Annotated in this window: 99 protein-coding genes (1 of these 99 running past the window's edge); 29 read left to right on the forward strand and 70 right to left on the reverse strand. The window is 69.5% G+C overall.

Translation table 11 applies throughout. From position 1 onward, the window contains the following. From ASC55_RS10010 to ASC55_RS10035, 6 genes are all read right to left on the reverse strand, one after another. Positions 1-260, reverse strand: partial view of a hypothetical protein gene (locus ASC55_RS10010; RefSeq protein ID WP_017829701.1) — the 5' portion only. The gene continues 136 nt to the left of window position 1, outside the view; only the first 260 of its 396 coding nucleotides appear in the window; the start codon lies at positions 258-260; the stop codon falls past the left edge of the window. Continuing rightward, entirely contained in the window at positions 260-448 is a 189-nt protein-coding gene (locus tag ASC55_RS10015) for a DUF2273 domain-containing protein (RefSeq protein ID WP_017829702.1), read from the reverse strand. The genes ASC55_RS10010 and ASC55_RS10015 overlap by 1 nt, the downstream gene beginning before the upstream one ends. Next, positions 445-960, reverse strand: coding sequence for an Asp23/Gls24 family envelope stress response protein (locus ASC55_RS10020; RefSeq protein WP_055866421.1), 516 nt, complete (start codon positions 958-960; stop codon positions 445-447). Before ASC55_RS10020 ends, ASC55_RS10015 begins: the two co-directional genes overlap by 4 nt. Positions 961-1,112: 152 nt before the next feature. Then, positions 1,113-1,748, reverse strand: coding sequence for a DUF1684 domain-containing protein (locus ASC55_RS10025; RefSeq protein ID WP_055874947.1), 636 nt, complete (start codon positions 1,746-1,748; stop codon positions 1,113-1,115). A gap of 36 nt (positions 1,749-1,784) precedes the next feature. Then, positions 1,785-2,594 carry a sugar nucleotide-binding protein gene (locus ASC55_RS10030; RefSeq protein WP_055874950.1) on the reverse strand — a complete coding sequence of 270 codons (810 nt, stop codon included), beginning with the start codon at positions 2,592-2,594 and terminating at the stop codon, positions 1,785-1,787. A 24-nt stretch (positions 2,595-2,618) separates the two neighbouring features. After that, entirely contained in the window at positions 2,619-3,080 is a 462-nt protein-coding gene (locus tag ASC55_RS10035; protein ID WP_055866426.1) for a MarR family winged helix-turn-helix transcriptional regulator, read from the reverse strand. A gap of 115 nt (positions 3,081-3,195) precedes the next feature. Here ASC55_RS10035 and ASC55_RS10040 point away from each other — a divergent pair, with 115 nt between their 5' ends. Further along, positions 3,196-4,398 (forward strand): MFS transporter, encoded by a 1,203-nt coding sequence (locus ASC55_RS10040; protein ID WP_055874954.1) that lies wholly within the window; start codon positions 3,196-3,198, stop codon positions 4,396-4,398. Positions 4,399-4,462: 64 nt separating this feature from the next. Here the strand turns inward: ASC55_RS10040 and ASC55_RS10045 are convergent, their stop codons facing one another. Then, on the reverse strand, positions 4,463-5,113 hold the full coding sequence (locus ASC55_RS10045) for an MIP/aquaporin family protein (RefSeq protein ID WP_017829708.1): 651 nt from the start codon (positions 5,111-5,113) through the stop codon (positions 4,463-4,465). 253 nt (positions 5,114-5,366) lie between these two features. On the opposite strand from ASC55_RS10045, the gene ASC55_RS10050 reads away from it, so the two are divergent. Beyond that, positions 5,367-6,752, forward strand: a complete 1,386-nt coding sequence (locus tag ASC55_RS10050; RefSeq protein ID WP_055874957.1) for an APC family permease — start codon at positions 5,367-5,369, stop codon at positions 6,750-6,752. Next, positions 6,739-6,954, forward strand: a complete 216-nt coding sequence (locus ASC55_RS10055; protein ID WP_017829710.1) for a hypothetical protein — start codon at positions 6,739-6,741, stop codon at positions 6,952-6,954. The genes ASC55_RS10050 and ASC55_RS10055 overlap by 14 nt, the downstream gene beginning before the upstream one ends. A 181-nt stretch (positions 6,955-7,135) precedes the next feature. Here ASC55_RS10055 and ASC55_RS10060 read toward each other — a convergent pair whose 3' ends face one another. The 9 genes from ASC55_RS10060 to ASC55_RS10100 all read right to left on the reverse strand — a co-directional run bounded on the left by ASC55_RS10060 (position 7,136) and on the right by ASC55_RS10100 (position 17,608). Beyond that, a complete protein-coding gene (locus tag ASC55_RS10060) occupies positions 7,136-9,121 on the reverse strand; it encodes an RCC1 domain-containing protein (RefSeq protein WP_082524293.1) in 1,986 nt (661 codons plus the stop codon). Positions 9,122-9,283: 162 nt separating this feature from the next. Further along, positions 9,284-10,609 carry an RNA polymerase sigma factor gene (locus ASC55_RS10065; RefSeq protein WP_055874963.1) on the reverse strand — a complete coding sequence of 442 codons (1,326 nt, stop codon included), beginning with the start codon at positions 10,607-10,609 and terminating at the stop codon, positions 9,284-9,286. Between the two features lie 156 nt (positions 10,610-10,765). Then, entirely contained in the window at positions 10,766-11,353 is a 588-nt protein-coding gene (locus ASC55_RS10070; protein WP_055874968.1) for a cysteine hydrolase family protein, read from the reverse strand. 137 nt (positions 11,354-11,490) lie between these two features. Beyond that, complete coding sequence (locus tag ASC55_RS10075; protein ID WP_055874971.1) at positions 11,491-12,258, reverse strand: SDR family NAD(P)-dependent oxidoreductase; 768 nt, start codon at positions 12,256-12,258, stop codon at positions 11,491-11,493. Beyond that, positions 12,255-12,869 carry a nucleoside/nucleotide kinase family protein gene (locus tag ASC55_RS10080; protein WP_055874974.1) on the reverse strand — a complete coding sequence of 205 codons (615 nt, stop codon included), beginning with the start codon at positions 12,867-12,869 and terminating at the stop codon, positions 12,255-12,257. Before ASC55_RS10080 ends, ASC55_RS10075 begins: the two co-directional genes overlap by 4 nt. A 94-nt stretch (positions 12,870-12,963) precedes the next feature. Then, complete coding sequence (locus ASC55_RS10085; RefSeq protein WP_055874977.1) at positions 12,964-13,971, reverse strand: sugar ABC transporter substrate-binding protein; 1,008 nt, start codon at positions 13,969-13,971, stop codon at positions 12,964-12,966. A gap of 51 nt (positions 13,972-14,022) precedes the next feature. Then, the gene (locus ASC55_RS10090) at positions 14,023-15,060 is read right to left on the reverse strand and encodes an ABC transporter permease (RefSeq protein ID WP_051056562.1); all 1,038 of its coding nucleotides are present in this window, start codon (positions 15,058-15,060) and stop codon (positions 14,023-14,025) included. After that, positions 15,057-16,556: a sugar ABC transporter ATP-binding protein gene (locus ASC55_RS10095; RefSeq protein ID WP_055874979.1), complete on the reverse strand. Its 1,500-nt coding sequence runs from the start codon at positions 16,554-16,556 to the stop codon at positions 15,057-15,059. Before ASC55_RS10095 ends, ASC55_RS10090 begins: the two co-directional genes overlap by 4 nt. Then, the gene (locus ASC55_RS10100) at positions 16,553-17,608 is read right to left on the reverse strand and encodes an NAD(P)-dependent alcohol dehydrogenase (RefSeq protein WP_055874982.1); all 1,056 of its coding nucleotides are present in this window, start codon (positions 17,606-17,608) and stop codon (positions 16,553-16,555) included. The genes ASC55_RS10095 and ASC55_RS10100 overlap by 4 nt, the downstream gene beginning before the upstream one ends. Before the next feature lie 253 nt (positions 17,609-17,861). On the opposite strand from ASC55_RS10100, the gene ASC55_RS10105 reads away from it, so the two are divergent. Next, the gene (locus ASC55_RS10105) at positions 17,862-18,929 is read left to right on the forward strand and encodes a LacI family DNA-binding transcriptional regulator (RefSeq protein ID WP_055874985.1); all 1,068 of its coding nucleotides are present in this window, start codon (positions 17,862-17,864) and stop codon (positions 18,927-18,929) included. A 26-nt stretch (positions 18,930-18,955) separates the two neighbouring features. Here ASC55_RS10105 and ASC55_RS10110 read toward each other — a convergent pair whose 3' ends face one another. The 3 genes from ASC55_RS10110 to ASC55_RS10120 are packed head-to-tail and all read right to left on the reverse strand — an operon-like array spanning position 18,956 to position 21,725. Continuing rightward, on the reverse strand, positions 18,956-19,612 hold the full coding sequence (locus ASC55_RS10110) for a transaldolase family protein (RefSeq protein WP_055874988.1): 657 nt from the start codon (positions 19,610-19,612) through the stop codon (positions 18,956-18,958). An 8-nt stretch (positions 19,613-19,620) separates the two neighbouring features. Continuing rightward, on the reverse strand, positions 19,621-21,078 hold the full coding sequence (gene xylB / locus ASC55_RS10115; RefSeq protein ID WP_055874991.1) for a xylulokinase: 1,458 nt from the start codon (positions 21,076-21,078) through the stop codon (positions 19,621-19,623). Then, the gene (locus ASC55_RS10120; protein ID WP_164743726.1) at positions 21,075-21,725 is read right to left on the reverse strand and encodes an SIS domain-containing protein; all 651 of its coding nucleotides are present in this window, start codon (positions 21,723-21,725) and stop codon (positions 21,075-21,077) included. The genes xylB and ASC55_RS10120 overlap by 4 nt, the downstream gene beginning before the upstream one ends. 139 nt (positions 21,726-21,864) lie before the next feature. Here ASC55_RS10120 and ASC55_RS10125 point away from each other — a divergent pair, with 139 nt between their 5' ends. Together ASC55_RS10125 and ASC55_RS10130 are read left to right on the forward strand one after the other, a co-directional pair. Beyond that, on the forward strand, positions 21,865-22,815 hold the full coding sequence (locus ASC55_RS10125) for a sugar-binding transcriptional regulator (RefSeq protein WP_055874997.1): 951 nt from the start codon (positions 21,865-21,867) through the stop codon (positions 22,813-22,815). After that, positions 22,815-23,441, forward strand: a complete 627-nt coding sequence (locus tag ASC55_RS10130) for a hypothetical protein (RefSeq protein ID WP_055875000.1) — start codon at positions 22,815-22,817, stop codon at positions 23,439-23,441. Before ASC55_RS10125 ends, ASC55_RS10130 begins: the two co-directional genes overlap by 1 nt. Before the next feature lie 148 nt (positions 23,442-23,589). Here ASC55_RS10130 and ASC55_RS10135 read toward each other — a convergent pair whose 3' ends face one another. The 4 genes from ASC55_RS10135 to ASC55_RS10150 are packed head-to-tail and all read right to left on the reverse strand — an operon-like array spanning position 23,590 to position 28,091. Next, a complete protein-coding gene (locus ASC55_RS10135) occupies positions 23,590-24,345 on the reverse strand; it encodes a hypothetical protein (RefSeq protein WP_157559429.1) in 756 nt (251 codons plus the stop codon). Positions 24,346-24,387: 42 nt separating this feature from the next. Then, positions 24,388-25,698: an FGGY family carbohydrate kinase gene (locus tag ASC55_RS10140; protein ID WP_055866491.1), complete on the reverse strand. Its 1,311-nt coding sequence runs from the start codon at positions 25,696-25,698 to the stop codon at positions 24,388-24,390. Between the two features lie 47 nt (positions 25,699-25,745). Beyond that, a complete protein-coding gene (gene corA / locus ASC55_RS10145) occupies positions 25,746-26,762 on the reverse strand; it encodes a magnesium/cobalt transporter CorA (protein ID WP_055866495.1) in 1,017 nt (338 codons plus the stop codon). Positions 26,763-26,798: 36 nt separating this feature from the next. Continuing rightward, on the reverse strand, positions 26,799-28,091 hold the full coding sequence (locus ASC55_RS10150) for a serine hydrolase domain-containing protein (RefSeq protein ID WP_055866498.1): 1,293 nt from the start codon (positions 28,089-28,091) through the stop codon (positions 26,799-26,801). A gap of 95 nt (positions 28,092-28,186) precedes the next feature. Between ASC55_RS10150 and ASC55_RS10155 the strand changes: the two genes are divergently transcribed. Next, the gene (locus ASC55_RS10155; RefSeq protein WP_055866941.1) at positions 28,187-28,501 is read left to right on the forward strand and encodes a DUF2470 domain-containing protein; all 315 of its coding nucleotides are present in this window, start codon (positions 28,187-28,189) and stop codon (positions 28,499-28,501) included. A 46-nt stretch (positions 28,502-28,547) separates the two neighbouring features. Further along, entirely contained in the window at positions 28,548-29,195 is a 648-nt protein-coding gene (locus tag ASC55_RS10160; protein ID WP_055875006.1) for a biliverdin-producing heme oxygenase, read from the forward strand. Between the two features lie 21 nt (positions 29,196-29,216). Here the strand turns inward: ASC55_RS10160 and ASC55_RS10165 are convergent, their stop codons facing one another. Then, complete coding sequence (locus tag ASC55_RS10165; protein ID WP_055875009.1) at positions 29,217-30,611, reverse strand: ATP-dependent DNA helicase; 1,395 nt, start codon at positions 30,609-30,611, stop codon at positions 29,217-29,219. Between the two features lie 113 nt (positions 30,612-30,724). Between ASC55_RS10165 and ASC55_RS10170 the strand changes: the two genes are divergently transcribed. Next, on the forward strand, positions 30,725-31,795 hold the full coding sequence (locus ASC55_RS10170; RefSeq protein ID WP_055875012.1) for a hypothetical protein: 1,071 nt from the start codon (positions 30,725-30,727) through the stop codon (positions 31,793-31,795). Positions 31,796-31,813: 18 nt separating this feature from the next. Here ASC55_RS10170 and ASC55_RS10175 read toward each other — a convergent pair whose 3' ends face one another. From ASC55_RS10175 to ASC55_RS10225, 11 genes are all read right to left on the reverse strand, one after another. Beyond that, positions 31,814-33,814 carry a cytochrome c oxidase assembly protein gene (locus ASC55_RS10175; RefSeq protein ID WP_082524296.1) on the reverse strand — a complete coding sequence of 667 codons (2,001 nt, stop codon included), beginning with the start codon at positions 33,812-33,814 and terminating at the stop codon, positions 31,814-31,816. A gap of 88 nt (positions 33,815-33,902) precedes the next feature. Beyond that, entirely contained in the window at positions 33,903-34,190 is a 288-nt protein-coding gene (locus ASC55_RS10180) for an HU family DNA-binding protein (protein ID WP_017203554.1), read from the reverse strand. 241 nt (positions 34,191-34,431) lie between these two features. Beyond that, positions 34,432-35,274 (reverse strand): hypothetical protein, encoded by an 843-nt coding sequence (locus tag ASC55_RS10185; RefSeq protein WP_055875015.1) that lies wholly within the window; start codon positions 35,272-35,274, stop codon positions 34,432-34,434. Positions 35,275-35,398: 124 nt separating this feature from the next. Then, entirely contained in the window at positions 35,399-35,704 is a 306-nt protein-coding gene (gene rpsN / locus ASC55_RS10190; RefSeq protein WP_017829734.1) for a 30S ribosomal protein S14, read from the reverse strand. 3 nt (positions 35,705-35,707) lie between these two features. Next, on the reverse strand, positions 35,708-35,878 hold the full coding sequence (gene rpmG / locus ASC55_RS10195; RefSeq protein ID WP_017203558.1) for a 50S ribosomal protein L33: 171 nt from the start codon (positions 35,876-35,878) through the stop codon (positions 35,708-35,710). Next, positions 35,878-36,114: a 50S ribosomal protein L28 gene (gene rpmB, locus ASC55_RS10200; RefSeq protein ID WP_017203559.1), complete on the reverse strand. Its 237-nt coding sequence runs from the start codon at positions 36,112-36,114 to the stop codon at positions 35,878-35,880. The genes rpmG and rpmB overlap by 1 nt, the downstream gene beginning before the upstream one ends. Positions 36,115-36,275: 161 nt before the next feature. Beyond that, the gene (locus ASC55_RS10205) at positions 36,276-38,399 is read right to left on the reverse strand and encodes an alpha-galactosidase (protein ID WP_157559431.1); all 2,124 of its coding nucleotides are present in this window, start codon (positions 38,397-38,399) and stop codon (positions 36,276-36,278) included. A gap of 61 nt (positions 38,400-38,460) precedes the next feature. Then, positions 38,461-39,792 (reverse strand): ABC transporter substrate-binding protein, encoded by a 1,332-nt coding sequence (locus ASC55_RS10210; protein ID WP_055875021.1) that lies wholly within the window; start codon positions 39,790-39,792, stop codon positions 38,461-38,463. A 75-nt stretch (positions 39,793-39,867) separates the two neighbouring features. Then, positions 39,868-40,752, reverse strand: coding sequence for a carbohydrate ABC transporter permease (locus ASC55_RS10215; RefSeq protein WP_082524297.1), 885 nt, complete (start codon positions 40,750-40,752; stop codon positions 39,868-39,870). After that, a complete protein-coding gene (locus tag ASC55_RS10220; RefSeq protein ID WP_047524211.1) occupies positions 40,749-41,675 on the reverse strand; it encodes a carbohydrate ABC transporter permease in 927 nt (308 codons plus the stop codon). The genes ASC55_RS10215 and ASC55_RS10220 overlap by 4 nt, the downstream gene beginning before the upstream one ends. Next, on the reverse strand, positions 41,672-43,681 hold the full coding sequence (locus ASC55_RS10225) for a beta-galactosidase (RefSeq protein WP_055875024.1): 2,010 nt from the start codon (positions 43,679-43,681) through the stop codon (positions 41,672-41,674). Before ASC55_RS10225 ends, ASC55_RS10220 begins: the two co-directional genes overlap by 4 nt. Before the next feature lie 140 nt (positions 43,682-43,821). Here ASC55_RS10225 and ASC55_RS10230 point away from each other — a divergent pair, with 140 nt between their 5' ends. Then, positions 43,822-44,832 (forward strand): LacI family DNA-binding transcriptional regulator, encoded by a 1,011-nt coding sequence (locus ASC55_RS10230; RefSeq protein ID WP_055875026.1) that lies wholly within the window; start codon positions 43,822-43,824, stop codon positions 44,830-44,832. On the opposite strand, the gene ASC55_RS10235 is transcribed toward ASC55_RS10230, so the two are convergent. From ASC55_RS10235 to ASC55_RS10290, 12 genes are all read right to left on the reverse strand, one after another. Then, positions 44,772-45,551: a DNA-3-methyladenine glycosylase gene (locus ASC55_RS10235; RefSeq protein WP_055875029.1), complete on the reverse strand. Its 780-nt coding sequence runs from the start codon at positions 45,549-45,551 to the stop codon at positions 44,772-44,774. The genes ASC55_RS10230 and ASC55_RS10235 overlap by 61 nt on opposite strands. A 1-nt stretch (position 45,552) precedes the next feature. After that, positions 45,553-47,469, reverse strand: coding sequence for a hypothetical protein (locus ASC55_RS10240; RefSeq protein WP_235563216.1), 1,917 nt, complete (start codon positions 47,467-47,469; stop codon positions 45,553-45,555). Beyond that, on the reverse strand, positions 47,459-48,259 hold the full coding sequence (locus tag ASC55_RS10245; protein WP_055875036.1) for a TIGR03943 family putative permease subunit: 801 nt from the start codon (positions 48,257-48,259) through the stop codon (positions 47,459-47,461). The genes ASC55_RS10240 and ASC55_RS10245 overlap by 11 nt, the downstream gene beginning before the upstream one ends. Beyond that, positions 48,252-49,292, reverse strand: a complete 1,041-nt coding sequence (locus tag ASC55_RS10250; RefSeq protein ID WP_082524298.1) for a permease — start codon at positions 49,290-49,292, stop codon at positions 48,252-48,254. The genes ASC55_RS10245 and ASC55_RS10250 overlap by 8 nt, the downstream gene beginning before the upstream one ends. Continuing rightward, entirely contained in the window at positions 49,289-49,705 is a 417-nt protein-coding gene (locus ASC55_RS10255; RefSeq protein ID WP_017829745.1) for a Fur family transcriptional regulator, read from the reverse strand. The genes ASC55_RS10250 and ASC55_RS10255 overlap by 4 nt, the downstream gene beginning before the upstream one ends. Positions 49,706-49,751: 46 nt before the next feature. Beyond that, positions 49,752-50,630: a metal ABC transporter permease gene (locus tag ASC55_RS10260; RefSeq protein ID WP_442922349.1), complete on the reverse strand. Its 879-nt coding sequence runs from the start codon at positions 50,628-50,630 to the stop codon at positions 49,752-49,754. Next, positions 50,627-51,460, reverse strand: a complete 834-nt coding sequence (locus ASC55_RS10265; RefSeq protein ID WP_055875039.1) for a metal ABC transporter ATP-binding protein — start codon at positions 51,458-51,460, stop codon at positions 50,627-50,629. Before ASC55_RS10265 ends, ASC55_RS10260 begins: the two co-directional genes overlap by 4 nt. After that, complete coding sequence (locus ASC55_RS10270; protein WP_055875043.1) at positions 51,457-52,470, reverse strand: metal ABC transporter solute-binding protein, Zn/Mn family; 1,014 nt, start codon at positions 52,468-52,470, stop codon at positions 51,457-51,459. The genes ASC55_RS10265 and ASC55_RS10270 overlap by 4 nt, the downstream gene beginning before the upstream one ends. Positions 52,471-52,634: 164 nt before the next feature. Beyond that, on the reverse strand, positions 52,635-54,323 hold the full coding sequence (locus ASC55_RS10275; RefSeq protein WP_055875047.1) for a glycoside hydrolase family 13 protein: 1,689 nt from the start codon (positions 54,321-54,323) through the stop codon (positions 52,635-52,637). Positions 54,324-54,373: 50 nt separating this feature from the next. Next, a complete protein-coding gene (locus ASC55_RS10280) occupies positions 54,374-55,252 on the reverse strand; it encodes a carbohydrate ABC transporter permease (RefSeq protein ID WP_055875050.1) in 879 nt (292 codons plus the stop codon). Further along, positions 55,252-56,190: a carbohydrate ABC transporter permease gene (locus ASC55_RS10285; protein WP_055866606.1), complete on the reverse strand. Its 939-nt coding sequence runs from the start codon at positions 56,188-56,190 to the stop codon at positions 55,252-55,254. The genes ASC55_RS10280 and ASC55_RS10285 overlap by 1 nt, the downstream gene beginning before the upstream one ends. After that, on the reverse strand, positions 56,187-57,536 hold the full coding sequence (locus ASC55_RS10290; protein WP_055875052.1) for an ABC transporter substrate-binding protein: 1,350 nt from the start codon (positions 57,534-57,536) through the stop codon (positions 56,187-56,189). The genes ASC55_RS10285 and ASC55_RS10290 overlap by 4 nt, the downstream gene beginning before the upstream one ends. Positions 57,537-57,636: 100 nt before the next feature. Here ASC55_RS10290 and ASC55_RS10295 point away from each other — a divergent pair, with 100 nt between their 5' ends. Further along, complete coding sequence (locus ASC55_RS10295) at positions 57,637-58,857, forward strand: ROK family protein (protein WP_055875062.1); 1,221 nt, start codon at positions 57,637-57,639, stop codon at positions 58,855-58,857. Positions 58,858-58,884: 27 nt separating this feature from the next. Here the strand turns inward: ASC55_RS10295 and ASC55_RS10300 are convergent, their stop codons facing one another. The 4 genes from ASC55_RS10300 to ASC55_RS10315 all read right to left on the reverse strand — a co-directional run bounded on the left by ASC55_RS10300 (position 58,885) and on the right by ASC55_RS10315 (position 63,545). Next, positions 58,885-60,228 carry a dihydrolipoamide acetyltransferase family protein gene (locus ASC55_RS10300; RefSeq protein ID WP_055875063.1) on the reverse strand — a complete coding sequence of 448 codons (1,344 nt, stop codon included), beginning with the start codon at positions 60,226-60,228 and terminating at the stop codon, positions 58,885-58,887. A 28-nt stretch (positions 60,229-60,256) separates the two neighbouring features. After that, positions 60,257-61,222: an alpha-ketoacid dehydrogenase subunit beta gene (locus tag ASC55_RS10305; protein ID WP_055866953.1), complete on the reverse strand. Its 966-nt coding sequence runs from the start codon at positions 61,220-61,222 to the stop codon at positions 60,257-60,259. An 11-nt stretch (positions 61,223-61,233) separates the two neighbouring features. Next, positions 61,234-62,361 (reverse strand): thiamine pyrophosphate-dependent dehydrogenase E1 component subunit alpha, encoded by a 1,128-nt coding sequence (locus ASC55_RS10310; RefSeq protein ID WP_055875066.1) that lies wholly within the window; start codon positions 62,359-62,361, stop codon positions 61,234-61,236. A gap of 116 nt (positions 62,362-62,477) precedes the next feature. Further along, positions 62,478-63,545 (reverse strand): histidinol-phosphate transaminase, encoded by a 1,068-nt coding sequence (locus ASC55_RS10315; protein WP_055875069.1) that lies wholly within the window; start codon positions 63,543-63,545, stop codon positions 62,478-62,480. A gap of 87 nt (positions 63,546-63,632) precedes the next feature. On the opposite strand from ASC55_RS10315, the gene ASC55_RS10320 reads away from it, so the two are divergent. Genes ASC55_RS10320 through ASC55_RS10330 form a run of 3 tightly spaced genes read left to right on the forward strand, consistent with a single transcriptional unit; the run spans position 63,633 to position 64,659 of the window. Next, complete coding sequence (locus ASC55_RS10320) at positions 63,633-63,839, forward strand: ribbon-helix-helix protein, CopG family (RefSeq protein WP_017829758.1); 207 nt, start codon at positions 63,633-63,635, stop codon at positions 63,837-63,839. Positions 63,840-63,842: 3 nt separating this feature from the next. After that, positions 63,843-64,223 carry a type II toxin-antitoxin system death-on-curing family toxin gene (locus ASC55_RS10325; RefSeq protein WP_082524300.1) on the forward strand — a complete coding sequence of 127 codons (381 nt, stop codon included), beginning with the start codon at positions 63,843-63,845 and terminating at the stop codon, positions 64,221-64,223. A 34-nt stretch (positions 64,224-64,257) separates the two neighbouring features. Beyond that, on the forward strand, positions 64,258-64,659 hold the full coding sequence (locus ASC55_RS10330) for a phage holin family protein (RefSeq protein WP_055866628.1): 402 nt from the start codon (positions 64,258-64,260) through the stop codon (positions 64,657-64,659). Between the two features lie 11 nt (positions 64,660-64,670). On the opposite strand, the gene ASC55_RS10335 is transcribed toward ASC55_RS10330, so the two are convergent. Together ASC55_RS10335 and ASC55_RS10340 are read right to left on the reverse strand one after the other, a co-directional pair. Then, the gene (locus ASC55_RS10335; protein WP_055875072.1) at positions 64,671-65,987 is read right to left on the reverse strand and encodes a hypothetical protein; all 1,317 of its coding nucleotides are present in this window, start codon (positions 65,985-65,987) and stop codon (positions 64,671-64,673) included. Then, on the reverse strand, positions 65,984-66,295 hold the full coding sequence (locus tag ASC55_RS10340) for a hypothetical protein (RefSeq protein WP_127483231.1): 312 nt from the start codon (positions 66,293-66,295) through the stop codon (positions 65,984-65,986). Before ASC55_RS10340 ends, ASC55_RS10335 begins: the two co-directional genes overlap by 4 nt. A gap of 160 nt (positions 66,296-66,455) precedes the next feature. On the opposite strand from ASC55_RS10340, the gene ASC55_RS10345 reads away from it, so the two are divergent. Together ASC55_RS10345 and purB are read left to right on the forward strand one after the other, a co-directional pair. After that, positions 66,456-66,905 carry a low molecular weight protein-tyrosine-phosphatase gene (locus ASC55_RS10345; protein WP_017829763.1) on the forward strand — a complete coding sequence of 150 codons (450 nt, stop codon included), beginning with the start codon at positions 66,456-66,458 and terminating at the stop codon, positions 66,903-66,905. A 23-nt stretch (positions 66,906-66,928) separates the two neighbouring features. Further along, complete coding sequence (gene purB / locus ASC55_RS10350; protein WP_051056563.1) at positions 66,929-68,311, forward strand: adenylosuccinate lyase; 1,383 nt, start codon at positions 66,929-66,931, stop codon at positions 68,309-68,311. Between the two features lie 45 nt (positions 68,312-68,356). Here purB and ASC55_RS10355 read toward each other — a convergent pair whose 3' ends face one another. From ASC55_RS10355 to ASC55_RS10365, 3 genes are read right to left on the reverse strand one after another with little or no spacing between them, the layout of a single operon-like run. Further along, positions 68,357-69,790 carry an MFS transporter gene (locus ASC55_RS10355; RefSeq protein ID WP_055875077.1) on the reverse strand — a complete coding sequence of 478 codons (1,434 nt, stop codon included), beginning with the start codon at positions 69,788-69,790 and terminating at the stop codon, positions 68,357-68,359. A gap of 58 nt (positions 69,791-69,848) precedes the next feature. Beyond that, positions 69,849-70,205, reverse strand: a complete 357-nt coding sequence (locus ASC55_RS10360) for a hypothetical protein (protein ID WP_017829767.1) — start codon at positions 70,203-70,205, stop codon at positions 69,849-69,851. Then, a complete protein-coding gene (locus ASC55_RS10365) occupies positions 70,202-70,852 on the reverse strand; it encodes a hypothetical protein (protein ID WP_055866634.1) in 651 nt (216 codons plus the stop codon). The genes ASC55_RS10360 and ASC55_RS10365 overlap by 4 nt, the downstream gene beginning before the upstream one ends. A 305-nt stretch (positions 70,853-71,157) precedes the next feature. Here ASC55_RS10365 and ASC55_RS10370 point away from each other — a divergent pair, with 305 nt between their 5' ends. Continuing rightward, entirely contained in the window at positions 71,158-72,081 is a 924-nt protein-coding gene (locus ASC55_RS10370; RefSeq protein WP_017829769.1) for a hypothetical protein, read from the forward strand. On the opposite strand, the gene ASC55_RS10375 is transcribed toward ASC55_RS10370, so the two are convergent. Then, on the reverse strand, positions 72,069-72,908 hold the full coding sequence (locus ASC55_RS10375) for a sulfurtransferase (protein WP_055875080.1): 840 nt from the start codon (positions 72,906-72,908) through the stop codon (positions 72,069-72,071). The genes ASC55_RS10370 and ASC55_RS10375 overlap by 13 nt on opposite strands. 119 nt (positions 72,909-73,027) lie before the next feature. Between ASC55_RS10375 and ASC55_RS10380 the strand changes: the two genes are divergently transcribed. Next, positions 73,028-73,939: a DMT family transporter gene (locus ASC55_RS10380; protein ID WP_055875083.1), complete on the forward strand. Its 912-nt coding sequence runs from the start codon at positions 73,028-73,030 to the stop codon at positions 73,937-73,939. On the opposite strand, the gene ASC55_RS10385 is transcribed toward ASC55_RS10380, so the two are convergent. Beyond that, on the reverse strand, positions 73,929-74,948 hold the full coding sequence (locus tag ASC55_RS10385; protein WP_055875085.1) for a zinc-dependent alcohol dehydrogenase family protein: 1,020 nt from the start codon (positions 74,946-74,948) through the stop codon (positions 73,929-73,931). The two genes, ASC55_RS10380 and ASC55_RS10385, sit on opposite strands and share 11 nt — an antisense overlap. Before the next feature lie 129 nt (positions 74,949-75,077). Between ASC55_RS10385 and ASC55_RS10390 the strand changes: the two genes are divergently transcribed. From ASC55_RS10390 to ASC55_RS10405, 4 genes are all read left to right on the forward strand, one after another. Continuing rightward, on the forward strand, positions 75,078-75,737 hold the full coding sequence (locus ASC55_RS10390) for a GTP cyclohydrolase II (protein WP_017829773.1): 660 nt from the start codon (positions 75,078-75,080) through the stop codon (positions 75,735-75,737). A 17-nt stretch (positions 75,738-75,754) separates the two neighbouring features. Beyond that, positions 75,755-76,228, forward strand: coding sequence for a MarR family winged helix-turn-helix transcriptional regulator (locus ASC55_RS10395; protein WP_055875088.1), 474 nt, complete (start codon positions 75,755-75,757; stop codon positions 76,226-76,228). Between the two features lie 70 nt (positions 76,229-76,298). Next, positions 76,299-77,189 (forward strand): helix-turn-helix transcriptional regulator, encoded by an 891-nt coding sequence (locus tag ASC55_RS10400; protein ID WP_055866650.1) that lies wholly within the window; start codon positions 76,299-76,301, stop codon positions 77,187-77,189. Between the two features lie 65 nt (positions 77,190-77,254). Then, positions 77,255-77,620 (forward strand): helix-turn-helix domain-containing protein, encoded by a 366-nt coding sequence (locus ASC55_RS10405; RefSeq protein WP_055875091.1) that lies wholly within the window; start codon positions 77,255-77,257, stop codon positions 77,618-77,620. A gap of 112 nt (positions 77,621-77,732) precedes the next feature. Here ASC55_RS10405 and ASC55_RS10410 read toward each other — a convergent pair whose 3' ends face one another. From ASC55_RS10410 to ASC55_RS10420, 4 genes are all read right to left on the reverse strand, one after another. Further along, positions 77,733-78,323, reverse strand: coding sequence for a ClpP family protease (locus ASC55_RS10410; protein ID WP_055875095.1), 591 nt, complete (start codon positions 78,321-78,323; stop codon positions 77,733-77,735). Continuing rightward, positions 78,320-78,934, reverse strand: a complete 615-nt coding sequence (locus ASC55_RS10415; protein ID WP_055875099.1) for a ClpP family protease — start codon at positions 78,932-78,934, stop codon at positions 78,320-78,322. Before ASC55_RS10415 ends, ASC55_RS10410 begins: the two co-directional genes overlap by 4 nt. Then, complete coding sequence (locus ASC55_RS17780; RefSeq protein ID WP_258185869.1) at positions 78,931-79,053, reverse strand: hypothetical protein; 123 nt, start codon at positions 79,051-79,053, stop codon at positions 78,931-78,933. Before ASC55_RS17780 ends, ASC55_RS10415 begins: the two co-directional genes overlap by 4 nt. 80 nt (positions 79,054-79,133) lie before the next feature. Continuing rightward, positions 79,134-80,561: a hypothetical protein gene (locus ASC55_RS10420; RefSeq protein WP_082524301.1), complete on the reverse strand. Its 1,428-nt coding sequence runs from the start codon at positions 80,559-80,561 to the stop codon at positions 79,134-79,136. A gap of 214 nt (positions 80,562-80,775) precedes the next feature. On the opposite strand from ASC55_RS10420, the gene ASC55_RS10425 reads away from it, so the two are divergent. Beyond that, positions 80,776-81,249, forward strand: a complete 474-nt coding sequence (locus ASC55_RS10425) for an acyl-CoA thioesterase (protein ID WP_017829781.1) — start codon at positions 80,776-80,778, stop codon at positions 81,247-81,249. 28 nt (positions 81,250-81,277) lie between these two features. Here the strand turns inward: ASC55_RS10425 and ASC55_RS10430 are convergent, their stop codons facing one another. Then, entirely contained in the window at positions 81,278-82,528 is a 1,251-nt protein-coding gene (locus ASC55_RS10430) for a trans-sulfuration enzyme family protein (RefSeq protein ID WP_055875107.1), read from the reverse strand. 112 nt (positions 82,529-82,640) lie between these two features. Here ASC55_RS10430 and ASC55_RS10435 point away from each other — a divergent pair, with 112 nt between their 5' ends. Further along, on the forward strand, positions 82,641-83,108 hold the full coding sequence (locus ASC55_RS10435) for an Lrp/AsnC family transcriptional regulator (RefSeq protein ID WP_055875111.1): 468 nt from the start codon (positions 82,641-82,643) through the stop codon (positions 83,106-83,108). Between the two features lie 78 nt (positions 83,109-83,186). Then, positions 83,187-84,896: an AMP-binding protein gene (locus ASC55_RS10440; protein ID WP_200935163.1), complete on the forward strand. Its 1,710-nt coding sequence runs from the start codon at positions 83,187-83,189 to the stop codon at positions 84,894-84,896. Positions 84,897-84,900: 4 nt separating this feature from the next. Here the strand turns inward: ASC55_RS10440 and ASC55_RS10445 are convergent, their stop codons facing one another. Beyond that, positions 84,901-85,323, reverse strand: coding sequence for a hypothetical protein (locus ASC55_RS10445; RefSeq protein WP_127483242.1), 423 nt, complete (start codon positions 85,321-85,323; stop codon positions 84,901-84,903). A gap of 135 nt (positions 85,324-85,458) precedes the next feature. Then, on the reverse strand, positions 85,459-86,931 hold the full coding sequence (locus ASC55_RS10450) for an MATE family efflux transporter (RefSeq protein ID WP_055875119.1): 1,473 nt from the start codon (positions 86,929-86,931) through the stop codon (positions 85,459-85,461). Between the two features lie 155 nt (positions 86,932-87,086). Here ASC55_RS10450 and cycA point away from each other — a divergent pair, with 155 nt between their 5' ends. Next, the gene (cycA, locus tag ASC55_RS10455) at positions 87,087-88,556 is read left to right on the forward strand and encodes a D-serine/D-alanine/glycine transporter (RefSeq protein ID WP_055875122.1); all 1,470 of its coding nucleotides are present in this window, start codon (positions 87,087-87,089) and stop codon (positions 88,554-88,556) included. Here the strand turns inward: cycA and ASC55_RS10460 are convergent. From ASC55_RS10460 to ASC55_RS10475, 4 genes are all read right to left on the reverse strand, one after another. Continuing rightward, a complete protein-coding gene (locus tag ASC55_RS10460; protein ID WP_055875126.1) occupies positions 88,553-89,005 on the reverse strand; it encodes a DUF2871 domain-containing protein in 453 nt (150 codons plus the stop codon). The two genes, cycA and ASC55_RS10460, sit on opposite strands and share 4 nt — an antisense overlap. Positions 89,006-89,109: 104 nt before the next feature. Further along, the gene (locus ASC55_RS10465; RefSeq protein WP_017829789.1) at positions 89,110-89,733 is read right to left on the reverse strand and encodes a response regulator; all 624 of its coding nucleotides are present in this window, start codon (positions 89,731-89,733) and stop codon (positions 89,110-89,112) included. Next, positions 89,730-91,052, reverse strand: a complete 1,323-nt coding sequence (locus ASC55_RS10470) for a sensor histidine kinase (protein ID WP_055875131.1) — start codon at positions 91,050-91,052, stop codon at positions 89,730-89,732. The genes ASC55_RS10465 and ASC55_RS10470 overlap by 4 nt, the downstream gene beginning before the upstream one ends. Then, on the reverse strand, positions 91,018-93,144 hold the full coding sequence (locus tag ASC55_RS10475; RefSeq protein WP_055875134.1) for an MMPL family transporter: 2,127 nt from the start codon (positions 93,142-93,144) through the stop codon (positions 91,018-91,020). Before ASC55_RS10475 ends, ASC55_RS10470 begins: the two co-directional genes overlap by 35 nt. 216 nt (positions 93,145-93,360) lie before the next feature. On the opposite strand from ASC55_RS10475, the gene ASC55_RS10480 reads away from it, so the two are divergent. From ASC55_RS10480 to ASC55_RS10490, 3 genes are all read left to right on the forward strand, one after another. Further along, complete coding sequence (locus ASC55_RS10480; protein WP_055875137.1) at positions 93,361-94,347, forward strand: aldo/keto reductase; 987 nt, start codon at positions 93,361-93,363, stop codon at positions 94,345-94,347. A 30-nt stretch (positions 94,348-94,377) separates the two neighbouring features. Continuing rightward, positions 94,378-95,031: an IMPACT family protein gene (locus tag ASC55_RS10485; RefSeq protein WP_055875140.1), complete on the forward strand. Its 654-nt coding sequence runs from the start codon at positions 94,378-94,380 to the stop codon at positions 95,029-95,031. A 71-nt stretch (positions 95,032-95,102) separates the two neighbouring features. Continuing rightward, a complete protein-coding gene (locus ASC55_RS10490; protein ID WP_055875143.1) occupies positions 95,103-96,035 on the forward strand; it encodes a J domain-containing protein in 933 nt (310 codons plus the stop codon). Between the two features lie 84 nt (positions 96,036-96,119). Here ASC55_RS10490 and ASC55_RS17570 read toward each other — a convergent pair. After that, positions 96,120-97,042: DUF7507 domain-containing protein (locus ASC55_RS17570; protein ID WP_442922350.1), on the reverse strand; the 923-nt coding region annotated here is incomplete at its 5' end.

Here is a 97,042-nt window from a genome sequence, read left to right on the forward strand (position 1 = left end):
ACGGTCTGAGCGATCGCGGCCGTGTCATCCAGTCGGGGGACGGGAAGAGGCGCGGCGATGCGCACCGTGATCCCCCGGGGGTGCTCCGCGACATCGACCTTCACGTCGCTGCGAGGCACCCCGATCAACGTCGCGGACGCCTTCTCGGTGACCGTGCGATAGACACGCTCCTTCACCTCGACGCGACCGCGGAGGGCGGCCCCGCCGGCGGCGACTCCCGAGAGAGCGTCGCCGCCGGCGATGTGCTGGTCGGCACGCATCAGGAGGTGCGCCGCCCGGTGAAGACGTCTGCGAGACCGCGGACGTCGAGCTTGCCGGAGGCGATTCGGCCCACGAGCGCCCCGATGCCCGCGAACACGGCCATGAGGAGGAACCCCCAGAACCCGAACAGCAGGGCGGCGAGGGCCAGCAGAGCGCCGATCAGGGCGCCGACCGTTGTGGCGCTCATGAGACGCGCGACTCCTCGTCGTCGCTGTCGTCGCCGGGCACGTGCACGTCGTTGACCTCGACGTTGACCTCGACGACCTCGAGGCCGACCAGGCGGCTGATCGCACCGGCGACAGCAGCACGGACGTTGTTCGCGACGTCCTGGATGGGTGCCGGGTACTCGACGACGATGGTCAGGTCAGCTGCGGCCTGCGTGTCGCCGACCTCGACCTTGACGCCCTGAGCGAGGTCGGTGGCGTTGATGACGTCGCGGATGGCGCCGAAGGCGCGGGCTCCGCCGCCGCCGAGCGCGTAGACGCCGGGGACCTCACGCGCGGCGATGCCGGCGACCTTGGCCACCACGCCGTCGGCGATGGTCGTCTTACCCGCGGCGTTCTCGTCGGCGGGGACGCGCGAAGCGGAGAATCCGCTCGACCGGTCGACGCGCGACGCGGAGGCGCCGGCAGCCTTCGGAGCAGCCTGAGCGAGCTCCTTCTCGGCCGGAGCGGGGGTGTTCTGGTCCTGGTTTGCCATGAGGTGTCCCATCTCGATCTGAAGACCGGTCGCGGGTCCCGTGTGAGACTCCCGCCGGGAGCGAAACGCTCGCTCGGAGATAGGACGTGCGCGCACGTCGATTCGTCACAAAGTCGTTCCGGATCCGTGCGGGAGCCCGGAAGACCAGGCGCTCAGGCGCTCCCGACCCCGTACATCTCCCCGACCGGGACGGCGGTCGTGAGCACGTTCCCCGGTTGCGCGAGTGGGCAGGCCCACGCCGGGTCGTAGGCGCACGAGGGGTTGTAGGCGAAGTTGAAGTCGAGCACGATCGTGCCGCGCCGGGCGTCGGATCCGAGGTCGGCGCCCTTGACCGTGTCGATCAGGTAGCGTCCGCCGCCGTAGGTTCCGCCGGGGTGGCCGGCCAGCGCATCACGCACCGGGATGAAGAGACCGCCGCCGTAGGAGGCCAGCCGCCAGACGTCGAGCGATCCGGCATCCGGGATCTCCACACGGCCGATCCGCTCGAACGGGACGATGCCGTCGGTGCCGGTCGCGAACTCGAAGCCGCCGGGATCTGCGGGGAGCATCGGCAGTTCGAAGCGCCACTGCGGGTCGTACGAGGCGATCGGGAGCCCCTCGAACAGCGCCCTGTCCTCGAGCAGCAACGGAGTGGCCGGGTGGTGGAGCATCAGATCGTCCCGCTCGATCCGCCAGAGTTCGTGCGCCTCCTCCGGGGAGTCCGCGATCCGCACGGCGTCGTACAGGGCGAAGACCCGACGCCGCCAGTCGACGACCTCCATGGCGGTGCGCGCAGCTGTGCTCGTCATGGCCCCAGGCTACGCGGCGCTGCCGACGACGGCGCCTCAGCTCGCGGTGGGGCCCGCGATCATCTCGGCGTATCCCTCGCGATAGGTCGGATACTCGAGGGTGCCGAGCAGCGACCGCAGCAACGACCCGTCGTACACGAAGCCGCCCGGGTCCGCAGAGTCGATGTCGGGAGGCACATCGACACCGAGCTCGCGCGCGATGAACCCGACGACCTCTCCCAGCGGTGCCGGGCTCTCGTCGACGGCGTGCACGAGCCGTGGAGGGGCGGGCGTCCGCAGCAGCAGTTCGAGGGTGCGCACCAGGTCGGTCTCGTGGATGCGGTTCGTGCGCCGCGCGTGTTCGACCGCCGCGCCTTCGCGCACCTTCCGCAGCAGGAAGTCGCGGCCGGGTCCGTAGATGCCGGCCGGCCTCACGACGACCGCATCGAAGATCTCGACGGCCGCCCGCTCGCCGTCGCGCAGTCCTCGCGAGCGCGCGCTCGTCGGTTCCGGATCGTCCTGCTCGGTGATCGGCCGCGCGGCCCCTGGACCGTCGAACACCCCGGTCGACGACACGAACACGGTGCGGGCCGGGATCGCGGGCAGAGCCTCGGCGAGATGCGTCAACGCCGTGCGGTAGGCCGACACGCCCTCGCCGGGCGGAAGCGTGACGACCATCGCGTCGACCGCGGGAAGTCGCGAGGCGAGCGGCGCCGCGAGGTCGGCGCGGATCCCGGTCACGCCGGCCGGCGGCTCGGCGTCGCTCCTGCGCAGCGCGAGCACCTCGCCGTGCTCGAGGATCAGCGGTGCGAGGCGGGCGGCGATCTTGCCGGAGCCGACGAGGAGCGTGCGGGAGGGGGTGGTCATCGCGGAGCCGTCGATCTGTCGGGATCAGCCTGCGGCGAGCGCGGGCAGAGCGACACCGTGCAGTGCCTCGACGACGGGGGCCAGTTCCGGCTGCGCCGCCGCGTCTTCGAGCACCCGCTCGAGGGCGGCGTCATGGATCGGTCGCGCTTGTTCGTAGAGCTCGCGACCTGCGGGAGTGAGCTCGGTGTAGATGCCGCGACGGTCATCGGCACACAGGATGCGTGTGAGGAGACCGCGGTCCTCGAGGCGGTTGACCAGGCGGGTCGTGGCGCTGGGGCTCAGGGCCGCCGCACGCGCGAGCTGCTGCATCCGCATGTGCCATCCGTCCTGCCTGTCGAGCGCGTCGAGCACGGTGTACTCGACGACCGAGAGCGATGCCGCCTCTCCCAGGCTGCGCTCGAGCGCGGTCTCGATCAGGCCGTGCAGGGCGGCGAGCGTCCGCCAGCCCTGCGCACGCACCTCGACCGCGTCGTCACCGATACCCATGGCCATCCTCCGAGATAGTTGCTTGCGCCAGATACTTGCGTGTGCAATCATTAACGTTCGATGCGCAATATGCGGCGTCTGCAAGTATCCCCACCAATCTATCAGGAGAATCGTCATGCCTCCAGGACTGATCGCCCTCGCCATCGGGGCGTTCGGCATCGGACTCACCGAGTTCGTCATCATGGGCCTGCTGCCCGAAGTCGCCCACGACTTCGGCGTCACCGAGTCGGCAGCCGGCTGGCTCATCTCCGGCTACGCGCTGGCTGTGGTGGTCGGCGCACTCGTGCTCACCGCCGCGGCCACCCGGCTGCCCAAGAAGCCCGTGCTGCTCGGGCTCATCGTGCTGTTCATCATCGGCAACGCCCTCACCGCTCTCGCCGACGACTACGGCGTCGCGATGCTCGGCCGCATCATCGCCGCCCTCTGCCATGGTGCGTTCTTCGGCATCGGGTCGGTCGTCGCCGCCGGCCTCGTCGCCCCGGAGAAGAAGGCCGGCGCGATCGCGATCATGTTCACCGGCCTCACCGCCGCGAACGTCTTCGGTGTGCCGTTCGGCACCTTCCTCGGTCAGGAGCTGGGCTGGCGCTCGACCTTCTGGGCGATCTCCGGCATCGGCGTGCTGGCCTTCCTCGGCATCGCCCTCCTCGTCCCGCGCCTTCCTCGCCCCACCGCCCAGGTGAGCCTCCGCGGTGAGCTCGCCGCCTTCCGCTCCGGACAGGTGTGGTTCTCGCTCGTCGTCACGATCCTCGCGTTCGGCGGGATGTTCGGCGCCTTCACCTACATCGCCTACACGCTCACCGAGGTGAGCGGCTTCGCCACCTCCGCCGTGCCGTGGCTGCTCGTGCTGTTCGGCGCCGGCCTCGTGCTCGGCAACTGGCTGGGCGGACGCCTCGCCGATCGCGCGATCGACCGCACCCTGGTCATCTTCATCGCCGCTCTCGTGATCGTCCTCGTGCTCTTCGCCGCATCGGCGCAGTCGGGCGTGGCCACGATCGTCGCCCTGTTCCTCATGGGCGGCTTCGGCTTCGGCACGGTCCCGGGTCTGCAGAGCCGCGTCATGCAGTACGCGGGCGGCGCACCCACCCTCGCCTCCGGTGCGAACATCGGGGCGTTCAACATCGGCAACGCGCTCGGCGCCTGGGCGGGCGGAGTCGGCATCTCCGCCGGTCTCGGCTACACCTCGCCGATCTGGATGGGGGCGATCCTCACCGGCGTCGCACTCGTCGTGATGGTCGTCGCCGCGGCCCGCGCCAGAGTCCGCGCCGCGGATGCCCGGGATGCGGAGCCGACCCCCACCGCATCGGTGCCGGTCGGCTGACGCTTCCGCACGCAGAAGCGCCGCACCCTCCGAGGAGGATGCGGCGCTTCGGGCATGCGGAGGACTACTCCGCTGCGGCGATCTTCTTGGCGTCGTCCGTGTTGAGCACCCGGAACAGGATCGCCGCGATCACGGCTCCGACGACGGGGGCGACGAGGTAGAGCCACAGCGAGCTCCAGGCGAAGTGACCGCTGACCGAGAGGCCGAGCGCGACGGCCGGGTTGAAGCCGCCACCCGAGATCGAGCCGACGGTCGCCGCGCCCACGAACACGGTCGCACCGATAGCGAGACCGTAGAACGAGTTGCCCGCGGTGTCCTTCGACGTGGCGGTGTTGAGCACGACCCACACGAGGATCAGCGTGAAGAGCGCCTCGACGAGGAACGCAGGGCCGACCTCGACGATCATGGCCTTCTCGCCGACGGGCCACACGGACATGCTGACGAGCGCGGCCAGTGCGCCACCGACGAACTGGGCGATGAGGTAGGAGATGAAGTCGGCGACGCTGAGGCCGCCGCGCAGGAACACGCCGACCGAGACGGCCGGGTTGAGGTGTGCACCCGAGATGTGGCCCGTCGAGAACACGAGCACCATCAGGGTGAAGCCGATCGCGAGCGGAGTCAGCGGGCTGCCACTGTTCACTGCCGCGATGATCGCGAGGACGAAGAGGAAGGTGGCGAGCGCCTCTGCGAGCGCCTTGCGTGCCGTACCGGTCATGAGAGTGCCCTTTGTATCGGAGATTCGAGAGAGAGGAAGCCCGTCCTGCCCGCATACTCCGGTCGACCGAGCCTCTTGCGGCACTGACGCTATCGCCGGATCCCGCGGAATTCCGGGAGCCGCGCGGGCTTTCTGTGAATTCGCTGAGCCTGAAGACGGGCGCCGATCGGCGGGCGGTCGGTCGGCGAGGAGGCCACGGCGTCGGGATGTCAACCCCGTGGCCGCTCTCGCCTCTCCCCCGTAGCTTTCGAGGATGACGACCGAGACCGCGCCCGCCGCCGAGACCTCGACCCGGCTGCGGAGGGCGATCACCGGGCCTCTCCTGTTCGCCTTCATCCTGGGAGACGTGCTGGGCGCCGGCATCTACGCGCTGATGGGCGTGCTCTCCGAGAAGGTCGGCGGGATGCTGTGGGCACCCCTGCTCCTGGCACTGCTTCTCGCGATGCTCACCGCGGGCTCGTATGCCGAGCTCGTCACCAAATACCCTCGCGCCGGTGGAGCAGCGGTCTTCGCCGAGCGCGCCTTCCACAGCCCGCTGGTGTCGTTCCTGGTCGGATTCAGCATGCTCGCGGCGGGCGTCACGAGCGCGGCCGGACTGGCCATCGCGTTCGCGGGCGACTACCTGGGCACGTTCCTCGACCTGCCGACGATCCCGGTCGCCATCGCGTTCCTCGCCCTCGTCGGCCTACTGAACGCCCGCGGCATCCGGGAGTCCATGGGAGCCAATCTCGTGATGACGGCGATCGAGCTCAGCGGCCTCGTCATCGTCGTCGCCGTGGTCGCGATCTTCGTCGGCGGCGGTGGCGGTGACCTCTCCCGTGTCACCGAGGTGCCGGAGGGCACGAATGCTGCGATCGCGGTGCTGTCGGGCGCCGTCATCGCCTACTACTCGTTCGTCGGGTTCGAGACCTCCGCGAACATGATCGAAGAGGTGAAGGATCCGCGCCGCACGTACCCCCGCGCCCTCTTCGGCGCACTGTTCACCGCCGGAGCGGTCTACGTGCTGGTCGGGTTGGCGAGCGCGATCGCGCTCCCGCCCGCAGCACTGCAGGAGTCGAGCGGACCCCTGCTCGCCGTCGTGGAGGCCACCGGCGTCAGCATCCCCTCCTGGCTGTTCAGCCTCATCGCGCTCGTCGCCGTCGCCAACGGCGCACTGCTGACGATGATCATGGTCAGCCGCCTGACCTACGGCATGGCCGAGCAGAACCTCCTGCCCGCCACCCTCGGCCGCGTGCTCCCGAAGAGGCGGACTCCCTGGGTCGCGATCCTCACCACCACCCTCGTGGCGATGGGCCTGACCCTCGTCGGGGATCTGGCAACGCTCGCCGAGACCGTCGTGCTGCTGCTTCTGGTCGTCTTCCTCAGCGTCAACGTGTCCGTGCTGGTGCTGCGTCGGGACCGCGTCGAGAACGATCACTTCCGCGTGTGGACCTTCGTCCCCGTGCTCGGCATCGGGTCCTGCATCCTGCTGCTGACCCAGCAGCGTCCGGCCGTCTGGCTCTTCGGTGGGATCCTGCTCGCCGTCGGCGGTGTGCTCTACCTGCTGGCGCTCTGGGGCAGGAAGCACGCCGAGAAGAGGAACGAGACCTCCGGCGGCGAACCCGTCGGCAACCCGAAGGAGAACCATGAGCACGCCTGAGCACGCATCCGACGAAGAGATGACGAGCGCACAGAAGCGACACGACCAGCTGACGGCGGCGCCGGAGGCCACCGAGGCCGACGCCGCGCCCCGCATCGAGGTCAGTGAGCACGACGGGAACACCCGCATCGACATCGCCCCGGAGGCGCCTGTGCGTCCGGGACCCGGCCCGGGAATGCCCGAGGCCGATCCCGAGGGCTGACACATCCGGTCGGGCTCAGGACGAGCCCGAAGGAGGTAGGGGCGGCACGTGGGGGTGTGCCGCCCCTGTTGGGGAGGTGCTGTGCACCAGGTGACGGGGAGGTGTCACCGAGCCCGGGGAGGACTCATCTAGAACAACGGGTGTCCGGGCGGAATCTGTCGGCGCGTGCAGCGCCGACGCGTCACACCCGTCGACGGCTCCTGGTGAACAGCAGATAGCCGCTGCCGACGACGATCAGGAGCGCTCCGGCCCCGGCCGCGTACGCCGCGAACGCCGCAGTGCCGCCGGTGACGGCGAGCGAGGCGCTGCCGCCGGACGTGCTTCCCCCGCCGCGAGCCGGGTCGGTCGGGTCGGTCGGATCGATCGGATCGGTCGTCGGGATCACCGTCCGCTCGCGGATCACGACCACGTACTCCTGGGTGTCGGTCCCGTACTGATTCGTCGCCGTCACCGTGAACGTGTAGGTGCCCGCGGTCGTCGGGGTGCCGGTGAGCGCCCCCGTGGCCGGATCCAGGGCGAGTCCCGGGGGCAGCGAGCCCGTGGTGACCGCGAGCGTGATCGGCCCCGGTCCCGTCGCCTCGACCGTCGCGGTGTAGGTGGTCCCGACCGTCCCGTCCGGGAGGGAGGAGGTGACGATGACCGGCGGCTCGAGGTACGTGAACCCGCCGGGGTAGGTCGTCGCGGACTGATACGGCGTGGCGGTGGTCCCCGCGATCAGGCCCGTGCGGACGACGACGTCGACGGGACCGTGAACGTGCGGCGGGGTCACGACGCTGATCGGGCACCCCGACGCGTCGAGGTCGGTGCCGGGGATGCCGTCGAAGGTGACCTCGGTCACCCCGAAGCTGAGCGCGAGGCCCGGCCGCATCCGCCCCTCGCTCGCGTAGCTGCCGAGCTGTGCGGGACCGGAGATGCTGCCCCAGGTCGGACGCATCCCTCCCCAGCTGTAGAGACGACCGTCCGAACCCAGCGCGAACGACGCCTGCAGCCCGATCTCGACATCCGTGGCGATGACACCGGCGGGGATGTCGCTGGTGTCGACCTTGACGGGCGCCGCCGCGTCGACGACGGAGATGATGCCGAGCTGACCGTCGGGGTTGTAGCCCCAGCTGTACATGGTCCCGTCGTCGGCGAGCACGAGAACGTGGAACTCGCTCGCGACGATCTTCTTGATGCTGAGGCCTGCGGGCATGTCGCCCGCGGAGACGAGCACGGGGGCTCCGACGGCGGTCACACCGGTGTCACCGATGCCGAGGCGGCCGTTGCCGTTGTACCCCCAGGAGTAGATCTTTCCGTCGGTGCCGAGCCCGTAGCCCACATACGAGCCGGCAGCGACCTGGGTGAACGTGACGCCGGCGGGAACCGCCCCCTGTGCGATCCGCACCGGTGCGAGCCGGTCGGCTCCACCGACGTTGCCATCGCCGTTGCCGCCCATGAAGCTGCCACCCCAGGAGTAGATCCAGCCGTCGCTGCCGAGCGCGTAGGTGTTGCCGTTGCCGTTGGCGAGCTGGGTGATGGTGACACCTGCGGGGATCTGCCCCTGCGCGAGCGCGACGGGCTCGGGACGCCAGTTGTTCGTGCCCTCTCCGTTCGACGGCTCGCCCCAGCTGTACACCCAGCCGTTGTCGGCGAGCACGGCGGCACGCCCCGAGCCGGCGGCGATCGAGAGCGGCTTCACTCCCGCCGGGATCTGCCCCTGGTTCACCTTCACGGGCGTCGCCGATTCCTGCGGGTTGAAACCGCCGATGCCGAGCTGGCCGGAGGAGTTCATGCCCCAGGCGTAGATCGCACCGTCGGCGGCGACCACGTAGCCGGCGTACTGGTCGTAGTCGGCGTCGACGATGTCGGCATCCGCGGGGATAGCCCCCTGCGAGATCTGCCCGGGCCCTGATCCCCCGCCGTTCCCGTTGGATCCGTACTGCCACGCGCCCCAGGTGAGGACCTTCTCCTCCTTCGTGACGATCATGGCGTTCATCCCGCCTGCGGCGAACATCTCGATCGGCGAGACGTCCGAGCATTCGATGAGAACCGTGGTTCCTCCGGCCACAGGGCCGGAGTCGGGTGTGGGCGCGGCCCACCCCGCGGTCGGAACCGCGAGAGCCGCGGCGACGCCGATGACCACGGCACCTGCCACGCGACGACGGACGTGTGTGTTCCCAGTAGACATTGCTGACCCCCAGCATCTTCGGGCGTTGTCCCCGCGACACACCCGGAAGGAGAGACTCCGTTCGGGCGCTTTCCATTACGCGGACAGTGCGAATTCGCAGGCACGCCAGCCGGCGTGACCCCTCGGAGGTACAAACGAGCGAGCCGAAGGAATCTGTCGGTGTCAGCCGACCGTCGCCGTGACGGTCTGCGTCTCGGAACGCACCTGCCCCTCGGCGACACCGCTGACCGCGCGGTCCCCGCGATGCCCGGCCAGCAGGAGCCGGTATCCGCCGGCCTCATCAGGGCGGGAGTCGACGAGGGCGAAGGTGACGCGGGAGGTCGCATCCCCCCGGCAGATGGCACCCGTCGAGGAGGGCGAGCAGTCCCACGCCTCGGGAGTGCTCACAACGCTCAGTCCGGGCCGAAGAAGGAGCTCGACCACGACGTCCTCGGTGTCTGCCAGCCGCAGGTCCACGTCGATCTCGGCACGCTCGGCCGGAAGCGCTCGTGAGGCGACGGCGAGTTGGAGCCCGCCGACCGGCCCTCCCGAGAGGAGGTTCTGCACCGCAGGAAGAGCCAGCGCGATCAGGAGCACCCCCACCACGACCGAGACGATCGCCATGATCTGCGGCACCAGGGAGATCCGTCGCGCGCCGGGGAGCCATCGGGCCACCGACGGTGTCGCGGTCGGCGTCCCCCGCGGACGATCATCGGCCTCGGCAGAGCCGGACGGGCTGAGCACGCTTCCGGCGACGAGGAGCGCGACCGTGCCGAGCGCGGAGGTGAGGGCGCCGAACCGGCCCCAGGCGGCCCTGCACCGATCGCACGTGCGGATGTGCGCCATGCCGCGCGATCCAGGGACATCCTCCATCTGCACCGCGACCGACTCCGGGAGGTCGCCGGCGGCGCGACGGCAGTCCGCTGGCGCGTCTTCTTCGAGGACCACCCGCAGCGTCGCCCGGCGCAGGCTGAGCTTGGCGCGCCGCAGCAGGGACGAGATCGCCGGCGCCCGCCGCGCCAGTTCTCCCTCGAGGTCTCCCGGCTTGCGCCCATCGACGACGACGGCTTTCAGCACCAGCTGCTGATCCGGCGGGAGGGACTGCAGAGCGGCGGCGACATACGCGTACTCGCGGTGAAGATCGGTGCGCCTGGTCGAGTCGAAGTGCGGCTGGAGCTCCTCATCGGCATCGAGGATGCCACCGACGCGGGAGCGCGGTGAACGGTACTCGTCGATCAGACGGTTCCTCATCGCTCGCGAGAGATAGGCGTTGGGGTTCGAGGTCGGTCCCCTGCCCTCGGCCCACAGCGCGAGGAGGGCGGCGATGGCGTCCGCGGCGAGGTCGTCGGGATCGAGCACGCCGTTGGAGATCCGTCGCGCTATCGACAACAGGTACGGGAGATTCTCGGCGAGGTACTCCCCGGCCGCACCACGGTCCCCCGCGTTCGCCTCTCGGGCCCGTCGATCATCGACGACACGCCGATCGACCTGGTCCGTTGCTTCGCCCATTGCCCACTCCCCTGAGTGCGCCCCCCTCCGCTACTGATGAGATTACGCGATGGCACGCCGCGCATCTCCCCGCGGGAACGCCCCCTTCCGGACAACGAGCATCGCGACGGAATCTGTCGGTGGGCGACGACGTCGTGGGGAATCCGGGCGGCACTTCTAGGGGAGACCGGGCGCCCGGACCGCTCCGATCCGTTCGCTCGTGCTCGCGATGGTCGCGAATCCCCGGGCCGCCAGGATGCTCTCCGTACGGCGCATGATGTCCTCCCCCGACACGGCGGCCAGCCCGCCGTGCGCCGGGATCGCCGAGGTCGTGGTCGCATCGGTGACGAACTCCACCTCGTAGCCGAGGTCGGCGGCGACGCGGGCCGTCGTCTCGCAGCACTGCTCGGTGCGGATGCCGCAGATCACGACGCGACGCACCCCCGCCCCCTGCAACCTGTCATGGAGGTCCGTCGAGCCGAACGAGTTGACCGTCGTCTTGGTGAGGGCTGCTTCGGATTCGCGCGGATCGAGGTCCTCGATCACACGCACGAAGCCCGATGCGGGGTCGAACACACCCCCGCTCCCCGGCTCGGAGTGCGTGATCCACACGACCGGGTCGCCGACCTCTCGCGCGTGGGCGACGAGGAGCGCGATGTTGTCGATCACAGCAGGATTCGCCGTGGTCGCCCAGTCGTCGGCACGCCGGCGGAAGGACTCCTGCGCATCGATGACGAGCAGGGCGGTGTCGGAAGAAGAGGTCATGCGCTCATCGTGCCCGCCCCTCGCGGACGCGGACAAGACCGCACACTGCCGACGACCGCAGGGATCCGGACAGACGGGCCGGACGGGAGGAGCGGACGCCACCGAGGATTCATCCCCGGCGGCGTCCGCCGTGCCGCTCAGAACAGCGTGTAGCCGCCGTCGACGACCAGCACGGTGCCCGACATGAAGCTCGCGGCGTCCGAGGCGAGGAACACGATCGAGGGGCTCACCTCGTCCGGCGTCGCATAACGCTGCTGCGCGGAGTCCTCGATCCAGAAGCGACGGTACTTGGGCTCGTCGACCGGCGACATGTCGGTCTTGATGTACCCGGGGGCCACGGCGTTCACGCGGACGCCGGACGGCGCCCACTCCGCCGCGAGCGACTTGGTGAGGTGGTGCACGGCGGCTTTGGACGCGTTGTACGCCGGCTGGAACTGCGGCCGGTTGACGATCTGCGCCGAGATGGAGCCGACGTTGACGATCGAGCCTGAGCCGCGTGCGACCATGTGTCCGCCGACCGCCTGCGACATGCGCCACAGCGCCGTGAGGTTGGTGTCGATGACGTGCGACCACTCGTCGTCCGTCACCTCGAGCGCGGGACGGTGGATGCACGCGCCGGCGTTGTTGATGAGGATGTCGAGGTGCCCGGCCGCACCGATGGCCTCGGCGGCGATGCGGTCGACCGAGGCGCGATCGGTGAGGTCCCCGAGCACGATCCACGCGCGGCGTCCGCGCGCCTCGATCTCGGCGGCGACCTCCTTGGCCGCCTCCTCGTCACGGCCGTGCACGACGATGTCGGCTCCGGCTTCGGCGAGGGCCCGCGCGAACTCGCGACCCAGCCCTCGGGTGGCACCGGTCACGAGTGCCGTGCGGTCGGTGAGGGCGAATGCTTCCATGACGCTCATGCGTCTTCTCCTTCGGTCAGGGTGATGATGGCGTCGGCCCGGTGGCGGGTGGCGCGGATGAGGACGGCGTTGGGGCCGTCGACGTCGGAGGCCCACCGCACGGCGTCGTCGTGCGTGCGGCCGAACGACTCGTGGCGGGCGACGAGCCGGCGCAGCCGGAGATCCTCCGGCACGTCGATGTACCAGACCTCGTCGAGCAGTGGGCGGATCCGCTCCCACCCATCGGCGTCGTGGAGCAGGTAATTGCCCTCGACGACGATCAGGCGGTCGGCGGCGGAGAGGGACAGGGCACCCGCGACGGCGGCATCGATCTCGCGGTCGAAGCGAGGCGCCACCACGTCGCGCCCCGCCCGCAGGCGACCGAGCTGGGCGGCGAAGCCGTCGACGTCGAACGTCGCCGGCGCCCCCTTCCGGTCGCGCAGGCCGAGCCGATCCAGGTGCTCGTTGGCGTAGTGGAACCCGTCCATGGGGAACGCGGGTTCGCCGAGTGCCTCGGCGAGGGTGGACTTGCCGGCGCCGGGCGGCCCGACGATCCCCAGCAGGAAGGGACGCCCATCCTGGGCGAGCCGGCGCGCGCGATCACGGGCGTCGGCGAGAGCAAGAACGAGCATCGCGGGATCTGCCTTCCAGGAGGTGTGCGGGCAGACGTCGGGGGAACGGGCGGGCGCCCGCTCCCCCGACGTCGGTGTCACCGCTCGGGCGACGTCACTTGTCGAGGAGTCCGGCTTCCTTGTACAGGTCGATGTACTCCTGGACGTTGTCCTTCGTGATCAGCGGGTTGCCGATGTCGACGTTCACCTCGTCCTCCGCGCCCGTGAGCAGGTCGTGCACGGCCTTCAGGTTGAGCTGGGCCAGTTCGCGGGCGTTCTGGAGCGAGGTCGCGGTCATCGTGCCGGCCTCGATCAGGAGCACGGCCTCGGGGGTGCCGTCGACGCCGTAGGCGAGGATGCCGTCGAAGCCGCCCTTGCCCTTCACAGCCTCGAGCGCACCCGACGCCATGTTGTCGTTCATCGAGATGATCGCGTCGACGTCGGGGTTGGCCAGCGACCAGTCCTCCATGAGCGTCATGGCCTCATCCTTGTTCCAGTTCGCGATGTCCTCCGCGACGATCTTCACGTCGGGACGCTTCTCGAAGAACTCCGCCTCCCACGCTTCGCGGCGTGCGGTGCTGTGGAAGTTGCCGGCGGGGCCGTTGAGCACGACCACGTTCGCGTTCTCCGGAATCTCGTCCAGCGCGAGCTGCGCGACGACGGCGCCCTGCTTGTACGGGTCGGCGTCGACCGAGTTGCCGCCGGTGAGTCCCTCCACGCGCGGGTTGGTGGTGATGGTCACGATGCCCGCGTCGATCGCCTGCTGGATGTAGGGCAGCTGGGCGTCGGCGTTGTTCGCCTGGATGATGATCGCGTCGAACTTGTTGGCGATCGCGTTCTCGATCATCTTGTTCTCGATCTCGTCGTCGGCCTGGCCGTCGAACACCTCGAGGGTGATGTCGTCGTAGTTGCCGGCCTCCGCCTTCATCTCGTTGGCGAGCCAGGCGGCGAACGAGTCGGCCTGGGCTCGGGCGATGTACGCGACGCGGTACTCGTCCTTGTCCTCGGTGGCACCGCCGCCGCCTCCGGTCGGGTTTCCGGTGGTGACGGCGCAGCCGGCGAGGCTGATCGCTGCAGCGGCTGCGGCGCCGAGGGCGATGATCCTGCGGGTAAGACTCTTCATTGTCTTCTCCTGTTTTCGTTGGGTGGGTGAAGCGTTGCGGAAAGGGGAGGGTCAGGCTTTCACCCGACCGCCTCCCGGATCGGTCGAGGAGGCCCGGACGGGGAAGGGATCGCCCTTCGCGTCGGACTTGAGGATCGTGGTCTTCGCCTTGCCGCGCTTGCTGAAGACGTCGTAGGCGACGGCGATCACGATGATCGCGCCCATCACGATCTGCTGGATGTACGAGCCGATCCCGATGAGGTTCATGATGTTGCCGAGGATGCCGACGATGAGCGCACCCGCGAGTGTTCCCATCACGGTGCCGACGCCTCCGGAGAAGCTCGTGCCACCGATGATCGGCGCGGTGATCGCCTGCAGCTCGTAGCCGACGCCGGCGTTGGGCAGACCGGCGTTGACGCGCGACATGAAGATCACGCCGGCGATGCCGACCAGGGCGCCGTTGACGAGGAACGCCTGGTATTTCACACGCGCGACCGAGATCCCGGCGGCCCGCGCCGCCTCCTCGTTGCCGCCGACCGCGTACACCGAGCGGCCGTACCTGGTCTGGTTCATCAGGTACCAGATCACGATCGTCACGCCGATGAGCACCAGCACCGGGATCGGCAGCCAGCCGAGGTTGCCCTGTCCGATCAGGACGAAGTCACCGAGCTGGAGCACGTTCTGACCCTGCGTGAGCTCGAGCACCGCGCCGCGGGCCATGAGCATCATGCCGAGGGTGACGATGAACGCCGGGGTCTTCAGCGTCGCGACGAGGAAGGCGTTGACGAGGTTGCAGATCATGCCGATCGCGATGCCGGCGAGGATCGCGAGCAGCAGGTTGCCGCTCGACTTGTAGACCATGACCGACACCACACCCGCGAACGCCATCACGGCGCCGGCGGAGAGGTCGATCATCCCGCCGATGATGAGCGTCATCGCGCCGAACGCGAGGATGGTGATGACCGACACCTGCCGAAGCACGTTGAACAGGTTGTCCGAGCTCAGGAAGTTCGGGCTCAGCAGGCTCGCCGCGACGATGACGATCAACAGGATGATGTAGATCGAGAAGCGGCTCACCTCGAGTCTCTTCAGGTTGGAGAGCATTTTCATGCCACCTCGATTTCATTCATGGCGTACGTGAGGATGGTTTCCTGCGAGAACTGATCGGGTGTCAGCTCCGCGGTGAGGCGTCCGGCCGACATCACGTAGATGCGGTCGCACATCCCGATGAGCTCGGGCAGCTCGGACGAGATCATGAGGATGCCGCGGCCCTGCTTGGCCAGCTCGGTCATGATCTTGTAGATCTCGAACTTCGCTCCGACGTCGATGCCGCGGGTGGGCTCGTCGAGGAGGAGGATCTTCGGGTCGGAGATCAGCCAGCGGGCGAGGAGGACCTTCTGCTGGTTGCCGCCGCTGAGGTTCGCGATGCGCGTCTGCAGGCTGGGCGCCTTGACGTTCATCTTGTCGAAGTACTCGGTGACGAGCTTCTCCTCCTCCCGGCGCCGGGCGAAGCCGCCGTGGATCACCTTGCGCATGCTCGCCAGCGTGGCGTTCTTCATGATGCTGAGCTGCGGCACGATGCCGACCAGGCGCCGGTCCTCGGAGAGCATCGCGACACCGGCTTTGATCGCCTGCGTCGGGTTCTTGATCTTCACGGTGGCCGTGTCGATCTCGATCTCGCCCGCATCGAGCTTGTCGAGTCCGAACACCGCGCGGATGACCTCGCTGCGACCGGCGCCGATGAGTCCGGCGAGCCCGACGATCTCGCCCGCGCGGATGTTCAGGTCGATGTCCTCGAACATGTGCGCGGACGACAGCCCGGTGGCACGGAAGACCGTGTCACCGATCTCGACCTGCTCCTTGGGGTAGGCCTGGTGGTCGAGGTCACGACCGACCATCTGCGCGATGATCTGGCTGGAGCTGATCTCGGCGGTGGGCTGCGAGCTCACGACGGTGCCGTCGCGGAGCACGCTGACGTCGTCCGCGAGCTCGAACACCTCGTCCATCTTGTGCGAGATGTAGATGATCGACTTGCCCTGTGCGCGCAGATCGCGGATCTTCGCGAACAACGACTCGACCTCCTTGTGGGCGATCGCCGAGGTGGGCTCGTCCATGATCAGCACGTCGGCGCTGTGGTAGACCGCGCGGAGGATCTCGAGGGTCTGGATCTCCGAGACGGTGAGCGTGCCGAGTCGGCGGTTGATCGAGAAGTCCAGCCCTTCCGCTGCGAGGATGCGACGCGCCTCGCTGCGGATGAACTTCCAGTCGATCTTGCCGAGCTTCATGGGCAGGCGACCGAGGAAGAAGCTCTCCGCGATGGTCATGCCCGGCACGTAGTTGAGCTCCTGCGAGATCATCGCGATGCCGCGGGCGCGGGCGTCGATCGGGTTCTTGATCCGCACCTCCTCGCCGCGCACCCGGATGGTGCCGGTGTCGGGCTGGTAGATCCCGTTGATGATCTTCATCAGGGTCGACTTGCCGGCGCCGTTCTCGCCGCAGAGAGCGTGCACGGTGCCGGGGCGCACATCGAACGACACGTCGTCGAGGGCCTTCACACCGGGGAACGACTTCGAGATCCCCTGGACGGACAGCAGCGCGTCGATCATGACGCCGCCCTGACCTCTGGCTCGTCGACACGACGCACGCGCGGCAGGACGATCCGCTTGAGAGAGTCGACCGATCCTTCGCCGGACAGCGCCTCCTCGACCTGCTCGATGCCGTACACGTGCGTGACGAGCGAGTCGAGCACGACCTGGCCGGATTCCAGCAGGGCCCGGGCGATCGGCCAGGTGCCGGTGTAGCGGAAGATGCCGGTGACGTTCAGCTCGCGCATCGCCACGTCGGGCACCGAGAGCGGGAACTCGTCGGCGCTGCCGACCAGGACCACGGTGCCGCCGGCACGGGTGGAGCGGATGCCGTTGACGATCGCGGGCGTGGCACCGGAGGCATCGATGAAGACGTTTGCCGCGAGGTCGACGGTCGACTGTGCCGCCGGGTCGACGACGCGGGCACCGTACGATGCGGCGAGCTCCCGGCGGGCCGGGTTGATGTCGGCGACCACCACGTCGACGGCGCCGAACGCTTTGGCCACCTGAGCGGCGATGATGCCAATCGGTCCGCCGCCGGCGATCAGCACGGTGTCCCCCACCTTGATGCCGCCCTTCTGCGCGGCTGCGATGCCGACCGACAGCGGCTCCATGAGCGCTGCCGCGTGATCGCTGATCGAGTCGGGCACGTCATACGCGAAGTCGTCCTGGATGATGACGTAGTCGCAGAACGCTCCGTCGATCGGCGGCGTCGCGTAGAACTCCATCTGCGGGCACAGGTTGTAGTCGCCGGCTCGGCAGAAGTCGCAGCGACGGCAGGGCCGCTGGGGCTCGATGGCCACACGTCGTCCGATGCGCGACGGGTCGACGTCAGCACCGACGGCGACGATGCGACCGCTCACCTCGTGACCGAGGATCAGCGGGGCGTCGACCACGTACGGACCGATGCGGCCGTGCTCGTAGTAGTGCACATCGGAGCCGCAGACGCCGACGCTCGCGACCTCCACCAGCACCTCGTCAGCGGCGGGCACCGGGACGGGGCGCTCTTCCAGCACCAGGTCCTTCACCCCTCGCAGCACGCTGGCGGTCATCGTCGACGGAATCTCAGTCATGAGAAACCTCTCTCTCCTGTGAGAACGGGGTGGTGCGGGGCTTCGGGCTTCTGCGCCCGGAGCCGTTCGGGTATCCGGCGACGAGCCTGCCCGGGCGACGCGTGTCGATCCGGGGGCTTGCGATCGCTTGAATATTAGAACGTAAATCTATAGACGTCAACAACTCCTCATCCATCCTTGATTTATCAATGAAACAGTGCAGAGAGGAGTGGTCCACTCGCTCTTGAAACGTCAAATCCACTAGGCTGAAGAGATGACCAAGACGCCCGGAGCGCCGCCGCCGACGCTCACGAGCATCGCCCGGTCGCTCGGCCTGTCGCCGGCCACGATCTCGAACGTCTACAACCACCCGGAGCGGGTCAGTGACGACGTCAGAGAACGTGTGCTCGCCACCGCCGAAGCCGTCGGCTATGCGGGACCGGATGCCGCGGCCCGCCGCTTCCGCCGCGGGAAGTCCGAGACGATCGGCGTGGTCTTCACCGACGAGATGCCCTTCGCCCTGGCCGACCCCGCCTCCGTGGCCCTGCTGGCGGGGCTCTCGACCACGCTCCAGGAGGCGCGGCTCAACCTGCTGCTGCTGCCCACCGGCCCGCCCGTCGGGGCGTCGCGGGTGTCGAACGTCATGGGGGCCGTCGTCGACGGCTTCGTCTTCTACTCGGTCCCGGAGGGCGATCCGCACCTCGACGCCGCACTGCGGCGCCGCCTGCCCACCGTGGTGGTGGACGAGCCGCGCGACGGCCTCACCGCCGACTGGGTCGGGCTGGACGATCGTGCCGCCGCCGCCGAGCTCGGGCAGCATCTGGCCCATCTCGGCCACCGGAAGGTGGGCGTCATCACCTCGCGCCTCGGGCGCGCGCGCTACAACGGCCCCGCCGACGAGGACCGCTGGACGCAGGCCGTCTACTCGGTGCAGCGCAACCGGATCGCCGGTCTCCGCGACGGCCTGGGCGGCGTTCCGCTGGTCGTCGAGGAGCGCTTCGAGAACGCGGTCGAGTCCGGCGCCGCCGCCCTCCAGGCCCTGCTCCAGCGCCACCCCGACCTCACGGCGATCTGCTGCTTCGGAGACGTCCTCGCGATCGGCGCACTCGACGCCGCACGCCGTCAGGGTCTGAGCGTGCCGGGCGACCTCACGATCACCGGCTTCGACGACATCCCCGAAGCGGGACGCGTCGGCCTCACCACGGTGAGCCAGCCACTCGTCGAGAAGGGCCGCATCGCCGGCGAGATGCTGCTGAGCCATGCACTGGCCGAGACCCCGCGGCGACGCTTCCTGCCGACCTCGCTCGAGGTGAGGGCGACGAGCGGTCCTCCGCGTCCCTGAGAGCGCGCGGCAGGAGTCCGGCGGGGTCATGACGGCACCGCCGCTGCACGCGCCGCCGCTGCCACGAGCTCCTCGAACTCCGCGGTCGCGGCGAGCGTGAGCTCGTCCTCGAAGAGGGCGCCGGCGATCGCCGGAGCGAGCGTGAGATCGTGCGCGCCGGCCCCGGCGACGGCCGCGACCTGGTCGGCGGAGCGCAGGCTCGCGGCCAGGATGCGCACGCTCGGCACGCTTCGGGCGATCGCCGCGACGAGCGCAACGCCTTCGCGACCGTTCTCGCTCGCCCTACCCACGTAGGGTGCGACCTCCTGCGCGCCGGCAGCGGCGGCGAGGAGGGCCTGGGCCGGGTGGTACACCGCCGTGATCAGCACCTCGCGTCCGGCGTCCGTCAGCTCGCGAGCGACAGTGAGCGCCGGGGCTGACGCCACGAGCTTGATCACCACGTCGCCGCCGAGATCCGCGATCTGACGGGCGGTGTCGCGCAGCTCTTCGATCGTCGTCCCGGTCGCCTGTGCGTAGAAGCGGGTCACGCCACGGTCCCGCAGCCAGGTGGCGAGAGCGGGCAGGTCGTCGGCGGTCAGCCCGGCGCGATCGAGGATCGCGGGGTTGGTGGTGACACCGGCGAACAACCCGGTCGCCAGAAGCGGCGCGAGCAGGTCACGGTCGGCGCTGTCGATGTAGAGCACGGGTCCTCCTAGAAGCGTTCGCCGTCGGACTGCAGGTCGGCCAGACGGATGTAGCGGTCCCAGATGTCACCGCGATCGGCGACCGGCTCGGTGACCGAGGTGGCCTCGGGGCGCCAGGCGGCCGTGACGGCGGCGACGGTCTCGCCGCGCACCACCGCTGCGGCCTGGATCGCAGCGCCGCGCGCCGTGCCTTCCGGCGCATCGACGGTGTGCACGGCGCGACCTGTCAGGTCGGCGATGATCTGCCGGTAGGCGTGCGACCGCGCTCCCCCGCCGATGGCGATAGTGCGTCCCGTCACGGGGATGCCGAGAGACGCCATCCCACGCTCTCCTCGCACGAGGCCGAGGGCGACCCCCTCGAACGCGGCCAATGCGAGCTGCTCGCGGCTGGTCGCGGTGCTCAGACCCGCCAGCATGCCGCGCGCCGAGGGCAGTCGCGGCGAGCGCTCACCGTCGAGGTAGGCCGCGAGCAGGGGGCGTTCCGGGTCCAGCGGCGCGGCGAGGGCGAGGGCGGCGAGGGCGGCGTGATCGACCGCGAGCAGCCGCGCGATGGTGTCGGTGACCTTGGTGGCGTTGAGCGTGCAGACGAGCGGAAGATAGCCGCCTGTGACGTTCGCGACGCCGTCGACCGAACCCGTGACGTCGACGACGGGGTCGGGGGTGGTCGCGAACACGACGCCGGAGGTGCCGAGGCTGTACGCCATGTCGCCTTCGCCGAGCCCGATGCCCTGCGCGGCGAGATGCTGGTCGCCACCGCCCGCGCCGACCAGTGCGCCGGGGTCGATGCCGAGCTCTGCGGCCGCGGCGGGTGCGATCCGTCCGGCCGCCTCATCGGGTGCGAGCACCTCGGGAAGCAGCGGGGCCCAGTCGCGCTCCCCCACGACCTCGTCGAGGATGTCGGTGCGCCAACGCCCGGTGTCGGCGGAGTAGTACCCGGTTCCCGAGGCGTCCGAGCGATCCGTGACACGGCGTCCGGTCAACCGGTACGTGAGCCAGTCGTGCGGCACCGAGATGTGGCGGACGCGGGCGAACGCATCCGCGTCGGTCTCTGCCAGGAGCGCGAGCTTCGAGATGGTGATGGCGGCCGAGGGGACGATCCCGATCTGCTGTGCCCACCAGGAGGCGGGATGCCTGTCGAGCAGCGCGGCAGCCTGCGGCCCCGAGGTGGTGTCGTTCCAGAGGCGCGCGGGGCGCAGCAGGCGACCGGCCTCATCGGAGACCACCAGACCGTGACACTGCGCGCCGACGCTCACGCCGATGATGCGCACCTCGACGTCGCGGCGCGCGTCTCCCATCGCCGCGACCAGCGCCTGCCACCAGGACTCGGGGTCCTGCTCGCTGATCGGCGGGTGGGTGACCGGATGCGGGGCGCGGCCGGTCGAGACGAGCGCTCCGGATGCGGCGTCGCGGAGCTCCACGGTGCACGACTGGGTGGAGCTGTCGACTCCGGCGACCACATCGATCATGACGCGACCTCCCGGTACGCGGGGATGACGATCCGGTCGGCGTCTGCCGGAAGGTCCTCGAGGCGACCGACAGCGCCGGCGGGATGCGTGGTCATGAACTCGGCCCAGGTGTACCCCCGCCCGCGCATGAGCACCTCGGCGAGCGCGTCGCCCCACGCCGACTGCGCGATCGTGATGCCGGTCGCGACGATGCCGCCGATGTCGGCCGCAGGCTGCACGGCGACGGCGACGCTGTGGTCGGCCAGGAGCGCGAGCGGCGTCGAGTGGCTGCGCGAGAGGGAGATCACCCGCGCCCCACGACCGCGGGCGATGCGGGCGAGCTGCACGACCTCGCCGGAGGCTCCGCCGTTCGAGATGAGCAGCACGATGTCGGCAGCCGTGATCGCACCGGAGGCTCCGTGCAGGCCGTCCATGGGCGAGAAGGGCAGCGACGGGGTGCCGGTCACTGAGAGGATGTGCGCCATCCGCCGCGCGACGGTGCCGGATGTGCCGGAGCCGCCGATGAAGAGCTTGCCCGTGCCGGAGAGGATCAGCGACGCCGCGGTGACGAGCGAGTCGTCGACCGTGTCGATCAGCGCTGCCACGGCATCGGCCTCTGCACGCAGGCGTCCGCGCGCTACCGCGAGGATGTCGTCATTGACCGTCAACTCTTGCTCCTTCAATCGCACGATGGAATCAGTCGCGCTCATCTGTGATGCTTGGATGTACGTTTGAGCATAGGAAGCTCCTCGTGCCGAAGAAAGGCAGCCGTCACATATGTCACAGTTTCGTGATTTCGACGCTCAAATGAGCGAGGTATCGACGGGCATGGACCACGATCGCGCCCTCATGGCAGCCGTCGCCCGTGCCCACTACCTCGAAGACCGGTCCCGCGTCGACATCTCCGACGCCCTGGGGATCTCACGTTTCAAGGTGGCCCGGCTGCTCACCCGCGCCCGCGAAGAGGGCGTCGTCACGATCGAGATCCACGACTGGGGTCTGCCCGACGTCGAGCTGAGCCAGCGGCTGCAGGAGAAGCTCGGCCTCGAGCGATGCCTCGTCGTGCGCTCTCACGGCGACGACGACACCGTGCGTCGACAGATCGGCGGGGCGGCGGCGCGGGCGCTCAGCGAGAGCCTGCGCGAGGACGAGGTGCTCGGCGTCACCTGGGGCCGCACCCTGACCGCGACCGTGAGTCAGTTCGACCACCTCCCCCGGCTGTCGATCGTGCAGCTCACCGGCGTCGTGGCCGGCGACCTGGCATCGTCACCCATCGAGGTCGTGCGCCAGACGTCGCGCCGCTCCGGCGGGGATGTCTACCCGATCTTCTCCCCGCTGATCGTCGACGACCTCGAGACCGCGAAGAGCCTGCGCCGCCATCCCGACATCCGCTCGGCCATGGACCTGTTCCCCGCGGTCACCACCGCCCTGCTCTCGGTCGGCGCCTGGAACCCGCCGGTGTCGCAGGTGCGGGACGTGCTGCCCATCGACGACCTCGCCAACGCTCTCAGCAAGGGATGCGTCGCCGACATCGCGGGCATCCTCATCCAGAGCGACGGCACCCCGGTGGACCCCGATTTCCAGGACCGCTGCGTCAACATCTCGTACGAGCAGCTGCAGAAGGTGCCGCGTGTGGTCGCCGTCGCCGGTGGAGCCGCGAAGGCCGATGCGATCCGGACGGTGTCCCGTGTGGGGCTCATCACCGAGCTGTTCACCGACCACACTCTCGCCGAGGCCGTGCTCGCGGAGGATCGCTGATGCGGATCGCCGGCTCGCTGTGGTCCGTTCCCGCCGAGGATCGCCTGACCACCGCGCTGCGGCTGCGGGACGCCGGTCTGCGTCGGCTGCACTGGGACACGACCGACGGCAGCTTCGCCGCGGCGGGAGGGTTCCCCCCGGACTCCGCCGCCGAGCTGGCCTCCGCGACCGGGCTCTCTGCCGAAGCCCACGTGATGGCTCATCGGGCTGGGCGGGACGTGGACGCCTGGACCACGTTCTGCGACCTCGTCTTCGTGCACATCGAGAGCGACGACTGGCAGGAGGCACTCGTGCGCATCGAGCGGCGCGGCGCCACCCCCGGCCTCGCGGTCTCACCGCAGACCCGCGCCGCCGACGTGCCAGCCGATGTCGCGGTGCTGTGCATGTCGATTGTCCCCGGTCAGGCCGGAAGCGCGTTCGACACCGCTGTCCTGCACAAGCTCACCGCCCTGCGCAGAGCCTCGCCCGACCGTCGGCTCGCCGTCGACGGCGGCGTGCGCCGCCTGCACCACGACGCCCTCGCCTCCGCCGGCGCCGACTGGGCCGTCGTCGGCACCGACCTGGTGTTCGACCAGGAGGACGCCTGGGCCGAGGTCCTCGCCGCCGGGGCCGACGCCTCGGCCTGACCTCCCGACTTCCTGACCTGCAGGCGCCCTAGGGCGTGTCGATCAGGGTCTCGTATGCGCGATCACGCTCTCAGCTGTTCTGCTCTGACTGAGGGAACCTCACTGAGGGGGGGCATAAACGCCCCGCAAACGATCCCATCCCTCGCGCTCAGCGGCTGATGGCTAGCCTCGGCGTCGGGAGCGGGTCGTCTGGGGTGATGTCGAAGACGAACGCGATGCCGTCGCTCATGAAGTTCGCGGCGCTTACCGAGCTACCGGCTACTGCTACCCGCAAGTCCTGGTCTCCGATATACGCGGAAACTTCCTCACTCGGCTCGATGGCGGTGATCCAGTTGTCAACCTGAAAGAGCAGCTGCCTCGGCCGTGGTGGAACATCACTAGGGCCGTTTCCTGTCCAATATGGTGCCCCGCCGGCCTTCGTGAGCTTGTTCGAGTCGAAGCCGTGTACCGCTGTGATCTCATCAGGCAATGCCCAGAACGCGACGGGGTCGTCGATCTGGCGCGCCTGCTCAGCCGTGATTCCGTCGTCCGACGGTACCCAATCGCGCACCCATAGCCGCGGGAGGATGGGAGTCTCTCCGTTGGCCCCGGCGGAAGGGACGTGCGACTCGCCTGCCAACTCTGTCGACGGAACCAGCAGGCACCGATTAGCGACCTCATCTGGCTCCCAGAAGTCACAAACAGCGTCGCTCTCGCATTTGAACACCAGCAGCACGCAGCTGGCGGGGACCCGCGGCAGCCACGGCCCCGGCGCGAGTTGAAGCAACGGCGTCATGACCGCGCCGCACTCTCCGCACACCGGCCAACGGTCCGCAGCCAGACCTGTCGGAACACCGCCAAACCAACTCGCCCCTTCAGAGTTTTGTGGCGGGCGCACCGACCATTGCGGAACCCAAATCTGCATAGCGCGAGGATACCTACACGCCACTGGCTTGATCAACACGCCCTAGGCGGCCGGAGGCAGCTCGAGTCCGAGCGTGCGCGCCGCCTGGCGGGCCATGCCCCAGGCGACGAACTCGCCTGCGGGCGGCGCGGTCATCGGGATGCCGAGGATCTCGGGAGCCATCGCGCGCACGGCCGCGGACCGGGCGCCACCGCCGATGAGGATGCCCCGCTCCGTGGGCACGCCGAGGTCGCGGATCGCGTTCAGGCCGAACAGCAGACCGCCGAGCACGCCCTCATAGGCCGAGCGGGCGACGTTCTCTCTCGTGGTCGAGGCCAGCGTCATGCCGAACAGGGTTCCGGTCGCATCCGGGAGGTTCGGGGTGCGCTCGCCCTCCAGGTACGGCTCGAGCACCAGACCGCCGGCACCGGGAGAGGCAGCAAGGGCGAGTCGGCTGAGTTCTTCGTGATCCACTCCGAGGAGGGCGGCGAGCGTGTCGAGCACCCGCGCGGCGCTGAGGGTCGCGACGAGCGGCAGATGGCCGTCGGCTGCGTCGGCGAATCCGGCGACCGTTCCCGAGGGGTCGATCGTGCGATGAGCGCTCGTCGCGAAGACCGTCCCGCTCGTGCCGATCGACACCACCACGTCTCCGACACGAGCTCCCAGACCCAGCGCGGCGCCGGCGTTGTCCCCGGATCCCGGTCCGACCGAACGGCCGTCGGCATCGCGGACCGCTGCGTCGTGGGCGAGGACCCGCGGCAGCACCGCGTCGTGCCCCAGCGCCTCGGCGAAGAGCTCCCGGTCATAGCCGGCATCCGTCCAGTACCCGGTTCCCGAGGCCTCGGAACGGTCGGTCACGAGCTCATCCAGGTCGGCGCCGAGACGGGAGTCGGGGCCGAAACCCCGCAGACGCCAGGTGAGCCAGTCATGCGGGAGCGCGACGGCACCGACCGCACGGGCGCGCTCGGGCTCATGTTCGCGCAGCCAGTGCACCTTGGTGAGGGTGAACGAGGGCACGGGCACGAGGCCGGTGCGCTCCGCGAGGGCCGTCGCGCCGTACCGGGCGATCAGTGCCGTTGCCGCATCCGACGAGCGCAGGTCGTTCCACAGCAGGGCGGGCCGCACGACGCGTCCCCTGCTGTCCAGCGCCACCATCCCGTGCTGCTGCCCGCTGATCGCCCACGCGCGCACGTCGCCGAGCCCGCCCGCCGCGGCGATCGCCTGCTGCAGCGCCTGCCACCAGGCCTCCGGGTCGACCTCGGTTCCCGGCGGGTGAGCCGCCCGCCCTTCGCGGACGACCGTGCCGGAGACCGCGTCTGCGATGACGACCTTGCAGGACTGGGTCGAGGAGTCGATTCCCGCCACGAGTTCCATGCTGCGATCATCCCATGCGGGGCGACGGGCACTCATCCGGCTCGGTGTCAGAGCCAGCCCTTGCGTTTGAACGCGGCGTACAGGCCGAAGCCCAGCGCGATCATCATGCCGACCGCCATGGGGTAGCCGAGCAGCCAGTGCAGCTCCGGCATGTGGTCGAAGTTCATGCCGTAGATGGTGCCGACGAGCGTGGGCGCGAACAGGATCGCCGCCCATCCCGAGATCTTCTTGACCTCGTCGTTCTGACGGATGCTGAGCTCCGTCATCCGCCGCATCTCCTCGTTCTGGCGGCGTGCGACGATGGTCGATTCGACGGTGAGCGCGTTGTCGAGCACGGTGCGGAACGTCGTCGCGCGGTCGCTCACGCGCAGGGTGTGATCCAGCACGTCGCGCAGATACCGCTGCAGCTCTTCGGTCACCTGGTACTTGTCCGACCCTCGAAGCAGTGCCTCCAGCATCCCCGACAGCGGCTGCGTGGCCCGCTGGAAGTCGATGACCTCCCGACCCAGATCGTAGATGCGCTGCGTGGCGTCGGTGTTCTCCTCGAACAGCTGGCTCTCGATCTCGTCGATGTCGTTCTCGAGCCCCGCGAGGACGGGCGTGTACTCGTCGACGACCTCGTCGAGGATGGCGTACAGCACGGCTTCGGGGCCGTGGGCGAGGAGCGCGGGGTCGGCTTCGAGGCGACGCCGGACGCGGCCGAGGTCGGGGGACTCCGCGTGCCGGATCGTCACCACGAAGTCGGGACCGACCAGCACATGCACCTCCCCGAACTCGACCTCTTCGAGGTCGTCGAGATAGCGGGCCGGCCGCAGCACCATGAACAACACGTCTCCGTAGCGCTCGAGCTTCGCGCGCTGGTGCCCGGAGAGGGCGTCCTCCACGACGAGCGCATGGATCCCGAACTCCTCGGCGACCTCGCGGATCTCGTCCTCGCTCGGTCGATAGAGGCCTATCCACCCCATGCCGTCGCGTTCGCGCATTCGCTCGAACGTCTCGCTCAGGGTCACCGGGTTCTCGGTGCGGACGCCATCCACGTAGATCGCATTGTCGATGATCGCCATCGTCGCCCCTTCGAGTACCTGTGGGTCAGCCCGGGTTCACTCCGCGGCGGGAGGAGCGACGCAGGCGATCGCCGCGTCGGTGATCGTCTGGTGGTACTGCTCGGCGGTGAACGGCAGACCGAACTCGGGAGCCGTCTGGCCGTCGGCGGCCGGCGCCTTCGAGGCGATGGCTGCGAGCTCCCACGAGAGGTGCTGGGCGAACTGGGCGCCGGCCGTGGAGTCGTTGAGCACGACCGCCACCGTGAATCCGGTCGCCGGGTCGGAGTACGCCGCGGTGGCGTATCCCGGAGTCCAGCCGTGCTGGCCGATCATCGATCCCACCAGGTAGCCACCGCCGGCGGCCTGGAACCAGGATGCGGCGCCGTCTGCCGCCGAGAGCGGATCGGCGAAGCGCTCCGGCTTCTCCTTCGTGCGCAGCACCTGCTTCGCCTCCGCCTGGGCGTAGCGACCGAGGTCGGTGATGGTGGAGACGACACCGGAGTCGGTGAACCCCGAGCTGGACGACAGCTTCGTGATGTCGACGGGGGCCGCGCAGTCGTATCCGCCCTCGACAGCATTGAGGTAGTGACCGTCGAGCACCGCGCCGGTTCCCGGCGCTGCCGGGGTCGGCCCGGGAAGCGAGGTGTCGGGCAGCGCGAGAGGTTCGGTGACGTACTCGGCGATCAGCTCGGAGGCCGTCATGCCCGACGCGCGCTCGAGGGCGAGGCCGAGCAACAGGTAGCCGGCGTCCGAGTCGCGGAAGGTCGTGTGGGGCGCGACGCGCTCGCGCGCCAGCCCGAAGCCCGCGAGCTCCAGCGGCGACCACACCCGCTCAGGGGTGTTCAGCCAGGCCGACTTCACGGTTCCCTCGGAGGATCCCGCGCCACTGGTGCCGTTGCACAGATCGAGGAGGGTGATGCCGTCGTCGCGCATGTCGGCGACGCCCGAGACGTAGTCGGCGACGTTGGCGTCGAGCTCCACCACGTCCCGGTCGGCGAGGGCATAGAGCACGTCGCAGGTCATCAGACGGGTGACGTCCGCGATGCGGAAGGACATGTCGGTCGACAGCTCCGCACCGCCTTCGCGATCCTGCGTGCCGATGCCCGCCACCCAGCTCCCGCTCCAGGGCGCCCACACGCCGACGATCGCACCGGTCGCACCGGAGGAGACGAGCGCGTTGTCGACCGCGGCCTGCATCGCGGCGACCGTGTCGTCCGGGAGCGGACCGTCGACCTGTGCGGGCGGCGTGTAGGAGAAGGACTCCTCGGACGAGCATCCGGTGAGAGCGAGAGCGAGCACGGCTGCCGTCGCCGTTGCGGCGCGCCACCGGCGCGACGAGAGAAGCTGCATGAAAGGGACCCCCGAGGACGTGTCTCCCGAGTCTAGAGCGCCGAGGCTGAAAGTCGGCCCCGGAGCGATCTCGGAGCCGACGTAAGGTGGTCACCGTGCCCCATATCTTCGACGCCGACGTGATCACCGCCGTTCTCCGCCACATGAACGGCGACCACACCGATGACAACATCCTCATCGCCCGCGCCTTCGCGGAGCCGTCGGATGTCGAGGTGACCGGTTCGGTGATGACCGGGTTCGACGGAGACGCCGGCGTGTGGGAGATCACCCGCGACGGTGAGGTCGCCGAGCTGCGCGTGCCCTGGCCCGGCGGCCCGATCGCCGACCGCCCCGCCGTGCGCCGCGAGGTCGTGGCTCTCTACGACGCCGCCTGCGCCCGCCTCGGGGTCGAGCCACGGCCGCACGCCTGAACACTGCGACTTCCCTCCGGGGTTAGGTAACCCTTACACTGGCCTCATGCCCGAGATCCTCTCCTTCTCCGCCGCCCTGCGCGAGCGTTCGTCCGGATCGCACTCCCGCAGCGAGACGGCCGGCTTCATGTCCGACCTCCTGAAGGGCGAGGGGTCGCGCGAGGACTACATCTCCCTCGTCGCGCAGCACTACTTCATCTACGAGGCGCTCGAGGGCGCGGGCGAGCGCATGCGTCAGGATCCGGTGGCCTCGGTCTTCATCACCGACAAGCTCACCCGACTCCCCGCGCTGGAGGCCGACCTCGAGTTCCTGCTCGGGGCCGACTGGCGCGAGCAGATCGTCGCCCTGCCCACCACTCAGCGCTACGTCGACCGCATCCGCCAGGTGGGCGCCACCTGGGCCGGCGGCTTCGTCGCGCACCACTACACCCGCTACCTCGGCGATCTGTCCGGCGGCATCTTCATCGGTCGTGTGATGGCCCGTCGCTTCGGCTTCGAGACCAACGGCATCGGCTTCTACCTGTTCGACGACATCGCCGACCCGTCCGCTTTCAAGGACGTGTACCGCGAGCAGCTCGATGCCGCCCCGTGGGATGAGGCCGAGCGCGAGCGCGTGATCGACGAGGTGCTCCTTGCCTACCGCTTCAACACCGAGCTGTTCGAAGACCTCGACCGCGCTCGCGCCGCCGCCTGAGCGGATCCCGCGCCCGGGAGCTCAGCTCTTCGGCAGCTCGGGGGCGGATGCCGCGAGCCAGGCATCGCGCATGAACCGACGCACGTCTTCGTCCACCCGGATGTCGCGGGGTCGCAGCGCACGCGACAGATAGAGCCCCTCGAGCGAGGTCAGCCGGCTGAGGGCGACATAGGTCTGCCCCGGCGCGAACGCCCCGGAGCCGAGGTCGATGATGGCCCGCTCGTAAGTCTTGCCCTGCGACTTGTGGATCGTGACAGCCCAGGCCAGACGCAGCGGGAACTGCGTGAACTCGGCGACGACGTCACGGGAGAGCTTCTTCGTGTTCTGGTCGTACGCGTAGCGGAACCGTTCCCACACGGCGGGCTCGACATCGACCTCTTCACCGTCGATGTCGACGCGCACGGCACTGCCGAGGATGCGCACCACCGTTCCGATCGTGCCGTTGACCCAGCGCGGCGGCTCGCCGGACATCGCGGTGTCGTTGCGCAGGAACATGACCTGCGCCCCCACCTTGAGCTTCAGCTCCGACTCGGCCGGGAGCGCGGCCTCGCCCCTGCCGAAATCTCCGCTCACCTCGGCGCGCGCGGTCTGCTCCTTGCCCGGCAGCGCGGCCAGGTGTCGGCTGTTGATGCTGTTCACGATGTCGTTGCGGGTCGCGAGCGTGATCATCGGGACCTCGCCGGGCTCCGGATCCGGTGGTGTCCGCGCCCCCTGGGTGTTCAGCACGCCCGCGATCTCGGCGGTCACCCGCCCGTAGCGCACGGCGTTCAGCATGGCCTTGAACCCGTCGTCGGACTGCCGGTGGATCTGCACGAGCTCGCGCACGTGCAGCTCGGCGCGCGTGTCGACGGCGAACAACCCCTCGTGGTCCGACTCGCCGGTGCCGCCGCCGGTCCCTGCCCACACCTTCGCGTCGAAGAACCAGAACGAGCGGTAGTGGTCCTGCACGTATCGGGCCTCGTCGCCGCGGGGCGGCACGGGCGCCAGCTGGTACGGGTCTCCGAACATGACGACCTGCACCCCGCCGAACGGCTCGCCCCTGCGCCCCCGCGCCTGGCGGAGAGAACGATCGATCGCATCCATCAGATCCGCGTTGACCATCGAGATCTCATCGATCACAAGCGTCTCGATGGCGTTCAGGATGCGACGAGTCGCGTCGTTCTGATCGATGTCGGCATCCCCGATCAGACCGATCGGCAGGCGGAACAGCGAGTGGATCGTCTGCCCCTCGACGTTGAGCGCCGCGACGCCCGTGGGCGCGCAGATCGCGATCTGCTTCTTCGTATTCCATGCGAAGTGCTGCAGGAGCGTCGACTTCCCGGTCCCGGCTCGCCCGGTGATGAAGACGTGCTCGCCCGTGTCCTCGATGAGTCGGAACAGCTCTTGCTGCTCCTCGGACAGGGCGGGAAGGGACACGGTTCTCACAGGGGCAGCGGACGGACAGGGCGCTCGTCCATGCTACGTCCCGGTATCCGCACACGGCCGCCGACGCTCGGCGTCCCCCCAGGACGCCCTCCTAGACTGACGCCATGGACCGGGCACGTGCGAGCGCGCCCCGGCGTGCGCGCCTGGGGGTCGATCTGGCGATGCTCACCGTCGTCGGCCTGCTGCTCATCGCGGCTCTGGGAGCGGGCGGCGTCACGCTGTACCAGCAGTTCTACGGCCCGTCCGCGTTCGTCGTCCGCTACCTCGACCTGCTCTCCTCCGGTCGCGCCGCCGATGCGCTGCGCGTACCGGGCGTCGCGATCGACCGCGAGACGCTCGACGCCGCCGGGATCGATCCCGGAGCGTCCGAAGCGATGCTCCGCCGCGCCGCACTCGCCCCACTGACCGACGTGACGATCACCTCGGAGAAGCCGGCAGAGGGCGGCACAGCCGTCACCGTCAGCTACCAGGCGAGCGGACACGCCGGCACCAGCACCTTCCTGGTCGAGCAGGACGGTTGGGCGGGCGTCACCCCCAACTGGCGCTTCACCACCAGCCCCCTGGCCGTCGTGGATCTGACGGTGCGCGGCGCCGACCAGTTCGCGGTGAACGGGTTCGAGGTCGACCGGCGCCAGGTGTCGATCGACGGCGTCGATGCGGTCGCGCTCGACCCGCTGCCGCTGCTCGTGTTCACGCCGGGCCTGTACGCGGTGACGGTGGACACCGCGATCTCGACCGCCTCGGGCCACGGGGTCCTCGCCGACACTCCCCTGGCCGTCACACCGCTCGATGTGCAGACCGAGCCGACCGACGAGTTCGTCGACGTGGTTCAGGAAAGGGTCGAGGCCTTCCTCACGGAGTGCACGACGCAGGAGGTGCTCCAGCCGACGGCCTGCCCGTTCGGCCTGCGCGTCACGAACCGACTCGCCTCCGCGCCGAAGTGGTCGATCGCGACGCAGCCCCAGGTCACGGTCACCCCCGACGGCGGGCAGTGGCAGATCCCGACGACGGACGCGGTCGCCCACGTCGAGGTCGACATCCGCTCGCTGTTCGACGGCAAGACCCAGCCGTTGGCGGAGGACGTGCCCTTCCAGCTCACCGGGACGATCGCGATCCTGCCCGACGGATCCGCGTCGATCAGGATCGGCTCCCCCGGCGACCCCGCCGTCGACTGACCGGGTCGGGCGTCGGCCTCAGCGGCTTCCGCGCTGGTCGCGCTCCGCGAGGGCGGCGAGCTTGGCGTTGTACTCCTCGAGCTCGGCGTCTCCCGTGCGGTCGGCATGCCGGTCTGCGCGGCGCTGCAGCTTGGTGTCGCTGCGGCTCCACTGGATCGCGACCGTGATCGCGAGGATCAGCGTCGGGATCTCGCCGATCGACCAGGCGATGCCGCCACCGACGTACTGGTCCTGCAGCGGGTCCACACCCCAGTCGCGGCCCATCGACCCGAACCAGTCGGCGACCATCAGCCCTTCCTGCATCATGATCGCGATGCCGAAGAAGGCGTGCATCGCCATGACGGCGATCAGGGTGATCAGGCGACCGGGGTAGGGCAGACGGTACGGCACAGGGTCGGCGCCGATCAGGCTCATCACGAACAGGTAGCCCGAGATCAGGAAGTGGATGACCATCCACTCGTGACCGAGGTGCTCGTACATCGACCAGCGAACCAGGTCGGTGAAGTAGAAGGCCCACAGCGACAGGATGAAGATCGCCGCTGCGACGAACGGATGGGTCACCACGCGGGAGAACGGCGAGTGCACGGCCCACATGATCCACTCGCGACCACCGCGGGTGCCGTCGTCGCGCTTGTGGATCGCACGCAGAGCGAGCGTGATGGGGGCGCCGGAGACCAGCAGCAGCGGGATGGCCATCGACAGCATCATGTGGCCCATCATGTGGATGCTGAACAGGTACTCCTGGTACGCGTTGAGCGGGCCGCTCGTCACCCAGACGAGCATCAGCATGCCGAGCACCCAGAACACGGTGCGGTGGATCGGCCAGCGGTCGCCGCGCAGGTGCAGGCGCCGCACGCCGGCGAGGTACAGGAAGAGGCCGAAGCCTGCGGCGACGAGCCAGAGCACGTCGAAGTCCCAGGCCGTGAACCAGCGCTCGAGCGTCAGCTCCGGAGGCAGCGTCGCGCCGGTGAGGATCTGCGCGGGCGTCTGGGCGAAGGCGGCGACCTCGCCGGTGGGCGGAGGTGTGCGCGCGAGCGCGGCGGCCGCTCCCGAGGCGAGGCCCATCAGCGCGACCTCGCACAGCACGAGGAGCCAGAACCAGCCGGCCGTCCGCTGACCTGCGAGCCGGGGGATCAGACGTGCGCGATACCAGGCGCCCAGCAGTCCCATGCCTCCCAGCAGCACGACCTTGGCGAGCACGATCCAGCCGTAGGGCGTCGCCCACAGCGCGTCCCAGCCTCCGACGGCCACGATCGACCGGGTGACCCCGGAGAACGCGACCACGGCGAAGGCGGCGATCGCGAGGGACGAGTAGCGTGCGACGAGCCGCGGGGTGTCGATGTCGGCGCGCCCGCGCAGCAGCACCAGCAGCAGGAGCCCACCGAGCCAGACGGCGGCGCCGATGGTGTGCAGCAGGATCGAGTTGACCGCCATGTTGTGCCCGGCGAGGTCGCCGGCATGCCCCTGCGTCGCGAGCGGGAGGAAGGAGACCGCGGCGAGCAGCGCCGTGATGAGGGTTGGCGTCCACGAACGCCACGCGAACGCGAGCACCGTGATGATCGCGCCGAAGATGGTGGTGATGAGCCAGGACTGCCCCAGCGGCAGCTCCAGCAGGAAGCGCCCGAGCTGCGTGCCGAACTCGCGCTCGATGCTGAGCTTGGGGTTGAACGCGGCCATGAAGGCGAGGAACCCCGCGAGGCCGGCCGAGACCGTGAACACGGCCGCACCGACCGAGGCGATGTTCAGAGCGGCGTCGAACGATCGCTCCCCCGCGCGCAGGCCGAACAGCGCGAGCACGAGCGCGCCGAGCATGACCGCGCCCGAGACGTTCATGACGAGCTTCGCGATCGGCGTACCCCAGAGCACGAAGGGGCCGGGGTCCTGCAGCAGCGGCGGCTTGGCGCCTCCGCCGACGAGGAGCGCCAGCACCAGCGCCGCCAGGGCGGCGATGAGGAGGATGATGACGCCGGCGACTCGATACGCCGAAATCCGACTCGTCGACTCGCTGCGGGAACTCACCCCTCCAGCCTAGGCGCGCCCGACGGTGAGAAAGCACGCAGGCCGCCCCCGTCGGAACGGGAGCGGCCTGCGAAGAGGTGCGGTCGAATTACTTGACGGCAGCCTTGAGCTTGGAGCCAGCGGTCACCTTGACGCGCTTGCCGGCCGGGATCTTGATCTCGGCGCCGGTCTGCGGGTTGCGGCCCGTGCGAGCAGCGGTGTCGACCTGCTCGAAGGAGATCCAGCCCGGGATGGAGACCTTGCTGCCCTTGGCAACGGCGTCGGAGACCGTGGCGAACAGCGAGTCGAGGACACCGGAGACGGTGGCCTGGCTCTGGCCCGTGGCGCTTGCGATGCTCGCGACGAGCTCGGTCTTGGTGATGGACTTGTCAGCCATGTCATCCTCCAGCGACGAGTTCCCGTCGCATCGTTGTGGGTGTCGGAGCGGATGCTCCTGGTCTAGCGACCGCCTTGAATGTACCAACCACCACCCTCATTTCCGCGTCATTTCGCGGGTTTTGGGCAATTACTGGGCGTGTCGCGTCACTTTTGTCACTCCAGTCACAGATTCGAGGGGCGGATCCGCGCCCCGGAAGCCGGATCGGCGCGGTCGCGGATGCCCGTGGCGGTGCCGGAGGTCAGGGCAGGTTGCTGAGCAGACGCACCTCGAGCACCGGATTCGCGGCGGTGACCTCCGCCCTGATGCCTTCGCCGACCGAGGCCGAGACCCAGCCGATGATGCCCGTGGTGAACGCCCCCTCCGTGAGGATCGTGTCCTCCCACTCGACGTCGCAGTTCGTCAGCTGCCAGCTGCGGGCCGAGTTCACACCGATGTTCGCATCCTCGGGCAGCACGTCGCCGACCGCGCGGTCATCCGGGATCAGGTACACGTCGAACGTCCCGAGAGGGATGCCGACGAACTGCTGCGGCTCGGCCTCGGCGCTGCGGATCGGAGTGCGCCACGCGATGGCGCGGGTCTCGGCGTCGACGAGGATCAGCCACATCGGCACAGGACCAGGCACGTAGTCGGTGTCGCACTGCGCGAGAGCCGTCTCGAGCGGGATCGTGTCGGTGCCGCGCTCCTGTTCGGGGTTGTACAGGGCCACCGTCTCCGGAACACGGTCGTGCGTTCCCGCCCACTCCTGGGCGCTCGCACCGAACACGTCGAGACGCGTATCGACGCCCGGCTGTGGCTGCTGGTCCGGCTGCGGCTGCGGCTGCGGCTGCGGCTGGACCGCGGGGCACGACTCGGCCGCGGTCGCCGAAGAGGGCGCGGCGATCAGGCCCCCGCCGGCCACCGCGAGGGCGAGCAGCAGCGCTCCTCCGGCGAGACGGCCGCGGCGCCCGCGCCCACCGACGCGGACCGTCAGCACGAGACCGCCGGCGATGAGCAGCACGGCCAGGACGAGAAGACCCGCGAGCGTCAGCGGGTCGGCGCCGGACTCGGCGAGAAGGCCGGAGGCGGGGATGCAGTCGTTCATGAGTCCTCTCCACCCCCCGGTTCACAGAGAGGGTATCGGTATCGCGGCGCGCTGCGCATCCCCCGGATACGCGAAAGGGGCGAGGATCCGAAGATCCTCGCCCCTTTCGACTGTCTGCTGAGACTTACCAGCTCGACTTGGTCACGCCGGGCAGCTCGCCACGGTGTGCCATGTCACGGAAGCGGACACGCGAGATGCCGAACTTCGTGAGGACACCGCGGGGGCGGCCGTCGATGACGTCGCGCGAACGCACGCGAGCCGGCGACGCGTTGCGCGGCAGCTTCTGCAGGCCGACGCGTGCGGCCTCGCGGGCCTCGTCGGTGGCGTTCGGGTCGACCAGGGTCTTCTTCAGCTCGGCGCGACGCTCTGCGTAACGCTCGACGATGACCTTGCGCTGCTCGTTGCGAGCGATCTTGCTCTTCTTAGCCATTGATCAACGCTCCTCTCGGAATTCGACGTGCTGACGGATGACCGGGTCGTACTTCTTGAGCACGAGGCGGTCGGGGGTGTTGCGGCGGTTCTTCTTCGTCACGTACGTGTAACCCGTACCTGCCGTCGAACGCAGCTTGATGATCGGACGTACGTCCTGAGCCTTCTTGGCCATTAGAGCTTCACACCCTTCGCCTGGAGGTCCTTGACGACGTTCTCGATGCCACGGACGTCGATCACCTTGATGCCCTTGGCGGACACGTTGAGCGTGATCTTACGACCGAGCGACGGAACGAAATAAGTCTTCTTCTGCACGTTCGGGTCGAAGCGGCGCTTCGTCCGGCGGTGCGAGTGCGAGACGTTGTGACCGAAGCCGGGAACAGCTCCGGTCACCTGGCACACTGCTGCCATGGTGGTGACTCCTTCTATACCGTGAGGCCGGACGGCCTCACCCAAGATCCCTTGTCTGCACGCGACCCCGCCTCGCCGATCTCTCGGCCGCAGAAGGGGAAGCACGCGAACTGCGCACAGGAGTGTGCGCAGACAAAGAGTCAGTTTAGCACGGCGGCGATTCAGGCTCGAACGGCCTCGATCAGCAGAGCCGCCCCCGGAGCCAGCAGCGGCAGCGGCACACCGACGGTCTCGAAGAAGGCACCGGATGCCTCCACCCCGGCGTCGGTCCACGCGGGGTCGGCGACCTGATGCCGCGCGACCCTCCCGAGGTCCTCCCGCATCCGCAGGCGATAGCGCTGCGCCGCCGGCAGGCCGGGGATCCGCGTGCGCGGGGTGAAGCCGTCGACGGATGTGCCCAGGCGCACCCAGGCGTAGACGGCGCGCGAGCCGTCGGCGGCGACCACGCCGTGCAGCAGCGTCTGGTCATCGACCTCATCGGCGCGCACCGTGATCCCCGAGTGCAGCAGCGGGCGCAGCTCGCGGTAGAGCGCCGCCCAGCGCCTCAGCGCCTCGCGCTCGCCCTCGTCGGCGCGGGTGATGTCCCACTCGATGCCGGCGTGACCGAACAGCGCCGTCGTCATGCGGAAGGGCAGCGACGCCGCCCGATGGGTCGTCTCGGCGATCGGCGGCCCGACGTGCGAGCCCACGAGTTCGGGAGGGATGAGGGTACCGGTCCACCGCTGGATGCGCTGACGCTCCACAGGGTCGTTCGAATCCGAGGCCCACACGCGCTGTGTGCGCCGCAGGACCCCGAGGTCGACACGGGCGCCGCCGCTCGCGCAGGACTCGATCTCCAGGGAGGGATGCCTCTCGCGCAGCGCGTCGAGCAGGGCGTAGAACGCGGCGGTCTGGGCGTGCACGGACGCGCGCCCGGTGTGCGGGGAGACGGCGGCGTGCAGGTCGCGGTTGTGGTCCCACTTGATGAAGTCGACCCCGATCTCCGAGACCAATCCGTCGATGCGCTCGAGCAGGTGAGCGGCGGCGGCGGGGTTGGCGAGGTCGAGCACCTTCTGGTGCCGCCAGGTGGGCGAATCGGGCGATGCCTGCAGCACCCACTCCGGATGCTGCGTGGCGAGGTCGGACACCGGGTTCACCATCTCGGGCTCGAACCACAGGCCGAACTGCATCCCGAGGCCGTGCACGTGATCGGCGAGAGGGCGCAGACCCTCCGGCCATTTGACGTCGTCGATGTACCAGTCCCCGAGGCCCGACCTGTCGTCGGGGCGTCCGCGGAACCAGCCGTCGTCCAGGACGAAACGCTCGACACCGACCGAAGCCGCGGCTTCGGCGAGCGCGAGCAGACGCGTCGGGTCGTGGTCGAAGTAGACCGCCTCCCACGTGTTGAGCACCAGTGGCCGCGGCGTCGTGGGGTGCGCGGAGAACGAGCGCACCATCCGGTGAAGCCGTGCGGCGACGGAATCCAGACCGCTCTCCCCGTAGGTGAGGTGCACCCGCGGCGAGACGTAGGTCTCTCCCGCCCCCAGTCGGATCTCGCCCGGCAGCAGCAGCTCTCCCCCGCCGAGCACCGCACCGTGCACTCCGGCGCCCTCGGGGAGCCGCTCGACGCCGACCTCGACGTCGCCGCTCCACGCGACGTGCGCAGTCCACAGCTCGCCACGGCGGAAGCCGAATCCGTCGGTGCCGACCGCGGTCAGATAGGGGGCGTCGTGGCCACCGCGACCGCGGCGCACCTGGCGCAGATGCGCTCCGTGACGCAGGGCGCCGCGCTGCGGGTGCCGCTCGCCCGTCCAACGCCCGGTGTGGTCGAGCGCCTCCGTCGCGTGCGCGGGGATCGGCAGCAGGATGCGCGTGGCCAGCAGGTCCAGCGGCTGGGCGTCATCGGCGGCTGTGCTCGTGACCGACAGCTGCGCGGTGAGCACGCCATCGACGTCCAGCGCGAGGTCGAGCATGACGGTGGCCTCGGCCTCGGCATCTGCGAACTCCGCCCGCAGCGATGTCGCCGAGGCCTCCCACCCTGTCGGTCGCAGCAGCGGGGCGCTGTGCAGCCCCGCCCGGTGCCAGGCGAGTGCCGGTGCGCCCGACCAGCCGTCCGCCTCGACGGCGAGCAGGGGGAAAGCCCGAGGAGCGTCGAACGAACTGAAGGTCACGGCGCCGGTCGACGATGCGGCGAGCGCGTCGAGGTCGACGGGGTCGAGCGCCGCACCCCAGTGCAGCAGCCGCGCTCCGGTCGTGTCGATGACGACGCTGACGCCGCCGGAGGTCAGATGGACGAGTTCGCTCATTGCCGCTCCAGACGAAAAGGGAGGCCCGCCCGTGAGCATACGGGCGGGCCTCCGAAAGGCATTACTCCGTGACGGGGATCGACGCCGCCTTGAGCGCGTCGACGGTCGCCGTCTGGCCCTTCTCGATCGCGTCGAGCAGGGTTCCGCTGCCCGAGACCGCGGCCTTGAAGCCGTCCGAGACGTCGGCGTAGGTCTGGGTCATGGTCGGACCCCACGCGAAGTCGGGAGAGACCTGGGTGGCGGCGTCGGCGAAGACGTCGTAGATCTTCTGCCCGCCGTAGAACTCCACGCCCTCGCTGAACACCGGCAGTGCGAGTCCCGCCGTCGTGGCGGGATAGAGGTTGGCCGCCTCGGCGAGCGCGGTCAGCGCCTCATCCGACGTGTTGAGCCACAGCGCGAACTTGGTCGCCTCGTAGAGGTGTTCGCTGCCCTTGAGCACGGCGGTCGAGGAACCGCCCCAGTTTCCGGCCGCGGATCCGCCGGCCTTCCACTGCGGGAGGGGAGCGACGGCCCACGAGCCTGCGGTGTCGGGGGCGCCGCTGGAGATCGAGTTGGCACCCCAGACCGCGGAGTTCCAGGTCCAGACCTCGCCCGAGTTGTAGGCGTTGTTCCACTCGTCGGTCCAGGCGGGCACTGTCGCGACGAGGTCGTCGTCGAGCATGCTCTGCCAGAAGTCGGCCACGGTGGTCGTGGCGTCGTCGGCGAGCGTGACCGTCCAGCCCTCGCCGTCGCTCGAGAACCACTGGGCGCCGTCCTGCCACGCGAATCCGGCGAACTGGTTGATGTCCGACTGCGAGAAGTTGGTGATGTAGCCGCCCAGGTCGCGGATCTTCACGGCCGCCTCACGGTACTCGTCCCAGGTGGTAGGGATCGCGATGCCGTTCTGCTCAAACAGGTCGGCGCGGTAGAACAGCGCCATGGGTCCGGTGTCCTGCGGAACGCCGTACACACCGTCGGTGCCGAGGGTCACCTGTCCCCAGGCCCAGTCGACGAACTGGTCCTCGGCGGCGACGACGTCTTCGCAGGCGCTGAGGTCTTCGAGGCCGTCCTGCACGAGGAAGTTCGGCAGGGCGTCGTACTCGATCTGCCCGAGGTCGGGCGCGTCGCCCGCCTTGATCTGGTTGAAGAAGTTCTGGTACGTGCCGCCGTTGCCGTTGGGGCCGGTCTGCACGTCGACCTGGATCTCGGGGTTGGCATCGTTCCAGATCTTCACGACGTCTTCGATACCGGGGATCCAGGAGGTGAACTCGAGGGTGACGTCACCGTCGGCCGGGGTGCAGGAAGCGGCGGCGTCGCCGCCTCCGGTGCTGTCTCCGCCGCCGGCGGAGCAGCCTGCGAGCGCGAACGCCGAGATGGCGATGACGGCCGCTGCCTTCTTCTTCGAATGCTGCATTTCGATCCTTTCGTGGATGCGATGGGGGTGGTGCAGGGGTGGTGCGTCACGCGGAAGGTCCGCGTGACGACCTGCTCACTTCAGGGCGCCGGCGCCCAGTCCGTTGCGCCAGAAGCGCTGGAGCAGGAGGAATGTCACGATCAGCGGGATGACCGACAGCAGGGCGCCGATCAGGACGAGACCGCGGAGTTCGGGGAGCTGGTTCAGCTGGTTGTTCCAGTTGTAGAGACCGAACACGACGGGGAAGAGGTCTTCGCTGCGCAGCATGATCATCGGCAGGAAGAAGTTGTTCCAGATGGCCACGAACTGGAAGAGGAACATCGTCACCAGTGCCGGGGTCATCAGACGGATGCTTACGGTGAAGAAGGTGCGGATCTCCCCCGCCCCGTCGAGTCGGCTCGCCTCGAGCAGTTCGTCCGGCACCGAGGAGGCGGCGAAGATGCGCGCGAGGTACACGCCGAACGGGCTCACGATCGAGGGGAGGAAGACCGACCAGAACGTGTTGGTCAGCTGCGCTTGGCTGAAGATCAGGAACAGCGGCAGCGCGAGAGCCGTCGCGGGGACGAGCACTCCTCCCAGCACGATGTCGAAAAGCACGTCGCGGCCGAGGAAGCGGTACTTGGCGAGGGCGTACCCGGCCATGGCGGCCAGGAGCGTGGCGATGGCCCCGCCGAGAGCGGCGTAGAGCATCGAGTTGCCAAGCCAGCGCAGGTACACGCCGTCCCGGTAGGTGAACAGCTCCGCGATGTTGTCGAAGAGGTGGAAGTCGGCGAACCACAGCGGCGCGGTGGTGAGGATGTCGCCGGTCTCCTTGCTGGAGGCAACGAGCAGCCACCACAGCGGCAGCAGGAAGTAGACCGTGAACACGGCCATGATCAGCATGGCGCCCGTGCGGGAGATGCCCGATTCCCGAGCAGTGCTGCGGCGCCGGCCGGGCGCGACGATCGACGCGGTGGTCATGCGTTCTGCTCCTTGCGCTGCATGTACTTCATGAACCCGAACGACAGCACGAACGTCGTCACGGCGAGCACGACCGAGAAGGCGGCGGCCAGGTTGGTGTTCGGGATGGATGCGGTGGCGTACACGGTCATGTTCGGGGTGAAGGTGCTGGTCACGGCCGAGCTGAACGACCGGAACACCTGGGGCTCGGCGAGCAGCTGCAACGTGCCGATGATCGAGAAGATCGCGGTCATCACGATCGCGGGCCGCACCAGCGGGATCTTGATCGACCAGGCGATCCGCCATTGGCCTGCGCCGTCGAGGCGAGCCGCTTCGTACAGCTCCTGCGGGATCGACAGCAGTGCCGAGTAGATGATCAGCATGTTGTATCCGACGTAGACCCAGGTCACGACGTTCGCGATCGACCACAGCACCAGGTCGGCGCCGAGGAAGTCGATGTTCTTGGTGATCGCGGTGAAGGGCGAGAGGTTGGGCGAGAAGAGCGAGCCCCACATGATCGCGGCGATCACGCCCGGCACCGCGTAGGGCACGAAGAACGCCAGACGGAAGAAGCGCTTCCCGCGCACGAGAGGCGAGTCCAGCAGCAGGGCGAACAGCAGGGCGAGGCCCAGCATGACGGGCACCTGCACGACGCCGAACAGCAGCATGCGCCCCATCGAGCTCCAGAAGGCCTCGTTCTGGAAGACGAGCACGTACTGGGTGAGGCCGCCGAACACCTGCTCGGCCTTGCCGAAGGTGCCGTCGCGCTCGACGACGAGCAGGGACTGCCAGAACGCGTAGGCGATCGGCACGACATAGAAGAGCGCGAACAGAACGCCGAACGGCACGATCAGGAAGGCGATGGCTCCCTTGTGCGGGACGCGCCGACGGGCTCGCGCCGCGGTGGGCGCAGAGACCGCCGAGGCGGTGAGCGTGGTGGTCATACATCCTCCTTGATGATGCGGACGGCCCCAGCCGGCACGATGCCGGTGGCGGGGGCATCCGTGACGAACTCATGACCGGACGCCGTGACCTCGGCGTCGGTCGCCCCGTGGTTGACGACGAACAGGAAGCTGCCGGTGTCCCCGACACGTCGGACGATCTCGACGTCCGGCCCCGCGCCCGGCGTCCGTGCGACCCCGGCGCCGGCGGCGATCCGCGTCATCAGCCCGGCGTAATCCGCTCGCGAGAGCTGGGTGGAGAGGAACCAGGCCGCGCCGTCGCCGGCCGTCCGCCGCGTGATCGCTGGACCCCCGGCAGCGGGGCCGTCGACGAACGATGCGATGACCTCGGCGTCGGTCGCCGCGAGCCGCTCGCTCCAGACGGTGCCCGTCGTGCCGTCGGTGAGGGTGACGACCTCGCCAGGGCGCAGCGGAGCGAACTCCTCGGAGCGGATGCCCAGCAGATCGCGGAACGCCCCCGGATAGCCGCCGGTGCGCACGCGATCCTCCTCGTCGACGATGCCGCTGAAGAAGGTGATGAGCGCGACGGCACCGCCTTCGACCGCGCGTGCGATGGCCGCGGCATCCGCATCGCTGATGAGGTGCAGGGCCGGCACGATGAGCAGACCGTAGCCGTCGAGGTCGGCGCCGGGGCGCACGACGTCGGTGGTCAGACCCGCGTCCGACAGGGCCGCGTGAGCGGCATGCACCTGCCCGAGGTAGGTCAGCGCCTCGCTCGGACGCCCTTCGTTCTCGGCCGCCCACCAGCTCTCCCACGAGAAGAACAGCGCGGTATCCGCCGCGACCCTGGTGCCGGCGACCTCGCCGAGGCGATCGACCAGCGCGCCCAGTTCGACCACCTCGCGCCACTGGTCGGAGTCCTCGCCGGCGTGGGGGACGAGAGCGGTGTGGAACTTCTCCGCGCCCTGCGTCGACGCCCGCCACTGGAAGAAGCAGATCCCGTCGGCGCCGCGGGCGAGGTGAGAGACGATGTTGCGCCGCATCTCCCCCGGCGCCTTGGCGAGGTTGTACGGCTGCCAGTTCACCGCGCCCGTCGAGGTCTCCATCAGCAGCCAGGGCTCCCCCTGCGCGAGGCCGCGCGTGAGGTCGGCGGCGAACGAGAGCTCCCCGCGGGCATCGTCGAGACGGCGGTCGAGATAGTGGTCGTTGGCGATCAGATCCATCTCGCCCGCCCAGGTCCAGTAGTCGAGGTTGCGGATGTGCGCGGTGACCATGAAGTTCGTCGTGACCGGAATGCTGCTCCGCTCCCGCAGGATCGCGGCCTCCGCCCGGTACAGCGCGAGCTGCTCGTCGGAGCTGAACCGCTGGAAGTCGATCATCTGCCCGGGGTTGCGCAGCGACAGGGCCTGGGCGGGCGAACGCACATCCTCGAAGTCGCTGTACCGCTGGCTCCAGAACGTCGTCCCCCATGCGCGGTTCAGCGCGTCGATGTCGTCGTAGCGCTCACGCAGCCAGGCGCGGAACGCCTCGGCGCTGACGCCGCAGTAGCAGAGGGCGTTGTGACAGCCGAGTTCGTTCGACACGTGCCACAGCGACACCGCGGGGTGATCGCCGTAGCGCTCGACCACGTGCGTCACGACGTCGGCGGCATACGCGCGAAAGAGCGGAGAGCTCGGGCAGTACCCCTGACGACCGCCCTGCTGGAACACGGTGCCGTCCGCCCCGACCGGGAGCATCTCGGGATGGCGGGCGGTGACCCACGGGGCGGGCGAGGCGGTGCCAGTGCCGAGGTTGATGCGGATCCCGCTCGCGTGCAGAAGACCGATGATCTCGTCCAGCGCGCTGAAGTCCCAGACATCAGGGGCCGGGTTGATCGACGACCAGCCGAAGATGTTGATCGCGACGAGGCCGACACCCGCCTGCTTCATGAGGCGCACATCCTCGGGCCACACGCTGCGATCCCACTGCTCGGGGTTGTAGTCGCATCCGAAGACGAGGCCGCGCCCTGCGGAGAGGGCGGCGATGCGGTCGGACACTGCGGCGGCCATACGGAGACGCTCCTTTGCGAAGATGTGTGCACGTGCACAGATTCGGTCATGAAAGCACCGATCGGAATTTCTGTGAACGTGCACACATGGTTGCATGTCGCCGTGGAGGTCGTCAAGTCCGGGTCGCTAGGCTGTCGATCATGACCACTTCCGCCCGCCGCCGCAGCACCGTGCACGACGTGGCACGGGTGGCCGGGGTGTCGAGGGGAACCGTGAGCCGCGTGATCAACGGCGGCTATGTGTCCGACACCGCTCGGGCGGCGATCGAAGAGGCGATCCGCGAGGTCGGATACGTTCCCAACACCGCGGCGCAGAACCTGGTGCGCCAGCGCACCCAGGCCATCGCATTCATCGTGCACGAACCGCACGCGCTGTTCCTGGAAGACCCGAACATCGGCGCCATCATGCTCGGTACCAACGAGACGCTGTCCGAGGCGGACTACCAGATGGTGTGCCTCGTGGTGGACTCGGTGCGCGACACGGAACGCGTCGCCCGCTACCTCAACGGCGGCTTCGTGGACGGTGCAGTGATCGTCTCGGCCCGCGCGCAGGATCCGATCACGAACGCGGTCATGCGACTCGACCTTCCCGTCGCCTACGTGGGCCATCCCCCTGATGTGGATGCGGCCTGGGTCGGCGTCGACAACCGCGGGGCCGCGAACGCCTTGACATCACGCCTGATGGCGACAGGACGCAGACGCGTCGGCATGATCGCCGCGGCGCTCGACCGCGACTCGGGCACCGATCGCCTCGCGGGGTTCACCGACGCACTGGGCCCCGACTTCGACCCGGACCTGGTCGAGGAGGCGCCGCTGTACTCGTACGCCGAGGGAGCTGCGGCGATGACGCGGCTGCTCGCGCGCGCCCCCGACATCGACGGGGTGTTCGGCGCCTCCGACGCGGTCGCCGCCGGAGCGATGCTGGCACTGCGCCAAGCCGGGCGCCGCGTTCCCGAGGACGTGGGCGTCGTGGGATTCGACAACAGCTCCTGGGCGACCAGGACCACCCCGCCGCTGTCGACCGTCGACCAGCCGGCGGAAGGACTCGGTGCAGCCGCAGCGGCCGCCGTGCTCGCCCAGCTGCGCGACGATCAGCGCCCGCGCGCCGGCATCATCCTGCCCACCCCGGTCGTGTGGAGAGACTCCGCCTGAGCACCTCTCCCCCACCGGAACGGAGACACGGTCGGGTCCTCATCGATCCAGAAGCGCCAGGGGAAGGCCGCGGTTCCGGCCACGCCGGCGACGCCGACGCGCGGGCCGCTCACCACGCCGTCCCGCTGCGGGCCCAGCCACAGCTCGGCTCGCATTCCGTGCTGCTCCTCGCCCGTGATGGCATCGATCCCGTCGTGCAGCGGATGACGCAGCCCCACGGCCTGCCCGAGGCGGCCCGGCCCCCGTGCGAGGTCGCGCGACGTCGTGCGCCGAAGCGGAAGGGCGGCACCGCGACGGGTGGCCGCGGCCTCAGCGCCGGCCACGACCTCGCCGGCCCGGAGCAGCACGCCGTCACCCTGCCCCTCGGGCCCGCACACGACGTTCACGCACGAGTGGATGCCGTGGCTGAGGTACACGTACAGATGCCCCGGCTCGCCCCACATGGTGGAGTTGCGCGCCGTGCGGCCCATGCGGGCGTGGGAGCCCGGGTCGGGGATCCCGCCCGTGCCCTGCCCGTGATAGGCCTCGACCTCGGTGATGCGCAGCCGCACCTCGAGCGCGACGGCATCGGCCGAGGGCGCGACGAACGTGCGCAGCTCTCCCCCCAGCAGGCGCGGCGCGACGTCGACCGCGGAGTCGCTCAGGTCGGCGCGGACGGCACGGCGCAGCGCCTCCTGCGGCCGGTCGTTGCCGCGGGCGACATCGGGATCGCCGGGCATCTCAGAATCGCGGGGCCGTCTGGCACCACGAGGCGTCGAAGCCGGTGAGGGCGACGATCTCCTTGCCGGAGGCCATGTCGATCAGGTGCGTCTCGACGTTCTCCGGCAGCGGCAGCAGCATCCCGTCGTAGGCGTTGTTCGCCAGGTCGGGTGCGACCACCACGGCGGCATACTGGCCGCTCGGCGATGCGCACGCCTGCAGGATCGAGTCGGTCGAACCGACCTCCACCAGCGGGGTCGCCGCCCCGTCGTCGTCGACACGCACGACCACCTGTCCGATCGGGAGTCCCTCGTCGTCGCGGGCGACGACGTGGCGCAGCGTGCCCCCGGGGAACGGCGTGATCGAGCTCGCGATCCCGTAGTCGGGATCGGATGCCGCGAGCGGCTGCTCAGAGCCATCCGCCAGGTTGAGCTCGACCACCGCACCGTCGAGCCTCTCGACGATCGCGGTGTAGGTACCGCGGGAGATCCCCTGGATGGTGGCGGCGAGGCCGAGCGCCTGCACGCCGGTATCGGTCGAACGGTCGACGAGCGAGAGCGCACCGTCGAAGTCGATGAACAGCACCGCCGCGCTGTCGGGCACGAACTGCCAGACGAACACGCTCGCCTCGGCTCCGGCGACCTCGATGATCTGCGGGTCGCCGTCGCCGGTCAGCGACTGGGTCACGAGCACGCTCGCACGGCCTTCGGTGTCGCTGAGCTCTTTGTCGGAGTAGCTGTAGCCGACGAGGCCGCCTCGCTCGGAGACCTGGATCGCACCCACATAGCCGTCGCCGGGGAGCTTCAGCTCGCGCGGGTTCTTGCCGTCGCGGTCCATCACGAGCAGCCGGGATCCCTCGTCCTCCTCCACCGCCACGACGAGCTTCGTGGAGGTCGCGCGGAAGTCGTTGATCTTGTCGTGCTCGAAGACCGGGACGGCCTTCTCGCCGCTGAGGTCGGTGAGGAAGATCTTGTCCTTGCCCTCGACGTCGCGGCGTAGCAGGAAGATGTTCGAAGGCGGCGTCGTGAAGCTCGTGGTCAGCGTCGTCTTCGGCCCGCCGCCGGCGCCCACGGCATCGGCCACACGGATCGTGTACTCGGTCGAGTCGTCGAGCGGGACGGTGAATCGCACGCCGACGCCGCGACCGGAGGCGTCGACCGTGAACGGCACGGCCGGTTCGACCGTGACCTGCGCGGGGTCGATGTCGGCGAGGGCTTGGTTGGCGGTCAGGATGACACGGCTTCCGGACGACTCGATCGCCTGCGCGGCGTTCACCTGCACGTCGCTGATGCGCGGCCCCTGCAGAAGACTGGCGATGCCCAAGCCGGTTCCGACGACGACGAGCACACCGAGAACCGCGACGAGCGTGAGCGCGAACCGGCGACGACTCACGGGCGTGTGCGGGGCCTCCCGGCCCACAGGGGCGCGAGGCGCCGGCGGCGCAGGGAATTCCTCGGCGGCCTCGGCCTCAGCGGCAGAGATCGGGTCGGCAGAGATCGGGGCGGCACCGATCGGGGCGGCACCGACGAACACCGGCTCCGTCGCGAGCGGCACGGGCGGAAGCGCGGTCGCCTCGGCATCCTCGCGCGCCGCGGCCTCGAAGGCGGCCATCTTCCGGGCGGCGGCCTCCTGCTCGGCGACCTCGCGGTCACCCGCCTCACGCACGGCGGCCTCACGAGCTGCGGCCTCGCGGGCGGCAGCCTCACGAGCGGCGGACTCACGAACAGCAGCATCCTCTGCACCGGCGGCGGGCTGTGCAGCGGGCTGCGCGGCGGGCTGTGTGCCCTGGTCGACGGGAGGGGCTACGTGGTCGGCGGATGCGACCGCGCGGTCGATCCGCTCGGCCTCCGCCGCCTCGGCGGCTTCTCGCGCTGCACGCATCTCCGCACGGGTGCGCGGGACGGCGGGCACCTCTGGGCGCTCGTCGTCAGTACTCATACGGGTCTCCCGGCTCGTCGATCGCGACGACATCGGTCGGTTCGATGCGCAGCTTGCCGTCGGCATCCGCTCGCACGGTTCCGGTGATCTCGACCCATTGGCCGGTCGCGTACTCGTCGGCCTTCACATCCACCGGCAGGACGGCGGTCTGGGCGTCGATGACGCAGTGGGTGATGACCAGACGGGTCAGATTCACACCGTCACCCGATTCGCCGGGCGTCACGAAACCTCTGAGCGTGACCGCTGCACCGTCGTAGGCGGCCGTGTTGGTCGCCGCCGAGAAGACGCTGGCCCAGTCGCCGACGCCGAAGGTCGAGGTGTCGGCCACGCCGAGCGCTACCGTGTCAGCGCCGACGAACAACGCGCTCTGCTCCCCCGCGCGCGACATGGCGAGCTCGACCGACAGCGAGGCCGGCGGCAGGATGAGACCGGCGACGACGACGCCCGAGGCGATGACGCCACCGGTGACGGCCGCGACGGCACCGAGCGTGCGGCGGGAGGAAGCCGGGACCTCGCGCCCCTCCGTGTCGTCCACAACAGCGGCGGCAGGCCCGTGGTCGTGGCCGTGGTCGCCCTCCTCGCCGAGCGGCAGAGTGCACGACCAGATCGCTCCGGCCAGGGTGACGACGGCGGCGGCGCAGGCGAACCACACCGACTCGGGGCTGATGTAGAGATTGAGGCGTCCGGTGAGACCGAGGCCGAGCGTGACCACCGAGATCACGGCGGCGAGTCCCACCCCCAGCCAGCGGGTGCCGAGTGCGCGTGCGCGAGCGGCCGTCTGCTCAGACAAGGACGTTCACCCCGATCCCGATCGCGAAGGCCGCAGCCAGGACGATACCGACGATGCCGACCAGCGTGCGAGCGGTGAACGTCGTGCGCATGAGCGCGAGCATCTTGATGTCGACGAGCGGACCGACCAGCAGGAAGGCGACGATGGCACCGGAGGAGAACGTGGAGGCGAAGGACAGCGCGAAGAACGCATCGACGTTCGAGCAGATGGCCACGGTCATCGCGAGTGCCATCATCGCGACGATCGACAGCACCGGGTTCGATCCGATCGCCAGCAGCCACTCCCGCGGGATCAGCACCTGCACGGCTCCGGCGAGCGCGGAGCCGATCACGAGGGCGGGCATCACGGCACGCAGCTCGACGAGGAACTGCGTGAGGCTGCGGCGAACGGGCGTTCCCGGTTCGTGGGTGACGCGATCGCAGGTGTCGACGAAGCGCTGCGTGAGCATGCCGTCGGGATCGGGGTGCCGGCTGTAGATCCACCCGATCAGGTTGGCGATGAGGTAGCCGCCGACGAGGCGGGCGACGAGGATGCCGCCGTCCCAGCCGAAGGCCGCGTGCGTGGTGAGGATCACGATCGGGTTCACGATCGGCGCCGCGATGAGGAACGTCATCGCCTCGGCCGGGGCGAGCCCTCGCATCATGAGCCCACGGGCGAAGGGCACGTTGCCGCACTCGCACACCGGGATCAGCATGCCCAGCAGCGACAGCACGGCGCGACGGGCCCAGGCGCGCTTCGGGAGCCACCGGTGGATCACATCGGCCGGAAGCCACACCTGCACCACGATCGACAGCAGCACGCCGAGGACCACGAACGGCAGGGCCTCGATGAGCACGCTCAGCGCGAGGGTGAGCCCGTCCTGCGCCCTGGTGGGCAGCGAGGCGGGGAACAGCGTCGGCAGGAAGGCATCGATCAGGAACAGGGCAGCGATGATCGCGGCGCCGAGGCCGACGCCGATCCAGGCCGATCGCGGCGAGGGTGCCGGGCGATGGGAGTGGCCGTGACGGGTCGCCGTTGCTGCCGAGGAGCTCACGCGGACGCGGCCCTCTCGGCGTCGCGCTTGTTCGCGCAGGGAGTGCACAGACCGAAGATGTCGACCACGTGGGCGGCCTCGGTGAAGCCGTGCAGCGCCGCCGTGCGGTGCGCCCACTGCTCGACATCCTTCGCCTCGATCTCGACGGTCAGACCGCAGGATCGGCAGATGAGGTGGTGGTGGTGGCCCTGCGTGGTGCAGGCGCGGTACAGCGCCTCGCCCTCGGGGCTCTGCAGCGAGTCGGCGTCGCCCGAGGCGGCGAGCCCCGCCAGCGCACGGTACACGGTGGCCAGACCGATGCCGGTGTTGTCTTCGCGCAGCGAGGCGTGCAGGCCCTGCGCGCTCACGAATCCGCGGGCGTCGGCGAGTGCTTCGCGCACGCGTTCGCGCTGCCAGGTGTTCCGCTGAGCCATAGGAAGAGTCTAGGCCGCGGGGGTTGGCGAGGGCTGGGAGCGGATCTCAGACCCGCACACGGCGAACCCGGGCACGCGAGCGCTGCACGATCCAGCAGACGACGTAGATCGTGAACGACAGCGTGGTGATGTAGGGGCTCACCGGCAGTGTTCCGGCGAGGGCGAGCAGGATCCCGCCGACCGCCGAGACGAACCCGAACAGCGCGGCCAGCAGCGGCACGGCGATGGGACCGGCGGTGACGCGCATCGCTGCGGCCGCGGGTGTGACCAGCAGCGCCATCACCAGGAGCGCCCCGATGATGTGCACGCTGACGGCGACGATCAGGCCGAGCAGCACCATGAACAGCAGACTGACGGCACGGGTCGGCACCCCGCGGGCGGCGGCCGATTCCGGGTCGAGCGAGTCGAATCGCAGCGGATTCCACATCACCAGCAGCCCGATCAGCACGACCATGCTGATGCCGATCAGCCAGCCCAGGTCGGGGCTGGAGACCGAGACGATCTGGCCGGTGAGCAGGCTGAAGCGGTTGGCGCTGCGGCCGTCGTAGAGCGAGAGGAAAAGGATGCCGAGGCCGAGGCCGAACGGCATGAGCACGCCGACGATCGAGTTGCGATCCCTGGCCTTGGCTCCGAGGACGCCGATCAGGATGGCGGCGACGAGGGCTCCGCCGAGGGATCCGGCAACGACGCTGCCGCCGAGGAGGAGGGCTGCCGCGGCTCCGGCGAACGACAGCTCGCTCACTCCGTGCACCGCGAACGCGAGGTCGCGCTGCATCACGAAGACGCCGATGAGTCCGCCGACGATGCCCAGCACCGCGCCCGCGATGATCGAGTTCGCGAGCAGGGCGACGAGCTCGCCGTAGTCCTGGAAGGAGAAGACGTCGCTCCAGTCCACCAGAGGCACCATGCCCAGTGCGACGCTCATGCCGCTCCTCCGTGCTCGTGGTCGCCGTGGTCGTGGTGGGGCTCGGCGTCGGGAACTCCGACGACGACCAGCCGGTCGCCCGCGCGCAGCACGAACACCGGGGTGCCGTAGAGGTCGGTGAGCACGCGGGTCTGCAGCACCTCGTCGGGGGTTCCGAGCAGGAACCGCCCCCCGGCGATGTACAGGATGCGGTCGACCCGCCCGAGGATCGGATTGATGTCGTGGGTGACGAACAGCACCGCCGCCTCGCGCTCGCGGCGCTGGCGGTCGATGATGTCGGTCACGGCGACCTGGTTCGCGAGGTCGAGGTTCGACAGCGGCTCGTCGCACAGCAGCAGGGCGGGTTCGTCGGCGAGGGCCTGTCCGACCCGGAGGCGCTGCTGCTCTCCTCCCGAGAGGAGTCCTACCCTGCGGTCGGCGAAGTGCGAGGCTCCGACCGCTTCGAGCAGACGGTCCACCTTGGCCCGGTCGCCGCGGTGCGGGATCGGGAGGCCGAAGCGGCTGCCCTGCACGCCGAGGGCGACCAGGTCGCGCGCGCGCATGCTGGTGTCGGGAGCGAGCGAGCGCTGCTGCGGGATGTACCCGATGCGGGAGTTTCCGCGGTGCACGGGTTCCCCCGCGACGCGGATCGTCCCCGAGGACAGCGGCTGCAGCCCGAGGATGGTGCGAAGCAGCGTGGTCTTGCCCGACCCCGACGGGCCGAGCACCGCGATGAACTCGCCCGGCTCGACCGTGAGGTCCAGGCCCGACCAGAGTTCGCGATCTCCGCGGTGCAGGGACGCGTCGGAGATCGCGAGGACCGGTTTCTCGCGCTGTGCGGCGCCGCTCACGAGGTGACGGCGGCGGCGAGGCTCTGGATCGCGTCACTCATCCACTCAGAGTACGACGATCCGTCCTCGAGCAGCTCCGTGAAGGCGACGACAGGGATGCCGGCGTCCTTCGCCGCGGTCTCGACGCGCTGGGTCTCGGACCCGCCGGTCTGGGCGTTGGTCAGCAGCGCGGTGACCTGACCGCTGCCGATCACGTCGAGCGCCTCGAGCAGTACGGCGGGTGCGACGTCGGTGCCCTCCTCGACCGACTCTGCGAATCCTTCGGGCGTGACATCGGTGAAGCCGGCGGCGGCGGCGAGGTAGCCGGGCAGCGGCTCGGTGATGAAGACGTTGACGTCCGGCGCATCCGTCTTGAGGGTCGCAAGCTCCGTCTCGAAGCCCTCGAGGTCGGCAGTGAGGTCGGCCGCATTGGCGGCGAACTCCTTCGCGCCGTCGGGGTCGAGCGCGGTCAGCTCGTCGGCGATGGCCTCGACGACGTGGATCATGGTGTGCGGATCGAACCAGACGTGCTCGTTGAAGCCCTCGATGTGGTCGTGGCCCTCGTGCCCCGCCTCGTCTTCGGCGTGGTCGTGCTCGGCCTCGTCGGCGTGCGCTTCGTCGCTGTGCGCTTCGTCGGCGTGCGCCTCGTCGTCGTGGCCCTCGTTGCCGGGGAAGTCGTGCGAGTACTCGACGGCCGTGACGACGTGCGGGTCCTTCGCATCCTGCAGCAGCGTGTCGATGAAGGCGTCGTAGCCGCCGCCGTTCTCGATCACGAGGTCGGCCTTCTGCACGGTCAGCCGGTCGCGGGCGCTCGCCTCGTAGGAGTGCGGATCCTGCGAGGCGGACGTGATGATCGACTGCACGTCGACGCGGTCGCCGCCGATCGTCGCGGCGATGTCGCCGTAGACGTTGGTGCTCGCGACCACCGTGATGGTGCCGTCGTCGCCCTCGCCCGTAGCCGGGGTGGAGCATCCGGCCAGCGTGAGAGCGGCGACGGATGCGAGGGCGAGGGCGACGACGGGCTTCTTCATGCCCTCACTCTAAACGCTAATGAGAACCATTATCAAATCCTCGCCGTTTCTCCCTCGCCCATCTCACCGAGACCCACTCCGCGCGCCGAGACCCATCGCCGCAGACGACCGGGGCGATGGGTCTCGGCGAGCGCGATGGGTCTCGGCGCAGATGTGGGCGGAACTCAGGCGCGCAGGGCGGCCGGTGCGATCCAGGCGGTGGACTCACCGGGAAGCGCGGAACCCTCGAGCGGAAGGCTTGCGAGCACCGCGTCGGCGGCGTCCGCACCCAGGTCGAATGGCTCGGCACCGAAGTTCGACACCACCTGCCACCCGTTCGGCCGGGCGAAGCGCAGCACGTCGGCGCGTCCGGTGTCGATCCACTCCAGCGTCTCGTCGGCCTGCAGCAGGCGCCGCAGGCGCAGAGCCTCCCGGTACAGCGACAGCGTCGACGACGGGTCGGCCGCCTCGACGTCGACCGCGTACTGCGCGAACCATGCCGGCTGCGGGAGGTGTGCACCGCCCGCGCCGAAGCCCAGGGACGAGCCCTCCGCGGTCCACGGCAGCGGTACGCGGCATCCGTCGCGGCCCAGACCGTCGAACTCGGCACCGCGGAAGAAACCGGGGTCCTGACGCTGCTCCGGGGTGATCTGCGCCACCTCGTGCAGCCCGAGCTCCTCCCCCTGGTAGAGGTAGGTGCTGCCGGGAAGACCGAGCAGCAGCAGGGTCGCCGCGTGCGCCCTGCGGAGCCCGCCGTCACGATCGAGGCCCTCTGCCGGGCCACCGGCCTTGACCCACTCGGTGCCCTGCTTGACCGGGCGGCCGTTCAGCGCCGGGAGTCCGTAGCGGGTGGCGTGCCGGGTGACGTCGTGGTTCGACAGCACCCAGGTGGTCGACGATCCGGTCGCCTGCGCCTGCTGCAGGTTGTCGGCGATGATGCTCCGGAACTGCGCCGCGTCGTAGTCGGCCACCAGCAGGTCGAAGTTGAACGCCTGTCCGAGACCCTCCGCCGAGGCGTACTTCGCGCGGCGCTCCGGTGTCTCCACCCAGGCCTCGGCGACGGCCGTGCGCGGAGGGTCGTACTCGTCGAACACCGCACGCCACTCGGCGTAGATCTCGTGCACGTCGTCGCGGTCGATCATCGGATGCGTGCCCGAGGTGCGGTCCATCGCGTCGAGCTCGGCGCGCGAGGGCAGCGGCTCGCTGAGGTCCTTCGTGAGCATGTGAGCGACGTCGATGCGGAATCCGTCCACTCCCCGGTCCGACCAGAAGCGCAGCGTCTTCAGGAAGTCGGCGCGCACCTCGGGGTGATCCCAGTTGAGGTCGGGCTGCTCCACGGCGAAGTTGTGCAGGTACCACTGCCCGTCTTCGACCCGCTCCCACGCGCTGCCGCCGAACACCGAGTCCCAGTCGGTCGGCGGCTCGGAGCCGTCGGGGCCGGTGCCCTCACGGAAGATGTAGCGATCGCGCGCGGCCGAGCCGCGACCGGCGGCGAGCGCCTCCTGGAACCATTCGTGCTGGTCGGAGGAGTGGTTCGGGACGATGTCGACGATCACCCGGATGCCGCGGGAGTGCAGCGCCTCGACCATGTCGTCGAAGTCGGCGAGGGTGCCCAACCGCGGGTCGACGTCGCGGTAATCGGCGACGTCGTATCCGCCGTCGGCGAGCGCAGACGGATAGAACGGGCTCAGCCAGACCGCATCGATGCCGAGATCGCGGAGGTAATCGGCCCGCGAGACGATGCCCGGGATGTCGCCGATCCCATCACCGTTCGCGTCGGCGAAGCTGCGCGGGTAGATCTGGTAGACGGCCGCCTGACGCCACCAGGCGGCGTCTGGGGCGGTGCGGGTCTCGACGAGAAGCGCGTCGGTCATGAGGGGGGAACTCCTTCTTTCTTTCCGGGGGTCGGGGGCTTCGGTGAGCGTCAGCCCTTGACGGCGCCCTGCGTGACGCCTTCCATGACCCATCTCTGGGTGAACAGGTAGGCCACGATCGCGGGCGCCATCGCCATCAGGTACGAGGCGAACGCGACGTTGTAGTTGTTGCTGAACTGGTTCTGGAACAGGTTCTGCCGCACGGGCAGCGTCTGCAGCGCCGGGTCGGCGATGATGAGCGACGGCATCATGAAGTCGTTCCAGGCGTACAGGAACGCGAAGATGCCGACGGTGGCGCTCATGGGGGCGAGCAGGGGGAAGATCAGCTTCCAGAAGGTCTGCCAGGTCGTCGCGCCGTCGATACGGGCGCTCTCCTCCAGCTCGATCGGGATCGACCTCAGGAACGCGGTGAACAGCAGCACGCTGAAGCTCAGCTGGAACATGGTCGCGAGGATGATCACCCCGAACGGGTTGTCGAGCCCGACGCGTCCGGTGAGCTGGATCTGCGGCAGCGCCACGACGGGGAACGGGATGAACATCGCCGCGAGCAGGTAGAAGAACGAGTAGCGGAACAGCCGGCGGTCCCAGTTGCGCACGATCGCGTACGAGGCGAAGGCCGCCAGCACGATCGTCGCGATCACGGTGCCGGCGGTGACCAGCAGTGAGATACCGGCACCGACGGGGAACTTCGTCAGGGTCCATGCCTCGACGAAGCCGTCGAAGCTGAACGGGGCCGGGAGCGAGAAGGCGTTGCCGTCGACCGCCTGGCCCGTGGTCTTGAGGGCCATCGAGATGGTCACGTACAGCGGCAGGAGGACGGTGACGGCGCACAGGATCAGGATGATCGTGCCCGACCAGTTCACCCGCTCCATGCGCACGCGGCGCTTCTTGCCCGAGGTGGGGATGGTGGTGAGTGTCTGCGTCGACATCAGAGTGCGTTCCTTCCGCGCGTCAGCGACAGCTGGAGGAGGGAGATGAGCACGGCGACGATGAAGAAGATGGTCGCGTTGGCCATCTGGTAGGCGTAGTCGCCGCCGTTGAAGCCCGCGATGATCGTCATGGCGACGCTGCGGGTCGAGGTGCCGGGGCCGCCGTTCGTCAGGCCGACGATGATGTCGTAGGCGTTCAGGAAGCCCTTGAATCCGAGGATCACGTTGATCACCACGTACCCCGCCACCAGCGGGAGCGTGATGCGGGTGAGCTGCTGCGTCTTGCTGGCACCGTCGATGCTGGCCGCCTCGTAGACCTCGCCGGGTACCGACAGGAGGCCCGCGATGTAGATCAGCAGGGTGCCGGGCACGGCCTGCCAGGCGGTGACGACGACGATCGCGATCCAGGCGAGGTCGGGGTTGGCGAGCAGGCTCGTCTCGAGCCACGGGATGCCGGCTGCCGCGCCCGCCGCGGGGATCGAGTTGGAGAACAGGAAGTTGAAGACGTAGGCGATGATGATGCCCGAGATCACCATCGGGATGACGAAGATCGTGCGCAGGCCCGTCTTGAACCGGATGCGCGAGGTGAGCCCGACCGCCAGCAGGAACGCGACCACGTTCACGACGATGACCGTGGCGATGGAGAACCCGAAGGTGAACAGGTAGCTCTGCAGGATCGACGGATCGCTGAACAGCGCGATGTAGTTCGTCAGCCCGTTGAAGCTCCACTCGCCGATGCCGATGGAGTCGGTGAAGCTGAAGAAGATGCCGATGACACCCGGCACCGTGATCGCGAGCGTGAAGAGCGCGAGCGTCGGCAGCAGGAACAGGTAATAGATCGGCTCGACGCGACGCGTGTGCCGGCGGAGCTTTCGGTCGCCGCCGGTGACGATGAGGGTCGTGCTGTCGGCGGGTGCGGTGGGGGTGGTGGTGCTCATGGCGCGGACTCCTCTGTCTCGCCGGAAGCGGATGGGTCGCCCGACGCGGACGCGGTGTCCTTCGTCGAGGGGATCGGCGCGCGGAAGGCGATGCGGGCCCAGTCCGCGTCCATCGTGCGCAGGATGGAGTTCGGAGCGGCGCCGAGCACCATCGCCTGCGCGTAGTTCATCATCGGAAGCGTCTTGGGTACGAGCACCGAGGGGCCCTGATAGATCTGCCCGTTGTCGTAGTACTCGACCATGCCCTCGACCCGGGGGTCGTCGGGGGCGGAAGCGCCCTTCGTGGGGGTGAAGCCGAGCTGCGAGGCGTTGTACTCCTCGATGTTCTGCGGCTCGTAGAGGAACTCGAGGAAGTCGCGGGCGGCCTCCTTGTGGTGCGAGCCCTCCGGGATCATCGCGGCGAGGTCCATGTTGACGCGCACGCCGAGGTCGGCGGGGTCGTTCGTCATCGGCAGCGGGAAGGTGCCCAGCTGCAGGTCGGGCGCGGTCTTCGCGATCTCGCTGAAGGCCCACGGGCCCTGCAGGTACATCGCCGCCTCGCCCTTGCCGAAGGCGAGGTTGCCGTCGCCGTAGCCGCGACTCGGGGCATCCGCGTTCGTGTAGTCGTTCGCGAGCTGCAGCATCCTGTCCATCGGCTCGGTGAAGTCCTTCGAGAACGAGACGTCGGAGTCGGGTCCCACATCCGCTCCCTCGGCGGCGAGCGCGTCGAAGAAGTCGACCACGTCGACCGAGCCGCCGGCGGAGTAGTCGTACCACCCCTGCCCCACGGTCCAGTCGTCCTTGAACGTGCCGTAGAACGGATCGATGCCGGCGGCCTTCAGCTGGTCGCACACGGCGAGCAGCTCGTCCCAGGTCTGCGGAACCTCGAGGCCCTGCGCCTGGAAGATCTCCTTGTTGTAGATGACGGATGCGGCCATCACCGAGTACGGCAGCGCGCTCGTGCGACCCTCGCAGGATCCGTACTGGTCCATGAGCGGCTGCAGGTCGTCGCGGATGCCGGCGGCGGCGTCCGTCTCGGAGAGGTCGGTGAGCGCGCAGCGCTGCACGAAGCGCGCGATCTCGTAGTTGTAGTTGGCGAGCATGATGTCGGGCGGATTGCCCCGCACGAAGCTCGCCGAGACGACATCGACGCCCGAGGTGTCGATCTCGACCTTCACATCGCTCTGCGAGGAGTTGTACTCGGCGACGAGGGCGGTCATGAACTCGATCGCCTCGCGCTTGCTGAACGTGAAGCGGATGGTCTCCGCTCCCGTGCCGGCGGCACAGCCTGCCAGCGCCGTGCCGACCAGGGTGACCCCCAGGGCCGCGGCCACCGCTCGCACCGCGTGTGTTCGTCTCTCAGACACCGTCGTCCTTCCGTCGTGTAGATCCGCGTACTAAATCTAGTGAGCGAATTTACTCTGCCGAAGGGTACTCTCTCATTGGAAGACAGGGAGGTCAAGTGCCATGACAGAAGTCTCCGCAGACCTGGGAACAGGGCGCGCGAGCGTCGGCGCCATCCTCGACTTCGCCTGGACGGCCGGTGAGTTCACCGCGACCGAGGCGATGGCGGGCACCTCCCTCACCCGCTCGACCGCGATCGATGCGATCGACACGCTCGTCGGCGCCGACGTGCTGCGCGAGCTCCCGAACGCCCGCGCGGCCGGCACCTACCGCGCAGGTCGCCCCTCGCGCCGCTTCGTGCTGGCCCCCGACCTCGGCGTCGTGATCGGGGTGGATGCGGGAGACACCCACCTCGCCGTCACCGTCGCCGATCCCCTCGACCGGACCCTCGTGCATCATCGCGTCGAGTTCGAGCCGTCGCAGTCGGCCGCCGAGAGGCGCGCGACGATCCTCGAGCGCCTGGGCGATGCGCTCGCCGAGGCCGAGGTGACGCGCGACCAGGTGCTCGCGGTGTGCGTCGGCGTCGCCGCCCCCGTGAACCGCGACGGCATCTCCCCTCCCCACCCCGACGGCTTCTGGGAGCGCACCAACCCGGGCCTCGCCGAGGCCCTGCGCGACTGGGCTCCGGTCGTCCAGATCAAGAACGACGCACAGCTCGCCGCCATCGCCGAGGGCGCTGAGGGCGCAGCTATCGGGTGCCGCGACTATGTCGCCCTGCTCGCGAGCGAGCGGTTCGGCGGCGGCGTGGTCGTCGACGGCCACGTGCTGCACGGTGCGCACGGCGGCGTCGGCGAGGGCGTCGTGTTCGACCACATCGTCGGTGTGGGGTCGGCGTTCGGCCTCCGCTACGCGGTGCAGGATCAGGTGCGCGCGGCGGTGGATGAGGGCGAGATCGCCGCAGACAGCGCGGTCGGCCGGCTCGTCGAGGCCGATCGCATCGATCCCCGGCTCGTGCTGACCCTCGCCGCGTCAGGAGACGCGGATGCCGCGCTGGTCACCTCCCGCGTCGGGGCCACCGTCGCCCGCATCGTCGGCGTGCTCGGCAGCATGTACGACCCAGCGCGGGTCATCGTGTGCGGAGCGGTCGCCGAGAGCATCGAGCCCGTGTTGACCGCGGCCCGACGCATCCTGCCCGAAGAGCTGCACCTGCCGGCGCCCGAGATCCTGGCCTCGACGCTGGGGGCAGAGGTCGTGTCACGCGGGGCCGTCGCGACCGCTCGCCGCGCAGCCAGGGAGCATGCCGTGCCGCTGTTGGCCGAGGAGCGCCTGCGCGCGAGTGCCTGATCGGGCGCTCTGGCGCGTGACGCGGGGTCAGTCCACCAGCAGCGCGGGCTCCTCGAGCACCGATGCCACGTCGGCGATGAAGCGGCTCATGCCGTCGCCGTCGATCACGCGGTGGTCGAAGGACCCTGCGACCGTCGTCACCCAACGAGGACGCACCTCGCCGTCGACGACCCACGGCTTCTGACTGATGGTGCCCATCGCCACGATGCCGGCCTCGCCGGGGTTGATGATCGGGGTGCCGGCATCCATCCCGAACACACCGATGTTCGTGATGGTGATCGTGCCGCCCTGCTGATCGGCCGGCGGGGTCTTGCCCTCGCGCGCCGTGAGCGTCAGACGGTTCAGCGCCCGCGCCAGGTCCTTCATGCCGAGGTCCTGCGCGTCCTTGATGTTCGGCACGAGCAGGCCGCGCGGGGTGGCGGCGGCGATGCCGAGGTTCACGTAGTGGCGCACGGCGATCTCGGCGCCGGCTTCGGTCTCGATCCAGGCCGCATTCACCATGGGCGTGCGGCGGGCGGCCCAGATCACGGCGCGGGCCATGATCAGCAACGGCGAGACGCGGATGTCGGCGTAGTCGGGCGAGGCCTTGAGGCGCTTGACGAGCTCCATCGTGCGGCTGGCGTCGATCTCCTTCCACACGGTCACGTGCGGGGCCGAGTACGCGCTCTGCACCATCGCCGAAGACGTGGCCTTGCGCACACCCTTGACCGGGATCGACTCGGTGCGGTCGTCGCCGGCAGCCGAAGGCTGGGTCGGAGTGAGCCCTCGCGCGAGCCCAGCCGGAGCAGGCTGGGGTGCGGGCACGGTCTCCTCGCGCACGGTCCCCCACTCGGGAGTCTCGATGTTGCGGAAGACACTCGCCTGCGAGGCGTGCTTCATGACGTCGTCCCGGGTGACCTCGCCGTCGGCGCCGGTCGCGGCGACCGCGGTGAGGTCGACGCCGAGGTCGCGAGCGAGCTTGCGGATCGGCGGCTTCGCGATCACGCCGACCGAAGAGCGCACCGGGCGCTCGGCCGCGCGCTTGCGACGCGAGGTGGCCCCGCCTCCCGTGCCATAGCCGACCAGCACGGAGCCGCCGCCCTCTTCCGCCGCCGGGGCGGCAGGAGCAGCAGTCGGAGCACCGGCGGCGGGTTCCGTGACGAACGTGATGATGGGCGTTCCGACCTCGACCGTCGTGCCCTCCGCGACGAGCAGCTCGCCCACCACACCGGCATGCGGCGACGGCAACTCGACGAGCGACTTGGCCGTCTCGATCTCGCAGAGCACGTCGTTGATCGCGACCGTGTCGCCGGGGGCGACCTTCCAGGCCACGATCTCGGCTTCGGTGAGCCCTTCCCCGACATCGGGGAGGGTGAAGTTCTGCGTGCTCATGACGAGTCCTTTCGGCCGAGCGGGGATGTCAGTATGCCAGCGAGCGATCGACGGCCTCGAGGATGCGGTCGGCATCCGGGAGGTATGCGCCTTCGAGCTTCGCGGGCGGGAACGGGGTGTCGTAGCCCGAGACGCGCAGCACCGGCGCCTCGAGCGCATAGAACGCGCGCTCCATCACGGTCGCCGCGATCTCGCCGCCGATGCTGCCGAAGCCCTGGGCCTCCTGCGCGTAGACCATGCGTCCGGTCTTGCGCACCGAATCGAGGATGGGCTCGTAGTCGACCGGCGACAGCGAGCGCACGTCGACGACCTCGCAGCTCGTGCCCTCGGCCTCGGCGAGCGCCGCGGCCTGCAGGAGCGTGGTGACCATCGCGCCGTGTCCGACGAGCGTCACGTCGCTGCCCGTGCGGACGACCCGCGAGGAGTGCAGCGGAACGGCGGAGGCATCGAGCTCGACCTCGCCCTTCTGCCAGTAGCGGCTCTTCGGCTCCATGAAGATCACCGGGTCGTTCGAGGCGATCGCCTCCTGGATCATCCAGTACGCGTCGTTGGGCGTCGACGGCGAGACCACGCGCAGACCTGGGGTGTGCGCGAAGTACGCCTCCGGGCTCTCCTGGTGGTGCTCGACCGCGCCGATGTGCCCGCCGTAGGGGATGCGGATCACGATGGGCATGCTGATCGCGCCCTCGTGCCGGTTGGTGAGCTTCGCGAGCTGCGTGGTGATCTGGTCGAACGCGGGGAACACGAAACCGTCGAACTGGATCTCGATGACGGGGCGGTACCCGACCATCGCCATGCCGATCGCGGTGCCGACGATCCCCGACTCGGCCAGAGGGGTGTCGAGCACCCGACGGTCTCCGAAGTCGCGCTGCAGATGCTCCGTCACGCGGAAGACGCCGCCGAGCTTGCCGATGTCCTCGCCCATGAGCAGGACCTTCGGGTCGTTCTCCATGGCCTTGCGCATACCCGCGTTCAGCGCCTTGCTGAGCGGCATCGTCTCCAGAGTCACTGGGCTCCTCCTTCGAACGACGCTTCGTACTGCGCGCGCCAGGCCTTCTGCTGGTCGATCAGCGGATGCGGCTCGCTGTACACGTGGTCGAAGATCTTGTCGGCGCTGGGCGGCCCGAGCTCCACGGTGCGGGCGCGCAGATCCTCCGCGGCATCCGCCGCCTCCGCCTCCACGTCGGCGAACAGCTGCGCCGACGCTCCCCGCCCTTCGAGGAACGCGCGCATCCGGACGATCGGATCGCGACCGGCCCAGTACTGCTCCTCGTCGGTGCCGCGGTACTTCGTCGGGTCGTCGCTCGTGGTGTGGGCGCCGAGCCGATAGGTGACGGCCTCGATCGCCTGCGGGCCGTTGCCGGCGCGGGCCTCGTCGAGCGCGACACGGGAGACGGCGTAGCTGGCGAGTACGTCGTTGCCGTCGACACGGACGCTCGGGATGCCGTAGCCGGCGCTGCGCTGCACGAGCGGCACGCGCGACTGGGTGGACACGGGCACGGAGATCGCCCAGTGGTTGTTCTGGAGGAAGAAGACGGTGGGCGCCTGGTAGCTCGCGGCGAAGACCATCGCCTCGTGCACGTCGCCCTGACTGGATGCACCATCGCCGTAGTAGACGATGACCGCTTCATCGCGGTCGGCATCGCCGGTTCCGGTGCGGCCGTCGAAGACGAGGCCCATCCCGTAGCCGGCGGCGTGCAGCACCTGCGATCCGAGCACGAGCGTGTACAACCGGGTGTTGCCGTTCTTGGGGTCGGTCGGGTCCCACCCGCCGTGCGAGACGCCGCGCATCAGCTTGATGATGTCGACGGGATCGACGCCGCGGATGCGGGTCACGGCGTGCTCGCGGTACGAGGGGAAGATCGTGTCCTGCGCGCGGGCGGCGCGACCGGAGCCGACCTGTGCCGCCTCCTGCCCCCGGCTCGGCGGCCACAGCGCGAGCTGCCCCTGCCGCTGCAGGTTCGTCGCCTGGGTGTCGATCGCACGGATCACGACCATGTCCCGGTAGAACTGCTCGAGTTCCGCGTCGCCGATCGCTTCGATCAGGGGAAGGTATCGCTCAGCGGCGGCGGACGGCGCGTAGCGTCCGGTCTCGTCCAGAACGCTCACAAGGGGTGTCTCGGAGGTGGTCACGCTCTCACGCTACCCGCGCCCGCATGCCAGGTCACGCATACCTAGGACGCCCTTGTAACTGGCGGGAACCCGGAGAAAACCGCGGAAAACCGCCCGAACCAGGAGGAGGGACCGCCTCAGCGGACGGAGGCTGCCACCTCGAGCACGCGGGCGATGGAGTCTTCCTCGCCCACCGAGATGCGGATGCCGTCTCCCGAGAACGGACGGACGATGAGGTCGTTCTCCACGAAGGCCGCAGCCACCTCGTCGGTGCGCTCGCCCGCGGGCAGCCAGACGAAGTTGGACTGGGAGTCTGGCACGTCCCAGCCCTGCGCGCGGAGGCCCTCCAAGAGGCGGGCGCGTCGCTCGACGATCACGGCGACGCGCTCCAGAAGCTCGGACTCGGCGTCGAGGCTGGCGATCGCGGCGTTCTCCGCGGCGGAGGTGACCGAGAGCGGGATACCGGTGGTGCGCGCGGCGTCGAGCACCTTCTCGTGTCCGATCGCATAGCCGACGCGGAGGCCGGCGAGACCGTAGGCCTTCGAGAAGGTGCGCAGCACCACCACGTTCGGGTGCTGTTCGAACACGCGCTCGGCGAGGCCGTCGACCGCGTCGGGCGCCGTGACGAACTCGGTGTACGCCTCGTCGAGGATGATCAGGACGTCGTTCGGGACGCGCTCGACGAAGGCGGCGAACTCGGCCGAGGTGATGATCGGCCCGGTCGGGTTGTTGGGCGTGCACAGGATGATCGCGCGGGTGCGATCGGTCACCGCGTCCGCCATCGCATCGAGATCGTGGCGGGAATCGGCGGTGAGCGGCACCTGCACCCCGGTCGCACCGGCCACCAGCGGCAGGCTGGGGTACGCCTCGAAGGAGCGCCACGCGTAGATGACCTCATCGCCCACCGATGCGGTCGCGAGGATCAGCTGGTGCAGGATCGACACGCTGCCGGATGCGACGTGCACCTGGTCGGGCTCGACCCCGTAGCGGGCACCGAGACGCGCGCGCAGGCGCCCGGCCGTGGCGTCGGGGTAGCGGTTGATCGGCGTCGTGCTCTGCAGCGCCTCGAGCACCGAGGGCAGGGGATCGAACGGGTTCTCGTTGCTCGAAAGCTTGAACGCGTCGGGGCCTGCCTGCTTGCCCTGGCGATACGGCGCGAGCGCGGCGATGGCGGGACGGATGCGGGGCAGGATGGGCTCGGTCACGAGGTCGAGTCTACGAGGGCGGCGGCGGGCGGCGGCGGGCTCGGACGCGGCCCATCGAGGCGTGAAGTGCGGTGGTACCATTTTGGTATGGCCATGACGGTGCGACTTCCGGAAGAACTCGACGCGCAGCTCGAGGCGATAGCACGCGCCCGGCACACCTCGAAGCACGCGGTGATCATCGAGGCGGCGACGCGGTTCGCGAACAGCGAGTCGAAGACAGACCGCGTGCTCTCGATCGCCGACGAGGTGACCGAACGCTACGCCGAGACTCTCAAGCGACTCGAAGACGCCTGAGCGATGGCGACGGAGTACATCGAGCCGGCGCAGGCACTCGCCCTGATAGCGAAGCTCGGACTGCACGTCCGTGACGAAGGGTTGCTCTTCTCCGCGCTCGCTCGCCCTTCAGCGGGGATGTTCGGCGTCGATGCGTATCCGACCTTCACGGAGAAGGCCGCGGCGCTGATCAGTTCGGTCGCACAGAACCACGCGCTGTTCGACGGGAACAAGCGGATCTCTCTGTACCTCACGTTCATCTTCATCCGACTCAACGGATACGAGGTGACGTTCACGAACGACGAGGCATTCGACTTCGTTCTCGACGTCGCACAGAGCCGACTGGACCTGCACCAGATCGCACAGGTCATCTCCGCACACATTGCAGAAGACACCGCAGGCTGACACTCGCGGGCGTCCGTGGGACACTGGTCGGACCATGCGCTTCATCATCCGCGTCGTCGTCAACGCCTTCGCCCTCTGGGTCGTCACCCTGATCCCTGCCCTGCAGGTCGTGATCACCGCCTTCCCGCCGGGCGAGACGCTGCAGCTCGTACTGACCCTGCTCGCGGTGGCCGCGATCTTCGCGCTCGTGAACACGATCATCGGCACGATCGTGAAGATCGTCGCGTTCCCGCTCTACATCATCACGTTCGGTCTGATCGGCTTCCTGATCAACGGCTTCCTGCTGTGGTTGACCGCGTGGATCACGAGCGGCTTCGGCTGGGGCCTGACGGTCGGCGACTTCTGGTGGGGCGTGCTCGCCGCGCTCATCATCTCGGTGATCAACGGCATCTTCGGCTTCATCCTGCGACCGCAGAGCAAGAACCGCCGCGACTGAGTCGGTCGGGTTCACCCCGCCCGCTCGGCATGGAACTCGATACGCTCGACCTCCACGGCTTCACCGAGCTCTTCCCAGTACTCGTCGACGGCCTCGGCCCGCGGGTCGTCTGACGCGTCGACCATCTCCGCCGTCGCGACGTAGGTCTCCAGGCCGTGGGTCTGCAGCTTCAGATCCTGGATTCCGCCGTGCGGATCGCCGACGCGCGACGCGGTGAAACTGTCGGGAGATCCCGTCCCCTCCGCCGACCCGCCCGCGGCGAGCGCGGACACGACGTCGTCGGTATGACGCAGCTGGAGCAGAGTCTGGTCGTCGGTCAGACTCGGCTCGGTGGGACTGCCCGCCGTCATCATGACCGACACCTCGAACTCGCTCTCCATCGCCAGGCGGGCGGCGATCATCCCGCCCTGCGAGTGCGCGACCACGTCGACCCGGTCGCCCGGCTCCACACCCGCCGCCGTGAGGGCATCGAGGGTGGCCTGATACGACGCCGACGGGCCGCCCTGATAGAGCTCGACGTTCGACTTCATGTCCCACGGCTCCGACTCCCCCGCCTGCCACGGCAGCGAATTCCGAGTCCCGGCGATGTAGGCCACGTACCGGGTCGCGCCCCCGACCATCGTGTACTTCTCGACCGCGACCTGCGCGGTCGCTCCTGGTACCCGCCGGAAGGCCGCAGCGAGGCCTGTCGGCGCGTTCGGAGTCGTGGTCTTGACCGGCGTCACCCGCACGGGATCCGTCACCCCCGACAGCACCATGCCCGGTCGGACCTTGCCGAGCCCCGAAGCGACGCCCACCAGGGCGCCGGCCACGAACACCGACGGGAGCGGGCCGTCCGGGTCGTACTGGTCGCCGAGCCCGTCGAAGCGCTGCCGCTTCCAGCCCGCCACCAGCCAGTCCGCCATGGTCGCCAGCCGTGCGTCTGCCTCGACCATCTCGTCGGCGCGCGCCTGCGCTTCGTTCGCCGCCGCGGCGTCGGTGAGAGCGAGGGCCTCCGCCTGTGCTCGCAGCTCGACCACCTCGAACGCATTGGCCATCAGCAGCGTTCCGGTGCCGGCGTTCTCGATCTCGGCACCCAGCTTGCCCACCTGGTCGCCGCTGCGTCGGAGAGCACCGAGGTCGACGTGCGGATCCGCCTGTGCGGAGGAGGAGAGGAGCGCCTGCGCGCGACCGACCGCCTCGCGTGCCTCGGCGAACCTCGATGCCACCGTGCGCAGGCGCGCGCCGACCTCGCGCAGCTGCTCGGTGTCGACGGCGATCGCCCCGCCGTGATCGATCTCCAGCTCCCCGGCGTTCGTCGACGCCTCCGCACTCGTGATCCGCCTCATCCGGCGCTCCCCTCACCCAGCTCCCACCGCCTCACCTCGAGGTTCCCGATCTCGACGGCGGTGTCATCACGCACTCGCGCGAGCAGCTCGTTCAGCGCACGGAGACCCGCGGATCGCCAGTCGGACGCATCGATGAGCGAGACCAGCGTCGCTCCTGCCTCCTCGAGCGTCGAGAGGGCCTCGCCGATCTCCCGACACGCCAGGACCTGCCCCCACGCCGTGGAGGAGCCGCCGGACAGGTCGTGCGCGAACGAGTACATGGCCTCAGCATCCGCGATCACGGGCCACCCGCCCCACCCGATCCGCACGACCGGTGGAGAGAGCGACGCCTGCTCGGGATGTGCAGAAGGTCGCGGGAGACGGCTCGCGCTGTGCAGGACGCCCGAGGGCGGGCAGAATGTATCTGTGACATCCCCGGATCCCTTCCGCGTGATCTTCGTCTGCACGGGGAACATCTGCCGCTCTCCCATGGCCGAGGTCGTCTTCCGCGACCTCGCCGAACGGCAGGGACTCGGCCCGCGCATCGTCTCGCGCAGTGCGGGAACCGGCGACTGGCATCTCGGCGAGCGGGCCGACCACCGCACGATCGACTCGCTGGCCCGACGCGGCTACGACGGCTCGCAGCACCGCGCCCGCCAATTCACCGCTGCGGCGTTCGCCGACAACGATCTCGTCGTCGCGCTCGACCGCACCCACGAGCGCATCCTGAGGGAGTGGGCGCACGACGAGGACGAGGAGGGCAAGGTCACCCTGCTGCTGGCCTTCGACCCGAACGCCTCGAGCCACGATGTGCCCGATCCGTACTACGCGGGAGCGGAAATGTTCGATTCCGTGCTCGGTATGATTGAGGCGGCGACTCGGGGCCTGTTCCGTCAGCTCGAACCCGCTCTGCGTCTCCCCCGCACGCCCCGCCTCTGAGGGGCCCGATCAGGAGGACTCCCCTGACTTTCCAGCCTTCGCTCCCGCCCCAGCCCCTGAGCCCGCTCGACGGTCGCTACCGCGGCGCCGTCACCGGTCTCGCCGACTTCCTGTCCGAGGCGGGCCTGAACCGGGCGCGCGTCGAGGTCGAGGTCGAGTGGCTGATCGCACTCACCGACCGCTCGCTGTTCGAGACGACTCCGCTCTCCGACGCCGACAAGGAGCGCCTGCGCGCCCTCTACCGCGATTTCGGGCAGGCCGAGATCGACTGGCTGGCCGAGAAGGAAGCGGTCACCCAGCACGATGTGAAGGCGATCGAGTACCTCGTGCGCGACCGGCTCTCGACGCTCGGACTTGACGGCATCGCCGAGCTCACACACTTCGCCGCCACGAGCGAGGACATCAACTCCGCTTCGTACGCCCTCACCGTGAAGCGCGCCGTCGAAGAGGTCTGGCTCCCGGCGCTCGACACCGTGATCGCGAAGCTGCGCGAGCTCGCCGTCGAGCACGCCGACGCCGCGATGCTCTCCCGCACGCACGGTCAGCCCGCGACGCCGTCGACCATGGGCAAGGAGCTCGCGGTGTTCGCGTGGCGTCTCGAGCGCGTACGCGGCCAGATCGCGGCATCCGACTACCTGGCCAAGTTCTCCGGCGCCACCGGCACCTGGTCCGCGCACCTCGCGGCCGACCCCGACGCCGACTGGCCGACCATCGCCCGCGAGTACATCGAGGGCATGGGCCTGGGGTTCAACATCCTCACCACGCAGATCGAGTCGCACGACTGGCAGGTCGAGCTCTACGACCGCGTGCGTCACGCCGGCGGCATCCTGCACAACCTCGCGACCGACATCTGGACCTACATCTCGCTCGGCTACTTCGCGCAGATCCCGGTCGCCGGTGCCACCGGCTCGTCGACGATGCCGCACAAGATCAACCCGATCCGCTTCGAGAACGCCGAGGCCAACCTCGAGATCTCGGGTGCGCTGCTCGCCTCGCTCGGCCAGACGCTGGTCACCAGCCGCCTGCAGCGCGACCTCACCGACTCCACCACGCAGCGCAACATCGGCGTGGCGTTCGGTCACTCGCTGCTCGCCCTGGACAACCTGCGCCGAGGCCTGAACGCGATCTCGCTCTCGCGTGACGTGCTGCTGGCCGACCTCGACGTGAACTGGGAAGTTCTGGCCGAGGCCATCCAGACCGTCATCCGCGCCGAGGTCGTCGCCGGTCGCTCCACGATCACGGACCCCTATGCGTTGCTCAAGGAGCTGACGCGCGGACACCGGGTAGGGGCCGCAGACCTCGCCGAGTTCGTGCAGGGTCTCGAGATCGGCGACGCCGCCAAGCAGCGCCTGCTCGCGCTGACCCCGGCGACGTACACGGGCATCGCGGAGCGCCTCGCCCGCTGAGCGCGGTTCGCACTCGACGGGCACTCCGAGCGCACGGCCCCGTGACTAGGGAGCCGGCTCTCCGGAGTGCTCTTCGACCCTGTCCTTCGGCATGAACGCGGCGGCGATCAGGGTGAGCACGGCAGTCACGGCGACCGCGACGAACACCCAGACCGACGCATGGATGATCGTGCCGGGGTCGTCAGGACCCGCTCCCTGCGCGATGACCGCGTTGGAGATGGCGCCGAACACCGCGACGCCCACGGCGCTTCCGGCCGACCGTGCGAACGCGTTCATGCCCGTCACCGCCCCGCGCTCGCCCCAGCCGACAGAGGCCTGCGCGGCGATCAGGGTCGGCGCCGCGCTCCACCCGAGTCCGAAACCGAGCACGAACGCGATGCCGGCGATCACGAACGGGTTCGGCCACGAGGCCACGGCGGCCAGCGCGATGGCGGCGACCGTCGTGATGCTCATGCCGATCAGCGTGGTGCGGCGGAAGCCGATCCGCAGATACAGGCGTCCTGCGTTCGCCGCGGCGAGCGGCCAGCCGAGGGTCAGCGCCGCGACCGCGAGGCCGGAGAGCAGCGGGGCGATGCCGGTGGATCCCTCGAGGTAGGCCGGAGCGAAGCTGGTGACACCGAGCATCAGCGCGCCGATGCCGAGCGACACGAGCGTGGTGGTGAGGATGAGCCGACGAGCCGCGAGACGCAGGTCGACGATCGGCTCGGCGACGCGGCGCTCGACGATGCCGAAGGCCACGAGGGCGATCACCCCGATCCCGAAGCAGAGCGCGCTCTGCACGGACAGCCATGCCCAGGCGTTGCCCCCCTCCAGCATGCCGAGGATGACCGCGGTCAACCCGATCGTGAGCAGCACCGCTCCCGCGTAGTCGATGCTGTGGCGCTGGGTCTGCTTCTGCTCCTTGTAGTTGCGTAGCAGCATCCACCCGGCGATCAGGCAGAGCGGGATGTTGATCCAGAAGATCCACCGCCAGGCGTCGAGCTGGGCGAAGATTCCGCCGAGTGCCGGACCGACGACCGAAGAGATGGCCCACACGCTCGCGACGTACCCCTGTACCTTGGCGCGCTCGGCGACCGTGTAGATGTCGCCGACGATGGTCATCGCCATGGGGGCGACGGCACCGGCGCCGATGCCCTGGATGATGCGGAACACGATCAGCGCCGGCATGCTCCAGGCGAATCCGCAGAGGAGGGAACCGAGCAGGAACAGCACGATGCCGAGGAGGATGATGGGCTTTCGGCCCACGGTGTCGGCGAATCGGGAGTAGATGGGCACGCTCACGGCCTGCGCGAGCAGATACACCGAGAACAGCCACGGGAACTGCTGGTAGCTGCCGAGATCGCGGACGATGCTGGGCACCGCGGTCGCGAGGATCGTGGCGTCGATCGCGATGAGGCCGGTGGCGAGCATGAGCGCGCCGAGGATGGGACCTCGCTCCGACCGGAGTCCGATGGAGGCGCGGTCGACGGAGGCAGTCACTACAGGGACAAGCCGATCGGTCGCACCGATATTCCGACCGGTGCGCGATACGCGCGGATCAGGAGGAGGCGCGGCGGCCGGTCGCCTCGGAGTCGGGGTCGTCTCCCTCGGGCTCCTCGTCGTACAGCACCGGACGATCGATCGTCTTGGTGACGTCGGCCGGGTCGACGGCGAGGATCAGCATCGCGAGGATCAGCAGCGTCACGATGAAGGCCCCACCGCCGACGACGAGGCCCAGGGCCAACGGGGTCAGCCCGTCGTACGTGCCGTTCGCGATCGACGCGTTCACCCGCGACGTGAAGGCACCGGTGGAGACCAGCGTGACGACCATGGCGAAGACGCCGCAGCCGGCCGCGATGAGGAGCAGGTGCAGGGGCCGCAGAATGTCCCGGCGGGTGGGCTTCTCGTCGCTCATCGCTCTCCTCCGTGCTCCGCGGGAGCGGCGCTGTCGTTCGAATCGGATGCCGCGGTCGCGGCGTCGATCTGCTTCGGCGTGAGGCCGGCGATGCCGAGGAAGACGGCGACGATCGCCGCATAGCCGCCGAACATGCCGACACCGAGGATGATGCCGGAGAGCACGAATGTGCCGGCCTTGTCGATCGTGTACTCCTGCAGGAACCCGGCCGGGATTAGCAGCAGGACGACACCGAGCAGAACACCCAGCGCCCCCACGGAGATCGCGTCGCGGGACAGCATGCCGCCGGTGCGACGAGCCCGGATCCCAGCGAGCAGCTCGATGCCGCCGCTGACGATCGCCCAGGACGACACGACGACGAAGAACAGATCATCGGAGCGCCAGGCCGGGATGCCGCTCACCATGCCGGCGACGATGCCGACCGCTGCGAGCAGCACATACGACCAGCGCGACCCTGCGGGAACGACCAGCCAGGCCGCGAGCACCTGCACGAGGGCGGTGATGAGGACGAAGCCGCTGAAGACGGACAGACCGACGGGTGCCGAGTGATCGGACGAGAACGTGATCATCAGCGCAGCGACTGCGGCGAACAGGGCGCGCAGCAATTGGACGTGGCGCATGGTGAATGCGCGAGCAGGGGCAGACATGACGGTCCAGAGTCCTCCGGGGTATTGCTCCCAGTCTACGCGGGGCTGCGCAGACGCAACGCCGGGGGCCGCGCGGAGGGAGGATTCGTGAAGCCCGGCTGATCTCCCCAGATCGATTGCCGGGCTTCACGACATACGCAGCAAGGGGGGCATCACTGCGTCAGGCCGGTGATCGCAGGACTGGGCACCCTGCCTGCGAAGACGGCCAAGTGACCCCACATGCCCACCCGGTCCCCTGAGGTACGCGCGTGCGGTCGTATGCTCACTCTAAGGCGCTGATCTTCACATACCGGAGGGGATCTGTGATGAATATCGAAGATGACGCGCGCAGAGCCGAATCCGATGACTTCGCGAACGCCCTGCGCGACGCGATAAACGCCAAGCCGGTGACGCTGTCGTGGCTGCAGCGGCAGCTCAAGGCCCGCGGGAATCGCGTGTCCATGGCGACGCTGAGCTATTGGCGATCGGGCGCGCGACGGCCGGAGGGCGTGCAGTCGCTGGCCGCGCTCTCCGACATCGAGGAGCTTCTCGGGCTCGACGTCGGTGCCCTGAGCAGACTGCTCCGCTCGACGAACCGCACAGGGCCGCTCGGGCCGAACCAGTTCCCGATCGAGGAGGAAGAGCTCGAGCTGGCCGTGATCGAGGCCTTCCGCGCGCTCGGCGCCTCGTATCCCGACACCTCGCGCGAGCTCACGACCCATTCGGTGACCGATGTGGGCGCCGACGGCAACATCGCCTCCAGCATCACGCGCAGCATCGTGCAGTCCACGGTGGGCACCATCACGGCGATCCCCTTCCTGGAGATCAACCCCGGGGTGCGCACCCCGGCACCGGAGCTGGCGGCCGTGTCCGGCGGCAGGATCGCCGCTCGATACTCCCACCCGGACGGTGAGGTGCACGGGGTGCTGTTCGAGCTCGACGTGCCCCTGACAGCGCCGGAGACCGCGATGGTCGAATGGTCGGTCGAGTATCCGCCCGACTATCCCCAGACACGCGACACCGGTCACGCCGTGGCTCAGAAGGCCAGGGAGCTGCTGGTGTGGACGCGCTTTCACCCCGATGCCATCCCGGACTGGTGCGAGGAGCACGTCGAGACGCCGGAGGGCGTGACGGTGACGCCGCTGCCGCCGCCGCGCGGAACATCGGTGCATCTGGTGCGCAGGGCGTTCGGCCCCGGCGCCCTCAGCCTGCACTGGGGATACGGTCCCCGCGAGGATCAGCCGGGCTGATCGCCCGTCGCGACCGGGCGGCCAGGGGTGTTGGACCACTGACTCCACGATCCGGGGAAGACCTTCGCGTCGATGCCGACCTCGTGCAGGACCAGCGCCGTGTGGGCGGCCGTCACACCGGAACCGCAGTACGCCGCGACCGTCGTCCCCGGGGCCACGCCGACCTCAGCGAAGCTCGCCAGGAGCGTCTCTCGATCGAGGATGCGCCCCTGCGCGTCGAAGTGCACGGGTTCGGGAAGGTTGCGCGCGCCGGGGATGTGCCCGCCGACCGGGTCGTAGGGCTCGGAGTCACCGCGATACCGATCGGCAGCACGGGCGTCGATCAGCACGCCGGATGCCGGGAAGGCGGCAGCCTCGTCGATCGAGATCGCATCGCCGCCGATCGGGCGGAGCACGACGTCGCCCGGCTCCGGGCGCACATCGTCGGTCGCGACGTCGAACCCCGCGGCCTTCCAGCCCTGGATACCGCCGTCGAGCACGCGCACGTCGATGCCGCCCTGACGCAGCAGCCACCACGCGCGGGCAGCCGAGATGCTCTTGAAGTCGTCGTAAGCGACGACGGTTTCACCGGCTCGCACGCCCCATCGACGGGCCGCCTCCTGGAGGGCGGCCGTCGACGGCAACGGGTGCCGTCCCTCCGAGGGCTCGCCGTGGGTGGACAGCTCGGTGTCGAGCCCGACGAACACGGCACCGGGGATGTGGCCGGTGAGGTAGTCGCCATGCCCCGCCTCGGGACGGTCGAGCCGCCAGCGCACATCGATCACGCGCACCGGCTCTCCCCGGGTCAGAAGGTCGTTCAGCTCGACGGCACTCACGAAGTCGCTCATGCTGCGAGGCTACCGAGTCGGCCACGGCATCCGGTGCGCGTACGTCTTCTCCCGTCACGATCCGTGCGGCGGCCGCGGCCCGTTAGGCTCTATCCGGCAACGTCGAGAAAGGGCCAACGATGCCCTCTCGTCTGCGTTTCATGCGGCTGCGTCCGCAGGAGGCCGCGCTCATCGCGATCACCGCGGTCTGGGGCAGCACGTTCCTGCTGGTGCACTGGGCGATGGAGCACGCGGGTCCCTGGTTCTTCGTCGGCATCCGGTTCCTCATCGCAGGGCTCATCAGCGTCGTGATCTTCCGCCGCGTGCTGCACGGCATCCGCTGGCGCGACATCGGCGCCGGCGTCGCGATCGGCGTGATGATCTACCTCGGCTACGGTCTGCAGACGCTGGGGCTGCAGAGCATCGACAGCAGCACCTCGGCCTTCATCACCGCGATGTACGTGCCGCTGGTGCCGCTCGCGCAGTGGGCCGTGTTCCGCAAGCGTCCGCCCGCCATGGCGTTCGTCGGCGCGGGGCTGGCCTTCGTCGGGCTGCTGTTCATCGCGGGACCCGACGCCTTCGCGCTGACACTCGGCGCCGGCGAGATCGCGACCATGATCAGCACCGTGCCGATCGCCGCGGAGATCATCCTGATCAGCCTGTTCGCGGGGAAGATCGATCTCGGACGCATCACCGTCGTGCAGCTGCTGACCGCGGGAGTGCTGGGGCTGCTCACGATGCCGGTGGTGGGCGAGGGCGTGCCGGAGTTCTCCTGGGTCTGGGTCGGCTGCGCGGTCGGACTGGGGGCGGCGAGCTGTCTGATCCAGCTGACCATGAACTGGGCGCAGAAGTCGGTGTCACCCACCCGCGCGACCATCATCTACGCCGGAGAGCCGGTGTGGGCAGGGGTCATCGGACGCATCGCCGGTGAACGCCTGCCCGCGACCGCACTCATCGGCGGGGCGCTCGTCGTGCTCGGGATCCTCGCGAGCGAGCTGAAGCTCGTCCGGCGACGCGCGAAGCAGGAAGCACCCCCGGAGGTCAGAGCGTGAGCAGCACCTTGGTCGCCCGGCGCTCGTCCATCGCCCGGTAGCCCTCCGCGGCCTCCTCCAACGGGAGGGTCAGGTCGAAGACCTTGCCCGGGTCGATCTTCCGGTCCCAGATGAGCTGGATCAGCTCGGGGAGGAAGCGGCGCACCGGCGCAGGACCGCCGTGCAGGTGCACGCCGGAGAAGAACAGCTCGTCGCCCGGCAGCGCCACGTCGTGGGAGACGCCGACGTAGCCGACATGGCCGCCGGGGCGGGTGGAGCGGATCGCCTGCATCATGGACTCCTGCGTGCCGACCGCCTCGATCACCGAGTGCGCGCCGAGGCCGTTCGTGAGCTCCTTGATGCGCGCGACACCCGCGTCTCCACGCTCGGAGACGATGTCGGTCGCGCCGAACTCGCGCGCCAGCGCCTGCCGATCGGCGTGCCGGCTCATCGCGATGATGCGCTCGGCGCCGAGCTCCCGCGCGGCGAGGATGCCGAGGAGCCCCACGGCACCGTCACCGACGACGGCGACGGTCTTGCCCGGTCCGACCTCGGCGGCGACGGCCGCGAACCAGCCCGTGCCGAGGACGTCGGATGCGGCGAGCAGCGAGGGGATCAGGTCGGTATCGGGCTGTCCGGGTGTGACGACCAGCGTGCCGTCGGCGTGCGGGATGAGCGCGTACTCGGCCTGTGTGCCGTATCTGCCCATCGGCACGACGTGCACGCAGCGGGACTGGTAGCCCGCCTGGCAGATCTCGCACGTGTTGTCGGACGCCATGAACGAGCCGACCACGAAGTCGCCGACCTTCAGCGTCTGCACCTCGGCGCCGATCTCCTCGACGACGCCGACGTACTCGTGCCCCATCGGGTCATGATCGACCTCGTTCGCACCGCGGTACGGCCACAGGTCGGAGCCGCAGATGCAGGTCGCCGCGATCCGGATCACGGCGTCGGTGGGTCGGGTGATGGTGGGCTTCTCCCGCTCCTCGACTCTGACGTCGCCGGGGGCGTGCATGACTACTCCGCGCATTCGTGATGCTCCTTCTCTCGCGTGACATCCAGTCAACGCCGATTCCGCCTCGGATGGGAGGTACTGAGGGAACCCCTTCGAGATTCACAGATCCGGGAATACTCCGCAGGAGCACGTGTTGCACCCGACATGATTGAAACTTCAACCGTCGCTCCGGTCGCCACGGAGCGCACGCGCGTCCGCGTGCCGCTGCGCTTCGGCGACGGCTTCTCCACGACCGCCGACGTGGTCACGTTCGACGGACTGATCGACGCCCGCGAGCACCTTCTGCTGGGGCTCGGCGACTGGAACGCCGCGATCGAACGCGCGACCGACGGCGGCGATGCCCCGCTCGTGCGACCGCACAGCGAGTGCCTCACCGGCGACGTCTTCGGGTCGGAGCGGTGCGACTGCGGCCCCCAGCTGCGCGAGGCCGTGGAGCGCATCGCCGCCGAGGGCGGCTTCCTGCTGTACCTGCGCCAGGAGGGTCGGGGGATCGGCCTCTACGCCAAGCTCGACGCCTACGCCCTGCAGGATGCGGGGCTCGACACGTACGAGGCGAACGTCGCCCTGGGCCGCGGCGAGGACGAGCGCGACTACACCGTGGCCGCCCAGATGCTGAAGGCCGTCGGGGTCGACGGCATCCGTCTGCTGAGCAACAACCCCGACAAGGCCGTGCAGCTCGAGGAGCTCGGCATCCGCGTGACCGAGAGGGTGCCGACCGAGGTGCACCTGTCGGAGTCCAACTCCCGCTACCTGCAGGCCAAGCGGGACCACACGGCGCACACGCTCGACCTGTCGGCGGCGTGACAGTCCAGGAGGACACCATGACGGCGGAGCAGCCGCATCCGCGTCGACTCGACGACACCGAGATGGACACGTGGCTGCCCGTGATCCGCTTCGTCCAGCTGCTGCCGCAGGTGCTCGATCGCACACTGAAGGAAGAGGTCGGGCTCAACCACGCGCGCTACGCCATCCTCGTCACCCTGGCGGGCCGGGGCGAGGGCGCCGTCACCATGACCGAGCTCGCCCGCATCGCCGGGCTCAGCCGTTCGCGTCTGAGCCACGCGCTCGACTCGCTCGAGGAACGAGGCTGGGTCGAGCGTGCCTCGTGCGGCGCCGACAAGCGCACCCTCTCGGCCGCCCTGACTCCGGCGGGGCGGGAGATGCTGCGCACGGCCGCTCCCGTGCACGTCGAACAGGTGCGGGAACTCGTGCTCGATCCGCTCACCGCCGAGGAGCGCGAACAGCTGAGGGCGATCCTCGGGAAGCTCCTGCCGGGCGTGACGGCGGCGCTGTAAACGGGTGCGGGCCGGTCACCGGTACCGCCAGTACCTCCCTCCACGGTCACTGAGCGCGTAGCGTCGGAGCATGGACACCCGCAGCGAGGTGCGCGAGTTCCTCTCCACGAGGCGCGCACGCATCACCCCCGACCAGGCAGGACTGCCCGCATTCGGTGGCAACCGCCGGGTTCCGGGCCTGCGTCGCGAGGAGGTCTCACTGCTCGCGGGCGTCAGTGTGGACTACTACACACGGCTCGAACGCGGTGACCTGTCCGGCGCCTCCGACAGCGTGCTCGAAGCTCTCGCCCGCGCGCTGCAGCTGGATGAGGCTGAGACCGCGCACCTGTTCGACCTCGCCCGCGCCGCGAACGCCTCCCCGGTCGCGCGGACACCTCGCAAGAAGTCGACGGTGCTGCGGCCCAGCATCCTCCGTCTGCTCGATGCGATGACCGAGGCACCGGCGATCGTGCGCGACAACCACTTCGACTACCTCGCCGCGAACGCCCTGGGGCGAGCCCTGTACGCTCCCGTGTTCGCACAGCCGCAGCCGAACAGCGCCCGCTTCGCCTTCCTCGATCCGGCGGCGCAGGAGTTCTACCCCGAATGGGAGCGCAACACGCAGGAGCTCGTGGCCGCGATGCGGGGCGAAGCCGGACGCAACCCCTTCGACCGCAGGCTCACCGATCTCGTCGGCGAGCTCTCGACGCGGAGCGAGCGGTTCCGCACCCTGTGGGCTGCCCACAACGTGCGCTTCCACCGCACGGGTGTGAAGCGCATCGCGCATCCGGTGGTCGGGGAGATCGAGCTGACATACGAGGCGTTCGAGCTGCCCGCCGATCCCGGCCTGCACCTGTCGACCTATACGGCGGAACCGGGAACACCCTCGGCCGACAAGCTGAGGATGCTCGCCAGCTGGGCGGCGACGGATGCGGGGGCATTCCCCTCCGCGGCATCCGCATCCGACCGCGCGGAGGCCTGAGCCGCGTGGTTCTGCTCTGAGCAGAACCACTCGAACGCGCCTGATGCCCCGGATTATCGTGAGGCATGGCCGACATCCTCTCGTTCCCGCGCGCCCCTCGCCCCGACCGTCCGCAGCTGAGCGGGCCCGAACCGCTCTGGCGGCACATGCTGGGCGACCAGCTGCGGCGTCGACGCCACGATCGCGAAGAGACCCTCACGGAGACCGCGGAGAAGGCCGGCGTCTCTCCGCAGTACCTCTCCGAGGTCGAGCGCGGGTTGAAGGAGCCGTCGAGCGAGATGATCGCCGCGATAGCCGGCGCTCTCGACACGAGCCTCATCGAGCTGACGAGCGCCGTGGCCGATGAGCTGCGCTCTGCTGCGGTGTCGGCATCCGCTGCGGTGTCGATCTCCGCTGCGGTGTCACGTGGCGCACTCGCCCTCGCCGCCTGATCCCCGGACCCGTCATCTGCATGATCGACGGACGGATGCATGACCACAGGTCCCACTTCGGTCATGCATCCGTCCAACGCTCATGCATCCGTCCGCCAGCCCGGACGCCACCTCAGCTCCGCGCGCCCAGCACCGTGTCGATGAGTCCGTACTCGAGCGCGGCCGCGGCGGTGAACACCCGATCGCGGTCGGTGTCGGCGCGCAGTTGTGCGACCGTGCGGCCGCTGTGCCCGGCGAGGATCTCCTCCATATCCGAGCGCACCCGCACCACCTCGTCGGCCGCGAGGATCAGGTCGGGGATCGCGCCTCGAGACTGCCCGGCCGGCTGATGCAGCACGATGCGGGCGTGCGCGAGGGCAGCCCGCTCCCCTGGTGATCCGGCGGCGACGAGCAGCGCGGCGGGGCCGATCGCCTGCCCCACGCACGTCGTCGCGATGCGCGGACGGATGTGCCGCATCGTGTCGTAGATCGCCAGCGCCGCACCGGGATCCCCGCCCTCGCTGTTGATGTAGAACTGGACACCAGACTCCGGGCTGTCCGCGTCGAGGTGCAGCAGCTGCGCGATGAGGGCGTTCGCGACCCCCGCATCGATGCCGGTTCCGAGATAGATGACGCGCTCCGCGAGCAGGTGCGAGTACACGTCCATGACGCGCTCCCCTCTCGGATGCTGAGCGATGACGTTCGGGATCGTGTAGCCGCTCATGCGTCCGCCCCCAACCCGACTCGTGTGCGTCGTCGCGGCATGACCTCGGCGATCGAGGCGGCGATACCGTCGATGAAGCCGTACTCCTGCGCCTGTGTCGCGGTGTACCAGCGGTCGTGCAGCGAGTCCTCGAAGATGCGGGCGACCGGCTGACCCGTGTCGGTGGCGATGAGCCCGAGCACGGTGTCGCGCATGTGTCGGAGGTCGTCGGCCTGCGTCTCGATCTCGCCGGCCGAGCCGCCGATGCCCGCAGACCCCTGATGCATGAGGATGCGCGCGTGCGCGAGGGCCCGCCGTCTGCCCGGCGTGCCGGCGGAGAGCAGGAACTGCCCGGCGCTGCAGGCGAGCCCGAGGGCCAGGGTCGCGACATCGTTGGGGATGAGCCGCATGATGTCGCGGATCGCGAGCATCGATGGCACGGAGCCGCCGGGCGAGTGGATCCAGAGCGCGATCTCGGCGAGGGGGTCTTCCGTCGAGAGCGCGAGCAGCTGCGTCATCAGCAGCGTGCCGTTGTCGTCGTCGAGAGCACCGTCGAGCACGAGCACCCGCTCGTGGAACAGCGCCCGCCGGGCTTCAGGACCGAACTGCCGGATGGGGTTGTCTTCGCTCATGCCCCCAGCATCTGCCGCAGCGCTCCGAGCAGGACCGGATTCTGCCGTGGGCGGCTCTGCCCTGAGCGGATGCGTGCAGACGCGGGCTCACCGGTGGCGTCCACCTCGGAGCTGTTCACCGAGCCCCCTGGGCGGGTGCCGGTGGGGGAGGCATCCGCCCAGGGGGCTCAGGTGGGGGGTGGGGTGGGGGTGGGTGGGGTCAGGCAGCGAGGGCGAGAGCGCGCCGGTGGGTGATGCGGTGACCGACCCAGAAGCCGATCGCGATCAGCCCGGCCAGGGCGACACCGAGGATCCAGGGCAGCATCGAGGGCGCGGCCCCTGCGGTGACGGTGGCGAGGGTGCCGGAGCCTTCCGCGATCAGGCCGTTGCCCTCGGCGAGATCGGCGGCTCCGACTTCGAGCTTGTCCCCGCCCGCTGCGAGATCACCAGAGCCGTCCGCGACCGCGGAGGCTCCCGTCGAGAGTTCGCCGATGCCGATGTTGAGGTCGCCGGCACCGGACTGCAGCGCGCCGACGCCGGCGGCGAGCGTGCTCGCGCCGTCGTTCAGGCGGGTCGCGCCCGCGCTGAGGTTGGCCGTTCCCGAGTAGAGGGACGATGCTCCGGTGGAGAGTGTCTGCAGACCGGAGGCGAGCTTCGCGGCGCCGGCCGAGAGCTGAGACGTGCCCGATTGCAGAGTCTGCGCGCCGGCGACGAGGGCGGGCGCCCCCTGAGGTGCGATGAGCGCCGCGGTGCCGGGCCACTTCTGGGACGCGTCTCCGCTGATGAGCGCGTTGACGCCGGCCGTGACCCTCGCGGAGCCACCGGCTGCGGCGACGAGCCCCTGTGCGAGAGCGGGAGCCGACGCCGCAGGGGCCACCAGAGCGTCGACCTCCCCGTCGACCTGCATGGCGAGCGTGACGAGGTCACGGAGCTTCGCGTCGTCGGGGGAGGTCGCGAGCAGAGCGGTGAGGCCATCGGCGAGCTGCTGGGAGTGGCCGGGGGCCATGGACGCGAGACCCTTGAGCGTCGCCTCGGTGGACGGCTGCGCCAGGCCCTGCACTGCGGGCGTCACACCCTTGCGAAGCGTGTCGCTGAAACCCGTCGCGCCGACGAGCACGCCGTTCGCGTATGCGTGCGCACCGTTGACGCCTGCTGCGAGCGTCGACATCCCGCTGGAGAGCGCCTGGGCCCCGGCATCCGCCGTCGCCAGCTTCGACGCGAGCTCCTGAGCCCCGGCGAGCGCCGTCTGCGCTCCCCCGCTGACCTTGCCCGCGCCGGCCACCGCCGAAGAGGCTCCGGCGGCCAGGCTGCTGGCGCCCTCGGCGAGCGTCGTGGCACCGGTCGCGGCCGTCGTGGCACCGTCGCTCAGCTTCTGCGATCCCGCGTGCGCGCTGACTGCCCCCGCGGAGAGGTCGATGCTGCCCTCGGCGAGCTGCGATGCGCCGGCCGAGAGGTCTGCGGCGCCGGCGGCGAGATCGGCGGAACCGTCTTTCGCCGATGTGGTGCCGTCGGCGAGTTCGGACGCTCCGGCGGCGATCTTGCTCGTCGTCACGAAGAACAGGATCACCATGGCGGCCAGCAGCAGGCTGAGGACGATCACGGCGATGCGCATGCCGATGCCGTGCGAATGGGGTGTGGTACTCGTCATCGAGGACTCCCGAGGTCAGTGGCGTCGTTGCCACCGGCGACTGTATGGGCAGGCTCGACCCCGACCCCCGGATTTGCCGTTCGATACCAAGTCTCAGCACGCCTGGGACTCAGTTTCTTGTGGCGAGTGCACAAACGATGGGCGCAGACCGCTGTGTCTTCCACGAAAACGGAACGTAACATCGTGGACTCACGGCCCGCCTAGTCTCGTGCCCATGGCGAAGCAGAAGGCACCGGCGTGGCAGTGGTCGGAGGACGGACTCAACTTCCGCACCCGCAAGTGGGTGCGCCCGGAGGATCTCAACGCGAACGGCTCGCTGTTCGGCGGCAGCCTGCTGAAGTGGATCGACGAAGAGGCCGCGATCTACGCGATCGTGCAGCTGGGCAACTACCGCGCCGTGACCAAGCACATCTCGGAGATCAACTTCGAGGCCTCGGCCGTGCAGGGCGACCTGATCGAGATCGGCCTGCAGGCGACCCACTTCGGCAGGACCTCCCTGACGATGCGCGCGGTGGCCAGGAACATGATCACGCGCAAGCGCATCCTCACGATCGAGAAGATCGTGTTCGTGAGCCTCGACGACGACGGGACACCGACGCCGCACGGCTACACCGAGATCACCTACGACCGAGACCGGATGCCGACCGAGCACATCGCCACCGGGACGATCCGGCTCCCCTCACCCTGACGCTGCTCGACAGCGCCGAGCCACCTCCTCAGGCGCGAACAGCCCCCCGGTGCGTCTCGCTCGAGGAGGTGACCCGGTCGGAGAGGGGCGCTTCGACCGGGAAAGCCGGCGCAGCGGCGAACGCCTGAGCCAGATCGGCGATGAGATCGTCGACGTCTTCCAGGCCGATCGACAGCCGCAGCACGTCGGCGGCGGGCCGCGCCTCCGGCGGCACCGGGCGATGGGTGAGCGCGGCGGGGTGCTGGATCAGCGAGTCGACGCCGCCCAGCGAGACGGCGTGCGTGAACAGGGTCGTCGTGGTCGTGACGGCGGAGGCTGCGGCGAAACCACCCCGCATCCGCATCGCGATCATCGCACCGGTGCCCCGCATCTGCCGTTCCAGGATGCCGCGCGGGTCACCGTCCAGACCCGGGTAGTAGACCTCGGCGATCTCCGGCCGATCGATGAGCCACTGCACGATCCGTCGCGCACTCTCCTGCTGGTGCCGCACGCGCACCGGCAGCGTCGTGAGGCCGCGGTGCAGCAGATACGCCCCGAGGGGATGCAGCAGCCCACCGGTCACCGCCCGCACGCGGCGCAGCGCCTGCGCCGTCTCCTCCCCGCACGCGACGACGCCGGCGATCACATCGCCGTGGCCGCCGAGGTACTTGGTGGCGCTGTGCAACGACATCGCAGCACCCAGATCGATCGGATTCTGCAGCACCGGGGTCGCGAAGGTGTTGTCGACGACGACCGGCACCGACCCGGCCTGACGCACCACGTCGGCGATGTCGGCGATCTCGAGCGTCGGGTTCGCCGGGGTCTCGACGACCACGAGGCCGGTATCGGGACGGACGGCTGCCGCGACCTCGTCGGGATGGCAGTAGGTGGTCTCGACGCCGAGCAGCCCGGATCCGAGCAGGTGGTCGGTGCCCCCGTAGAGCGGACGCACCGCGACCACGTGGCGCGCCCCCGTCGCACCGGTGTGTGCGAGGATCACGGCCGTCATCGCGGCCATGCCCGAGGCGAAGGCGACAGACGCATCGGCGTGCTCGAGTTCGGCCAGTGCCTCCTCGAAGCGGGCGACCGTGGGATTCCACAGCCGCGCGTAGACCATGCTGCCGTCGGCCGGGGGACGCCCGCCCGTCGCCATCGCCTCGTACGAGTCCCCGCCGCGCTCGATGTCGGGGAGCGGGTTCGTCGTCGACAGGTCGATCGGCAGCGCGTGGACCCCGAGACCCTCGAGATCGGAGCGTCCGCTGTGGACGGCGACGGTGTCGGGATGCAGCGGTGCAGTCATGCCTCCACGTTGCCGGAATCACGATGAATGCGCAGAAGATCGACAGAAGCCGCCAGAAAATCGATGCCGAACGCTACTCTGTGCAATATCCAGCAGGCAAGGAGGCCTTCCGTTGGCGAAAGCACAACTCGACGAGATCGACCTCGAACTGCTCGCGGTCCTCACTCGTGATGCCGAGACGACGAACAAGGCGCTCGCGCATCGGCTCGGCCTCGCCGAGTCGACCTGCGCGCATCGGGTGCGGGCGCTGCGCGAGCGCGGCGTCATCCGCGACACCTGCATCCGCATCGACGGGGCCGCCCTCGGCTTCCCGCTGCAGGCGATCATCAAGGTGCGCCTCGCGAACCACACCGGGGCGAAGGTGACCGCGCTCTTCGATGCCCTCGCCGACATCCCGCGCGTGCTGCAGGTCTTCCACGTGGCCGGCGTCGACGACTTCCTCGTGCACGTGGCGGTGCAGGATGCGACGGCACTGCGCGACATCGTGCTCGAGCACATCACGGTCCATCCGGTCGTGCGCGGCACCGAGACCCAGCTCGTGTTCGAGCTGCGCGACGGACCGGGAGTGCTCTCCACCTGACCCGTCCGGCCGGAACGAGCGGGGCGTCGGTGCGTGCGCGAGGATGGAATGCACGTCAGCCAGGAGCAAGGGAGCACCATGAGCCGCAGCGCCACCGCCGCCACGCACACCGTCCGCGAGATGCGGGACTTCCTCTTCGCGAACGCCACCGACTACGAGGCGGCGCGGGCCGGGTTCGCCTGGCCGCAGGTGCCGGAGTTCAACTTCGCGCTGGAGTGGTTCGACGTGGTCGCGGGCGAGAATCCCGACCGACCGGCGGTGCAGATCGTCGAGGCCGACCTGAGCCTGCGCTCCTGGACCTACGGCGAGCTGTCGGCACGATCCGACCAGGTGGCCGCCTGGCTCGCCGCTCTCGGCATCGGCCGCGGCCACCACGTGATCGTGATGCTGAACAACACGATCGAGCTGTGGGAGGTGATGCTGGCGATCACGAAGATCGGCGCCGTCTCCATCCCGAGCTCGACCCTCCTCTCCGCGGCGGATCTCGCCTACCGCGTAGACCACGGCCGCGCGCGGGCGGTCATCACGCTCGGAGCCCTCGCCGACCGCCTCGACGGCATCGGGCCCGACATCCTGCGCATCGGTGTGGGCGACGGCATCCCGTCCGGCTGGGCGCGCTTCGATGATTCGACCGCTGCCACGGCGGTCTTCGAGCCCGACGGCCCGACCCCCTCGTCCGACACCGCCCTGCTCTACTTCACCTCGGGCACCACGAACCGGCCGAAGCTCGTGCAGCACACGCACGCCTCGTATCCGATCGGGCATCTGTCGACCATGTGGTGGCTCGGTGTGCGCCCCGACGACGTGCACCTCAACATCTCCTCCCCCGGCTGGGCGAAGCACGCCTGGTCGAGCTTCTACTCGCCGTTCCTCGCCGAGGCGACCGTCTTCGTCTACAACTACGCCCGCTTCGATGCGAACACGCTCATGCAGGTCATGGACACCCACCACGTGTCGACGTTCTGCGCGCCGCCGACGGTGTGGCGGATGCTGATCCAGGCCGACCTCGCCCGCCTCACCCACCCGCCGCGTGAGCTGGTGGGGGCGGGTGAGCCACTGAACCCCGAGGTCATCGACCGGGTGCGCGACGCCTGGGGCGGAACGATCCGCGACGGCTTCGGTCAGACCGAGATGACCGCCTGCATCGGCAACTCCCCGGGTCAGGCCGTGAAGGTCGGATCCATGGGCCGCCCCCTGCCCGGATACCCGGTGGTGCTGCTGGACCCCGTCACCGGAGAGGTCGTCGACGCCGAGGGCGAGATCGCGCTCGACCTGTCCCGGCCTCCGCTCGGGCTCATGGCCGGGTACTACGACGACCCAGAGAAGACCGCCGAGTCCCGGGCGGGTGGTTACCACCACACCGGCGACATCGCGGTGCGCGACGACGATGGCTACCTCACCTACGTCGGACGCTCCGATGACGTGTTCAAGGCCTCCGACTACAAGATCTCGCCGTTCGAGCTCGAGTCCGTGCTGCTGGAGCACGACCTCGTGATCGAGGCGGCGGTGATCCCGAGTCCCGATCCGACGCGTCTGGCCGTGCCGAAGGCCTACGTGTGCCTGACCTCCGATGTCGCAGCCGCCGACTCGGACGCGGCGCGCGCGATCTTCGCCTACGCGCACGAGCGGCTGTCGTCGCACCTGTGGGTGCGGATCATCGAGTTCGTTCCGGAGCTGCCGAAGACGATCTCGGGCAAGATCCGCCGTGTCGAGCTGCGCGCTCGCGAGGCCGCGCGTGTGCAATCAGGAGACGAGAGCGGACAGCACCGCGACCGCGACTACCGCTGAACGCTCAGCGTACGATCGCGACCGACGCCGTCGCCGGCCCGGTCTTCGACAGTGCCGGCTTCGAGGTCGGAGCCGTGGGTGCCTTCGAGGCGGGAACCGCCTTCGGCAGCGCGTCCTCGGCCGCACGGTCGACCCGTCCGTCACCGGCCGCGTTCACGATCGCACGCACGATGGCGCCGACGATCAGCATCGCCACGAGCGATCCGCACGCCACGATCAGCGGCGTCCAGTCCTGCCCGAACGAGGCTGCGACACTCATCAGCGCGCCCACGATCCACAGACCCACCGCGCCCCCGGCGAGCCCACCGGCTCCTCGGATGATCGCGACCGCCGCGACGATCGCGAAGATGGCGGCGAGCGCCGCACCCGCGTAACCGATCGGCACCATCACCGCGGCCAGATCACTGGCCACTCTCATTGTCGTCATGACGACCCCCCGTCAGTGGTTACTCCACTCATTCGACATTAGAAGTGTCTCCCGGAAAGGGCATCCGTCTCAAGTGCGACGCGCATCATCCTGGAGGCGGATATCCGTGCGGATCGGACAGACCGAGACGGAGTTTCAGCGGCGTCTCGGCCAGCGCAGGCGGCGCGCCCGTTGCACGCGCACCGGCTGGGTGACGACCGCGTCCACGACCATCGACCCGTCGGTCGGCCCGACGATCGCGATGGCCGAGGTCTCGGTCGCCTCCGCGGGGTCGATGGGCAGCCGCCCGAGCGCCCGATGGGCACGGACGTACGCGGGCACGAGCAGCACGATCGCACCGAGCCACGCGAGCGGGTTGCTCAGGGCGACGCCGTCGAAACCGATCCACGCGCCCAGCACGATGGCCGCCCCCACGCGCATCACGAGCTCGATCACGCCGGTCACGGTGGGCACGAGGGTATGGCCGAGCCCCTGCAGGGCACCGCGCAGCACGAACAGCATGCCCAGCGCCCAGTAGCCGCAGCCGTTGATGATGAGCATCCGGTGCGCGTCGTCGACGACGGCGTCGGACCCTTCTCCGATGAACAGGCGCACCATCGGCGCACCGAACGCGATCAGCAGCCCGCCGAGCACGAGACCGGCGACGACGGCCATCCAGGTCGCCTCGACCACACCGCGGCGGATGCGGTCGGGACGACGTCCGCCGTGATTCTGCGCCGCGTACATCGAGACCGCGAGGCCGAGGGAGGAGAGCAGGGCGACCGCGAGGCTGTCGACGCGGGATCCCGTGGTGTAGGCCGCGACCGCATCGGCTCCGAGGGTGTTCAACGCCACTTGCACGGTCAGCGTGCCTATCGCGATGATCGACGCCTGGAAGCCCATCGGCAGTCCGAGGCGCAGGTGCTCGCTGATGTCGGCCCGGGTGATGCGCCAGTCCGCGCGGCGCAGATGCAGCATGGGCAGGCGGCGGCGCACGAACTCGAGGCACAGCGCCACCGAGACGGCCTGCGCGACGACGGTGGCGATGGCGGCTCCGCCCACGCCCCATTCGAGGGGGCCGACCATGAGCACGACGAGCCCGACGTTCAGCACGCACGAGACGGTGAGGAACACCAGCGGTGTCTTCGAGTCGCCGATCGCGCGGATGATCGCGGAGAGGTAGTTGAAGAACATCGTCGCGCTCGCGCCGAGGAAGCTGATCTGCGTGAAGATCGTGGCCTCGGCCATCAGCTCCGGCGGCGTCTGCAGCAGGGCGAGGATCGGGGCGGCGAGGAGGGGCGCTCCCACGGTCAGGATCACGCTCGTGAGGGCGCTCAGGAGAACGCCGGTCGCGACCGAGCGACGCACCGCCGCGTCGTCTCTCGCGCCGAAGGCCTGCGCGATCGGGATCGCGAAACCGCTCGTCAGCCCCCAGGCGAACCCGAGCAGCAGGAACAGCAGGCTGCCGGTCGCACCGACGGCCGCGAGCGAGGTGACGCCGAGGTGTCGGCCGACGACGATGGCATCGGCGAACTGGTACAGCTGCTGCACCACGTTGCCGAGGAGGAGGGGGATGGAGAAGGCAAGGATGACGCGCCACGGACGGCCCGTGGTGAGGGAGGTGGCCATGAAGGAGCGGCTCGCAGAACTGAAGGGATGATCGGGGGTGGAACAAGCCTATCGAATCGATTCGGCGGAGCGGAATACCGGATCAGGATTCCGAGCATCCCGGACTCGGAAGGTACCGTCGGAACGACACCGTCGACGACGACCGGAGGAAGAAAGTGACCACGCAGCACACGGGGGGAACCGGACGCGCGCACGACGTCGCCGCGGACGGAGAGGAACAGCACCTGCGGCGCGCGCTGAGCAACCGCCACATCCAGCTCCTCGCGATAGGCGGGGCCATCGGCACCGGACTCTTCATGGGCAGCGGCAAGACCATCTCGGTCGCGGGCCCGTCGGTGATCTTCGTCTACATGATCATCGGGTTCATGCTGTTCTTCGTCATGAGGGCCATGGGCGAGCTGCTGCTGTCGAACCTGAAGTACAAGTCGTTCAGCGACTTCGCGAGCGATCTGCTCGGCCCGTGGGCGGGGTTCTTCACCGGATGGACCTACTGGTTCTGCTGGGTGGTCACCGGCGTCGCCGACGTGATCGCGATCGCCGGGTACACGGATGCTCTCATCCCCGGCGTCCCGCTGTGGATCCCCGGCGTCCTCGTCATCGTCATCCTGCTCGCCCTGAACCTCCCCACCGTCGCCGCGTTCGGCGAGATGGAGTTCTGGTTCGCGCTGATCAAGATCGTCGCGATCGTGGCGCTCATCATCACCGGTCTCGTGATGATCTTCACCGGCTTCCAGCACGACGCGGGCACGGCGAGCTTCTCGAACCTCTGGGACAAGGGCGGCATGTTCCCGCACGGGTTCATGGGCTTCGTCGCCGGATTCCAGATCGCGGTGTTCGCCTTCGTCGGCATCGAGCTCGTGGGCACCGCCGCCGCGGAGACCAAGGACCCGAAGCGCAACCTGCCCAAGGCCATCAACGCGATCCCGATCCGTGTGCTGCTGTTCTACGTGGGGGCGCTCATCGTGCTGATGGCGGTCACCCCGTGGACCGAGTACGTCGCCGGCGAGAGCCCGTTCATCGCGATGTTCGCCCTCGCCGGGCTCGGCATCGCCGCGACCGTGGTCAACCTCGTCGTGCTCACCTCGGCCATGTCGAGCGCGAACTCCGGCATCTACTCGACCTCGCGCATGGTGTTCGGCCTGGCACAGGACGGCGATGCCCCGCGGGTGTTCGCCCGGCTCTCCCGCCGCCGGGTGCCGCAGAACGCGCTGTTCCTGTCGTGCATCCTGCTGCTCTCCGGCGTCGTGCTGCTCTACGCGGGCAAGGACATCGGCACCGCCTTCGACATGGTCACGACGGTCTCGGCGCTGTGCTTCATGTTCGTGTGGACGATCTTCCTGTGCAGCTACCTCGTGTACCGGCGCACCCGCAAGGACAAGGTCGCCGCCTCGACGTTCCGGCTGCCGGGCGGCGTGTTCATGGTCTACGTGGTGCTGGCTTTCTTCGTGTTCATCCTGTGGGCGCTCACGACGCAGCCCGACACGTTGACGGCACTTCTGGTGACGCCGCTCTGGTTCGTGCTGCTGTTCGTGGCGTGGATCTTCGTGCGCCGCTCACCGAACCACCTGGCCCGGCATGCGGCGCACATCGCCCACCTGCGCGACGACTCGGTCGAGGCGGACTAGCCGGCAGAGGCGGCAGCGGGGATGGCCGGCGTCGCGGGTGCCGCGGCGAACAGGCGCTTGCGCAGTGCCAGGAACAGCAGGACCATCCCGGCGCTGAGCAGGATGTGCCCCATGCCGGCGATGCCCGCGATCATGCTCGACGACTCCTGGCCGAGCACCGTCAGGCAGCCGTGCCACACCATCATCGCCGACGTCAGCACGAGGCCGGCGTTGTACAGCCAGAAGAACCAGCTGAAGAGGCGGCTCTCGGAGAGCGCGAACGCCTTCTCCAGGAGCAGGACGATCAGCAGCACGACGAAGCCCAGCGTGAGCAGGTGCGTGTGCACGAGGCCGAGCTGCGTCGCCTCCCCCTCGGGGAAATCGTTCATCTTGGTGAACTCTCGGTAGAAGAGTCCGGAGGCGACGCCCACGAGCATGTAGGCGAACGCGGCGGAGAAGAGCCTGCGCATCGGGAATCCTTTCGGTCTGATTCCAGCCTCGTCGCCGCGCGGATTCCCGGGATCCATCGAACGGTTGAGATGCCGGAAGCGGGCCCGACGCGCAAGCGGAGGGCTCAGAGCAGGCCGCTGTCGCGCGCGATGGCGATGGCGCGCGCACGACTGTCGGCGCCGAGCTTCTCGAACACGTGCACGAGGTGGGTCTTCACGGTGGCCTCGGTCACGAACAGGGTCTTCGCGATCTCGCGGTTGGATGCCCCCGTGTCGAGCAGTCGGAGCACCTCCAGCTCGCGGTCGGTCAGGCGCACCCGCGGTGCGCGCATGACCTGCACGACGCGTGCGCTCAGCTCGGGAGTGAGCACGAGTCCGCCCGAAGCCGCCTGCCGGATCGCGCGCACGATGTCATCGGGGGCGACGTCTTTGAGCAGGTAGCCGGCCGCTCCCGCCTCGATAGCGCCCAGGATCTCGGCGTCGCGGTCGAACGTCGTCAGGATCAGCACGGCGGGGGCCGGCTGTTGCGCACGCAGCGCGGCGGTCGTCTGCACCCCGTCCATGCCGTCGCCCAGCCGCAGGTCGCACAGCACGACGTCGGGACGCAGATGCCGCGCGAGGGTCACGGCCTCCTCGCCGGACGCCGCCTCACCGACCACCTCGACGTCGTCGCGATGGTCGAACAGCGAGCGCACCCCGGCCCGGACGATGGGGTGGTCGTCCACGAGCAGCACGCGCACCGCGGTCATGGCTCACCCCCAGGTCGCCGTGCCTGAGCAGTGCCGCCCAGGGGGATGTGCGCCGAGAGCGCGGTGCCGTCACCCGGGGCGCTCTCCACGTCGAGCCCACCGCCGAGCTCCCGCAGGCGCGCACGCATCGAGCGCAGCCCGTAGCCGCCGCCCCGACTGCCCACCCCGCCCTGCGCGTCCCAGTGCCGCGCGTCGAATCCGCGCCCGTCATCGACGATGTCGAGCCGCACGGTGTCGCCGGCATCGGCGAGGGTGACCACGACCCGGGTGGCCGACGCGTGGGAGCGGACGTTCGCGAGGGCCGACTGCGCCGTCCGCAGCAGGGCGACCTCGGCGTCGATGCCGAGCGAGGGCAGGTCGTCGTCGGCGTGCAGCGTCACCTCGATACCGGTCTCGTCGGCCAGGCGTTCGAGCATCCGGGCCAGGGCGTCGCCGAGCGCCGTGGATTCCAGCTCGGCCGGCATCAGCGCGTTCACGATGCGCCGCGCATCCGCCATCCCCTCCGTCGCGAGGGCACCGATCTGCTCGAGGGCTCGTGTGCGCTGGGCCGGATCGTCCGCCTCCAGGGCCGAACGCGCCAGCATCCCGATCGACGACACGCTCTGGGCGACCGTGTCGTGGATGTCGCGCGACACCCTGGTGCGCTCGGCGCTCGCCCCGGACTCGCGCTGAGTGCGGGCGAGCTCGTCCTGCAGCGCGGCCATCTCCTCCTGGGTCGCGACGAGCGAGGCGATCAGCCGACGCCGCTCCCGCCCGTCACGGACGAGCTCGAGGTATCCGCGGGATATCCCCAGTGCGAAGATGCCGCCGACGAGGGGACCGATCACGTTCGCATAGGTCGTGGCACCGGTGTGCAGCAGCGGGGCGCTCACCACGACTGCGAGGATCGCCACGCTGAGCAGCAACGCCCACCGCAGGCGCATCACGAACCCGGCGAGCAGCCACAGCGGGAAGGCGAGCCACACGAACTCCGGTGAGACCACGACCGCGCCGAGCCAGATGAGTGTCAGCCCGAGCAGCCACCACGTCGCCAACCGACGGTCGGAGATGCGCTCGCTGAGCAGCAGCCCGCCGCCGTACCAGCCGAGGAACACCAGCGAGAGGGCCAGCACCCACGGAAGCGGCACTCCGTCGGCTGCGGCGCGCCCGGCGCCGACCACGAGCAGCACGACCGTGATGACGGCCTGGCCTATCCGGATCGATCCGACCAGGCTCGCCCAGGTGCGCGGGGTGCCCGAGCCGGCCGCGCGCTCGTCGCGGCCGGCTCGCTGAGCCCGCGTGGGGTCAGCTCGCGGCGGGAGAGGTGTCGACTGCGGCATCCTCGTATTCTCCCCCGTGCGGTCGCTGCGCACCTCGATCGGTGGTGGATTCGTCCGCACCGCTCTTTCCCGGCCACCACATCCGATCCCCGACGATCGCGAAGATCGCAGGGACCACGAGGGTGCGCACCACGAAGGTGTCGACGAGCACGCCGATGCCGACGATGAGCCCGATCTGTCCGAGAGTGACCAGCGGCAGCAGCCCGAGGGCGGCGAACACCGCCGCGAGCACGACACCGGCGCTGGTGATCACGCCGCCCGTCGCCGTGAGCGCTCGGACCATCCCCTGCCGCGTGCCGACCGTCCGCGCCTCCACGCGCGCCCGGTGCACCAGGAAGATCGTGTAGTCGATTCCGAGCGCCACCAGGAACAGGAACGACAGCAGCGGCACCTGCAGGTCGAGGGCATCCCATCCGAACAGCACCCGGCTCAGCCAGGTGCCCGCGCCGATCGCGGCGACGGCGCTGAGGATGTTCACCAGGAGCAGCAGCACGGGTGCCACCAGGGAGCGCAGCAGCACGATCAGGACGAGCAGACTGACCGCGAGCACGAGCGGGACCAGCAGCTGCAGGTCGCGCTGATTGCCCTCGCGCGCGTCGAGATCCGCCGCCACCGGACCACCGACCACGGCATCGGCTTCCGGCACCGAGGCCGCGGCCTCGCGCACGGCACTCACGAGATCGAGGCTCTCCGGGGTGCCCGGCGCCGGTTCCCCGACGACCATCAGTCGCGTGAGTGCGCCATCGGTGCTCTCACCGGTCGTCGACACCCGGAGCACGCCCGGCACGTCTTCGACCGCGCCGGCCAGCGCATCGGCTGCCGCCGTGTCACCGATCACGATCATCGGCTGAGCCTCACCGGCGGGGAAGTGCTCGCCCAGCCCCGTGAGCCCCGCTGCCGATTCCGACGCGACACGGAACTTCTCCACCTGGGTGAGCCCGACGGATGCTCCGGCGAGACCACCCGCGAAGACACCGAGCAGCGCGAGCCCGCCGACCAGCGGCACCCACGGACGCCGGGAGACGCGCTGCGCGACAGCACCCCACACGCGACCGGTCTTCGCGTCATCGCCGACCCGCGGCGCGAACGGCCAGAAGATGCGGCGGCCGCACACCGCGAGAGCGGGCGGCAGCACCAGCAGCACGGCGGCGAGGGCGATCAGAAGGCCGATGGCCGAGGCGATGCCGAGTCCACGCGTGCCAGGGATCACCGCGAGGGCGAGAGTCGACAGGGCGAGCACCACGGTGAGGTTCGAGGCGACGATCGCGGGTGCGGTGGCGCGCCACGCGCCGACGAGCGCACGACGGTGATCGGACTCATGCGCGAGTTCCTCTCGGTAGCGCGAGATCAACAGGAGCGCATAGTTCGTCCCGGCGCCGAACACGAGCACGCTCACGATGCCGGAATCGAACTGCAGCCCGAGTCCGGCACCGATCGCCGCGGTGGCCTTGTTCGCCAGCTGGTCGGCGAGGGCGACGACGACGAGGGGGATCATCCACAGCACGGGCGAGCGGTAGGTGACGATGAGCAGCAGCGCGACGATCCCGAGTGTCACCATCAGCAGCGTGAAGTCGGCGCCGTCGAACGCGGAGGCGACGTCGACACCGAACGCGGGTCCACCCGTGACCTGCACGCTCAGCCCTTCGATCGGATGCTCCGTCACGGTGTCGCGCAGACCGTGCACGGCCTCTGCGGCGGCATCGTCGTCGGCGAGCGTGAGCGTCGCCTGCAGCACCGCGGCCTTCTCGTCTTCGCTGACGATCGGCCCGTGCGGCTCGTGCCCTGTCTCCGCTTCGACCTCTGCCGAGAGGGAACGCAGGGCGGCGATGTCGTCGGCGGCGAGTCGCTCACCGTCGTCCCGCGACGCGACCAGCAGCACCGTGGACTCATCCGCGTCGGGGAACTGCTCGGCGAGGGCGGCCGTCCGGGCCGACTCGGAATCCGGCGGAGCCACATCGGTGCCCGAGGGCAGCGACGCCCGGCCGAGCGCCCCGAGGAGCGCGGTGAACGCCACGACGGCGACCAGCAGGGAGATCCACCCGCCGCGTCGCGAGGTGAGCCACAGGGGAAGAGAGCGGAGGGTGCGGAGCATGGATCCAGTCCAGCCGTCGCCGCCCTTCCGAGGATCGGGCGGGGGGCTGAGACTCGTCTCCACCGTTCGATGGATGCGGCCCTGCCGCCCGCGACCTTCCCGCCAGCGGGGTCCCGGCCAGCGGGGTCCCGACAGGACCTCCCTCGGCACCGTGCGCGCGCGTAGCGTCGGGAGCAGGCCGCCGATCCGTCCGCGGCCACGACGAAAGGACATCTCATGCACACGCGCACTCTCGGACAGGGCCTCCAGGTCTCTGCGGTCGGACTCGGCTGCATGGGCATGTCGCAGAGCTACGGGCCCAACCCCGGAAGCCGCGACGACATGGTCGGGGTGCTGCGGTCGGCGATCGAGCACGGCGTCGACTTCTTCGACACGGCCGAGGTCTACGGCCCGTATGTGAACGAGGAGCTCGTCGGCGAGGCGCTCGAGCCGATCCGCGATCGCGTCGTGCTCGCGACGAAGTTCGGGTGGGACATCCAGGACGGCAGGAGCGTGGGGCTCGACAGTCGGCCCGAGCAGATCCGCCGAGTGGCCGAGGCGTCGCTGCGGAGTCTGCGCACCGATGTGATCGACCTCTTCTACCAGCACCGCGTCGACCCCGACGTGCCGATCGAAGACGTCGCCGGGACCGTCGGCGAGCTCATCGCCGAAGGGAAGGTGCGCCACTTCGGGCTCTCCGAGGCCTCGGCGGACACGATCCGCCGCGCACATGCCGTGCACCCGGTCACCGCGCTGCAGAGCGAGTACTCGCTGTGGACCCGCGATCCCGAATCCGAGATCCTGCCGGTGCTCGCGGAGCTGGGCATCGGATTCGTGCCCTTCAGTCCGCTCGGCAAGGGGTTCCTGACCGGCACGGTCGACACGGCAGCCGACTTCGCAGCCGGCGACATCCGCGCCACGATCCCGCGGTTCACGGCCGAGAACCGGGCGGCGAACCATGCGCTCGTGGCGCACGTGACCGAGCTGGCCACGGCGAAGGAGGCCACACCCGGTCAGATCGCTCTGGCATGGCTGCTCGCACAGCAGCCGTGGATCGTGCCGATCCCCGGCACCCGACGCACCGTGCGCATCGCCGAGAACGCCGGAAGCACGGCGGTCGCCCTGTCGGCCGACGAGGTCGCCGACCTCTCGACCCTCGCCACGCGCGTCGGGGTGAGCGGCGACCGTTACAACCCGCAGCAGATGGCGTTCGTCGACCGTTGAGTCCTCCGCGGCCTCGGTATCGTGAGGCGGGTGATCTCCGCCCGCAGCTATCCCGCGACCATCGCGTCCGCTGTCGAGCACGAGACCGTCATCCGCAAGTCGCGCTTCCTCACCCGCATCGAGCCCGTCTCCTCGGTCGAGCAGGCCGACACCGTGATCGCCGCCATCCGGAAGAGGGCCTGGGACGCCAACCACAACTGCACCGCGATGGTGACGGGTCTGCTCGGCGATCAGGCGCGGTCCTCGGATGACGGCGAGCCCTCCGGCACCGCGGGGATACCGATGCTCGAGGTGCTGCGCTGGCGCGAGCTGACCGATGTGGTCGCGGTAGTGACCCGCTACTTCGGCGGTGTGAAGCTCGGGGCGGGAGGCCTCGTGCGCGCCTACTCGTCCGCCGTGTCCGAGGCACTCGATCTGGCGTCCCTCGTGCGGCGGGCAGCCCTCCGGCAGGTGACGCTCGAGGTGCCGCACGCAGACGCCGGCCGCTACGACAATCTGCTGCGCGACTGGGCGGTCCATCATGGTGCGACGCTGGGCGCGCCGAGCTATGCCGCGACGGCCACGCTCGAGCTGTGGGCCCCCGAGGCCGAAGTCCCCCGGCTCGTCGACGATCTGGCCGCGGCATCCGCGGGTGCGATCGCGCCGGTCCTCGGTGTCGAGCGCATCGTCGACGTGCCCGCCTGACACCGACGGGCATCGGCGAAACCACAACGAACGACGGATATCCTGGATGCCGCGGTCGCGGAGGGAGAGCGATGTTCGACAGTCCGCTCTCGGCCTCGGCCTACGAGATCCTCGGGGTCGACCCCTCCGTCGACGACGCCGAGCTGCGCCGCGCCTACCGTCTGCGGCTGCGCCAGACGCACCCGGACACCGGTGGCGACGCCGCGATCTTCATCCAGGTGCAGCGCGCGTGGGAGCTGGTCGGCACCGTCGAGAGCCGTGCCGCCTACGACCGCCGCTCCGGTGTGGCGTCAGCGGCGACACCCGACGCCGAAACCGGGTGGAGCGGATGGCGGCCTCAGGCAGCGCGTACCGACACCCGTCCGCGCGCCCGCTCCTACGGCCACCCCGGCGGATGGCGTCGCGAGCGCTACCTCGTCCTCATCCGCGAATGGGCGGGCCGTGGCGTCGAGGTCCCCGACCCCTACGACCCCGCCCTGGTGCGCTCGGCTCCCCGCGATCTGCGCCGACTGCTCGCCGATGCCCTGGCGGAAGAGGCCACGGCGCGCACGGTCTCCGACCTCGGCATGGGCTTCACGGTGTGGCACGACGTGGCCGTGGGGGCGGATGCCGACGACAAGCTCGACCATGTGGTGCTGGGCCCCTCCGGCCTGTACGGGGTGATGTCGGAGGACTTCGGAGGGGTGGTCGGCTTCCGGCGCGGCGAGATCACCGGGCCGAGCCTGGGAACCCGCGCGCCGGTGACGGCTGCCCTCGGTCGGATGCGCACGATCGCCAAGACCGCCCGCGTGCGCTTCAGCGGTGCGATCATCGTGCTGCCCGACGACGACCTCGCGCAGGCCGTCACACCGCTCGGCACGAGCCGCGGCGTTCCGGTCGTCGTCGTGCGCCGCAGCGCGCTGGCGATGGTGTTGCGTCAGGGCGTTCCGCAGGCGCGGGCGATCGGCGGGAACGAACTGTTCGACGTGCGCACCCGACTGCAGCAGACCGTCCGCTTCGTCTGACGCCGGTCGGCCGTGCGGTCCCACGAGCTGGTCGTGGGACCAGCTCATGGGACCGCACTGCGCCTCACGATCAGGCGCTCAGGGTCAGGTCAGTCGACGACGCCGGATGAGCGCCGACCCGACGACCAGCATCAACCCTCCGAGGAGCAGACCGGCCGAGAGCGTTCCGCCGGTCACCGCGAGGGTGGGCGGCGGCGACGGGAAGACCCGTGTGGTCGTCTCCGAGGTCGGCGGATCGATCGGGTCCCCACCGGGCGGGGTTCCCGTTGCCGTGGCCACATTGCGCACCTGTCCGTTTCGGACGTCGGCAGCGGTGACGGTGTGCGCGGGCACGGTGCAGGTCATCTGCGCTCCGGAGGCGAGGCTGGTCTGCGGACACGTGACCGCACCCGCGGTGGGGTCCGACACCACGATGTCGGCGACCGTCTGAGCGCCGGTGTTCGTCACGATGATCGTCCACTCGATGCGATCACCCGGATCGATCACGCCGTTCCCGTTGACGTCGACCGGATTCGCGCGCTTCTCGAGTCCGAGCGAGTTGGTGCCGTCGAAGGGCACCTCGACCGTCGACGGCGGCGACACCGGCGGCTCGCCGGAAGGCGGCGTACCCGTCGCGGTGGCGGTGTTCGTCAGCAGCCCGGAATCGACGTCGGCCTGCGTCGTCTGATACTCCGCCGTGCAGGTGACGAACTGGCCGGGCAGGATGCTCGCGGCTCCCGCCGGGCATGTGACCACGGGAGCGGTGCCCGTCCCCGTGAACGCCGTCTCATCCACGCTCACGTCGGTGAGGGTGACGTTGCCGGTGTTGGTGACCACGAACGAGTACGTGAGCGTCTGCCCCACGGTCGTCATCGTCTCCGGCGTCGCGGACTTCACGATGCTCACGCCGGGAGCAGGGACGACCGGGATCTCGGTCGTCGATGGGGGTGAGACGGGGGGCTCGCCCGTCGGCGGAGTACCGGTCGCGGTGGCCGTGTTCGACACGCTCCCGGAATCGACATCCGCCT

The organism is Microbacterium sp. Root322 (genome assembly GCF_001425645.1).
Lineage (GTDB): Bacteria > Actinomycetota > Actinomycetes > Actinomycetales > Microbacteriaceae > Microbacterium > Microbacterium maritypicum.

Excerpts from the sequence above, each read along its gene's own strand:
- ASC55_RS10255 (WP_017829745.1), bottom strand. The coding sequence starts at position 49,705 with ATGGCTCAGCGGAACACCTGGCAGCGCGAACGCGTGCGCGAAGCACTC.
- ASC55_RS10230 (WP_055875026.1), top strand. The coding sequence starts at position 43,822 with ATGACCACTTCCGCCCGCCGCCGCAGCACCGTGCACGACGTGGCACGG.
- ASC55_RS10300 (WP_055875063.1), bottom strand. The coding sequence starts at position 60,228 with ATGAGCACGCAGAACTTCACCCTCCCCGATGTCGGGGAAGGGCTCACC.
- ASC55_RS10100 (WP_055874982.1), bottom strand. The coding sequence starts at position 17,608 with ATGACTGAGATTCCGTCGACGATGACCGCCAGCGTGCTGCGAGGGGTG.
- ASC55_RS10375 (WP_055875080.1), bottom strand. The coding sequence starts at position 72,908 with ATGAGCGACTTCGTGAGTGCCGTCGAGCTGAACGACCTTCTGACCCGG.
- ASC55_RS10450 (WP_055875119.1), bottom strand. The coding sequence starts at position 86,931 with ATGGCCACCTCCCTCACCACGGGCCGTCCGTGGCGCGTCATCCTTGCC.
- ASC55_RS10130 (WP_055875000.1), top strand. The coding sequence starts at position 22,815 with ATGCGGATCGCCGGCTCGCTGTGGTCCGTTCCCGCCGAGGATCGCCTG.
- ASC55_RS10160 (WP_055875006.1), top strand. The coding sequence starts at position 28,548 with ATGCCCGAGATCCTCTCCTTCTCCGCCGCCCTGCGCGAGCGTTCGTCC.
- ASC55_RS10490 (WP_055875143.1), top strand. The coding sequence starts at position 95,103 with ATGTTCGACAGTCCGCTCTCGGCCTCGGCCTACGAGATCCTCGGGGTC.
- ASC55_RS10035 (WP_055866426.1), bottom strand. The coding sequence starts at position 3,080 with ATGGGTATCGGTGACGACGCGGTCGAGGTGCGTGCGCAGGGCTGGCGG.
- ASC55_RS10225 (WP_055875024.1), bottom strand. The coding sequence starts at position 43,681 with ATGGCCGCCGCAGTGTCCGACCGCATCGCCGCCCTCTCCGCAGGGCGC.
- ASC55_RS10240 (WP_235563216.1), bottom strand. The coding sequence starts at position 47,469 with ATGAGTACTGACGACGAGCGCCCAGAGGTGCCCGCCGTCCCGCGCACC.
- ASC55_RS10235 (WP_055875029.1), bottom strand. The coding sequence starts at position 45,551 with ATGCCCGGCGATCCCGATGTCGCCCGCGGCAACGACCGGCCGCAGGAG.
- ASC55_RS10395 (WP_055875088.1), top strand. The coding sequence starts at position 75,755 with ATGACGGCGGAGCAGCCGCATCCGCGTCGACTCGACGACACCGAGATG.
- ASC55_RS10125 (WP_055874997.1), top strand. The coding sequence starts at position 21,865 with ATGAGCGAGGTATCGACGGGCATGGACCACGATCGCGCCCTCATGGCA.
- ASC55_RS10020 (WP_055866421.1), bottom strand. The coding sequence starts at position 960 with ATGGCAAACCAGGACCAGAACACCCCCGCTCCGGCCGAGAAGGAGCTC.
- ASC55_RS10480 (WP_055875137.1), top strand. The coding sequence starts at position 93,361 with ATGCACACGCGCACTCTCGGACAGGGCCTCCAGGTCTCTGCGGTCGGA.
- rpmG (WP_017203558.1), bottom strand. The coding sequence starts at position 35,878 with ATGGCCAAGAAGGCTCAGGACGTACGTCCGATCATCAAGCTGCGTTCG.
- ASC55_RS10345 (WP_017829763.1), top strand. The coding sequence starts at position 66,456 with ATGGCCGAGGTCGTCTTCCGCGACCTCGCCGAACGGCAGGGACTCGGC.
- ASC55_RS10365 (WP_055866634.1), bottom strand. The coding sequence starts at position 70,852 with ATGTCTGCCCCTGCTCGCGCATTCACCATGCGCCACGTCCAATTGCTG.
- ASC55_RS10320 (WP_017829758.1), top strand. The coding sequence starts at position 63,633 with ATGGCCATGACGGTGCGACTTCCGGAAGAACTCGACGCGCAGCTCGAG.
- ASC55_RS10150 (WP_055866498.1), bottom strand. The coding sequence starts at position 28,091 with ATGCAGCTTCTCTCGTCGCGCCGGTGGCGCGCCGCAACGGCGACGGCA.
- ASC55_RS10015 (WP_017829702.1), bottom strand. The coding sequence starts at position 448 with ATGAGCGCCACAACGGTCGGCGCCCTGATCGGCGCTCTGCTGGCCCTC.
- ASC55_RS10460 (WP_055875126.1), bottom strand. The coding sequence starts at position 89,005 with ATGCGCAGGCTCTTCTCCGCCGCGTTCGCCTACATGCTCGTGGGCGTC.
- ASC55_RS10430 (WP_055875107.1), bottom strand. The coding sequence starts at position 82,528 with ATGACTGCACCGCTGCATCCCGACACCGTCGCCGTCCACAGCGGACGC.
- ASC55_RS10325 (WP_082524300.1), top strand. The coding sequence starts at position 63,843 with ATGGCGACGGAGTACATCGAGCCGGCGCAGGCACTCGCCCTGATAGCG.
- ASC55_RS10085 (WP_055874977.1), bottom strand. The coding sequence starts at position 13,971 with ATGAAGAGTCTTACCCGCAGGATCATCGCCCTCGGCGCCGCAGCCGCT.
- ASC55_RS10330 (WP_055866628.1), top strand. The coding sequence starts at position 64,258 with ATGCGCTTCATCATCCGCGTCGTCGTCAACGCCTTCGCCCTCTGGGTC.
- ASC55_RS10280 (WP_055875050.1), bottom strand. The coding sequence starts at position 55,252 with ATGTCGACGCAGACACTCACCACCATCCCCACCTCGGGCAAGAAGCGC.
- ASC55_RS10360 (WP_017829767.1), bottom strand. The coding sequence starts at position 70,205 with ATGAGCGACGAGAAGCCCACCCGCCGGGACATTCTGCGGCCCCTGCAC.
- ASC55_RS10140 (WP_055866491.1), bottom strand. The coding sequence starts at position 25,698 with ATGGAACTCGTGGCGGGAATCGACTCCTCGACCCAGTCCTGCAAGGTC.
- ASC55_RS10040 (WP_055874954.1), top strand. The coding sequence starts at position 3,196 with ATGCCTCCAGGACTGATCGCCCTCGCCATCGGGGCGTTCGGCATCGGA.
- rpsN (WP_017829734.1), bottom strand. The coding sequence starts at position 35,704 with ATGGCTAAGAAGAGCAAGATCGCTCGCAACGAGCAGCGCAAGGTCATC.
- ASC55_RS10465 (WP_017829789.1), bottom strand. The coding sequence starts at position 89,733 with ATGACCGCGGTGCGCGTGCTGCTCGTGGACGACCACCCCATCGTCCGG.
- ASC55_RS10270 (WP_055875043.1), bottom strand. The coding sequence starts at position 52,470 with ATGAAGAAGCCCGTCGTCGCCCTCGCCCTCGCATCCGTCGCCGCTCTC.
- ASC55_RS10275 (WP_055875047.1), bottom strand. The coding sequence starts at position 54,323 with ATGACCGACGCGCTTCTCGTCGAGACCCGCACCGCCCCAGACGCCGCC.
- ASC55_RS10215 (WP_082524297.1), bottom strand. The coding sequence starts at position 40,752 with ATGACCACCGCGTCGATCGTCGCGCCCGGCCGGCGCCGCAGCACTGCT.
- ASC55_RS10075 (WP_055874971.1), bottom strand. The coding sequence starts at position 12,258 with ATGAGCGTCATGGAAGCATTCGCCCTCACCGACCGCACGGCACTCGTG.
- ASC55_RS10445 (WP_127483242.1), bottom strand. The coding sequence starts at position 85,323 with ATGACGACAATGAGAGTGGCCAGTGATCTGGCCGCGGTGATGGTGCCG.
- ASC55_RS10305 (WP_055866953.1), bottom strand. The coding sequence starts at position 61,222 with ATGCCGCTCAGCAAGGCGCTGAACGCGGGTATGCGCAAGGCCATGGAG.
- corA (WP_055866495.1), bottom strand. The coding sequence starts at position 26,762 with ATGGCGATCATCGACAATGCGATCTACGTGGATGGCGTCCGCACCGAG.
- ASC55_RS10070 (WP_055874968.1), bottom strand. The coding sequence starts at position 11,353 with ATGACCTCTTCTTCCGACACCGCCCTGCTCGTCATCGATGCGCAGGAG.
- xylB (WP_055874991.1), bottom strand. The coding sequence starts at position 21,078 with ATGATCGATGTGGTCGCCGGAGTCGACAGCTCCACCCAGTCGTGCACC.
- ASC55_RS10095 (WP_055874979.1), bottom strand. The coding sequence starts at position 16,556 with ATGATCGACGCGCTGCTGTCCGTCCAGGGGATCTCGAAGTCGTTCCCC.
- ASC55_RS10210 (WP_055875021.1), bottom strand. The coding sequence starts at position 39,792 with ATGCAGCATTCGAAGAAGAAGGCAGCGGCCGTCATCGCCATCTCGGCG.
- ASC55_RS10335 (WP_055875072.1), bottom strand. The coding sequence starts at position 65,987 with ATGAGGCGGATCACGAGTGCGGAGGCGTCGACGAACGCCGGGGAGCTG.
- ASC55_RS10065 (WP_055874963.1), bottom strand. The coding sequence starts at position 10,609 with ATGGGCGAAGCAACGGACCAGGTCGATCGGCGTGTCGTCGATGATCGA.
- ASC55_RS10440 (WP_200935163.1), top strand. The coding sequence starts at position 83,187 with ATGAGCCGCAGCGCCACCGCCGCCACGCACACCGTCCGCGAGATGCGG.
- ASC55_RS10185 (WP_055875015.1), bottom strand. The coding sequence starts at position 35,274 with ATGAACGACTGCATCCCCGCCTCCGGCCTTCTCGCCGAGTCCGGCGCC.
- ASC55_RS10420 (WP_082524301.1), bottom strand. The coding sequence starts at position 80,561 with ATGACGAGTACCACACCCCATTCGCACGGCATCGGCATGCGCATCGCC.
- ASC55_RS10220 (WP_047524211.1), bottom strand. The coding sequence starts at position 41,675 with ATGACCACCACGCTCACCGCCTCGGCGGTCTCTGCGCCCACCGCGGCG.
- ASC55_RS10025 (WP_055874947.1), bottom strand. The coding sequence starts at position 1,748 with ATGACGAGCACAGCTGCGCGCACCGCCATGGAGGTCGTCGACTGGCGG.
- ASC55_RS10105 (WP_055874985.1), top strand. The coding sequence starts at position 17,862 with ATGACCAAGACGCCCGGAGCGCCGCCGCCGACGCTCACGAGCATCGCC.
- ASC55_RS10180 (WP_017203554.1), bottom strand. The coding sequence starts at position 34,190 with ATGGCTGACAAGTCCATCACCAAGACCGAGCTCGTCGCGAGCATCGCA.
- ASC55_RS10400 (WP_055866650.1), top strand. The coding sequence starts at position 76,299 with ATGGACACCCGCAGCGAGGTGCGCGAGTTCCTCTCCACGAGGCGCGCA.
- ASC55_RS10475 (WP_055875134.1), bottom strand. The coding sequence starts at position 93,144 with ATGCTCCGCACCCTCCGCTCTCTTCCCCTGTGGCTCACCTCGCGACGC.
- rpmB (WP_017203559.1), bottom strand. The coding sequence starts at position 36,114 with ATGGCAGCAGTGTGCCAGGTGACCGGAGCTGTTCCCGGCTTCGGTCAC.
- ASC55_RS10425 (WP_017829781.1), top strand. The coding sequence starts at position 80,776 with ATGGCGAAGCAGAAGGCACCGGCGTGGCAGTGGTCGGAGGACGGACTC.
- ASC55_RS10030 (WP_055874950.1), bottom strand. The coding sequence starts at position 2,594 with ATGACCACCCCCTCCCGCACGCTCCTCGTCGGCTCCGGCAAGATCGCC.
- ASC55_RS10080 (WP_055874974.1), bottom strand. The coding sequence starts at position 12,869 with ATGCTCGTTCTTGCTCTCGCCGACGCCCGTGATCGCGCGCGCCGGCTC.
- ASC55_RS10385 (WP_055875085.1), bottom strand. The coding sequence starts at position 74,948 with ATGCGCGGAGTAGTCATGCACGCCCCCGGCGACGTCAGAGTCGAGGAG.
- ASC55_RS10205 (WP_157559431.1), bottom strand. The coding sequence starts at position 38,399 with ATGAGCGAACTCGTCCATCTGACCTCCGGCGGCGTCAGCGTCGTCATC.
- ASC55_RS10050 (WP_055874957.1), top strand. The coding sequence starts at position 5,367 with ATGACGACCGAGACCGCGCCCGCCGCCGAGACCTCGACCCGGCTGCGG.
- ASC55_RS10470 (WP_055875131.1), bottom strand. The coding sequence starts at position 91,052 with ATGCCGCAGTCGACACCTCTCCCGCCGCGAGCTGACCCCACGCGGGCT.
- ASC55_RS10260 (WP_442922349.1), bottom strand. The coding sequence starts at position 50,630 with ATGAGCGTCGCACTGGGCATGGTGCCTCTGGTGGACTGGAGCGACGTC.
- ASC55_RS10285 (WP_055866606.1), bottom strand. The coding sequence starts at position 56,190 with ATGAGCACCACCACCCCCACCGCACCCGCCGACAGCACGACCCTCATC.
- ASC55_RS10415 (WP_055875099.1), bottom strand. The coding sequence starts at position 78,934 with ATGAGCGAAGACAACCCCATCCGGCAGTTCGGTCCTGAAGCCCGGCGG.
- ASC55_RS10170 (WP_055875012.1), top strand. The coding sequence starts at position 30,725 with ATGGACCGGGCACGTGCGAGCGCGCCCCGGCGTGCGCGCCTGGGGGTC.
- ASC55_RS10295 (WP_055875062.1), top strand. The coding sequence starts at position 57,637 with ATGACAGAAGTCTCCGCAGACCTGGGAACAGGGCGCGCGAGCGTCGGC.
- ASC55_RS10390 (WP_017829773.1), top strand. The coding sequence starts at position 75,078 with ATGATTGAAACTTCAACCGTCGCTCCGGTCGCCACGGAGCGCACGCGC.
- ASC55_RS10060 (WP_082524293.1), bottom strand. The coding sequence starts at position 9,121 with ATGTCTACTGGGAACACACACGTCCGTCGTCGCGTGGCAGGTGCCGTG.
- ASC55_RS10055 (WP_017829710.1), top strand. The coding sequence starts at position 6,739 with ATGAGCACGCCTGAGCACGCATCCGACGAAGAGATGACGAGCGCACAG.
- ASC55_RS10410 (WP_055875095.1), bottom strand. The coding sequence starts at position 78,323 with ATGAGCGGCTACACGATCCCGAACGTCATCGCTCAGCATCCGAGAGGG.
- ASC55_RS10405 (WP_055875091.1), top strand. The coding sequence starts at position 77,255 with ATGGCCGACATCCTCTCGTTCCCGCGCGCCCCTCGCCCCGACCGTCCG.
- ASC55_RS10045 (WP_017829708.1), bottom strand. The coding sequence starts at position 5,113 with ATGACCGGTACGGCACGCAAGGCGCTCGCAGAGGCGCTCGCCACCTTC.
- ASC55_RS10370 (WP_017829769.1), top strand. The coding sequence starts at position 71,158 with ATGAATATCGAAGATGACGCGCGCAGAGCCGAATCCGATGACTTCGCG.
- ASC55_RS10090 (WP_051056562.1), bottom strand. The coding sequence starts at position 15,060 with ATGAAAATGCTCTCCAACCTGAAGAGACTCGAGGTGAGCCGCTTCTCG.
- ASC55_RS10380 (WP_055875083.1), top strand. The coding sequence starts at position 73,028 with ATGCCCTCTCGTCTGCGTTTCATGCGGCTGCGTCCGCAGGAGGCCGCG.
- ASC55_RS10135 (WP_157559429.1), bottom strand. The coding sequence starts at position 24,345 with ATGCAGATTTGGGTTCCGCAATGGTCGGTGCGCCCGCCACAAAACTCT.